This window comes from Variovorax sp. P1_G12 (genome assembly GCF_056405555.1).
Genome location: NZ_JBFUBW010000024.1, coordinates 1 through 111,001, shown reverse-complemented (window position 1 = coordinate 111,001; position 111,001 = coordinate 1). Strand labels below are relative to the sequence as shown.

The following is a 111,001-nucleotide window of genomic DNA, read 5'->3' as shown; positions in this document are numbered from 1 at the left end:
GGCAGCCGATGCCGCGGGCATCGAATTGCCGAGTTCGTGCCGCAACGGCACCTGCCGCAGCTGCATCTGCAGGCTCGTCGAGGGCCATGTCCGCTATCGCATCGAGTGGCCCGGCGTCAGCGCGGACGAGAAGGCCGAGGGCTGGATCCTGCCCTGCGTGGCCGAGCCGCTCGGCGACGTCGCGCTGGACGTGCCGCACGCCTTCTCCGTGTTCTAGGGCCTGTGGAGGAGCCGGTCGCGCTGCGCCAGCGACGGAAAGAGCCGGAACCAGGCCAGCGCCACCAGCACGGTGCCGACGCCGCCCGCCACCACCGACCCGACCGGCCCCAGCAGCGCCGCCGTGGCACCCGACTCGAACTCGCCCAGCTGGTTGCTGGCGCCGATGAAGATCGAGTTGACCGCACTCACGCGGCCGCGCATGGCGTCGGGCGTCTCCAACTGCACCAGCGTCTGGCGGATCACGACGTTGACCATGTCGGCGCCGCCGGAGACCGCGAGCGCGATCAACGAGACGATGAAACTGCGCGACAAGCCGAACACCACCATGCAGACGCCGAACAGCGCCACCGCCATCAGCAGCGTGCGGCCCACGTGACGCTCGACCGGCCGCCGCGTGAGCAGGATCGACGTCACGAGCGCGCCCACCGCCGGCGCGCCGCGCAGCAGCCCGAGGCCCCAGGGCCCGGTGTGGAGGATGTCCTTGGCATAGATCGGCAGCAGCGCCACCGCGCCGCCGAGCAGCACCGCGAACAGATCGAGCGAGACCGCCCCGAGCACCGGCTTGCGTTTCCAGATGAAGTCGACGCCGGCCAGCACGGTCGCGAGGGTCACCGGCTCGCGCGCCGGCGGCGTGTGGGCATAGCGCAGCCGCAGCACCAGCGCGGCGGCCAGCGCGAAGAAGACCAGCGCCGCGCCGTACACCACGCCCATGCCGGCCACGAACAGCAGCCCGCCCAGCGCCGGCCCGCCGATGATGGCGCCCTGCATGCCGGCCGAGCTGAAGGCCATCGCGCGCGGCAGCATCATCGGCGGCACCAGCAAGGGCGTGAGCGCCTGCTGCGCCGGCATCTGGAATGCGCGCACGGCCCCCAGCACCAGCGACAGTCCGAGCAGCAAGCCGCGCGAATCGTGCGCCACCTGCACGGCAAGCAGCAGCATCAGCGCCACCGCTCCCTGCACCGAGAAGCAGGCGGCGACGATGCGGCCCCGGTGCCGGCGGTCGACCACGTGGCCCGCGAGCAGCGCCAGCAGCAGCGCCGGCACGAACTGGTAGAGACCGACCAGCCCCAGGTCCCAGGCGCTGCCGGTCAGCTCGTACATGTGCCAGCCGATCGCGACCAGCAGCATCTGGCTGGCGGCGGTGCCGAACAGGCGCGCCACCCACAGCTGCATGAAGGGCCGCTCGCGCGTGAGATCTGAAAAACGGGTGGGGTGAACGGCAGGCGGCGCAGCAGGCATTGGCTGCGAGGATAGCCGAGCCTTCTAGACTCGACGTCCTGATGACCGAACTGCAAGCGATCCACATCGACCCTCACCTGCTGGTGCTCGACAAGCCCGCCGGCCTGCTGTGCGTGCCCGGCCGGGGCGATGACAAGCAGGACTGCCTGAGCGCCAGGGCGCTGCGGCAATGGCCCGATGCCCTGGTGGTGCACCGGCTCGACATGGCGACCAGCGGCCTGGTGCTGATGGCGCGCAGCCCGCAGATCCAGCGCGCGCTCGGCGACGCGTTCGCAGCGCGGCAAGTGCACAAGGGCTATGAAGCGATCGTCGATGGCCTGCTGCCGGCCGCGGAAGACTGGTCGCTGATCGATGCGCCCCTGGCCGCCGACTGGCCGCGCAGGCCGCTACAGAAGATCGACCCCGCGGGCAAGCCCAGCCAGACCCGCTGGCGCCTGAAGCGGCAATTGCCCGAACGCCACGCCAGCCACCTCTGGCTGGAACCGCTGACCGGACGCAGCCACCAGTTGCGCGTGCACCTGCTGTCGATCGGGCACCCGATCCTCGGCGATACGCTGTACGGCGACGACACGGTGCGCGAGCGCGCGCCGAGGCTGCTGCTGCATGCCACGAGGCTCGAATTCAGGCACCCTGCCGACGGGCAGCTGCTGCGCTTCGAGAGCCCGCTCCCCCCCGCCTTCAGCTGAGATCGCCGCGGACCACCAGGACGGGACATTTGGCGTCCTGCAGCACGCGTTGCGTGACGCTGCCCAGCAGGAGCTTCTCGATGCCGGTGCGGCCATGCGAGCCCATGACGATCAGGTCGGCGCCGATCGCGATCGCGGTGTCGACGATGCCCTCGTGCACCACGTGGCCGTCGATCACGCGCTGGTCGCTGTGCAGTCCCTCGGCGGCCAGGGCCGCAACGCCGCGCGCCAGCGCCGCATTGGCGCTGCTGGTGGCGGCCGCGAGGTATTCGTTCTGGCCCAGTGCATAGTCCGCGCCGACGCCGATGAAGGGGTAGTTGTCCACCACATGGATGAGCGTGATGCGACTGCCGAACGCCAGCGCCAGCCCGCTGGCCTTGCTGACCGCGAGCATCGAGGTGTCGGACCCATCGATCGGGACCAGGATGTGATTGAACATGGCAGACCTCTTTGGTTCACTACAGGGTTCGACGGCTCGAACCGGGCCCCGAATTTACATCCAAGGCGTGACCACAGTTGTAAGACGACTGCGGGGCGCCGCGAGTTCCGGGTCCGGCCGGCGCCGGGCCGCCCCAAGCCGGCTGCGGCCCCCTTGGGGGGCAGCGACCACACGAAGTGAGGGAGCGTGGGGGCATCAGTCCCCCTGGAAACCGTCCGCGCGGCAGGTGACGACGAGTGTGTCGCGCCAGCCCGGCTCGCCATCGATCAGGGGCTGGATCGGCGTCGACTCGTGGATCACGCGGGCATCGTCGAGCAGCAACAGCGTCCACGGTTCGGTCAGCGTGAAGCGCTCGCCGCGGCGACCGGTCGCCTCGAACACCCGCGTCTCGCCGCCCTTGATGTTGTGGCGCCCGGCCAGCGCGACCGCCACCAGGTCGACCCCGTCGCGGTGCGCGCCCTCGGGCGTCGGCCGTCCGATACCGTCGGCCGTGTCGATGCGGAACTGATGCGCCTCGACGTACCAGCGCTGCGCGCCGCGCAGGCCGCTCGCCACCTCGCCGAGGCCGCGCATCAGCTGCTGCCAGACCGGTTGCGCCACGGTCGCCGCCTCCATCGGTGCGAACCAGCGCTGCATGCCGCCATGCAGCGCGTTGTATTCGACCGGTTGCCAGTGGGCGCGGTGCGGCGCCTGTTCGATGGTCGCGCCCTCGACGGTGAAACAGGCATGGCGCCGCGTGCGATAGCGCCCGCCGTCCTTCAGGTACTCGTCGGGCGGCAGATGGGCCCAGTCGCCATGCAGTGCGTCGAGTGCGGCCAGCGGCATCCCGAGCCAGTCGGCCACGCCCTGCGGACTCAGGACGGCATAGCCATCCTGGCGCAAGGTGGGAACGAGTCGATCGGGTGGAGTGAAAGGCGGACTGAATCCGGTGCTCACTCCGTCACCTTCACGTCCTTCCAGAAGGCCACGCGGTTCCTGACCATCTCCGCCTCGGGCTTCGGGTCGGCGTAGTACCAGGCCGCATCCGCGTGGAGCTCGCCGTTGACCAGCAGCGAGAAGTAGTTCGCCGTGCCCTTCCAGGCGCACGTGGTCTTGTGGTTGCTGAAAGTCACATGGTCGCGGTTGAGCGACTCCATGGGGAAATAGTGGTTGCCTTCGACCAGCACCGTGTCGTCGCTCTCGGCCACGGTGACGCCGTTCCAAACTGCTTTCATCAAGATTCTCCGGTGCCCGCCAAAAACTGGGGCAACACGCTATTGTGCCGCCGGCGCCTGCAGCCAGTGGACGCTGAACAGGCGCTCGGGATCGGTCCATACCGCGGCCGGCCTGAAGCCCGCCTCCTCGGCCAGCGCGCGCAGGCCCTCGACCGTGAACTTGTGCGAGTTCTCGGTGTGCAGGGTCTCGCCTTCCTCGAAGCTGAAACGTTGGCCGTCGAGCGTCACTTCCTGCGACCGGCGGCTCACCAGATGCATCTCGACCCGCCGCAGCGGCGAGTTGTAGAAAGCCGCATGGGTGAAGCCATCGAGGTCGAAATCGGTGCCGAGCTCGGCATTGGCGCGCCGCAGCAGGTTGAGGTTGAAGGCGGCGGTCACGCCCTGCGCATCGTTGTAGGCGGCGTGCAGCAGGGCCGGGTCCTTCACCAGGTCGACGCCCAGCAGCAGGCCGCCGCCGCGCAGCAGCCGATGCGCGAGCTGCAGGAAGGCCAGCGCCTCGTCGGGTGTGAAGTTGCCCAGGGTCGAGCCCGGGAAGAAGCCCACGCGCTGGCCGATGCCCTTCCCGCGCGCGGGCGGCAGCACCAGCGGCATCGTGTAGTCGGCCACCACCGGCTGCACCGCGAGCCGCGGGTAGTCGGCGCGCAGGCGCGCGGCCGCCGCCTCCAGGTGCGCGCCCGAGATATCGATCGGCACGTAGCGCCTGGGAGACTCGAGCGCGTCGAGCAGCAGCCGCACCTTGGTGAGCGAGCCGGCGCCGAACTCGATGATCTCGGCACCGGGGCCGATCTGCGCCGCGATCTCGCCGGCGCACTCGGTCAGGATGCGCAGCTCGGTGCGCGTCGGGTAGTACTCCGGCAGATCGCAGATGCGATCGAACAGCGCCGAGCCTGGGGCGTCGTAGAAGAACTTGGGCGAAATGCTGCGCGCGTCGAGGCTCAGGGCCGCGAACAGCTCGCGGGCGAAGTCGGACAGCGGTGCGGCGCGCTGCGCGGCGCGGAATGCGTGGCGGTTGAATGCAGGAGTGCCCATCAGAGGTCCTTCGCGAGCCGCAGCCCCGAGAACTGCCAGCGCGCGGCCGGCGGGAAGAAGTTGCGATAGCTGGCCCGCGTGTGCCCGTCCGGCGTCGTGACACTGCCGCCCCGGAGCACCAACTGGCCGACCATGAACTTGCCGTTGTATTCCGCCGCGATACCCGCGAGCGGCCGGAAGCCCGGGTACGGGTCGTACGAGGAGCGGGTCCATTGCCACACGTGGCCGCTCATCTGGGTGATGCCGGGTGCATCGTGCGCGGCCTCCCATTCGAACTCGGTCGGCAGCCGCGCACCGGCCCATTCGGCGTAGGCCGCGGCTTCGAAGAAGCTCAGCTGCGCCACCGGTGCTTCGAGCTCCAGCGGCCGCACGCCGTGCAGGCCGAAGACCTGCCAGCCGCCCGGCACGCCCTCGTGCGCCAGGCGCGGATCGTCGGGCGCCAGCCAGTAGGCCGGGGCGCGCCAGCCCTGCGCCTGCACGGCGGCCCAGCCGTCGGACAGCCACAGTTCCGGCCGCTGGTAGCCGCCGTCGGCGATGAACTGCGCAAAGTCGCCGCAATTCACGAGCCGGTTCGCGATCGCGTGGGGCCGCAGCAGCACCGGGTGCCGCGGCGTCTCGTTGTCGAAGGCGAAGCCCGGCTCGCCGTGGCCCACCGCCACCACGCCGCCCGGCTGCGGCAGCCAGGTCATGGCGGGCGCCGCGGAAGCCAGCCGCAGCGCCGGGCCGGCCGGCGCACGGTAGGCCGGCAGCAGGGGGTTGCACCACAGCGCATGAAGGATGTCGGTGACGATCAGCTCCTGGTGCTGCTGCTCGTGCTGCAGGCCCAGCGTGACGATCGGCTCGATGGCGGCCCAGTCGGGCCCGCCCGCCTTGCCGAGCAGCGCCAGCACCGCACCGTCGACGTGGCGGCGGAAGGCATGCACCTCGTCCAGCGAGGGCCGTGTCAGCAGGCCGCGCTGCGGCCGGGGGTGGCGCGGGCCCAGCGCTTCGTAATAGGAGTTGAAGAGATAGTGGAAGCGCGGGTCGAACACCTTGTAGCCGCTCGCGTGCGGCTGCAGCAGCACCGTCTCGAAGAACCAGGTGGTGTGCGCGAGGTGCCACTTGGTCGGACTGGCGTCGGGCATCGACTGGATGCACTGGTCCTCGGCCGACAGGGGTGCGGTCAGCTTGAGGCTGTGCGCGCGCACGGCCGCGAAACGATCGCGCAATGCCTCCGCCGCCGGCAGCTCCGGACGGATCAGGTTCATGGGTTCTCCAGTTTGGGCTCGAACGTCTTTTAGCCCACGCGGACGGGGAAACGCCGTAGGACAACGGCGCGCCAGGGCGCTGGACCGGGGTGCCGGCGCGGCAAGAGGTGCCACTTTGGCACAAGTCGCGGGCGCCTGCCAGGGGCCTGCGTATCATCCGGCGGATGAGCAGCCCCCCGACGACGACGCCACCTTCCGGCCGCCCCCATGTCCTGATCATCGGCTGCGGCTTCGGCGGCCTGGAGGCTGCGCGCAAGCTCCAGCGGGCCGATGTCGACGTCACGATCGTCGACAAGACCAACCATCACCTGTTCCAGCCCCTGCTCTACCAGGTGGCGACCGCCGGCCTGGCGGCGCCCTCGATCGCGGCGCCGATACGCCTGCTGTTCCGGCGCCAGCCCAACATCACGACCCTGCTCGGCGAAGCGGTACGCATCGATCCGGCGGCGCGCACGGTGCACCTGGCCGACGGCAGCCAACTTTCCTGGGACCACCTGCTCGTCGCCGCCGGCTCCACCCACAGCTATTTCGGCAACGACGCCTGGGAGCCGATGGCGCCGGGCCTCAAGACGCTGGCCGACGCCTTCGAGATCCGCCGCCGCGTGCTGGTGAGTTTCGAGGCGGCCGAGGTCGAGTCCGATCCGGTGCGGCGGCGCGCGCTGCTGACCTTCGCGGTCATCGGCGCCGGGCCCACCGGCGTCGAGATGGCCGGCACGCTGGCCGAGATCGCGCGCCATACGCTGGAGGGCGAATTCCGCAACATCGACCCGAGCAGCGCCGAGGTGCTGCTGATCGAGGGCGGCGCCCGCGTGCTCCAGGCCATGCCCGAGTCGCTGAGCCAGCGCGCGCTGGAACAGTTGCAAAAGCTCGGCGTGCAGGTCCGGCTCAACGCCCGCGTCACCGCCATCGATGCCACCGGGCTGCAGATTTCCTCGCCCTTCAGCGATGGCGGCGCCGGCCTCGGCAGCCACCGCATCGACTGCGGTTGCGTGATCTGGGCCGCCGGCGTCGCCGCCTCGCCGCTCGGACGGATGCTGGCCGCGGCCACCGGCGCCGAGACCGACCGCGCCGGCCGCGTCAAGGTGCTGCCCGACCTCAGCCTGCCCGGCCGCCCCGACATCAGCGTGGTCGGCGATCTCGCGGCGGCCATGAGCCATCAGCCCGGCAAGGAGCCGACCCCGGTACCCGGGGTCTCGCCCGGCGCCAAGCAGATGGGGCGCGCCGCGGCCGCGAACATCCTGCGGCGGATCGCGGGCCAGCCGACCGAGCCCTTCCGCTACCGCGACTACGGCAACCTCGCCACCATCGGCCGCAACTCGGCCGTGGTCGACCTCGGCACCCCCGTCGGGCCGCTGCGTTTCGCGGGCAAGGCGGCCTGGCTGTTCTGGCTGTTCGCGCACATCTACTTCCTGATCGGTTTCCGCAACCGCTTCGTGGTGCTGATGGACTGGGCCAGCGCCTACTGGAGCTTCCAGCGACATGCCCGGGTGGTGGCGGACGTCCGCGCCAAGGAGAAAATCCAATGACACGCATCGAACAGAAACTGCAGGCCCTGGGACTGGTGCTGCCGCCGACCGCCAAACTGCCGGCCGGCGTGGTGCTGCCCTTCCCGTGGGTGCGGCTGGTCGGCCGCCGCGCCCTGGTCTCGGGCCACGGACCGATCGCCAGCGACGGCGGCTTCGCCGTGCCCCTGGGCAAGGTCGGGCGCGAGCTCAGCGTCGAGCAGGGTTACGAGGCCGCGCGCCTGACCGCGCTGGGCATCCTCGCGAGCCTGCAGCGCACCCTCGGCAACCTCGACCGCGTGACGGCCTGGACGCGGGTCTTCGGCATGGTCAACGCGGCGCCGGGCTTCAACCGGATGCCGGCGGTGATCAACGGCTTCTCCGACCTGATCCTCGAGCTCTACGGGCCCGAAGCCGGCGCCCACGCGCGCAGCGCCGTCGGCCTGGCCGAGCTGCCTTTCGACATTCCGGTCGAGATCGAGGCCGAGGTCGAGTTCGACTAGGGCGTGTTCACAGTTCGAGAACCAGCCTGCTGCTGCCGCTGCAGGCCCGCGAGCAGCACGTCATCATCTTCGTGTCGGCCTCGCGTTCGGCGCGCGTGAGCACGACGTCGCGGTGGTCGACCTTGCCGGCCAGCACGCGCACTTCGCAGGAGCCGCACAGGCCCTCCTCGCAGTCGCTCTGCACATCGATGTTGGCCGCGCGCAGGGCGCTCAGCACGGTCTGGTCAGCCGGCACGTGCACGACGATGCCCGAATCCTTCAGCTCGACGTCGAACGCTTGTTCGCGCGCGGGGTCCAGGGTTCGCAGAGTCGATTCGAAATGCTCGACGTGCAGCGCGTCCTCGGGCCAGGCGGCGCAAAGCGCCTCCAGCGCCGCCAGCATGCGCCCTGGCCCGCAGGCGTAGATCTGGGCCCCGGCGTCGGGCGTGGCGAGCAGCGCCGCCAGGTCGTTGCGCCGGCCTTCGTCGCCTGCATGGACCACCAGCCGCTCCCCGTGCAGTTCGGCCAGTTCATCGACCAGCGCCATGCTCGCGCGCGAGCGTCCGCTGTAGTGAAGCGTGTAGTCGATGCCCAGCGCGTTGGCGCGTCGTGCCATCGCACTCACAGGCGTGATGCCGATGCCCCCGGCGATGAAGATCACTTTCTTCACCGACTCGTCGAGATGGAAGTGATTGCGCGGACCGCGGATCTTGAGCCGGTCGCCGGCCTTCACGTGCGCATGCACCCAGGCCGAGCCGCCACGGCCCTCGGCCTCGTGCAGTACCGCGATCTCGAGCGCATTCACGTCGTCGGGGTCGCCGCACAGCGAGTACTGCCGCGATCGCTCAGGATGGCCGCATTCGATGTCGATGTGCGAACCCGGCGTCCAGCGCGGCATCGGCCGGCCATCCGGTGCGACCAGGCGCAGCTTGACGATGCCGTCCGCCGCCCGCGAGACGCTCTCGACCACCACCGGTCGCGTGATCGCGCCCTTCGAGGGTTCGCCGATGCGCACCGGCACGGGAACCTCCGGCCGGCGCAGCGCAGGCTGCGAGCGCTCCGGATTGTGGGCAGGGTCCCATTCGACCCAGAGATGCTCCGGACCGCGAAACGAGGTGTTGGGCACGTACGAGAACGCTTGCGCGGACAGGCGCATGTGGGGCAGCCGCCGCGTGAATTCCTCCAGGAAGATCTGCATCTCCATGCGCGCCAGGTTCTTGCCCATGCACTGGTGCGAGCCGTAGCCGAAGGTGAGATGGTCGCTGGAATTGTCGCGCCGGATGTCGAACAGGTCGGCGTCCGCGAAGTGGGCCTGGTCGTGATTGGCCGACGAGGTGACGATCAGCAGCTTCGAGCCGGCGGGCAGGTCGACGCCGCCCACCTGCGCATCGGCCGTGACGAGACGGCGCCATGCCGCGACCGAGCCGTTGTGCCGCAGGCATTCCTCGACGGCGTTGGGGATCAGGCTCGGGTCTTCGCAGACGTCGCGCCACACGTCGGGGTGCTGCAACAGCAGCTTCATCGCATTCGCGGTGGCATTGGCCGTGGTCTCGTGGGCCGCGACGATGCCAGCCATCATCATCGAGTGCAGGTATGAATCCGTCACGACCTCGGGCAGCTCACGTTGCTTGCGCAACCCGTACTGCATCCAGCCGCCGCCCTCCGGGTCCTGCCGCATCTTGTCGAGTACCTTGCCCGCGAACTGCCAGAAGTTGCCGACCGCGTGCGCCACCGCGACCTGCTCTTCCGGCTTGGGCTGGCCCCAGGTGTTGACGGTGTGCGCGATCGAATACTGGCGCAGCGTATCCATGTCCTCCTCGGGCACGCCGAGGAAATGCAGCGCCACGGTCAGCGGGACTTCCCAGAGCATCTGGTCGACGAGGTCGGCGCGGCCGTCGTCGATGAAGCGGTCGACGTACTCGCGCGCGAGCTGCCGCACCATCGGTTCATGGTGCTTGAGTTCCTCCGGCGTGAAAGGGTCCATCAGCGCGCGGCGACGCGGCATGTGCGCTGGCTCGTCTTCATTGACCAGCGTGCGGTTCAGCGCGAAGCCGTAGGACGCGAGCACGGCATTCGCCTCGTCGCCGGTCGGCGTGATCTTCTCGAGCGCGATGGATGGGCTGAAGGTGATGTTGTCGCGGAAGACGGCCTTGATGTCGTCATAGCGCGTGACCACCCAGTAGCCGAGCTTCGGGCTCCAGAAGATCGGCTCCTTCTCGCGCGCCCAGCGCACGTACTCGGGCGGGTCCTGCTGGTAGCCGTCCTCGAAAGGGTCGAAGTCGGCGGCGCGCTGGCTGACCGGACAGCCGGTCGGCGTTCGCTCGCCGGACAGCGCACCGTGCGCGACGGGACAACCGGTGGATCGATGCGGGACTTCAACACTGCTCATGGCGCGCGCCTCCTCAGTCCAGCGAGATCTTCAGGTCACGGATGAGCTTCTGCCACTTGATGGTTTCGGCCTTCAGCAACTCGGCGAACTGCGCCGGCGTGTTGCCGACCGGCTCGACACCGAAGTCGACCAGCCGCTTGGTGACGGCCGGATCGTGGATTGCCGCAACGACCTGCTTGTTGATCGCGGCGATCGTCGCGGGAGGCGTGCCGGCGGGCACCACCATGCCGACGAGCGCTGCGGCTTCGACGTTCTTGTAGCCCAGTTCGGCAAAGGTCGGCACGTCCGGCAATTGCGGCAGCCGTGTCGCGTTGGCCACCGCCAGCGCCTTGACCTTGCCGCCCTTGATGAAGCCGGCGCCCGCGGCCAGGTCGACCATCATGGCCGGGATCTGGCCGCCGGCCACGTCGGCCAAGGCCGGGGCAGCGCCGCGATACGGCGCATGGACCATCTCGATGCCGGCTTCCGACTTCAGCAGCTCCATGGCCAGATGGTGGGGACTTCCCGCTCCGGCCGAGCCGTAGTTGAAGCCGCCGGGCTTGGCCTTGGCCTGGGCGACGAAATCCTTCGCGTCACGCACCGAAAGACCGGGGCCGACGACCAGGATCATCGGAAAGCGCCCCATCAGCGTGACGGGTGCCAGGTCCTTGGTGGGGCTGTAGCTGAGCGACTTGTAGAGCACCGGATTGAAGACCAGCGTGCCGTTGTCGGCCGAGAGCACCGTGTACCCGTCCGCGGCGGCACGCGCGACCTCGGCAGCGCCAAGCGCCGTGTTGCCGCCGGGCTTGTTGTCGACCAGGATCGGCTGGCTCGCCTGCGTCGACCAGGTCTGGCCGATGGTGCGGGCGAGGAAGTCGGAGCCGCCACCTGCTGCATAGGGAACGACCCATCGCACCGGCTTGACGGGATACGTCGGCTGGGCCTGCTGCGCGAGCGCCAGCGGGGGCAGGACGGGCAACGCCAGCAGCGTCGCGACAAGAAATTTCTTCATCGGGTTGATCCTCGTCAAATATTTGCGTAATTGTTATACGCTATGCGTAATTACTGGATAGGGTTTTTACCAATCCAAACTGCCCTGAGTAGGATCGAGCGACATGAGCAAGACCCAGAAGCCCGCCACGCCTTCGAGCACGTCCACGCCCCGAGTGCTGGAGCGCCGGCAGCGCGTGCAGTCCGCCGAAACCGGCATGGCGGTGTTGAAGACCTTGTCGGCGATGGGCGGCAGCGCAGGCTTGTCCGCGCTGGCCGCGCAGGTGGGCGAAAGCCCGGCCAAGGTGCATCGCTACCTGGCGAGCCTGATCCAGGAGGGCCTGGTCGACCAGGACGCAGACTCCCAGCGCTATTTCCTCGGGCCTGAACTGATCCAGATCGGACTGACGGCCATGCGGCAGGCCGAGCCCATCCGCCTCGCCGAACCGGCGCTGGTCCGACTGCGGGAGAGCCTGGAGATCACCTGCTTCGTGGCCCTCATGGGCAACAAGGGCCCCACCATCATGCGATTCGAGGAGCCGGGCTTGCCCGTGACTGTCAACGTGCGCGCCGGCTCGGTGATGTCGCTCGTCTGGTCGGCGACCGGCCGCGTCTTCCTGGGGCTGTTGGACGAGGCCCGGGTGCGGACCCTGGCGGAAGAAGAACTGGCAGCCGCGACACCGGACATGCTCGCCCTGCTGCCCATGCCGAACCCGATCGACAGCCTGCAAAGCGAAGTCCGGGCAGCCGGTTGCGCTGTCGTCCGAGACGTCTACCTGCGCGGCATCAGCGCCGTGGCAGCCCCCGTGTTCGACTTCACGGGACGGGTCTGCGCGGTGATGACTGCCCTCGGCGCCAGCGGTGGCTTCGATCCTTCCGCGAACGGCCCGATCGCGACCGCGGTTCGGCGGGAAGCGCAGGCCACCAGCGCGAAACTCGGTTACGCGGGCCCGCGTCCGGAACACTGACGATGCCCGGCTCCTGCGAGCCTGTCAGGACTCGCTCTCGGCCTCCTGCAGAAGCCGCCACATCACCTTGCCGCTGCCGCTCTTGGGCAGCACGTCGACGAATTGCACCACGCGCGGAACCTTGTAGACCGCCATGTTCTCGCGGCACCAGTCGATGATCTGCTGCTCGGTCGTGTCCTTGTGGGTCGGGCGCAGCACCACCACCGCCTTGACCGACTCGCCCCGGTAGGCGTCCTTGATGCCGATCACGCAGGCTTCCTGGATCGCCGGGTGGCGGAACATCAGCAGCTCGACCTCGGCCGGCCAGACCTTGAAGCCGCTCGCGTTGATCATGCGCTTGAGGCGATCGGTCATGAAGAAGTAGCCGTCCTCGTCCATGCGGCCCATGTCGCCGGAGCGGAAGAAGCGCTTGCCCTCGAATTCGACGAAGGCCGCCGCCGTGGCGTCGGGCCGCTTCCAGTAGCCCTGGAACACCTCGGGCCCGTGGATGATGATCTCGCCCGATTCGCCGACCGGCATCTCGATCAGCGTGTCGGGGTCGACCACGCGCGCATCGGTGCTCATGTAGGGGATGCCCAGGCACTGCTGCTTGGGGTTCTCGAAGGGGTTGGCGTGCGAGGGCGCGGCAGTCTCGGTGAGGCCGTAGCCTTCCTGGTACTTGAGGCCGAACTGCTCGTACAGGCGCTGCGCCACGGCCTGCGGCATCGCGGCCCCGCCGCCGCCGATGTAGCTCAGGCTGCTCAGGTCGTAGCTGGCGAAATTGGGGCTGGCCATCAGGTCGATGACCATGGTCGGGATGTTGGTCCAGCTCGTGACCTTGCGGCGCGAGATCAGGCGCCCGGCCACGTCGCGGTCCCAGCGCGGCATGATGACCAGCGTGCCGCCGACCAGCACCGTCGTGTGCATCATGCTGACCACGCCGGTGATGTGGAACATCGGCACCACGGCCAGGACCACCACCTCGGCCGAGCCCAGGCCCCACAGCTGGCTGGCGCAGGCGTTGTGCATCAGGCTCGAATGGTGGTGGACGCAGCCCTTGGGCAGGCCGGTGGTGCCGCTGGTGTAGGGCAGCAGCGCCATGTCGCCGGCACCCACGACGTGCTCGGGCGGCGCATGGCCGGCGCCCAGCGCATCGGTCCAGGTCATGACCGCGCCGCCTTCCAGGGCCGGCATGGGATGCCGGGTCAGCAGCCAGTCGCGCCAGGCCGGCGCCGGCGCCTCGTCGCCCGTGACTTCGGGGTCGAAGGCATCGGTGAACTGGGTGACGATCATGTGCGCCAAACGATCCTTGGGCTCCAGCGCATTGCTGGCCTTGGCCAGCTCGGGCGCCAGGTCGCCGGTGGTGATCGCGAACTTCGCATCGGGGTCGGTGATGTAGTGCTTGAGCTCCTCGGCACGGTTCATCGGATTGACCGGCACCACGACCGCATTGGCGCGCAGGATCGCGAAATGGGCGATCACCAGCTGCGGGCAGTTCTGCATGTCGAGGATCACGCGGTCGCCGCGCCGCACGCCCAGGGCATGCAGGGTGCCGGCGAGCCGCTCGGCCTGCGCCGAGAACTCGGCGTAGCTGATCTCGCTGCCGAAGAAGACCAGCGCGGGCTTGGCGGGATAGCGCGCGGCGTTGACCGCCAGGTTGTGCCACAGCGACGTCGCCGGCACGGTGATCGAACGGGGCAGGCGCTGGGGCCAGAACTTGTAATGCGGGCGATCCATACAGTCTCCTAAGTGCGTGCGAGCCTACGATGCTCCGTGACCTTGCCGCATCGGGGAAGCCCCGACGCGCGTCACCTGAGCGACTTCGGCCACAGGGCCGGCGCGACTACCGCCATCGACCGACAGACGCGGCGCGCGATCTGCCGTAAAAGGGCAGGCTCTCCACCCATTCGAAAAGGAGCTTCCATGGCCGCAGACAAGCACGCAAGCGTTCATTGGGAAGGCGCCGGCAAGACCGGCAAGGGCCTGATCAGCACCGAGACCGGTGCGCTGAAGGATTTCCCCTACGGCTTCGCGAGCCGCTTCGAGGACGACAAGCGCGGCACCAACCCCGAGGAGATCCTGGGCGCGGCGCACGCCGGCTGCCTGACGATGGCCTTCGCCTTCGCACTCGAAGGCGCCGGCCTCACGGCAACCTCGATCGACACCCGGGCGGCCGTGCGCCTGGCCAAGGACGGTCCGGGCTTCAGGATCGACCGCATCCAGCTCGAACTCGAGGCCGTGGTGCCGGGCATCGACGAGGCGAAGTTCCAGCAGCTCGCCACCGGCGCCAAGGAAGGCTGCCCGCTGTCGAAGGCGCTGGCCAGCGTGCCGGAAATCACCTTCAAGGCGACGCTCAAGTCCTGAAGCCCGGCCGCGGCAGGGGCGCTGTTTATGATCTCCTCGCAACGAGGAGACACCCATGAACATCGCCCGCAAAGGCATCGCCGCGCTGCTGTGGCTGACGGCCTCGGCCGCCGCCCTGGCAGCCTTTCCCGACAAGCCCATCAAGGTCGTCATCGGCTTCCCGGCCGGCGGTCCGCTCGACCAGCACGCACGCCTGCTCACCGACCGGCTGCAGGCGGTGCTGGGCCAGCCCGTGATCGTCGACTACAAGCCGGGCGCCGGCGGCTCGGTCGGCGCCGAGGCGGTGGCCAAGAGCGCGCCCGACGGCTACACGCTGATGCTGGCGAACACCGGCGTGGCGGTGATCAACGGCGCGCTGTACGCCAAGCTGCCCTACAACACGCTGCGGGACTTCACGCCGATCGCACGCACCGCGATGCAACCGCTCGCGCTGCTGGTGACGCCCAAGCTGCCGGTGAGCGACCTGCGCCAGTTCATCGACTACGCCCGCGCGCGCCCGGGCCAGATCAACTACGGCTCGGCCGGCAACGGCGGCATCAGCCACCTGGTGCCCGAGATGTTCAAGAGCGCCACCGGCCTCTTCATGGTCCACATCCCCTACCGCGGCAGCGCGCCGGCCTTCACCGACCTGATGGGCGGCCAGGTGCAGTTCATGGCCGAGTCGATCCCGCAGGCGGCCAACTACCACAAGCAGGGCAAGGTGCGCGCGCTGGCCGTGACCAGCGCGGCGCGCAACCCGGCGCTGCCCGACGTGCCGACCGTGATCGAGGCCGGCATCAAGGGCTTCGAGGTGGTCGGCTTCTACGGCTTCCTGGCGCCCGCGGGCACGCCCAGGGAGGTGGTCGCCAAGCTCAGTGACGCGTTCAGGCAGGTGCTGACCAGCCCCGAGGTGCGCGAGCGCATGGTGAGCCAGGGTGCGGACCCGGCCTTCCTCGGCAGCGAGGATTTCGCCCGGTTCCTGGCGGCCGAAACGCCGCGCTGGGACAAGGCGGTGAAGGCTTCGGGCGCCAAGATGGACTGAGTCGCGCAGCCGGCGACCTCCCCCGGATTGGGGATGGCAGGCATCCCGCGCTTCGGTCGCTCGCTTCCAGAAACGCGATCCGGCCACTAAGCTGAGGGCTTCCATCCGAGGGAAGTTCGCATGCAACTCCAGACTGCAGTCACGCGCCTGCTCGACATCGAGCACCCCGTCCTGTTGGCCGCCATGGACCTGGTGGCCGATGCGCCTCTGGCGGCGGCCGTCACCCGCGCCGGCGGCTATGGCTTCCTGGGAGGAGGCTACGGCGAGGAAGGATGGCTGCGGCGCGAACTCGCCGCACTCGTGCCCGCGGCCAGAAAGACCAACCGCCCGTTCGGCGTCGGCTTCATCACCTGGAGCCTGGCGCGCCAGCCCCGTCTGCTGGACATCGCGCTCGAACAGGGCCCGAGCGCCGTCTGGCTGTCGTTCGGAGACCCGGCGCCGTTCGCGCCACGCATCAAGGCCGCGGGCGCGAAGCTGGTGTGCCAGGTGCAGACCGAGGCGATGGCCCGCCAGGCGCTGGACGCAGGCGCCGACATCCTGGTGGCCCAGGGTGCCGAGGCCGGCGGCCATGGCGTCAGCCGCGGCAGCCTGGCGCTGGTGCCGGCGCTGGTGGACCTCGCGGGACCGGAGGTGCCGGTGGTGGCGGCCGGCGGCATCGCCGACGGGCGCGGCCTGGCGGCCGCCCTGATGCTCGGCGCCAGCGGCGTGGCCCTCGGCACGCGCTTCTATGCCACGGTCGAGGCGGCCGGCTTCGACGCCGCCAAGCGCCGCATCGTCGAGGCAAGCGGCGATGACAGCCTGCGCAGCATCGTCTTCGACATCTCGCGCCGCAACGTCTGGCCGGCGCCGTTCACGGGCCGATGCCTGCACAACGATCACCTGCGGCGCTGGGCCGGGCGGGAAGTCGACCTGATGCGTGCGCTGGGCACGGAAGGCGAGCGATACGCCGCAGCAAGAGCCTCGGGCGACTTCGACACGGCCGCCGTGATCGCGGGCGAGGCATCCGGCCTGATCCACGACGTCCCGCGCGCCGGCGAGCTGATCCGTCGCCTGGTCGAAGAGGCCGCCGGGTTGCTGGGCGCGGCGCCCGACTTCCTGGCGGAAAACAGCCGGCAGTCCCTGGCGTCGATCGAGGCGAGGTAGCGCCTGCGCAACGACGCGGCATGGCCATGGCTCGCGACCTGCAGGCGTTCTCTGCCGTCCTCGATGCCGAGGGGCCGTTGCAGGCCCTGGCCTATCTCAATGCCGGCGTCCCCCATCGGTACACCGCGGTCTATCGCTTTGCCGGTCCGGTGCTGAGGAATGTCCTGCTGCACGACAAGGAGGGCAAGATGAGGCCCGAATTCCTCGCCGCGGTGCCCTTCGACAAGAGCTATTGCCAGTTCGTCCTGCGCGATGAGGCCTTCCGCACCGACGACTCGTCCGCCGACGCGAGGCTGGAAGGCCACGCCTACCGGGAGGTGGTCGTCTCCTATCACAGCGTCCCCTTGCTCTCCCTGGCCGGTGACCTGTGGGGCACGCTGAGCCATTTCGACCCCGCGCCTCTGCCTCTGTCCGACGAGGAGTTCGCGCTTCTCGAGGGAGCAGCGAAGCTGCTGGCCCCCGTGCTGGCCGATATCTGATCAAGGCCTACACCTTTAGTGCGCTTCCATCGCGCGCAGTCGGTAGTAAAAATGGGTTACATGGAGTCCTTGCATTTTTCCCGGCGGCCCGACCCCGCGCCCGACGGTCTCTTTGGATGCCGGCGGCCCCGGTTGCCGCCCGAAGCGTCTGCGCGCAGGCAGGGCCTGCCCACCGCCGAGGAGCGCCTCCTGCGGCCGCTGAGCCCCGCCGAACTGGTTCAGATCGCCAGGGCCTGGAGGCGGCGGGGCGACGGCGCTTCGATCAGGGTTGCCGAAACGCTGGAGTCGCTGGCTGCCCGCCGGGCCCCGCCACCCCCTCCGACGCGCCTGTCGAGGCCGGCCTCGAAATCCGTGGTGCGGAGGATCTCGGAGTTCATGGGTTTGTAGCCGAAGGCATGTGAATTTTTTACACCCGAAAGGGCCGGACCGCGCGAAAATCGAGTTGCAAGTTATTGCTGCAAGTGCAATCAAGGTTCGGCCCGCCTCGTGCGGGCCTTTTTTTTTGGGGTCGCCCATCGGCGCTGGCGTCCAGGCAAGCACGCATCGTCGACACGGTGCAAGCGCAGAGGCACAGCTCTTGCATACCCGCTCCTGCGAAAGGGACGCAAGGCGGCCACGGCCGTTCCTTCACCCGACGATTCATCGACTACCCAGGAGCCCTGTCATGAAGCATCCCCAGCGCGGCATCGCGCTCGCCCTCGCCGCGGCCGCACTGCTCGCCACCGGCGTCTCGCACGCCCAGACCGCACTCGACCACGTGCTGAAGGCAAAGCTCATCAAGATCGCGGTACCGACCGACTACCCGCCCTACGGATCGGTCGACAAGACCATGACGCCGCAGGGTCTCGACGTCGAGATGGCGCAGCTGATCGCGGGCAAGCTCGGCGTCAAGGTGGAGCTGGTGCCGGTGACCAGCGCCAACCGCATCCCTTACCTCCAGACCCGCAAGGCCGACCTCGTGATCTCCACGCTCGGCAAGAACGCAGAGCGCGAGAAGGTGATCGACTTCTCGGCCGCCTATGCGCCCTTCTTCCAGGCCGTCTACGCGGCCAGGAGCCTCAACGTCAAGAGCTTCGCCGACATGGGCGGCAAGACGGTGGCCGTGACGCGCGGCGCGATGGAGGACCAGGAACTCGCCAAGGTCGCGCCGACCAGCCTGGAGTACAAGCGCTTCGAGGACAACAACGCCACCATCGCGGCCTTCGTGGCCGGCCAGACCCAGACCCTGGCCACCAGCGCCGCGGTCGCCGGCGACATGATGCAGAAGAACCCGCAGCTCGGCGCCGAGTACAAGCTGCTGCTCAAGGACAGTCCCTGCTTCATCGGCATCGCCAAGGGCGAGGAGCCGCTGAAGGCCAAGGTCAACGAGATCATCGCCAACGCCAAGAAGGACGGCACGCTCGACGCGATGGCGAAGAAATGGCTCGGCCGACCGGCCGGCGACCTGCCGGTCTGAAAGGACGAGGCCCCCATGCTCGTCACTTCGTGTACTCAACGCCCCCCGAGGGCGTGCAGTCCGCCTTGGGGCGACCCGGCGGCGGACTGAGCCATGGGCATCGAATTCGACTTCGGCGCCGTCCTCGGCCAATGGCCCCTGCTCGTCAGGGGCGTGCTGTGGACGCTGGCGCTCACGGCGATCGCGACCGTGATCGGCATGGCGGTGGGCGTGGGCTGTGCCTGGGCCCGCGCCAGCGGCCCCACCTGGCTGCGCTGGGTGGTGGGCAGCTATGTGGAGCTGATCCGCAACACGCCCTTCATCGTGCAGCTGTTCTTCATCTTCTTCGGCCTGCCGGCCGCGGGCTTCAAGCTGTCGCCCGAGGTGGCCTCGGTGATCGCGATGGTGCTGAACCTCGGCGCCTACTCGACCGAGATCATCCGCGCCGGCATCGAGGCCACGCCGCGCGGCCAGATCGAGGCCGCGGTGAGCCTGGCGCTCGACAAGGTGCAGGTGTTCACGCGGGTGGTGCTGCCGCCGGCCATGAAGAAGGTCTGGCCCGCGATGGTGAGCCAGATCATCATCGTGATGCTGGGTTCGGCGGTCTGCAGCCAGATCTCGACCGAGGAACTGAGCTATGCCGCCAACCTGATCCAGAGCCGCAACTTCCGCGCCTTCGAGGCCTTCATCGTGGCGACCGTGATCTACCTGGCGCTGTCGGTGGGTGCACGCCGCCTGTTGAACTGGGCCGGTCCCAAGTACTTCTTCGGAAAGTGAATCGCTCATGTCGGACTTTTCGCTCTGGGACATCCTGCGCAACCTGCTGCTGGCACTGCGCTGGACGGTGGCGCTGTCGCTGATCGCCTTCGTCGGCGGCGGCGTGGTCGGCGGCCTGCTGCTGTTCGCGCGGCTGTCGGGCGGGCCTGTCGTCGATCGGCTCATCGGCCTCTACGTGCAGGTGTTCCAGGGCACGCCGCTGCTGATGCAGCTGTTCCTGGCCTACTTCGGCATCGCGCTGCTCGGCATCGACGTCTCGGCCTGGACCGCGGCCTCGGTGGCGCTCACGCTCTACACCAGCGCCTTTCTCGCCGAGATCTGGCGCGGCTGCGTGGCCTCGATCCCGAAGGGCCAGTGGGAGGCCTCGGGCAGCCTGGCGCTGAGCTTTCGCGAGCAGATGCGCCACGTGATCCTGCCGCAGGCCACGCGCATCGCAGTGGCGCCCACGGTCGGCTTCCTGGTGCAGGTGATCAAGGGCACCGCGCTGGCCTCGGTGATCGGCTTCATCGAGCTCACCAAGGCCGGCAGCATGATCTCCAACGCGACCTTCAAGCCCTTCGTGGTGTTCAGCTGCGTCGCCCTGCTCTATTTCGTGCTGTGCTTTCCCGTGAGCCTGTACGCCAGGAACCTCGAGAGGAAGATCCATGTCGCTCGTCGCTGAAGCCCCCGCATCCGAAGCCGAAGCCGAACCCGCGGCCCGGCCGTCCGCCGCACCCATCGTGCGCATCACGGCGCTGCGCAAGTCCTATGGCAGCAACGAGGTGCTCAAGGGCATCGACCTCGAAGTCAAGCGTGGCGAGGTGATCGCCATCATCGGCAAGAGCGGCTCGGGCAAGAGCACGCTCCTGCGCTGCATCAACGGCCTCGAGGTGTTCCAGGAAGGCTCGCTCACAGTCGACGGCAAGCCGCTGCTGCACGAGAGCGCGATGGCCATGCGCGAACTGCGCCAGCATGTGGGCATGATCTTCCAGAGCTTCAACCTGTTCCCTCATCTGACGGTCGGGCGCAACGTGATGCTGGCGCCGACGCTGGTCAAGAAGCGCAGCCGCATCGAGGCCGCCTCGCAGGCGCGCAAGCTGCTCGCCCGCGTCGGCCTGGCCGAAAAGTTCGATGCCATGCCGGACCAGCTCTCGGGCGGCCAGCAGCAGCGCGTGGCGATCGCCCGCGCGCTGGCGATGGAGCCGGCGGTGCTGCTGTGCGACGAGATCACTTCTGCGCTCGACCCCGAACTCGTGGGCGAAGTGCTGCGGGTGGTTGAATCGCTCGCGGTCGAGGGCATGACGCTCCTGATGGTGACGCACGAGATGAGTTTCGCCCGCAAGGTCAGCGACCGCGTGATCTTCATGCACCAGGGCCGGGTGCACGAGATGGGGCCGCCGGCGGCGTTGTTCGGAAATCCGCGCACCCCGGAGCTGCAACAGTTTCTTTCATCGTTGCACGATTGAGGTTTCGCGGCCGGGGAACCCCCGGCCTGTGGCAAGCTCCGAGCCGTATGCCACTCCGCCCGCTTTCCTCCCGTCGACGGCTGCTGCGCACCTTGTTGGGCGTCGTGGCCCTTCCCGCCCCGCTCGCCGCGCTGGCCGGCTTCAATTTCTTCACCAGCGAATACACCGCCAGCCGCGATGAATTGCAGGCGCAGGTAGCCAAGCGCTTCCCGGTTCAGCAGCGCTATGCCGAGATCTTCACGGTGGCGCTGCGCGACCCACAGCTGTCGCTCGACGCCCGCAACAACCGGGCGGCGATCACCGCGGTGCTCTCGATCGCCAGCCCGCTGCTGCGGCCGCCCTCGGTGGAGGGCCTCGTCTCGGTGAGCAGCGCACTCAAGTACGACCCCGCTGCGCGTGCCGTGCGGCTCGACCGGCCGCAGGCCGACCGGATCGAACTGCAGGGCCTGACCGGCCGCGATGCCGAGCGGCTGCAGCAGATCGGCGCGGTGGTCGCCCAGGAGCTGCTGCGCGACCAGCCGCTGCGCACCTTCAAGCCCGAAGAGCTCACCGTCGGGCGCAAGACCTACGAGATCGGCGACATCACGGTCCAAGAAGACGGCATCACGGTGGTACTGAAATGACTCCCCCCCGGAGCGCCTGCGGCGCCTCCCCCTCGAGGGGGCGATACCAGCGGCCCGGCAAAGCCGGTTCCGCGCTATCTCTTGCTCTCCCCCTGCCTGGGCTGACTCGCACTTCGCGCCGCTTCGCACTCGGCCTCGTCTCTTCGGCCATGTTGATCGCCGGGTGTGCGGCGCCCCCCGCCGCCACGCCACGCAATGTCGATCTGCAGGCGCACCGCGGCGGCCGCGCGCTGGCGCCCGAGAACACGCTGAGCGCGTTTTCCCACGCGATCGAGATCGGCGTCACGACGCTCGAACTCGACATCGGCCTGAGCGCCGACAACGTGGTGGTCATCTCGCACGACACGGTGCTGAACCCCGACCATACGCGCGATGCCCGCGGCGACTTTCTCAAGGCCAAGGGACCGTCCATCCGCTCGATGACGCTGGCGCAGTTGCAGACCTACGACGTCGGCCGGATCGATCCCGCGAGCAGCTACGGCAAGCCCTTCCCCAAGCAGCTCTGGGCCGATGGCGAACGCATTCCGACACTCGCCGCGCTGTTCGCGCGCGTCAATCAACTGGGCGCGACCGCGGTCCGCTTCAACATCGAGACCAAGCTGGACCCGGGCCGCCCGGAAGAAACCGCATCCCCCGAACAGATGGTCCGCGCCCTGCTGGCCGAGATCGACAAGGCCGGCATGGCGCAGCGCGTGACGGTCCAGAGCTTCGACTGGCGCTCTCTGGCCCTCGTCGGCCGCGACGCGCCGGGGCTGCCGCGCGCCTATCTGACGAGCGCCCGGACGCTCAAGGACAGCCGCTGGACCGCGGGCTTGAAGATCGAGGACTTCGGTTCGGCGCCCAAGCTCGTGAAGGCCGCGGCCGGCGACGGCGGCGGTCCGGTGATCTGGTCGCCGGCCTACGGTGAGCTCACGCCGGCGCTGGTGCAGGACGCCCATGCGCTCGGCCTGGCCGTGCTGCCCTGGACCGTGAACCAGCGCGCCGACATGACGCGGCTGCTGGACTGGGGCGTGGACGGGATCATCACGGACGACCCGGCGATCCTGCGCGACCTGCTCGGCGAGCGCGGCGTCCCGCTGCCGGCCAAACCGGGGCGTTGAGTTTCAGACGTGGCGCGCGGCGCGTGCCCGCTGGGGGAGTGCCGCGGGCTGGTGATCGGCGCGCGCATGCAGCGTCTCGATGATGTGGCACATCGCGTCAGTGCCGTCGCAGCAGTCGCGCAGGGCGATCAGGTCCTTCTCGAGCGAGCGCAGTTCGCGCAGCCGTTCGCGCACGTGGCCCAGATGGGCGTCGAGCGCAACGCAGGCCGCATCGCAATCGGCCTTGCTGCGCAGGTCCAGCGCCAGCAGCGTGCGCACCTCGTCGAGCGACATGTCCATCGCGCGGCAAAGGCGAATGAAGCGCAGGCGGTGCACGTCGCCGTCGCTGTAGAAGCGGTAGCTGTTGTCGCCCCGGCCCGGCGGGGCGATCAGCCCTTCCTTCTCGTAGTAGCGGATGTTGGCCGCGGTCACGCCGCTGCGCGCCGCCGCATCGCCGATGCGGTAAGCCGGCGTTCCGGAGAAATTCGCAGTCGTCATTGGATGACCTTCAAGTGACTTCAGGGTTTGAATCATCGCAGCGGCGGCCGGGATCGGCAAGCCGCGCGGCAATCGCCCGATAATCGCAGCCGATGTCTGATCAATCTTCACTCGCGGCGCCCAGCGCCATCACCGACGTCGCCGGCATCGAGGTCGGCCACTATTCCGACCCCCGCCGGCCCACCGGCTGCACCGTCATCCTCGCGCGCGACGGCGCGGTCGCGGGTGTGGACGTGCGGGGCGCGGCGCCCGGCACCCGCGAGACCGACCTGCTCGCGCCGGGCAACCTGGTCCAGCAGGTCCACGGCGTGATGCTCGCGGGCGGCAGCGGCTGGGGGCTGGCCGCCGCCGACGGCGCCATGCGCTGGCTGGAAGAGCGGGGCATCGGCCTCGACGTGCGCTTCGGCACCCTGCCGATCATTCCGGCCGCCGTGCTGTTCGATCTGCCGGTCGGCGATGCACGCATCCGGCCCGACGCCGACGCCGGCTATGCCGCCTGCGAGGCGGCATCGCGGGCGGCGCCGGCCGAAGGCAATGTGGGCGCCGGCAGCGGCGCGCTGGTCGGCAAGCTGTTCGGCGTCGATCGGGCGATGAAAGGCGGCATCGGCACCGCATCGATCACCGTCAAGGGCGTCACGGTCGGCGCGCTGATCGCCTGCAACGCGCTCGGCGACGTGATCGACCCGGACACCGCGCAGGTCGTCGCTGGCGCGCGCACCGAGGATGGCAGCGCACTGCTCGACACCCGCCGCGCCCTGCTGCGCGGCGAGCTGCCGAAGCCGCTGCTGGCCGGCACCAACACCACGCTGGGCGTGGTCGCCACCGACGCGGTGCTGACCAAGGTGCAGGCCAACCGGCTCGCCACCGTCGCCCATGACGGCCTGGCGCGCGCGATCAATCCGGTCCACACGATGAGCGACGGCGATACGCTGTTTGCGCTGGCCACCGGCCGCGTGCCGCTCGAGGGCGATGACGCCCCGGGCATGACGGTGCTCAGCACGATGGCGGCCGAAGTCGTGGCACTGGCGACCGTGCGCGCGGTGCGGGCCGCGCGCTCGCTGCGCATCGGCGAGAGCTATTTCCCGGCGGCCGCGGACCTGCCCTGAGCGCACCCGGCGGAAGACAGGATCCGAAGCACCGCGGCCTGCACCGACACGACGCCGATCAGCAGCAGCGCCCCCAGCCCCGAATACAGCAGCAGCTTCACCGGCGAGATGAGCGTGAACAGGTCGCGCCCGGCGATCAGCAGCAGCGCGGCGATCGCGAGCAGGGCCAGCAGCAGCTGGGCCGTGGACAGCAGTCGGGTCTTGAGGTTCTTCATGGTCCGGCGAGCGCGAGAGCTTCGGTCCTTGCATTGGGCACGCGTACGGCCGGCGCATCAATAACCCCGCGGATGGATTGACGCATCTCCGAAGCCTTGCTAGGCCCGTGGCTCGCGCGAGTTTTTCACGCGCTTTGTAACCAACCCGGCCCGGAAAGCAAAGAAAATGCCGCTGCCGCGCCCGCGGCGTTCACGAGCCCTGTTCCAACCTGCCGCCGCATGCCCCAAGCCATCCGCCTGTTCCTGCTTTCGATCCGCGACCTGATCGCCTCCGCCGGGCCCGTCATCTTCCTCGTCATCGCCCTGCTGGTCGCCGCCTACTGGTGGCTGCAGCCGCAGCCGCCCCAGCGCGTGGTGCTCGCCACCGGGCCCGCAGGCAGCGCCTATGCCGGATTCGGCAAGCGCTACGCCGAGGCGCTCAAGGCCAATGGCATCGAGGTCGAGCTCAAGCCCACCGACGGCTCGCTCGACAACCTGGAACTGCTGCGCAGCGACGGCGCCGACGTTGCCTTCGTGCGCGGCGGCAGCGCCGACCCGGTGAAGGACGAGCAAGGCGGGCTGACTTCGCTCGGCAGTCTCTTCTTCGAGCCGCTGTGGTTCTTCTACCGCACCGATGCGGCCAAGCGCATCGACCGCAAGACCGGCACCCTGACGTCGCTGACGCAGTTCAAGGACCTGCGCATCAACGTCGACAAGCCCGGCAGCGGCGTGCCCGACATCATGGACCGGATGTTCCGCGCCAACCACATGGATCCGGCGGCGCTGAACCTGTCGAACCTCGAGCAGTCCCCCGCCACCGAGGCGCTGCAGGCCGGCCTGCTCGACGTCGTCGTGCTGGCCTCGGCCCCGCAGTCGCCGCTGGTCCAGAAGCTGCTGCGCGCACCCGACATCCAGCTGATGGACTTCGCCCAGAGCGACGCCTACTCGCGGCGCTTCGCCTTCCTGCAGCCCGTGACCCTGCCGCGCGGCGTGGTCGACCTGGCCGCCGACCTGCCCTCGCACGACGTCTCGCTGCTCGCCGCCACCACCTCGCTGCTGTCGCGCGAGGAAACCCATCCCGCACTGCGCCAGCTGTTCGCGCAGACCGCCCAGACCCTGCACGGCGGCGCCGGCTGGTTCAACCGGGCGCGCGACTTCCCCAACACGCGCACCAGCGAACTGCCGGTGAGCCCCGAGGGCGACCGCGCGATCAACGGCACGCCGGCGTTCTGGCAGCGCTACCTGCCCTTCTGGGCCAGCAACCTGGTGGAGCGCATGTGGCTGGTGCTGGGCGGCTTGCTGGTGCTGATGCTGCCGCTGTCGCGCGTGGTGCCGCCGCTCTACCAGTTCCGGGTGCGGCGCCGCGTGTTCCGCTGGTACGCGCGGCTGCGCGAGGTCGAGCACAAGCTCGACGCCCGCACGGGCGACGCCGACGCGCTGCTCAAGGAACTGGCCGAGCTCGACCGCGTGGTCAACAAGGTCGCGGTGCCGCTCTCGTATGCCGACGAGCTCTATGCGCTGCGCAACAACATCCACACGGTCCGCAAGCGGGTGCTGGCGAGCGCGCCGGGCGAGGTCCAACGTGGACGGCCCTTCGCTTCGGAAGCTGCCTGACCCTCGGGCGATGTCCCGAGGGCCGGCAACTCACCCACTCACCACTTGTCGTCGACGGCGGGCGCTTTCGCCGCGGCAGGCGCAGTCGCGGCCCGCGGCACGGCCTGCTTCGGCTTGACCGTCGCGGCCGCCGGTGGGGCCGAACTGTCCGTCGCCGCGGCAACGCGCGCCGACACCACCCCGCGCAGTTGAAGCGCACCGGGCTGCAGGCCATCGAGATTCATCTGCACGCGCTCGAGACGGCCCTGCGCCATGCTCGGCGTCACGCGGTCGATCACGACTTCGCAGCAGTCGGACTCGACGCGACCGAGCGACTGGTTGGTCTGCGGGTCGAACATCTCCTTGCCCATGTGGACCAGCCGGTAACGCGCGCCTTCGCGAACGGCATGGCCGCCCTGGCTCAGCACCACGGCATCGCCCTCGCGCGAAATCACGGTCACCGGGAAGGTGCGCGAGACGATGCCCGAGACGATGCGGCTGGCGATGTCGTTCTGCATGCCCTCGCTCACCTGGGCGCCGTCGACACCGGTGCCCAGCGTCGTGGCGGCCACGCTCGGCGCCTCGCCGCGCAGCGACTCGGACAGCATCACCTGGCGCGTCGCCACGTTCACCAGCTTCTGCGAGACGGCCCAGCCACCCGAGTAGCTCACCAGCTCACGGTCGCTGGTCTGCAGCTTGCGCGCGTGGCGGTTGTAGGCAAAGGAACTGATCTTGCCGACCCACACCACGTCGGCGCTCATCGCCTGCCCCAGCTTGCCGAACTCGGCGCGCGGCGCCTGACCCGACGAGATCAGGTCGAGCTCCTGTGCCACCTCGCCGCCCAGGTCGCGGTCGAGCACCGTGAAGCGGCCGGTGTTGGTCAGGGCCGCGAGGATCTGCTGACGCAGGTCCTCGGCCACCTTGTCGGCCGGCACGCTGCGTCCGCCGACCGCGAACGCTTCGGTGTCGAAGCGCAGCGGCGCGATCACGATCTTCAGCTTCTTGCTGTCGGCCGCCGCCGGCGTGAACTTGGCCACCTCGGCGTCGATGTCGGCCTTGTAGAAGCCGCGGCTGTCCGGCCCGTCGAGCTGCTTGACCTTGAATCCCGTGATGGCGCCGCCGGCGCTCTGCACGATGTGCTCGGCGAACGCGTTGGCGCGCAGCGCTTCCGCATCCTTGCCGTGCGCCAGCGACAGCGTGACCTTGAACTGCTCGGAACTCAGGTCCACGGTCTGGCCGTTGGCCTGCTTGAGCGCCATGCGGATGGCTTCATCGACGGCTTCGGCCGCCGACGCGCCGGCGCCCTTGGCGTTCACCGTCACGGTGCCGACCTTGCCCACGTCGGGCATCGGCGCCACCGGTGCTGCCGGAGTCGCCGGCGGTGTGGCGGCCACGGGAGCTTCGGGCGGTTTGGCCTTGTCGCAGGCCGCCACCGAAAGAGCCACCAGCGCGGCCAGTGCGAGTCGGTTGAGCTTCATGGGATCAGAACGAGCCCAGCGCCTTGGTGGCGTCGGTCGGCACCGGGATGTCGTGGCTCTTCGCGTAGGCCGTCGAGACGCTCAGCGTGTCGTAGACGTTCTTGGCATTGCCCGGGAAGTTCGTCACCACGTAGGCGCCCGAGCTCAGCTTGGTCATGGCCAGCATGGGCGATGCCTTGAGCGTGTTGGCGAAATTCGTGATGTGCGGGCGCAGGCCGACGTACTTGATGACGCCGGTGCCCAGGGACGCCATGCCCGAGGCGTAGAGCGCCTGCGACTCGGCATCCATCTTGAGGTTGCCGTCCTTCAGGCGCTCGCTGATTTCCTTGGAAGAATCGCTCTGGATCTTGTCGGCATCCGACAGGTTGCCCTTGGTCGCGCCGTCGCCGAGCGCATCCGCCGTCGACTTGAGCTTGGCCGCCGATTCCTTGAGGCCGACGGCTTCCGCCATCTTCGACTGGGCCACCAGCACCTCCTTGTTGGCGGCGACATAGGCGCGCACCAATTGATCCTGCTGGGCGCCTTCGTTGCCCGCGGGCGCCGACGACGAACCGCCGCCGGTCAGGCCGCCGATCGATGGCATGGACAACTGGGCGAAGGCCGAGGACGAGACGAGGACGCAGGCAAGCGCAATGGCGTTGAATTTCATGACGTTCGAGAGAGAAAAGGGAAGAAAGAAGAAAGACCGGCGCATCAGCGCAGGCCGATGTTGGTGACCTGGCTCACGAGTTCGCGCGCGGCGCTGTCGGCGGCCTTCTTGAGTGCGTTGCCGCGCGCTTCGGCTTCGGTCGGGCCGACGCCGGCGTACTGCACCGGGCCGACCGTCGACAGGTTTTCGGGGATGCCGCTGCTGAGATCAAGGATCTTGCCGGTGACGGTCACCGCCACGCGCTTCAGGCCGCTGGCGGGATCGGTGTCGGCGAGGCCGACGTCGAGCGTGCCGAATGCGAGGTACGGCACCTGGGCCGCCTGCAGGCCGCGCACGACGTCGCGCAGCGTGGCCGGGTCGAGGTCGTTGCCGCTCTTGTAGTCGTTCTCGACGTTCTTGATCTTCAGCAGGCCGTTGGTGTACGGCTCGACGAAGGCGGCTTCGAGCACCTTGAAGCCCGCCGAGGCGAAGACGCCGGTGAACACCGAGTTGAGGTTGGCGCTCGGGAAGATGCGCCAGGTGGATTCGCTGGACTTGCGCGTCGTGCTGCCGCCGGTCTCGATCGTGTCGGTGCGCTTGGCGTCGATCGAGGTCGAGCGCTTGACCGATGCATTGGTGCCGATCCGGCCATTGCCGATCGACTCGCCCTCGACCCCGCTGCGATCGTCGGAGCGCTTGGCGTCGACCTTCACGCCGCGATCGACGCGCTGGTAGACACGGTCGTCGAAGCTCTTCTCCGAGTCGACCTGGCGCGAGACGAACAGGAAGGTCAGCTTCGACTTGTCGCCCTTCGCCACGGCCTGCGTCGCCGAGCCGGCCTTGACCGCGTTGCGCAGCTGCGCCACGTTGATCGAGGTGCGCACGGTGACGGTGTAGACCTGCTTGTCGGTCTGGTCCTGTTCGTCCAGCACCGTCGTCTCGAGAATGAACTTGTCGAGATTGGCGGCCACGCGATCGCGGATCGCATCGAAGTTGGCCGACTCCGCCTGCCCCGCCTCGGCGTAGTAGAACTCGACCGCCTTGACCTGCGCTTCGCGCAAGGCCTTCTGCTTGTCGTCGGCCGAGGCCTTGCTGCCGAACACCGAGCCCTGGTAGGTCACGGAAGCCTTGCCGCGCGCGTTGGCGACCTGCGCCTGCGTGGTGAAGGCCGCCGCGGCCATAAGCAGCATCAGGAAGACGTTGCGGATTACTTGCATAGATTGAGTACCTCTTTGGTGGCCGTGATTTGCTTGTCGATGTCCTTGTTCGCCGCGGCATCCTTGAGCCAGGCGTCGCCGGGGCCGGCGAGGACGTTCGAGAGTTTGGTGAACAGGCCGCGCAGGCTGTCGCTGTAGGCCGGGAAATCGTCCACGGTCTGCTGCGAGGACGGAACCGTCTTGACCTCGCCGTTCTTGAATTCGGATTCGAGGTACACGCGGCCGGAGAGCGGCTGGTGGATCTTCAGCTGCACCTTCGAGGCATAGATGTAGCTCGTGCCGGCGGCGACCTTGGCGTGTTCGAAGCGACCGAAGCGCGACACGTCGACCACGATCGCGTAGTCGGGCTCCGGCAGCTTGAGTTCGTACACGGAACCGTCCGCGATGCGCATCGACATCACCTGGCCGATCGCATGGCCCTTCGCATACGGAAGGATTGGCACACCGGTGCGGCTCGAGATGGCTTCGCTCAGCATGTCCGCGACCCAGGTCTCCGCCACGCCCGGCTGGGCGGCGAGCGCGGCAGGCAGCGCCTTGCGCGCCTCGTCGCTCACCGTGGCCTGGGAGACCTGCAGGAAGCGCGGCACCTGGCTCGGCAGCGAAGCGCGGCCCAGCGCATCGGCGAAGCGCGCGACGATGCCGGGCGTCGTGCCCGCACCAAGATAGAGCGTGCGGACGCGGCTGGCGAGTTCGTCCTCCGTCGGCGCATGGTCCAACAGGTCCACATAGGCCACGCTGAAGGGATAGGCGCGCAGCACGGTCATCGTCTTGAAGTCGAAGAACATCGCCTGCGCGCGCAGCTGGATGAACAGCTTGGAATAGGCACCGAACTGCTCGGTCGAGACCGTCTCGCCGCTCATCACGAGCGCCACCGTGATCGACTGGTCGCGCCCCTTGAGCTCGGCCAGATTGACGGTGTCGAGCTCGAAGGCCCGGGGCGGCTGCGTCGCCACCGCCTGGCGGATCAGGTCATTGACACCCGTCCCCCCGAGCGAGGCCGCGAAGCGCTGCGAATACGGAAAGCGGCTCGGGATGCTCTGTGCGTCGCCCGAGTACGCGAAGCCCGCGAGGGACACCGTGACTGCGAATGCCGGACCGCCGAACCCCAGACTCCCCAAAAAAACCAAGACCAGGCCGCGGCAGCGCCGCGCCATTTCCATCCCCATCCCCATGCCCATGCCGATATCCCGCTCGCACTAAAAAAGTGCGCAGATTTTACGACATCAACTGTTACACGGAAAAACAACAACTTTCGACTGGAGATGCGTTCACTGGCGCTGCAACCGCAGCAGCTTGCCGTTGCTGCTGTCGGTCAGCAGGTAGAGCCAGCCATCGGGCCCCTGCCGCACGTCGCGGATGCGTTCGCCACGGTCGGCCAGCAGCCGCTCGCGGGCGATGACGGCATTGCCGTCCAGCGTCAGCCGCCACAGCGCGGTGCCGGCCAGCGCGCCGACGAAGAGATTGCCCTTCCAGTCGGGCAGCGCGTCGCCGGTGTAGAACGCCAGGCCGCTCGGCGCGATCGACGACTTCGGCGTGCCCGGGGTCCAGGCCGAGCCGTCGCTCTTTTCCCAGTAGGTGAGCGGCTGTTCGAGCCCGGCCTGCGCCGTGCCGACGCCGACCTGCGTGAGGGTGCCGTATTCCTGGCCGTAGCTGATCACGGGCCAGCCGTAGTTTCGGCCGGCAAGGGTCAGGTTGAGCTCGTCGCCGCCTTGGGGGCCGTGCTCGCTGGTCCAGAGCTCGCCGGTCACCGGATGCAGCGCCGCCCCTTGCGGGTTGCGGTGGCCGTAGCTCCAGATGTGGGGCTGCGCGCCGGGGGTCGCGGCGAAAGGATTGCCCGGCGCGGCCGCGCCATCGGTGGTGATGCGCACCACTTTGCCGTTGCCGCGCGAGAGGTCTTGCGCGAAGCCGCGCTGGGTGTCGAGCAGGCGCTCGCCCATCGTCACGAACAGATAGCCGTTGCGATCGAACACCAACCGGGACCCGAAATGCGCCGTGCTGTCGACCTTGGGCGACTGCCGGTAGATGACGGTGAGGTTGACGAGGCCGCGGTTGGCCGCATCGAGTTCGGCTCGTGCGACCGCGGTGCCGTTGAGACCGGGATTCGATCCGTCGCGCTCGGAAAAGCTGAAATAGATGCGGCGATTGCTCGCAAAGTCCGGGTCCACCGCAATGTCGAGCAAGCCGCCCTGCCCCACCGCGGCGACCGGCGGCAGGCCGGCGACCTGGTCGGCCCCGCCGTTGACCGGCGAACCGTCGGCATTGCGCAGCCGCAGCTGGCCGCCGCGCTGGGTGATCAGCATCCGGCCATCGGGCAGGAAGGCCAGGCCCCACGGGGTATCGAGGCCGGTCGCCAGCTCGGTGACCTTGACCGACATCGTCGACGCCGCGGGCGGTGCAGGTGCTGGTGCAGCAGGCGGCGTGGCGACGCTGCCGGCCGGCGGGGCCGGGGCCGGCGTCGCGATGGCGCTAACGCCGAAGGCGGCGACCGAGACGCTGGCGCCCCCACCGCCGCCCCCGCAACCGGCCAGGGCGGCCAGGGCCATCGCAAGAAAGTACCGAGTCGCTGCTGCCATTGCACGCTCCTTCGGACGGGCGCCGCGACGCGCCCGGGTCATTTCGCCTGACTACTTTAGCGCCTTGAAGCGCATCCGGTGCGGCTTGGCGCCTTCTTCGCCCAGGCGCTTCTTCTTGTCGGCTTCGTACTCCTGGTAGTTGCCGTTGAAGAAGGTCCACTGGCTGTCGCCTTCGGCCGCCAGGATGTGGGTCGCGATCCGGTCGAGGAACCAGCGGTCGTGGCTGATCACCAGCACCGAGCCGGCGAACTCGAGCAGCGCGTCTTCCAGCGCCCGCAGGGTTTCGACGTCGAGGTCGTTCGACGGTTCGTCGAGCATCAGCACGTTGCCGCCCGCGATCAGGGTCTTGGCCAGGTGCAGCCGCCCGCGCTCACCGCCCGACAGCGTGCCGACCTTCTTCTGCTGGTCGGCGCCGTTGAAGTTGAAGCGCCCGGCGTAGGCCCGGCTGGCCATCTGGAACTTGCCGACATTGATGATGTCGAGGCCGTTCGAGATGTCTTCCCAGACCGTCTTCTCGTTGGCCAGCGCATCACGGTTCTGGTCGACGAAGGCCATCTTGACCGTCTGGCCGACCACCACCTCGCCGCTGTCGGGCTGCTCCTTGCCGGCGATCAGCTTGAACAGCGTCGACTTGCCGGCGCCGTTCGGGCCGATGATGCCGACGATCGCGCCCGCGGGCACCTCGAAGCTCAGGTTGTCGATCAGCAGGCGGTCGCCGAAGGACTTGCTGACGTTCTTGAACTCGAACACCTGGTTGCCCAGGCGCTCCGCGACCGGGATGAAGATCTCCAGCGTCTCGTTGCGGCGCTGGTATTCGAAATCGCTCAGTTCCTCGAAGCGGGCCAGGCGAGACTTGCTCTTGGCCTGGCGCGCCTTGGGGTTCTGGCGCGACCATTCGAGTTCCTTCTTCAGGGCCTTGGCATGGGCTTCCTCGCCCTTCTGCTCCTGCGCCAGGCGCTCGCCCTTCTGCTCGAGCCAGGTGCTGTAGTTGCCCTTCCAGGGGATGCCGCGGCCTCGGTCCAGCTCCAGGATCCACTCGGCGGCGTTGTCGAGGAAGTAGCGGTCGTGGGTGATCGCCACCACGGTGCCCGGGAAGCGCTGCAGGAAGACTTCGAGCCACTCGACCGATTCGGCGTCCAGGTGGTTGGTCGGTTCGTCGAGCAGCAGCATGTCGGGCTTGCTCAGCAGCAGGCGGCACAGCGCGACGCGGCGCTTCTCGCCGCCCGACAGCACGCCGATGTTGGCGTCCCACGGCGGCAGGCGCAGCGCGTCGGCTGCGATCTCGAGCTGGTGCTCGGAGTCGGTGCCGGCGGTCGCGATGATGGCTTCGAGTTCGGCCTGCTCTGCGGCGAGCGCGTCGAAATCGGCATCCTCGGCACCGTAGGCCACATACACCTCTTCGAGCCGCGCCTTGGCCTTGTAGACCGCGCCCATCGCTTCCTCGACCGACTCGCGCACCGTGTGCTCGGGGTTGAGCTTGGGTTCCTGCTCGAGGTAGCCGATCGTGAGACCGGGCATCGGCAGCGCCTCGCCATCGATCTCCTTGTCGATGCCGGCCATGATCTTGAGCAGCGACGACTTGCCCGAGCCGTTCAGGCCCAGCACGCCGATCTTGGCGCCGGGGAAGAACGACAGCGAAATGTCCTTCAAGATCTGCCGCTTGGGCGGCACGGTCTTGCTGACCTTGTTCATGGTGTAGACGTACTGGGCCATGTCTATTGCTACTCGGTGATGGGCTGCTGGAAAGGTGGGAAAACCGGCCTCGACCCGGCGCGCAAGTCCGGTTCGGCAATCGGGAGGGGTCGCCTCGCCCGTGCGCTGGATCGAAGGGAGTTTCGGCGTGACAGGCGCTTGCTGCTGCTGCGCGCTGGCGCGAAATGCCTGCCGAGTCTAACTCAGAGCCTCATTTGGGGCTGGCAACGGCGGCTTCAACAACGCCGCCAGTCATTTTCATCGGCTCGGCAGCCGACGCTTCTCGCGCGGCACCAGAAACATCGGCTGCCGCGAGATGGCTCGTGGCCTCATCAAGCAGGAGGATGCCGGGCTGCCGGTACAACGCCCGCGCCAGCAGGATCCACGTGGACAAGGAGAAGGAGGTCAACGAGGCGATCCGCAACCTTTCGACGACGCGCATCGCGCTTGCGCACCGACCCGAAACGATCGCGATGGCGATGCGCGTGATTGAGCTCTCTCCCGCTGCGATGGCCCCACGCAACATCCTCGAACGAGGGTCAACCCCAACTCATGAGACAATAGCACCTGTTGCCGGGTCCAGTTGCCCGCAACGCCGGCTCTCTGCCGGGGACGAAGACGGCCTTTGCAGGCTGTCAGGCTCCCACTCCTGACCCATCTGCCCTTACTGGCTCGTCGTCCGATGTGACGCCCGAGCGGGTGGATACCACTGCGCCGTGTAGGGCGCTTGTTGAACTCAATGAACTTTGATGAACTGAAGCTGGCCCCGGCCATCTTGAAGGCCGTGCATGAGCAGGGCTATGAAATCCCCACGCCGATCCAGGCCCAGGCCATTCCGGCCGTGCTCGACGGCCATGACCTGCTGGGCGGCGCCCAGACCGGCACCGGCAAGACCGCTGCCTTCACCCTCCCCCTGCTGCACAAGCTCACGATGAGCCGCAGCGCCACCAACAAGTTCGGCGGCACCGGCATCCGTGCCCTGGTGCTGACCCCCACGCGCGAACTCGCGGCCCAGGTCGAGGAATCCGTTCGTACCTACGGCAAGTACCTGCAGCTGACCTCGACCGTGATCTTCGGCGGCGTCGGCATGAACCCGCAGATCAGCAAGCTCAAGAGCGGCGTCGACATCCTGGTGGCCACCCCCGGCCGCCTGCTCGACCTGCAGCAGCAAGGCATGCTCGACCTGTCGCAGGTGCAGATGCTGGTGCTCGACGAGGCCGACCGCATGCTCGACATGGGCTTCATCCACGACGTCAAGAAGATCCTCGCGCTGGTGCCGAAGGAAAAGCAGAGCCTGCTGTTCTCGGCCACCTTCAGCGACGAGATCCGCGACCTCGCCGCCACGCTGCTCAAGAACCCGCAGAGCATCCAGGTCACGCCGCGCAACACCACCGTTCAGCGCATCACGCAGGTGATCCACCCGGTCGGCCGCGGCAAGAAGAAGGCGCTGCTCGCGCACATCATCAACGAGCACAAGTGGAGCCAGGTGCTGGTGTTCACCCGCACCAAGTTCGGCGCCAACAACGTGGCCGAATTCCTCACCAAGAACGGCATCGAGGCGATGGCGCTGCACGGCAACAAGAGCCAGAGCGCACGCACCCAGGCGCTGGCCGGCTTCAAGAGCGGAGAGATCCGCGCGCTGGTGGCCACCGACATCGCGGCCCGCGGCATCGACATCGACGAGCTGCCGCACGTCGTCAACTACGAGATCCCGAACGTCAGCGAAGACTATGTGCACCGCATCGGTCGCACCGGCCGCGCCGGTTCGAGCGGCGAGGCCGTGAGCTTCGTCTGCCTCGACGAAGAAGGCTTCATGCAGGAGATCGAACGCTTCACCAAGCAGACGATTCCCGTGCAGGTCATCGACGGCTTCGGTCCCGAGGAAGGCGAGCGCGCCGAACCGATCGCCATGGGCCGCCAGACCATCTGGGGCGGCGCCGGCCGTCCGCCGAGCCGTGACGTGATGCAGGCGGCGGCCAAGGCCGCGCGCACAGAAATGATGCAGCGCATCCGCGACAACAAGGCAGGCCAGGGCGAACGCAGCGGTGGCGGCGGCGGCAATGGCGGCGGCAATGGCGGCGGCCAGCGTCGCAGCGGCGGCAACGGACAGGGCCAGGGCGCCCCGGCCGGCCGCAATGCCAACGGTGGCGGCCAGGGCGGCCGTGGCCAAGGCCCGGCACGCGGCACGCAGGGACCGGCGCGCACGCCGCACCATGCGCCGACGCACCATCAGAACCATCTGCCGCATGAAGAGCGCCAGCCGCGCCATCACGGCAACAGCCACAGCCCGACGCAAGCCGACGCGGTGGCCCATCTGCGTGCCGAAGCGGTGGCGGGCGGCGAGGGACAGCCGGATCCGTTGCGCACCAGCGTCGACAGCCTGGGTGGCGGCCGTGGCCGTCGCGGTGGCGGTGGCGGCTACGGCGGCAACCGTTCCGGCGGTGGCGGCGGTCGTTCGGGCGGCGGTGGCCGATCGGGCGGCGGCTATGGCGGCGGTGGTGGCGGCTACGGCGGCGGCGGCGGCGGCGGCGGTGGCCGTTCCTTCGGCCGCTGAGTCGCAGCGACTCCTCTCCTCCGTAAAAAAGGGCGCTCTGCGCCCTTTTTCTTTGGACGCGCGCTCAGGCCAGGCGCAGGCCGGTCTGCCGATCGAACAGGTGCACGCTCTCGTTGCCGATCGCCAGCCCCACGATCTGATCCGGCTCGGCGTCGACGCGGCCATGGACCGCCAGCGTCAACGTGGTCTCGCCGACCTGGACCACGAGTTCGGTCTCGGCGCCGGTCGGCTCGACCACGATGATCTGGGCCGGCACGCCGCGGTCCGGGGTCGACAGCGTGATGTCGCCCGGCCGCACGCCGTAGTGGACCTGCTGCCCATCGACCGCCGACGTGCCCGCAGGCGCCGGCCACGAGGCGCCCTGCGCCTCGACCCGGCACTGGCCGTCGACGCGCCGCACCATGCCCTCGAGCACGTTCATGGCCGGCGAGCCGATGAACTGGGCGACGAACAGGTTGTCGGGCCGGTCATACAGCTCGAGCGGCGTGCCGATCTGCTCGACCGCGCCGTCGTGCATGACGACGATGCGGTCGGCCATCGTCATGGCCTCGATCTGGTCGTGCGTGACGTAGACCGTGGTGGTCTTGAGCCGCTGGTGCAGCGCCTTGATCTCGGCGCGCATCGCGACCCGCAGCTTGGCGTCGAGGTTCGACAGCGGCTCGTCGAACAGGAACACCTTGGGGTCGCGCACGATCGCCCGCCCCATCGCGACCCGCTGCCGCTGCCCGCCGGAGAGCTCGCGCGGATAGCGCCCGAGCAGCTGGTCGAGGTTGAGGATCTTCGCGGCGTCGGCCACGCGCTTGTCGGTGAGCGCCTTCTCGGCCTTGCGCAGGCGCAGGCTGAAGCCCATGTTCTCGCCCACGGTCATGTGCGGATACAGCGCGTAGCTCTGGAACACCATCGCGATGTCGCGGTCCTTCGACTCGAGCTCGTTGACCACCCGGCCGTCGATCATGATCTCGCCGCCGCTGATGTCCTCCAGGCCCGCGAGCATGCGCAGCAGCGTGGACTTGCCGCAGCCCGAAGGGCCGACCAGCACCACGAACTCGCCGTCCTCGATCTCGAAGCCCAGGCGCTCGATGATCCGGGTCTTGCCGTAGGACTTCTGGACATCGCGAAAAGTGACTGAAGCCATATCGTCGTCTCTTTCTCTCTCTGTGTAGGCCCGGCGAAGCCCGGGCCTGTTCGGGGGACACCGCGGAACCGGCTTTGCCGGGCCGCTGGTGTCGCCCCCTGCAAGGGGGTGGGCGCCCGGACACGAAGTGCCGGGCAACCCGGGGGTCAGCTCTTGACTGCTCCGGCGGTGATGCCGCCGACCATGTAGCGCTTGAACGTGTAGTAGATCGCCGCCGGAGGCAGCGCGTAGATGAGGCCGGTTGCCATCAGCAGTTCCCAGGGCGAATCGTCGGCCGCGAGGAAGTTGCCGAGCGCCACGGCCAGCGTCACGCTGCGGTCGTTCGACAGCAGCAGGAAGGCATAGAGATACTCGTTCCAGGCCAGCAGCAGCGCATAGGTGCCGACCGCCACCAGCGAAGGCACCATCAGCGGCAGGTAGACCAGCCTGAAGAGCTGCAGCGGCGAGGCGCCGTCCATGCGCGCCGCCTCGTCGAGCTCGTAGGGCAGCTTGTCGGAGGCCTGCTTGAGCACCCAGATGCAGTACGGCGAGGCGATGGTCACCATCGCGAGGATCAGCGCCCACTGGCTGTTGAGCAGGCCATAGTTGCCCATGGTCTTGTACATCGGCACGGCCAGGAACGCGGCCGGGATGAAGTAGGTGAAGAGCGCCATGTTCATCACCGTGCGCCCTCCCCGCACGCGCAGCCGGCTGATCGCGAAGGCCGCGGTGGTCGCCACGAACAGCGTGATCGCGCCGACCGCCACCGCGATGAACAGCGAGTTGCCCAACTGCACCCAGAAGTGATCGAGGTAGAAGTGCTTCTGCTGGAACACGGTGCTGAAGTTGTCGAAGGTCGGCGACTTCGGCCACAGCCGGCCGCTGGTCGCCGTGCCGCGCGGCGAGATCGCGAACAGCACCATGTGGTAGATCGGGATCAGCGTCCAGATCAGCACCGGGATGCCGATCAGCAGCAGCTTGGCTTCGTTGCCTGCCGACTTGAGGGTCCAGCGCTTGCGGCTCATTTCGACAACCTCTTCATCATGAAATAGACCAGGGGCAGGATCAACGGCATCGCGACCACGATGGAGGCCATCGACAGGTCGACCTGGTCGAGCCGCAGATAGCGGATGCCGATGGTCGCGAGCACATGCGTCATGTCGGCCGGGCCACCGCCGGTCAGCAGGTAGACGCTGTTGAAATCGCCCAGCGTCCAGATCATCGACAGGATCAGCGAAGTGACATAGAGCGTGCGCAAGGCCGGCCAGCTGATGAAGCGGAATTTCTGCCACGAACTGGCGCCGTCGACCGAGGCCGCCTCGTACTGCTCGCCCGGTATCGCCAGGCGCCCCGCCACCAGGATCAGGGTCCAGAACGGCAGCGATTTCCAGATGTGCATCAGCATCGCGAAGCCGAGCGCCAGCGTCGGCTCGTTGAGCCAGTTGGGCCCGTCGAGCCCGGTCAGATGGAAGATGGTGCTGTTGATCACGCCCCACTCGGGGTTGAGCATGAAGCGCACCGACAGGATGGTCGGGATCGACGGCACGGCCCAGGGCAGGATGAAGATCCCCGCGAGGATCTTGATCCACCAGCGCGACTGCACGAAGAAGCCCGAGAGCACCAGCGCCACGGCCATCTTGACGTTGATGGCGACGATCAGGAACACCACCGTGTTGATGACCGAGCGGAAGAAGATCGGGTCTTCGACCAGGTGCACGTAGCTCTGCGGATGGCGCGCCAGCCAGAGCCCGTAGCACACCGGGTAGAGCACGAAGACGGCGAACACCAGCAGGTAGGGAACGACCATCAGCCGGCCCCAGAACTGCCAGCGTCCGAGCTTGCTGGCGGGTGTTGCGGCGCTGCCGGCCGCGGTCACGGCGCTTGCGGTGGAACTCATGGTCGGCTACCCCCGAATTTCAGTTACCCATGGCGTTGCACGGCCTGACAGCCGACGAAACCGCCCTGAACGAAGGCCAGGAACCCCGCGGAACCGGCTTCGCCGGGCCGCTGGGGTTGCCCCCTGGAAGGGGGTGCCCGAGCCACACGCAGTGGGCGAGGCTGGGGGTGATCTTCATCGCGCGACCGTCTTGATGCGCTCGATCATCTCGTCGACCGCCTTGTCCACCGGTACCTTGTCGCTCACCACGCGATTCATCGCCTTGGCCCAGACGTTCTCGTTGTTGAGCACGGTGAACTTGTAGTTCTTGGTGAATTCGAAGGTCACGGTGCCGGCAGCGTACTGGTTGAACACCGACTTGCGATGCGGATCGGCCTGCCAGAACGGGCTCGCCTGCCCCGCCTTGGTGACCGGGAACCAGCGGCCCAGCGAGCCTTCGACGTAGGGCGTGAGGTTCTCTTCCTGCAGCAGGAAGGCGACGAACTCCTTGGCGCGCTGCTTGTTCTTGGCCTCCTTGAACACCACGCCGGTCTTGACCGCGGTGCGGTAGACCATCTTGCTGCCGTCGGGCTTGTTCGGGAAGCCCGCGGTGCGGATGCGCTCGGTGTAGTTCTTCTTGGCCTCCTCGCGCTGCTCGGGCGTGAGCGACGCGTTGTTGGAGTCGTCGAGCCACTTGGCAGCGATCGAGATCGTCGCGTTGTGCGTCATGGCGGTCGTCTTGTTGTGGAAGGCGACGTTGTTGTCCGGGTCCTTCCAGCTCGTGGACGACGGCGGGGTGCAGCCCTTGGTGTAGGGCGCCGTGTAGTCGGTCATCGCGCTGATCAGGCCGGCACGCACCGCAGGGTCGTCGACCAGCAGCTTGCCGCTGTCGTTGACCATCTTCACGTTGTAGGCGTCGGCGAAGGTCAGGAAGGAATAGAACGAATCGCTCGAATCCACGCCCATCGGCATGCCGATGCCGAAGTTGCGCTTGCCGCTCTTCTGGCGACTGGCCGGCTGCACCTTCTCGCACCAGAACGACCAGTAGTCCTTCCAGCCCGTCGGGATGTCCGACTCCTTGAGGCCGGCCTCGTTCAGCATGTCGATCCAGTACTCGATGTGCATCGTCTGCTGCTTGATCGGAAAGGCGTAGTAGGCCTTCGCCTTGGTCTTGTCGTCGTACAGGAAGGTGGTCTCGATGGTGTTCGGCGCAAAGCGCGAGGCGATCGGGGCCAGCACGCTGCTGATGTCCTCGAGCTTGTCGTCGTAGGCCCACTTGCCCGTGACCTGGAAGTCGTAGACATCGGCATAGGCGACATCGGGCGGGCTGCCCGAATCGAGCGCCGAGACGGTCTTGGGGATCATGTCCTGCACCGGATACTGCGAGAGTTCGACCTTCACACCCTTGTGCTTGTCCTCGAACTTCTTGATGGCGGCGAACAAGGCGTCGTCCTCGGCCTTGTAGAAGCCCTTGACCCACCAGACAGTGAGCTTCTCCTGCGCCAGGGCCTGGCCGGCGACCGTCAGGCCCAGTGCCATCAATGTCGGGACCACGAGTGCTTTGAATTTCATTTCTCTTGTCTCCTCTTTCTTGCAACGGAAGGGCTCGATGCACGAGCCGGGGTGGGAAGCAGGAATCCGTGGTGCGCCTCAGGCCGCCGCCCGCAGGCGCGGGGGTGGGCGCGACAGCCGGGGCAGCTGGCGGCGCGAGCCCAGCACGTCGTCGATGTCCTCGCGGGCGCTGTCGATCAGCTTGATGATGGCCCGCTCGGCCCGCGCCGGGTTGCGCGCGATCACCGCATCGAGCACCGCGCGGTGCATCGGCAGCGATTGCGCCGGGCCATCCTTCTTGCTGGTGGAGATCTCGAAGCTGGTGCGCAGCAGCGCATGCAGCGCCTTGCTCATCTGCGCCAGCATGCGGTTGCGCGCACTGCGCAACAGGCCGTTGTGGAAGCGCAGGTCGAAGGTGACGTAGTCGCCACCGAATTCCACCGCGTGCTTCATGCCGGCGTAGGCAGCCTCGATCTCCTCGATGTCCTCCGGCGTGGCGCGCTCCGCCGCCAGCCGGACGGCGGCGGGTTCCACCGCACGCCGCAGATCCTGCAGGTCGCGCAGGAACTCGGGCGTGAGGCCGGCACGCGCCTGCCAGGTGATCACGTCGGGGTCGAACCAGTTCCATTGCTCGTCGGGCAGCACGCGGGTGCCGACCTTGGGGCCGGTGACGATCAGGCCCTTGGCCACCAGCGACTTGACGGCTTCGCGCACCACCGTGCGGCTGACACCGAAGGCCTCGCACAGCAGGGGCTCGGCCGGCATCGGCGCACCGACCGCGTACTGGCGCGAGACGATCGCTTCACCCAGCAGGTCGAGCGTGCGGCCGTGGGTGTTCTTGGCCATGAAACGTCCTGGTCAGGCGTCGACCGGGGTCAACAAGGGCTGACCGGCGAAATGCGCGCGCAGGTTGTCGAAGGTGAGCTGGCCCATGGCTTCGCGCGTCTGCTTCGTGCCGCTGCCGATGTGCGGCGTCAGCACCACGTTGGGCAGGGCGCGCAGCGCCTCGGGCACGTTCGGTTCGTTGGCGAAGACATCGAGGCCGGCGCCCGCGATGGTGCCGTGGCTCAGGGCGTCGATCAGGGCCGCTTCGTCGACCACGCTGCCGCGCGCGACGTTCACGAGGTAGCCGTCGGGCCCGAGCGCCTTCAGCACGCGCGCATCGATCAGGCCGCGCGTGGCAGCACCGCCGGGCGTGATCACGACCAGGAAGTCGACTGCGGCGGCCAGCGACGCTGCGTCGGGATGGTAGGTGTAGCCGACGCCGGCGCGCGGCGAGCGCGAGGTGTAGGCCACGCTCATCTTGAAGGCCAGTGCGCGCTCGGCGATCGCCTGGCCGATGCGGCCCATGCCGACCAGCCCGAGCCGGCCGCCCGTGACCTTGCGGCTCAACGCGATCGGGCCGTGCGTCCATTCGTTGGTGCGCACGAAGCGGTCGGCCTGCGGAATGCGGCGCGCCGTCGCGATCAGCAGGCCGATCGCGAGATCGGCCACATCGTCGTTGAGCACGGCGGGCGTGTTGGTGACCGGCACGCCGCGCTCGTGCGCGGCCGCGACATCGACGCCGTCGTAGCCGACGCCGAAGACCGAGATCACTTCGAGCGCCGGCAGCCGGGCGATCAGTTCGCGCGGCACCTTCGCCTCGCCGTTGGCGACCACGCCGCGGATGCGCGGCGCCACGGCAGCGAAGGCCGCCGGGTCGCTGATGTGGATGCGGTCGTGCAGCGTGTAGTGCTGGCGCAATTGATCCAGCAGGAAGGGCATCAGCGGCGCGACGAGCAGCAGCTCGGGTCGTCCTGCGTTGTCTGGCATCACACTGTCTCCTGCTCGAACCATCGATGCGCACGAAGCGCCCTGCGGCAGCGCCGTCACCCGGTCGCTGTCGATTCAAATCATATGATGATTGAAATCGAGCTTGCGCAGGACAAACCCTGATGGGCAGGCGGCTAGAAGGCCTCGTTCGCCGCGCGCCTGACGAAGCGCCCCGCGCGCGCGCCCGTCGCGCGCCCTTCGGCCGTGTAGCTCAACACCCCATTGACCCAGACGTGCTCGATGCCTTCGCTGAACGCGCGCGGATGCTCGAAGGTGGCGCCATCCTTGACGCGCAGCGGATCGAAGACCACCACGTCGGCCATGTAGCCGGCCTTGAGCAGGCCGCGCTCGCCGATGCGAAAGCGCGCGGCCGACAGGCCCGTCATCTTGTGCACGGCTTGCTCGAGGCGCAGCAGCCCCTTCTCGCGCCAGTAGCTGGCCAGCACGCGCGGGAACGCGCCCCACAGGCGCGGATGCGGGCGCTCGTCGTGCGGCAGGCCGTCGGAGCCGATCATCGACAGCGGATGCGCCATCACGCGCTGCACGTCGTCCTCGCGCATCTGGAAGTAGCAGGCATTGCCGGGCTTCAGGCGCAATGCGGCGTCCTGCTGCGACAGGCCCCACTCCGCGGCGATGTCGGCCAGGTAGCGCCCGCCCATCTCGGGGTGCGCCTGGCTGCCCGTGATCAGGATGTCGATGATGCCGTCGACCAGGTCTTCGCGCAGCACCGTGGAGCCCGCGGTGTACGGGTAGACATCCATGCCGATCTCCTGGCCGCGCGCCAGCGCCTCGATCAGCGACAGGGTCTCGCGCGTGCGGCCCCAGTTGGCGGGGCCGGCGCACTTGTGGTGCGAGATCACGAGCGGCAGCCCCGATTGGCGCGCAGTGAGCGCCGCCTCCTGCAGCGCCGGCAGGATGCCGGCCAGCTCGTCGCGGACATGGGTGGCATAGACGCCGCCGTTGCGTGCCGCCACGCTGGCGACCGCCACCAGTTCCTCGACATCGGCGGCATAGGCCTCCTCGTAGAAGACGCCAGACGACAGCCCCAGCGCACCGGCGTCCATCGCCTCCTGCATGTCGGCCGCCATCGCGGCGCGCTCGGCCTCGTTGGCCGCACGGTCGAGCACCGCCATGTGGCGCATGCGCAGCGCGGTGTGGCCCAGCAGCGCCGCGACGTTCACCGCGGGCCGTGCCGCATTCACGGCGTCGGCATAGGCGCGCATCGTGGCGTGGCGGAACTGGTGCCGGCCCAGCAGCGACAGCGGCGCCCGCGGCGAATCGGTCACCACCGGCGCGAGCGAGATGCCGCAGTTGCCGACGATCACGGTCGTCACGCCCTGCGAGATCTTCGGCAGCATGTCGGCCTTCTCGATCGCGGCCGCGTCGTCGTGCGTGTGGACGTCGATGAAGCCTGGCGCGACGACCCGCCCGCTGCAATCGATCTCGAGCACCGGGCCTTGCAGGTGCAGGCCGGCCAGCAGTGCGGGCGGCGTCTGGCCGGGCGCGGCGATCGACGCGATGCGTTCGCCGGCCAGCAGCACGTCGGCCGTCCAGCCCGGGCTGTCGCTGCCGTCGACGAGCGTGCCGCCCTTGAGCAGCGTGGGGCGGCCGAAGTCTTGACTCGTCATGATCGATCGTCGATTTTTTCCGTGGCGCCCGAGAACTCGGCACTGTCGAAGCCGTGCTTGTGCAGCAGATGCTTGAACTGCGTCAGCCCGCGCGTGGCGACCGGCCCGAGCTTCTGCGCCAGCCGCACCATCAGGATCTCGAGCACCACCAGGTGCGCCAGGTAGGCCTCGGTACCGACGCGCATCACCGCGTCCTGCGGCACCGACACCGCGAGCACCAGGTCCGCGATCTCGGCCAGCGGCGTGTCGGGCTGCGTGAGCGCCACCACGGTGGCGCCCTGCGAGCGCGCGAACCGCGCCGCCTCCAGCGTGTAGGGCATGCGGCCCACGTGCGAGATCACGAAGGCGACGCCGTCGGGCCCCAGCGTGCTGGCCGAGACCAGTTGCTGGTGCAGATCGAAGAAGGCGTTGGAGTTGCAGCCGAGCCGGAACAGGCGGCTCTGCAGTTCGTTCGCCATGAAGGTCGAGGCCGCGCCCACCGAGTAGCAGTCGATGCGTCTGGCCTCGGCCAGGCGGCTCGCGACCTGGTCGATCACCTCGACGTCGATGCGGCGGCCCAGTTCGGTCAGCGAGGAGACGGCCGCATGGATGATCTTGCTGGCGACGTCGCCCGCGCTGTCCTCGGCCAGCACGCTGCGGTGCAGGTAGGAGCCGGTGACCGCGAGGTCCTGCGCCAGCGCCAGCATGAACTCGCGCACCGACTCGAAGCCGAAACTGCGGCAGGTGCGCACGATGGTCGGCATCGAGACGCCGGCCTGCTGCGCGAGTTGCTCGACGGTGGCGGCCACGGCCGCACGCGGGTCTTCGAGCACGCACTGCACCACGCTGCGCTGGGCGGCCGGCAGCTCGGCCATGCGCTCGCGCAGGCGCTGCAACAATTGAGCGGAGGAACCGTTCATTGCGTCCTTCAGAAGCGGGTGCTGACCGCACCGGTGACCGCGCCATCGTCCTCGACGAGCGCCAGCCAGCGCCACTTGTCGAAGGTGGTGCACGGGTGGGAGATGCCCAGGGCCACGCGGTCGCCGACCCGCGGCGCGGGCCCCGCGGGGTCGAAGCGCAGGTAGGCATGCTGGTCGTTGAGGGCGCTGACGCGCCAGCCCGGCGGTGCGGCGTCCGGGCTGCGCGCACCGCGCGGGGCATGGCGCACCGGGATCGGCATCTCGAGGTCGTAGGAGATGTCGCGCCGGCCGCAGGTCAGCAAGGCCAGGCCGGGCTCGGGCACCGACTGCACCATGGCCCAGACTTCGAGCGCCGCGCGCAGCGAGGCATCCAGCCCCTCGCGCCGCTCGACCTGCTTCAGGAAGCGCGCGTAGTTGCCGTGGTCGTGCGTGATGTAGCAGCCCGAGCGCAGCACGCCCTGCACCGGACGCGACAGGCCCTGCGCGCGCAGCAACGGCAGCACCAGGTCGAACACGGCCGAGCCGCCGGCCGTCAGCATCACGGTGGGGTCGCAGAACAGCTGCTGCGCATCGCAGGCTTGCGCCACTTCCAGCACGCGGTTCACGAGCGCCGTGACTTCGCGCGCGTCATGCGCGCTGTCGCAGGTCGCGAGGCCGCCCTCGTAGCACTCGATGCCGCCCAGTTGCGCGGCGGACGAGCGCGCGACGGCGGCGGCCAGCGCCAGGGCCTCCTCGCGCGTGCGGCAGCCGGTGCGCTGGCCCGGCACGCCGATCTCGACCAGCACGTCGAAACGGCGGCCCGACCCGCGCCGCGCCGCCCAGTCCTCGATCAGCGCCAGCTGCGCCAGGGAGTCGACCAGGAACCAGACCCGCAGGCCGTCGTGGCGCGCGAGCAGCAGGTCGAGCGCGTCGAGGTCGGCGTCGCAGACCACCTGGTTGGCGATGATGGCGCGGCGGGCGCCGGCTTCCACGCCGACGGCCAGCTGGAAGATCGTCGCGAAGGTCAGGCCCCAGGCGCCGCCCGCCAGTTGCTGCGCGAACAGCTCGGGCGACATGGTGGTCTTGCCGTGCGGCGCCAGGCTGACGCCCTTGCGCTCGGCATAGTCCTGCATCCACGCGATGTTGTGGGCCAGCGCGGAGCGCCGGATCACGGCCAGCGGGTAGGCCAGGTCGTCGGCCAGCAGGTTCCACTTGTTCCTGCCGATATCGGCGGCGCGGCACGGCGCAGCCGTGAGCGGATAGCTCTTGCTGCGGTGATCGAGAATCAGCTCTTGGGTCATGGTGTGCGGAGGTTACTCAAAGATCGTTGCGCCAGCAGGCATGCCAGTGGCCGGGCTGCACTTCGCGCAGCTGCATGTCGGCGCTCGCGCAGCGTGCCTCCGCCAGCGGGCAGCGGGTGCGGAACACGCAGCCCGAGGGCGGATTCGCGGGGCTGGGCAGATCGCCCTGCAGCAGCGGCACCACGCGCCGCTGGGCCGGATCGGGAATCGGCGCCGCCGCCAGCAGCGCACGCGTGTACGGGTGCTGCGGACTGGCGTAGAGCGCTTCGGTCGGCGCGATCTCCATCACGCGGCCGAGGTACAGCACGACCACCCGGTCGCAGAGGTATTCCACCACGTCGAGGTCGTGCGAGATGAACAGCAGCGTGAGGCCGAGCTGCTCCTTGAGTTCGCCCAGCAGGTTGACCACCTGGGCCTGGATCGACACGTCGAGCGCCGACAGCGGCTCGTCGGCCACGATGAACTGCGGCTCGACCGCCAATGCGCGCGCGATGCCGATGCGCTGGCGCTGGCCGCCCGAGAACTCGTGCGGAAAGCGGTCGGCATGCTCGGGGCGAAGGCCGACCTGCTGCAGCAACTGCTCGATGCGCGGCTTGCGCGCCGCGCCCTTGGCCAGGCCATGGGTGTCCAGCGCTTCGGCCAGCACCTCGCGGATCCGCATGCGCGGGTTGAGGCTGGCGTAAGGGTCCTGGAAGATGATCTGGACCTTGGAGCGCAACGGCCTGAACTGCGACTGCGAGAGATGCGCCAGATCCTGCGGCGCCGCGTCCGAGCCCTGCGGCTGATACAGCATCTGGCCAGCGGTCGGATCGACCAGCCGCGTGAGCAGCCGGCCGATGGTGCTCTTGCCCGAGCCCGATTCGCCGACGAGCCCCAGTGTCTCGCCCTTGCGGATCGTGAAGCTCACGTCGTCGACCGCGCGCACCGGATGGCTGCCCTTGCCGAAGTACTTCTTGAGATTCCGGATCTCGAGCAGATGCTCGCTCGCCAATGTCGCACTTGTCACGCCGCCACCTCTTCGGTGAAGCCGATGCAGCGCATCATGCGTGCGCCCCCGGTGGTTTCGAGCATCGGCATGCGGGCATCGCAGGCCTCTCGACGGAATGCGCAGCGCGGCGCGAAGGCACAGCCCGGGGGCGGCGCGAACGGGCTCGATACTTGGCCCGGGATGGCCACGAGTTGCGGACGCCTGCCGGCCTGCACAGGCGAGCCGCGCCGTCGCGCCACGCCCGGCAGGCAGGCCAGCAGGCCGCGCGTGTAAGGATGCCCGGGCCGCGCGAACAGATCGTGCACCGGCGCCGATTCGACGATGCGCCCCGCATACATCACGGCCACCGCATCGGCGTACTGCGCCACCACGCCGAGGTTGTGCGTGACGAACAGCATGCTCATGCCGGTCTCCTTCTGCAGCCGGCCCATCAGTGCGAGGATCTGGGCCTGGATCGTGACGTCGAGCGCGGTGGTCGGCTCGTCGGCGATCAGCAGCGTCGGGTTGCAGGCCATCGCGAGCGCGATCATCACGCGCTGGCGCATGCCGCCCGAGAGCTGGTGCGGATATTCGTCGACCCGCTGTGCGGCGGCCGGGATCTCGACCAGTTCGAGCATCCGCCGCGCATGGGCATGGGCCGCCTTGCGATCCAGCTTCAGATGCAGGCGCGCCGATTCGGCAATCTGCTCGCCGATGGTCAGCACCGGGTTGAGGCTGGTCATGGGCTCCTGGAAGATCATGCCGAGCTCGTTGCCGCGCAGCGCGCGCTTCTCCCATTCCGGCATGTCGAGCAGGTTCACGCGGCGGCCGTCGCGCCGCACGAACCACGCTTCGCCCTCGACCTGCGCATGCGAGGTCTTGGCATGCAGGCCCATGAGCGTGAGGCTGGTGACGGACTTGCCCGAGCCCGATTCGCCGACCAGCGCCAGCGTCTGGCCGGGGCGGATCGCAAAGGAGACGTCGGCCACGCTCTGGATGCGGCCGGCTTCGGTGGCGAAGGAGGTCGAGAGGCCCTGCACTTCGAGCCGCGGCGCGGCCATGGTCGTGGTTGCGTTCATGCCGCCTTCCTCAGCTTGGGATCCAGCAGGTCGCGCACGCCATCGCCCAGCATTTGCAGCGACAGCGCGGTCAGCACGATCGCGAGGCCGGGGCAGAAGATGGTCCAGAAGGCCTTGTCTGCATAGTCGAGACTGCCCGCGATCATCGTGCCCCAGGTCGGGATGTCGGGCGGCACGCCGACGCCGAGAAACGACAGGCCCGCCTCGGCCAGGATGGCGTAGGCAAAGATGAAGGTCACCTGCACCAGGATCGGCGACATCAGGTTCGGCAGGATGTGCTTCCAGAGGATCTTCGGCGTGCGCACTCCGAGCGCGCGCGCCGCATCGACGAACAGCAGTTCGCGCAGCACCAGCGTGGTGGCGCGCACCACGCGGGCCACGCGCGGCGTGTAGACGATCACCAGCGCCAGCATCACGTTCCACAGCGAGACGCCGAGGATCGACACCAGCGCGATGCCCAGCAGGATGTCGGGGAAGGACATCATGGCGTCGACCACGCGCATCAGCGGCGCATCGAGCCGGCGGAAGAAGCCCGCGAGCATGCCCATCAGCGTGCCGAACAGCACCGCACCGGCGGCCGTGACGACGCCGATCAGCAGCGAGTAGCGCGCGCCGTGCACGATGCGCAGCATGACGTCGCGGCCCAGCTCGTCGGTGCCGGCCCAGTGTTCGAGCGAAGGCGCATGCAGGCGCTGGCCGATCTCGATGGCGCCGGGGTCGGCGTCCGACAGCAGCGGGTAGAGCACCGCGACACCGACCACCAGCAGCAGCACCAGGGCCGCCGCCAGCACGATCCTGCGCCCGAACAGGCGCCGCGCCACCGGCAGCGCGCTGCGCCAGCGGGAAAGAAGTGCGGCTCTCATTTGCCCTCCAGCCGGATGCGCGGATCAACCAGCATGTAGATGAAATCGACGCCGAGGTTGATGAAGACGTAGATCGCCGCAATGACGAGCAGCGTGCCCTGGATCACCGGGTAGTCGCGCCTGAGCACCGCGCGCACCACCAGGTTGCCGACGCCGGGCAGGTTGAAGACCGTCTCGGTCACGACCGTGCCGCCGATCATCAGCGCCAGCGTGAGGCCCAGCACGGTGACGATCGGCACCAGCGCGTTGCGCAGCACGTGCTTGACCATGATCACGCCCTCGGGCAGGCCCTTGGCGCGCGCCGTGCGCACATAGTCCTCGCCGAGGATGTCGAGCATCGAGGCGCGCGTGAAGCGGATGATCAGCGCCGAGTTGAGCAGGCCCAGCACCAGCGCCGGAAGCAGCAGGTGCTGCAGCCGGTCGCCGAAGGAGGCGCTGGGGTCGCCATAGCCCGAGGCCGGGAACCAGCCGAGCTTGACCGCGAAGAACTGGATCAGGATCAGGCCGAGCCAGAAGCTCGGGATGCTGGCCCCCAGCATCGCCACGCCGCTGACCACCTGGTCGGCCGCGCTGCCGCGCCAGACGGCGGCCGCCATGCCGGCCGGGATGCCGATCAGGGCCGCGATGCCGACCGCGAACAGCGCCAGGAACAGCGTCGGCTCGGCGCGCTCCAGCAGCGCCTGCGCCACCGGGCGCTGCAGGAACAGCGACTGCCCGAGATTGCCCTGCAGCAGTTCGCCGACCCACAGCACGAACTGGGTCGGCAGGGGCTTGTCCAGGCCGTAGCGGATGCGGGCCTGGGCGATGTCCTCGGTGGTCGCCTGGTCGCCGAGCAGCAGTGCGACCGGGTCGCCGGACGCCAGGCGGGTCAGGGCGAAGACCAGCACCGCGACGATGGCGAGCACCACCAGGGCCCCGGCCAGGCGGGTGAGCAGGAAGCGCAGCATGGGAATCCGCTCTTACTTGCCGAGGCCCGTGTTCCAGAAGAAGGGCCAGATCGCGGGCGTGTAGCCCTCCAGCCTGGCCGAGCGCGCCGACAGGCTGTTGAACTTGCCGACCTCGATGAACGGCACCTCGTCATACACGGTCTGCTGCACCGGGCCCCACAGCGCCCCGCGCTTGGCGCTGTCGGTTTCCTGGTTGAAGGCCGTCAGCGTCGACTTCTTGGCGGCCGTTTCCCACCAGCCCGGCGCGCCGTCGCCCAGTTGCGGCGGCGACAGCATCGGCTCGGGGAACAGGCCCGAATGCGTGAAGTACACGTCCCACAGCTTGGCGTCGTTGCGGCGCTGCACCAGCGTGGCCCAGTCGACCACCTGCAGGTCGGTCTTGAAGCCGGCCTTCTTGAGCTGCTCGGCCATCACGAGCGCCATGTTGTAGTGGAACTCGTACTGGCGGCTCGCCATGATGCGGATCGGCTGGCCGTTGTAGCCGGCCTTGGCCGCGAGCTCCTTGGCCGCTTGAGGGTTGCGCGTGTTGTAGGCATTGCTGCCGGCGGCCGAATAGTAGGGCGTGCCCTTGGGGAAGAAGTTGGGCTCGACCACGAAGAAGCGGTTGTCGCCGAAGCCCGCGGCCATCAGCTCGCCCTGCCCGACCGCGGTCTGCACCGCGCGGCGCAGCGGCTGCGAGGCCAGCACGCCTTCCTTGGTGTTGAACACGATGTAGGGGAAGCCGAAGTTCTTGGTCACGATCGGCACCACGGCCGGCGCGCCCTTCTCGATCCGGCCCGCGGCCTCCACCGGCAGCAGGTCGGCGTACTGGAACTGGCCCGAGAGCGAGCCTTCGACCCGGGTGTTGGCATTCGGCACGGGCACGAAGCGCAGTTCGTCGAGCAGCGCTTCGCGGCGGCCCGCGTAACCGCTCGGCGCCTCCTTGCGCGAGGTGTAGCCGTCGTGGCGCACCAGCACCGTGAACTGGTCGGGACGGCGCTCCTTGAACTTGTAGGGCCCGGTGCCGATGAACTCCTTGAGCTGCGGCGCGATGCTTTCCTTGGCCATGATCGCCGCCATGCCGCTCGGCAGCGCGAGCTGCGCCAGCAGCGGCGCGTAGGGGCTCTTGAGCTTGAGCTCCACGGTGAGCGGGCCCTTGGCCGTCAGCGACTCCACTTCCTTGCCGACCGCCTTGCCGCGCGGCGAGAGCTCCATCCAGCGCTGCAGCGAGGCCACGACATCCTCCGCGCCGAGGTCGCGCCCGTTGTGCAGCTTGACGCCCTTGCGGATCGCGATGGTGTAGCTCAGGCCGTCCTTCGACACCACCGGCAGGCCTTCGGCCAGCATCGGCGCCACGTTCCAGTTGGCATCGAAGGTGTAGAGCGGCTCGTAGACGTGCTGCATGATCGTGCCGACCAGGTCGGCGGTGCTGACCATCGGGTCCAGGCCCTGGGGCTCGCCGACCATCGCGAGATTGGCGGCCCCGCCCCTGGCGGGCTCGGCCGACGCCACGGATGCGGCCAGGCCGAGCGCGAGCGTGGCGGCGATGGCGCCTGCCGCGTGGCGCCAGACCGGCGCGCGCCTGAACAAAGCAGATGTCGCTACAGTGAGGGCAGGAGATTGCATCGTGGCTCCGTGAGTAATAACATTACATCGTCGATCGTATTTCCAGTCGTATCGAGGTCAATAAGGGGTTTTCCCTTATCTATTTTGTAAATTTCTTACACATTCATCGCCATGTCTCACGTTGAAATGCTCGGCCAATCACCCATCGCCTCGGACCGCCAGGCCCGCCCGCTGTCCCCCGCCACCCGCGCCGGCGACTTCGTTTTCGTCTCCGGGCAGGTCCCCACCGACGACCAGGGCCAGGTCATCGTCGGCGGCATCGAAGCCCAGACGCGCCAGGTCTTCAAGCGCATCGAGCAGGCCCTGGCGCTGGCCGACTGCACGCTGGCCGACATCGCCAAGGTCAGCGTCTGGCTCAACGACGCGCGCGATTTCGGCAGCTTCAACCGGGTCTACATGGAATGCCTGGGCGACCATCGTCCGGCACGCTCGACCGTCGAATCGCGGCTGATGATCGATGCCAAGGTCGAGATCGACGTCACGGCCTACAAGCCGCGCGGCTGAACCGGAGCACGCATCCATGGCCCAACACCGACTCGTCGCCGTCGACTGGGGCACCAGTTCGCTGCGCGGCGCGCTGCTCGACGCCGACGGCCGGGTGCTGGACGAGCAGGCCCATCCGCGCGGCATCCTCAACGTCAAGTCCGGCGGCTTCACCGAGGTGTTCGAGACGCTGTTCGCCGACTGGATGCGTCCGGCCGGAACCCGCTGCCTGATCTCGGGCATGGCCGGCAGCAAGCAGGGCTGGGTCGAGGCGCCCTACTGCGCCTGCCCCGCGGGCCTGGCCGAGGTGCGCGGCAAGATCCTCGAGATCGAGCCCGGCCGGATCTCGATCGTGCCGGGCCTGAGCGACACCCACGACGGCGTGCCCGACGTGATGCGTGGCGAAGAGGTGCAGATCCTCGGCGCCATGGCGCTGACCGGCCTGCGCGACGGCCTGTTCGTGCTGCCGGGCACGCACAACAAGTGGGCCCGCGTGAAGAACGGCATGGTGACCGGCTTCCGCACCTTCATGACCGGCGAGTTCTATGCCCTCCTGAGCCAGCACTCGATCCTCGCGCGCACGCTGGACACTTCCGCGCCGCTCGACGAGGCCGCCTTCCTGCAAGGCGTGACGCAGTCCGACAACGGCCAGGGCCTGCTGCACAACGCCTTCGGCGCCCGCACCCTGGCCCTGTTCGACCGCATGCCGACACGCGAGCTCTCGAGCTATCTCTCGGGCCTGCTGATCGGCGAGGAACTGCGCACCCAGTCGGTCCATGCCGCGGTCGAGGTGATGCTGATCGGCGCGCCCGCGCTCACGCAGCGCTACCTGCTGGCGTTGCAGGCGGCCGGCACCCAGGCCCGCACGCTCGGCACCGAAGCCACCTGGGCCGGCCTGCACGCACTGCATTCATCGAACCACAGAAGACCATGAGCACACCCACGACGAAGTTCTCCGCCGCCCTGCGGGCGCTGCCGCTGGTGGCGATCCTGCGCGGGCTCACGCCGGCCGAAGCGCCCGCGGTGGGCGACGCGATCGTCGAGTCGGGCTTCCGCCTGCTCGAGGTGCCGCTGAATTCGCCGCAGCCGCTCGAGAGCATCGCGCTGCTGCGCCAGCGCTTTCCGCAGGCGCTGGTGGGCGCCGGCACGGTGCTCGGCGCGCAACAGGTGCGCGAGGTGCATGCCGCCGGCGGCGAGCTGATCGTGGCGCCGAACTTCAACGCCGAGGTGATCGCCGAGGCCGCCCGGCTCGGACTCGTGAGCCTGCCCGGCGTGATGACGCCGACCGAGGCCTTCGGCGCCCTGGCCGCGGGCGCCACCGGGCTCAAGCTGTTTCCCGCCGAACTGGCCTCGCCGGCGGTGGTCAAGGCGCTGCTCGCGGTGCTGCCGAAAGGCACGCCACTGATGCCGGTCGGCGGCATCACGCCCGACAACATGGCCACCTGGCGCGCGGCCGGCGCGGCCGGCTTCGGCATCGGCTCGGCGCTCTACAAGCCCGGCAAGAGCGCGGCCGCGGTGCGGGAAGACGCGCTGCGCTTCGTGGCTGCCTTCTCGGGCAGCCAGCGCGCCTGAAACCGCCTTCCTTCAACGCTTCGACGAGCCCCGCCATGTCCGCAGATTCCGACTACGCCAGCCCCGCCGTGCGCACCCTGCGCCAGGACCTCGCGCTCGCCCTGCGCGCCGCCGCGCACCATGGCCTGTCCGAAGGCGTGTGCAACCATTTCAGCGTCATGCTGCCGGGCGCCCAGGACCGCTACCTGATCAACCCGCGCGGCCTGCACTGGAGCGAGATCGGCCCCGATGACATCGTCCTGATCGACGTTCACGGCGAGGTGCTCGCGGGCCGGCACCGGGTCGAGCCCACCGCCCTCTTCATCCACGGCGCGGTGCATCGCATCACGGGCCACGCAGTGGTGCTGCATTGCCACATGCCCTATGCCACCGCACTCACGCTGACGGTCGACCGGGCGCTCGACCCGACGCTGAGCCAGAACGCGATGCGCTTCATGGACCGCATCGCGATCGACGCCGACTACAACGGCCTGGCGCTCGACGACCGCGAGGGCGAACGCATCGCCCGCGCGATGGCCGGCAAGGACGTGGCCTTCCTCGCGAACCACGGCGTGGTGGTGGCCGGGGCGAGCATCGCCCATGCCTACGACGACCTGTACTACCTCGAGCGCGCCTGCCTGCACCAGGTGATCGCGCAGTCCACCGGCCGGCCGCTGGTGCCGGTCGGGGCCGCGCTGGCCGCGCAGGTGGCGGCTCAGATCCAAGGCGAGCGCGAGCAGTCGGACCTGTTCTTCAAGGCGCTCGGGCGCCTGCTGCCGGCGCCGCGCCACGCCGCATAGGGCGCGCGCCTCGGCGCGCTCAGGCGCGCCGCACCGTGCCGGCCCAGAGCAGTTCCATCGGACGGCTGCGCATCCGGCGCCAGACGCCCTCGTACAGCGAGCGGACATGCGCGCGCCGCAAGTCGCGCGAGCGGATGGCCATGTGGAACGCCAGCGCGAAACTCACCGCCACGTTCAACACCGCCATGCTGCAGACGCCGGCCACCGCCCACCACAGTTCCGCCGACTGCAGGGGCGCCTTGCCGAGCACGCCGAGCGCGACGCCGATCGAGCCCGCGCTCAGCGTCACGTGCCGCACCTCGAAGCTAAACGCGAAGGCCGACAGGAGGGCAGGAACGAGTCCCAGCAGGAGCCCCAGCGAGATGTTGCCGGCCACGCCGGCGATGTTCGAGCGCCAGAAGGCTGCCAGCCGGGCCACGCCGGCGGCACCGAGCGTCAGGCGCAGGCGGCGGTTGTACGCCAGCGCGTCGCCGACCCGGTGCAGCACGAACCAGTTGTCGACCCAGCCAGCGAACAGGCTCGACGACCACAGCAGCACGCCCGTCAAGGCGGCGTAGATCGGCGTCGGCCCGAGCAGCGAGAACGATTGCAGCGTGGCGTGCGCCTTGTCCGGCGAGATGAGGTCCGATCCGAAGAGCGTGCGCCACAACAGCGCCACGCCGAGGCACACGGGAAAGACCGCCAGCACATTGCCGAGCACCGCGGCCGCCTGGGTGCGGATCAAGGCCAGCACGGAAGTCACGAAGTCGTCCATGCCCTGGGGCGTGCCTGCCGCGTCGAGTTCGCGGGCCAGCGTCGGCGCGGTCATCGCCGGCTGCTTGGTCGCCAGCGAGAAATGCAGGAAGTGGATCAGCAGGAAGCTCGCGGCGTAGTTGATGCCCGCCAGCAGCCCCTCGAGCAGGGAGGCCAGATGGGCGCCGCTGATCGCGAACTTGACGCAGACGGTGACCACCGTGACCAGGCCGCCGCCGGCCGCCATGCGCAGCATCTTCAGGTACTCCCGGCGGTCGCGGGCGATGTAGTGCTCGCCGGTGTCGGCGTTGTATTCGACCACCTTGCGCGCCAGCAGCGAGAAGTTGCTGCGCATCAGGTGCGAGACGCTCTGGCTTTCCTGGTTCGCCTTCACGAGTTCGGCCATCAGGCGCGCCATGGCACGCATGTCGTCGGGTGCCATCCAGGTATCGAGCAGTTGCTCGGCGCGGGCGATGCGCATGCGCATGCGCTCCATCTGGAACACGATGTCGATGCTGACACCGTTTTGGTAGAGGTTGGCGAACACGTCGTCGATGGCGATGCGGCACTGGTCCAGCAGGACCCGCAGGTAGTTGACCTCGCGCAGCAGCCGGCCGGGCTCCGCACCGTCCTCGACCGCCTCGTGCGCGGCTTCGACCGCCAGCATGGCCCGCGGCAGCCGGTAGAACGGCTGCGATTCGGTCGCGACGCGGGCGTCGGCATCGCCGAGCCGGCCGCGCACCATCTGCGACATGCCCGTCGAGCTGATCTGGCAGGTCAGGTTGTGCAGGGCGGCCAGCAGGTCGAGCGAGAAGGCGCCCGTGCGCCGCGTGTCGTCGGCCGCGTCGTGGTCAAACAGCGCCCGGATGCGATCGAGCACATCGGGCGGCAGCGTGTCGATCCAGTCGGCGTCCGCGCTCGACGTGAACATCAGCGTGAACAGCGCGCTCAGTTCGCGCCGGTTCGGCGCCGGCGGAATCAGCGACGACTGGATGCGCTCGGTCAACGCCCCGAAGAAGCCGGAGTGCACCGGCATGCCGGCATCGCACAAGAGCGAGATGCCGTCGCTCTCGCGCAGCACGGCACGCAGGATGCCCGCGACGTTCGCCTTCCACGCGGGATTGCGGTCGAGCACGTTCAGCATGTAGCGCAAGCGGGTGTGCTCCTGGACGGAGCGCGCCTCCGCGGCGCCGTCCGCCTGCACGATGCCGCGGCGGCGAATCCAGTGCGCGAGCTCGATCAGCCATTCGCTGCGCTCGGCATAGGACGCTGTCGCGTCCGCCATCGCCAGCAGGGCGTCGAGCTGGTGCCCCGCGCTGCGCGACGCGCGCCACTTCTTGAAGGCGGTGAAGATGCCAGGCATGGAGCTCACGAAATTGAATCCGGTGGGGAGGAAGCGACGCTGGCGCACACCGCTTCCTGCTGATTCTTCGACCGGAAACGAGCACAGCCGCAACTGCCTGGAGAGCGCGGGCCGACGTGTCCACCGCAGCAAAACGCCGACAGCGAACACGCCGATCCGCGCCAGGCACCAAGCGCGGGGAGCGATGATAACTGCCGGCGTCCGGGCGGATCGCCGGCCTGGCTCACGCCGCGTAAGGCGGCGCTTCGGCCGACAGGCCCTGCTTGACCTGCCGCGTCAGCGCATCGGCCAGCACCTCGAACTGCCCGGCCTCCAGCGCCGCGAAGGTCTGCTGCACCACCTCGTCGGGCGAGGCCTTGGGGCCGGACACCTTGCTCGTCATGTCGGTGTCCATGAAGGCCACGTGCAGGCTCAGCACCTGCGTCCCCTGCTCGCGCAAGGCAGTGCGCAAGCCATTGCTCAGTGACCAGGCGGCCGACTTCGAGGCGCTGTAGGTCGCGGAGCCAGGAAGGCTGAGCCAGCTCAGCACCGACAACACGTTGATGATCGCGCCGCCGCCGTTCGCGGCCAGCACCGGCGCGAAGGCGCGGGCCAGCGCCCAGGGGCCGAAGAAGTTGGTCTCGAACTCGGCCCGCGCCGACTCGAAGGCGTCGGGCGAACCCAGCAGGCTCGCGCCGCGCGAGATGCCGGCGTTGTTGATCAGCAGCGTGACGTCACTGCAGTCGCGCGCGGCGGCCTCGGCCCGCTCGGGCCGGGTGACGTCGAGCGCCACCGGATGCACGCCCGCCAGCGTGATGCTCCGGGGGTCGCGCGCGGCCGCGTAGACCTTCTTCGCCCCGCCGGCCAGGGCCGCCTTCGCGAAGGCCAGGCCCAGGCCGCGGTTGGCGCCGGTGATGAAGACGACGGAATCCTTGAGGTTCATGGTCTTCCTTCGAGAAGGGATGAAGAAATCAGGAAGCCTGGAAGCGGCGCAGCAGCGCGCGGGTGCTGCGCGGCCAGCCGACCCGGCCGAACCAGGCGCCGCCCGCGATCGCCGAGGCGATGACGATGCCGTACACCACCAGTGCCGCGCCCTGCATCACGAAGACATGCACCAGATCGCCGCCCCAGCGCAGTGCGAGCCAGCCGCCGAGGCCGGCGACGATCAGCCGCGCGATGTTGCCGAGCACCGGCCACAACAGCCGGCCCGCGCCCTGGGATGCGAAGTACAGCACCAGCCCGACGCCGAAGAAGCCATAGAACGGCCCGACGGCGCGCAGGTACTGCGAACCGGCCTCGAGCATCGCGGGGTCGCTGCCGAACAGCAGCAGCCAGGGGCGCGGGAACAGCGCGGCGGCCAGGCCGATCGCCCCCGAGAGCACGAAGGCGATGGCCGCGCCGGCCCAGGTGGCGCGCAGGGCGCGCTCGCGCTGGCCGGCGCCGATGCAGGTGCCGACCATCGCGACCAGCGGCGCGCCGAGGCCGAACACCAGCGGCACCAGCAGGTATTCGAGCCGCGACGCGGTGCCGTAGCCGGCGATCGCGCCCGGACCGAAATGGCCCGTGAGCGCGGTCGCGATGCCGATCGACAGGTTGGTCGCCACCGTCGACACCGCCCCCACCAGGCCGATGCGCAGGATGTCGCGGAACAGCGGCCAGCGGAAACGCACGCTGGCCCACGAGGGCTTCAGCAGGCTGCGCGCCGAGCGCAGGTAGGCCCACAGCGCGAGCGAGCCGCCCAGGTAGTAGACCAGCAGCGCCACCGCGCCGCCCGCGATGCCGAGGCCCGGGATCGGGCCCCAGCCGAAGATCAGCAGCGGCGACAGCGGGACCAGCACCACGACGCCGGCCACCGTGACGTTGGCCGGCACCGCCATGTTGCCGGTCCCACGCACCACCGCGGCCAGCGAGTTGAAGATCCACACCAGCACCGCGCCCGCGAAGGCGACGTTGGAATAGACCATCGCGGCCTCGAGCGAAGCGCCGGTCCCGCCCATCAGCGAGAACAGCCAGCGTCCGCCGAACAGCATCGCCGCCATGAACAGAGCGCCGAAGCCGATCGCGATCGCGATCGCGTGCAGCACCAGCGCGTCGGCGTCGTCGCGCCGGCGGGCACCGAGCGCGCGCGCGATCGAGGACGCGATGCCGCCGCCCATGGCGCCGGCCGAGGTCATCTGCATCAGCATCACGATCGGGAACACCAGCGCCATGCCGGCCAGCGCGTCGGTGCCGAGCTTGCCGACGAAGAAGGTCTCGATCAGTCCGACCGAGGCCTGCGCCACCATCACCACCACGTTGGGCGCGGCCAGGCGCAGCAGCGTCGGCACGATCGGCGCTTCGAGCAGGCGCCGGGTGCGCGGGTCCAGCGATGTCAATGGAGCACCTTCGTGCTTCGCACTGCGGTGCAAGCTTGCTTGGGAGCGGCCCGGCGCTGCGCTCATGCGAGAGCCTTCGCCATCAGCACCGGCCGCGATTCGCGGATCGGCAGGTTGACCAGCGCCGCCCCGGCCGCCAGCACGATGTCGATGTACCAGACGATGTCGTAGCTGCCGGTGGCCTGGAACACATAGCCGCCGAGGAATGCACCCAGGAAGCCACCGACCTGGTGCGCCAGCATCACGATGCCGAACAGCATCGCCATGTTGGCGGGGCCGAACATCTTGGCGACCAGGCCCGCGGTCGGCGGCACGGTCGAGAGGAAGGTCACGCCCATCACGGCGGCGAAGACCAGCATCACGACCGGCGTCTTGGGCGCCAGCAGGAAGACCAGCACCGCCAGGCCACGGGTCGCGTAGAGCAGCGCCAGCAGCGACTTCATGCGCCAGCGGCCGACGGCCCAGCCCATCGCCAGGCTGCCGACGATGTTGAAGAGGCCGATCATGCCGAGCGCCCAGCCGCCGATCTCGGGCGGCAGGCCGCAGGCCGCGACCACGCCCGGAAGATGGGTGGCAAGGAAGGCGACGTGGAAGCCGCAGACCAGGAAGCCGAGGCTCAGGTAGCGATAGCTCGGCGTGCCGAGCGCCTGCCGGATCGCCTCGCGTGCACTGAGCGGCTGGATGCCGCTGGCGGCAGCCGATTGCGCCGCGAGCAGATTCGAGTTGCCCTTGAGCACCCACACCGCCGGCAGCGCCAGCAGGATCAGGATCGCCAGCCACTGCATGGCGCTGGCCCAGCCGACGGCGGCCATCAGCCCGATCGCGATCGGCGCCATCGCGAACTGGCCGAAGGAGCCGCCCGCGTTGACGATGCCGGTGGCCAGGCCGCGCCTGTGGGCCGGCACCAGGCGCGTGGTCGCGGCCATCAGCACCGATGGCCCCGCCATGCCCGCGCCGCCCGCGGCCAGCACGCCGATCGCGAAGATCAGGCCGGCCGTGGTGGTCATCAGCGGCGTGAGGAAGGTGCCCAGCGCCACCAGCAGCACGCCGATGAAGATCACGCGGCCGGTGCCGATGCGGTCGGCCACCGCGCCCGCGAAGGGCTGCGTGAGGCCCCACCACAGCTGGCCGAAGGCGAAGGCCAGGCTGATGCTGCCGATGCCCAGGCCGGTCGAGGTGTTGAGCGACGACAGGAACAGCCCCATCGTCTGGCGCACCCCCATGGTCAGCGCGAAGGTGCCGGCCGCGGCCAGCAGCACCAGCCAGACGGCGTAGCGGGCGACGGGCGACGCGCCCGCGGTGGTGTGGTCATTCATCGAGTGCTCCCTCGGCGATCTCGCCCGGACCCTGCAGGATGGCGATGCTCTCGTCGAGCAGCTGGTGCAGTGCCAGCACCCGCCCGACGCCGAGCAGCTCGTTGAGCGTCTCCTGCGCGATGCGCCAGTGGCGCTGCGCCTCGCTGCGCTTGCGGCGGCCGTCGTCGGTGATCGCGACCAGCCGGCTGCGCGCATCGGGGCCCTCGCCCTGCGTCAGCCAGCCGGCGGCAACCATCGGCTTGAGGTTGCGCGTGAGCGTCGAGGCCTCGACGCCCATCGCCTTCGCCAGGTCGACCGGCCGCAGCGGCCCGAGATGCAGCACATGCGACAGCAGCGAGTACTGCGTGGTCTTGAGACCGCTCTTCGCGAGCTCGGCGTCGTAGTGGCGCGAGACCTGCCGCACCAGGTGCCGCAGCCGGAAATTGGTACAGCCTTGCGGCTTCTCGATGGCATTCATGTCGATGATTGTAGCTACAATCATTGCATATGCAACCTTAGGGGAATTGACATGACATCGACCGATCAACTGGCGGCCTGGATCGCCGAGGAAGCCACGATTTCCGAACGGCTGGACGCGGGCCCGGGCCCCGGGGTCGCGCAGCGGGAGCAGATCGCCGGCAAGACCGGGCTGGAGATCATGGGGGCAATGCTGCGGGCCGAGATCCCGTATGCTCCGATTGCCAAGACGCTGTCCTTCCAGCTGATCGAGATCGGCCCGGGGCGCTCGGTGTTCCAGGGCAGGCCGCTGGCCGAACACCTGAATCCGCTCGGGACCATCCATGGCGGCTGGTTCGCCACCCTGCTCGATTCGGCGCTGGGCTGTGCCGTGCACACGATGCTGCCGGCCGGCCATGGCTACACCACGGCCGAGCTTGGCGTGAACCTCGTGAAGGCGCTGACGCCCAAGGTGCAGCGCGTGCGCGCCGAGGGCAAGGTGCTGCATTGCGGCCGCCAGCTGGCCACCGCCGAGGCCCGCCTCGTCGGTGCCGACGGCACCCTCTATGCGCACGCCACCACCACCTGCCTGGTGTTCGAACTGCCGAGCCGCTGAGAGCCCCTGCGCGCTCTGAGGTGGATACACCTTCGGCGGCGGTGGGACATTGCGCCGCCCCCGGGGGACGCCATTGATTATGATTCGCATTGACGCACGCGAGCCGCGCGCCGATGCCACTCGATCCACAGTCCCCTGGAGACGCCTCATGACCGCACGCCCTCGCGCGCCTGCCCGCGCGACCCTCGCGCTGGGCGCGACCGCCCTCGCCCTGCTGGCCGCCGCCCTGCCCGCCCACGCAGCCGGCGAACTCACGCTCTACACCACCCGCGAACCGGGCCTGATCCAGCCGCTGCTGACGGCCTTCAGCGCGCAGAACGACATCAAGGTCAACACCGTGTTCGTGAAGGACGGCCTGCTCGAGCGCGTCAAGGCCGAAGGCGCCCGCTCGCCGGCCGACGTGCTGATGACGGTCGACATCGGCAACCTGATCGACCTGGTCGACGGCGGCGTCACCCAGCCGGTGAAATCGGCCGCCCTCGAATCCGCCATTCCGTCCAACCTGCGCAGCGCCGACGGCCAGTGGTTCGGGCTGTCGATGCGCGCCCGGGTGCTGTATGCCGACAAGAGCCTGCCGCTCACCTCGTTCCACTATGAAGACCTCGCGAACCCGAAGTACAAGGGCAAGGTCTGCATCCGCTCGGGCCAGCATCCCTACAACGTGGCGCTGGTGTCGGCGCTGATCGCGCACGAGGGCGAGGCCAAGGCCGAGCAATGGCTGCGCGGCGTCAAGGCCAACCTGGGCCGCAAGGCCACCGGCGGCGACCGCGACGTGGCGCGCGACATCCTCGGCGGCATCTGCGACGTCGGCCTGGCCAACTCCTACTACGTCGGCCAGCTGAAGGGCGCCAAGGAAGGCACCGACGCGCGCAAGTGGGGCGACGCCATCAAGGTGATCAAGCCGACCTTCGTGCAGGGCGGCGGCACGCACGTCAACATCAGCGGCGCCTCGGTGGCGAAGCACGCGCCGCAGCGCGCCAACGCGGTCAAGCTGCTCGAGTTCCTGGTGTCGCCGTCGGCGCAGGTGCTCTATGCCGAAGCCAACTACGAATACCCGGTGCGCAAGGGCGTGGCGCTCGATCCGATCATTGCCTCCAGCATCGGCGAGCTCAAGGTCGACCCGCTGCCGATCGCCGAGGTCGCGAAGTACCGAAAGCAGGCCAGCGCGCTGGTCGACAAGGTCGCGTTCGACCAGTGACGCGGCTGCGGTCGGTCGGCCCGGTCTGGCGGACCGCTTCGGTGCTGATCGCACTCGGCGTGCTAGCGCCGGTGCTGAGTCTGCTGTGGCTCGCCTTCGGTTCGGGCCTGGGGCACTGGGGCCACCTGGCCCGGCACGTGCTGCCCCGGGCGGCGCTCGACACCGCGGTGCTGCTGGCCGGCGTCGGGCTGCTGGTGCTGGTGATCGGCACCGGCTGCGCATGGCTGGTGACCGCCTGCGACTTCCCCGGCCGCGGCGTCCTGCACTGGGCGCTGCTGCTGCCGCTGGCGATGCCCACCTACATCGTGGCCTTCGCCTACCTCGACCTGCTGCATCCGCTCGGTCCGGTGCAGGGCGCGATCCGATGGCTGCTGGGCTTCGACAGCCCGCGCCAGTTCCGCCTGCCCGACCTGCGCTCCATGCCCGGCGCGATCTTCGTGCTCGGCTTCGTGCTCTACCCTTATGTCTACATGACCGCACGCGCCATGTTCATGACCCAGCCCGCCCACCTGATGGAAGCCGCCCGCTCGCTCGGCGAGAGCCGCCTGGGCGCCTTCGTGCGGGTCGCGCTGCCGCTGGCCCGGCCGGCGCTGGCGGTCGGCCTCAGCCTGGCTTTGCTCGAAACGCTCAACGACATCGGCGCCTCCGAATTCCTCGGCATCCAGACGCTCACGGTCGCGGTCTACACGACCTGGATCACCCGCTCCGACCTCGCGGGCGCGGCGCAGATCGCCTCCGCCATGCTGTTCGTGGTGATCGCGCTGGTGCTGCTGGAGCGCCACGGCCGGCGCCACCAGCGCTTCGGCTCGGCGCAGCGCATGCGCGCCATCCAGCCGCGCCGGCTGCACGGCGCGGCGGCCTGGCTCGCCAGCGCCGCGGCCGCGCTGCCGGTGCTGGTCGGCTTCGCCGCGCCGGCGCTCTACCTGGTGTGGGAAACGGCGAAGCGGCTGCGCCTGGGCGGCGGGATTTCGGCCGGCCTGGTCTCCAGCCTCGTCAACACGATCGGCGTCGCCGCGGGCGTGACCGCGGTCGCGGTCGCTGCCGGCCTGGTCGTGGCCTGGGCGGTGCGCACGCAGGGCTCGATGCGCAACCGCGGGCGCTGGCAGGGCCGGATCGCCACGCTGGGCTATGCGGTGCCGGGCACCGTGCTCGCGATCGGTCTCCTGACGCCGGCGCTGGCCGCCGACGCCGCGCTGGCCTCGCTGATCGGCCATCCGGGCCTGCCGCTGATGGGCGCCGGCATCGTGCTGGTGGTGGCCTGCGCGATCCGCTTCCTGGCGATGCCGGTGGGCGGCATCGAGGCCGGCCTGGCACGCATCCCGCCGGCGCTCGAACAGGCGTCGCGCCTGCTCGGCGAGAACGCCAACGGCACGCTGCGCCGCGTCCACCTGCCGCTGCTGCGGCCCGCGATCGCGGCCAGCGCGCTGCTGGTGTTCGTCGATGCCATGAAGGAGCTGCCGGCCACCCTGCTGCTGCGGCCGGCCAACTTCGACACGCTCGCCACCTGGCTCTATGCGGAAGCCGCGCGCGGCACCTACGAGGAAGGCGCGATCGCGGCACTGGCGATCGTGGTCGCGGGGCTGCTGCCGGTGGTCTTGCTGGCACGCAGTGGATTTTCGGAGAGCGCAGCATGAGCCGCCGGGCCGTTCCCAAGGCGAATCCGAAGCGCTGCTGCGCGAAGGTATGCCAATGAGCGCCGCGCTGGAGATCGAAGACCTTCGCCTCGGCTACGAAGGCGCCCACGGCCTGCACACGGTGGTCGATGGCTTTTCCCTCTCGCTCGCCGCCGGCGACATCGGCTGCCTGCTCGGCCCCTCGGGCTGCGGCAAGACCACGGTGCTGCGCGCGATCGCCGGCTTCGAGCCGGTGCGCGCCGGCCGCATCCGCCTCGGCGACAGCCTGCTGTCGTCGGCCGAGGTGCACCTGCCGCCCGAGCGGCGTCGCGTCGGCATGATGTTCCAGGAGTACGCGCTGTTTCCGCATCTGAGCGCGGCACGCAACGTCGCCTTCGGCCTGCGCCGCTGGCCGCGCGCCGCGCAACGCGAGCGCGTGGCGGCGATGCTTGCGCTGGTCGGGCTTCCCAACGCGGGCGAGCGCCATCCGCACGAACTCTCGGGCGGCCAGCAGCAGCGCATCGCGCTGGCGCGCGCACTGGCGCCCGAGCCCGCGTTGCTGCTGCTCGACGAGCCCTTCTCCAACCTCGACGGCAGCACGCGCGAGCGCTTGACGGCCGAGGTGCGCGAGATCCTCAAGAGCGCCGGCCAGACCGCGGTGCTGGTGACGCACAACGAGGCCGAGGCGCACGCCATGGCCGACCGCATCGGCGTCATGCACGACGGCCGGCTGACCCACTGGTCCGCCAGCCGACGCGGCTAGCGACAGGGCGAGGCTGGCGACAGGTCGCTGTGCGGAGTGGGCTTTTTTAGACAAGGTCTTCATGGCCCGGAAGAATTCCCGCTTCCAGACCCACTCCGAACGAGAGAGAGCACCATGCCCCCCATCAAGCCGCTCACCCTGGTCAGCCACCTGCTCTGCCCCTACGTGCAGCGCGCCGCGATCGCCCTGCACGAGAAGGGCGTCGCCTTCGAACGCGTCGTCATCGACCTGGCCGACAAGCCGGACTGGTTCACCGCCATCTCGCCGCTCGGCAAGGTGCCGCTTCTGCGCGTGCCGCAGCCCGGCGGCGGCGAAGCGATCCTGTTCGAAAGCAATGTGATCTGCGAGTACCTCGAAGAAACGCAGTCCGGCGCGCGCCTGCACCCGGAAGACCCGCTCGCACGTGCCGAGTCCCGGGGCTGGATGGAGTTCGGCTCCGCGATCCTGGCCGACCTGTGGGGCTACGAGACCACGCGCGATGCCGAGGTGTTCGAGCAGAAACGCCTCGCGCTCGCGGGCAAGTTCGAACGCGTCGAGGCGGCGCTGAAGGACGGCCCGTACTTCGCGGGCGGAAGCTTCAGCCTGGTCGATGCCGTCTTCGCACCGGTCTTTCGCTACTTCGACGTCTTCGACGAGATCAGCGACTCGCGCGTCTTCGATGCGACGCCCCGGGTGCGCGACTGGCGCGCAGCGCTGGCGGTCCGCCCGAGCGTGCGCGCTGCCGTGGTGCCCGAGTACGCGCAGCACCTGCGGGACTTCCTGCGCCGGCATGACGCGCATCTGCTGACGCTGGCCGGCCCCACCGCGCGCGCCTGACGCGCGACAATGGTGAAACGACCACTCTTCGCGCCCCACGACATGCGACTTCTCCACACCATGCTGCGCGTTGGCAACCTCCAGCGCTCGATCGATTTCTACACCCAGGTGCTGGGCATGCAACTGCTGCGCACCTCCGAGAACCCCGAGTACAAGTACAGCCTCGCCTTCGTCGGCTACGAGGGCAACCCGGCGCAGGCCGAGATCGAGCTGACCTACAACTGGGACACCGACAGCTACGAGATGGGCACCGCCTACGGCCATATCGCCCTCGGCGTGCCCGATGCCTATGCGGCCTGCGAAAAGATCAAGGCGGCGGGCGGCAACGTCACGCGCGAGGCCGGGCCGGTCAAGGGCGGCAGCACCGTGATTGCCTTCGTGACGGATCCGGACGGCTACAAGATCGAACTGATCCAGCGCGCGGAAGGCGCGGCGGGCGGCGGGCTGCGCTGAGGCCCTTGGCGCCGCCCGGCGGCTGCCGGCCCGGGGCCGAGGCTCAGCCCATCGGCGCGGCCGTGGTCCACAGGCCGAGGTAGATGTCGGCTTTCTCGCGGGCGATGGCCGAGCCGCTGCGCTCGATCGACGCCGGCGACCTGCTCGCGAAGTCCGCGATCGACTGCGACAGGTTCCAGACCTCCGCACGGTCGATCAGCAACAGGCGGTCATGGAGAGACTTGGTGGCTGACAGGCGCACTTCGAGCGGCCGCGCAGCACGGTACTGCGTCTGCCAGCGGCGGACCGCGGGGCCGAGGCTGGACTTGACGCCCGCGCGATCGCCGAGGATGCGGATGCGCACGCCTTCGCGCGCGCAGACCGCGATGTCGGTCAGCGCGGTGGCGTTGACATAGGGGTCGACGATCAGGATCTCGTTGCGGGCGGCGCGCACCACTTTCGAGAGCTCGGCGAAGACTTCGAAAGGGGCGTGGCGCGCGATGAGCGCGCCGCCCTCGGCCGCCGCCGGACGGGCGGGCGATGGCGCGGCACGCTGCAGGCGCCGGTCCACGATCGAGGCGAGGCCACGGCGGCGCGGGGCGGGTGCGAAGGGACGACTGTCGCCGTTCAAGACGATCTGGATGGAACGCGTGCCGATCGTGAGGACGATGTCGGCGGGATGTCTATGATTCGAGGTAGCCATGAGGTGCGGTTTCCTTGCTAGGTTGCACGTTGTGGTTAGAGCCTCGTTGGTGTTGGTTGCACCTTCGGGGCTCGCCTTTTTGTCTCAGATGGATGTGATGAGTTCACGCATCCCGCCCTGAGGCGCGGCGGCTTTTCTTGGGCGCATCCATTTCACTTGGAATGGCGGGGAAGCGAAGCGAGGGCGTTCGGAACGCGCCAAGGGAAAAGTCCGAAAGTGCCGCCGGCGCTTCGGCTTCGATGGACGCAGCCGGCGCTGTTCGGGGGCCTGCGCACGAGGCATGCGAAAGGTGCCGCCTCGCCAAAGGAAAACTCCTTTTCACGCGCCCTTCTCATCGCCCGATGCATGACGAATCGGTCTGAACGACGGCCGATTCGTCGACAGATCGATTTCATGTACTTCGTGACAGGCCACCTGCTGGTCGGCCTCACGTTGTTCCTGATCGATGGCGTGCACGGGAGCACCGCTGATCAAAGGTCGCGCAACACGGGCTTGGTCGGTGCCGGCAAGATCCGCTTTCGGGGCCGGCCTGCCATCGGAACTTCAGCCGGCAGCGCATCGATCTCTTCGTCACTGAGTTCGACCGCAGGCGCTTCGGGCTCGAACGCGGGCCGAGGGCGTGGCAACGGCGTCTGCATCAGCTCGGGCGGCCGTGCGGACGTGGCTGGCGCCGATGCCACCGGCGATCGCGGCGCCGCACGCTGTGTATCGCCACTCGGCAGCGGCCCCTTCGCCGATTGTGCAGACATCACATGGAGCAACGCGCGGAACTCCTGGGCGCGGCGCTCCTCCTGGTCCGCCTGCCAGCGCCGCAGTTCCTCCGCTCGGGCCCGATCACGTTCGGCCTGCTGCCGTTCCTGAAACTCGAGCTCGATCTGGATGGCCTGGCGCACGGCCTGGGCGACGTCCGCGTTGCGTCCCGGCGCGTCCACCGGCTGCGGCCACCCTTGCGCCGATGCCGGCAGATCCCGCAGCGCCAGCCGGATCTGCTCGCCGAATGCGGCTCGAAGCCGGCGCACGCACCACCATGCCACCACCGAGGCCCCTGTCAGGACCGCCAGCAGGCACCCGAACCAGAGGATGGCCATGAACTGACCCCAATCACTCATGCTTGGGCTCCTTCGCCAGCTGTGTCATCGTCCAACTCCCATTTCTTCAGCAGGTCCAAGGGGATCGCGTCGGCCACCTCGTAGAAGCGCTTGCCTACCATGCGCTCGGCCTGCTTGAGCAGCACGGCCACGGGGCTGCTCGGCTCATGCGTTTCGAACCACTCGCGCGCCGAGCGGATGCGGCCCAGGATCTCGACGCGCGTCGCGGCGGCTTGGCCGGACCGCGACCAGGTCCCCGGATCGGTCGACGCCGAGGCATCCGCGCGCCAGCCTCCCTCGTGCGGCGCCGCCTGGATATTCGCCGACGTGTTCTCCAATGTGGCGGCGTTCGCCGTCTCCGGTGTGGCGAACATGTCCAGCAATCGAACCAGCGGCTGCAGCGAAGGCGCGTCTTCGCCCAGATTGCTCTTGCTCCAGGCATCGATCGCGCGCGCATGCTGCGCGGCTTGCGCAAGCAGCTTCACAGGCGCCTGTGCATCCCGCCCGGCGGCCGCATGCAGCGCAAGCAACTGCAGGCTCACCGACTCCGGGCTCTGCGCATCGGCGGGCCGCGGCACGGCAAAGGCCCGCTCGACATCGCGCACCGTCAGGCGCAAGGCGGTGCTGGTGGCGACCACGATCTCGCGCACGTCGCTCATCAATCCCTCGGGATCGACCAGCGCGGCCAGCGCGTTGGCACGCACCTCGGGGTCGGCCTGGCCCTCGATCACGAGTTGCGGGTGGATGGCGTCGGGCCAGGTGCGCAATGCCGCTTCCAGCATGGAAAGCACCTGTGCAAGCCCCGCGGCCTGGCTCTGGCGCGCGCGTGCGCGGCAGAGCCACACGAACAGGCCGATGTCCTTGGTCCGCAGCAGCAGGCGACGGCAGTCACGCTCGATCTCGGCCCAGTTGGGCGCATCGGAACTGCCGACGAACTTGCCGTACTGCGCTTCGCCGCGCGGCGTCATGCGCGACAGGAGCACCGCGTATTCGGCGTCATATTCCAGACTGGCGCCACAGGGCTGGCTGTTGCTGATCGGCTGCAGCCAGTCGGGGACCGCGGCCGCGGGCGAGCTCGAGGGATCGGAAGCGTGAATCATGGATCTGGATCGAAATGAAGTGAGCTCACTGAATGCTGGAGGGGCCATGGCAGGTACGCAGGCCGATGTATTCCTCCGGCTCGAACACCATGCCGACCGCGTAGTCGGGGCCGCCGACTCCCGGCCGGCCGTGCACGACGCCGAGCCCCGCGCCCTCCGAGCCGCCCAGCCAGGTCGACCAGCCGAGCTTCTCCTTGTCTTCGAGGCGCGCAGGCGGCGCGCTGTCGTTGCGCACGCGCAGTTCGATCTCCCAGACGAACTCGAAGCCGATGAAGCCGCGCACCCACTCGACCAGCATCGGAAGATCCTTGCCTTGCGGCGTAAAGCGAAGGTACTGCTCGAGGCTCAGGGGCCCGATCACCAACCGGAACTTGTTTTGGCGATCGGCCACCACCTCGCCGGCGATGGCGCCCAGGCCCATCACGCTCGACGTGCGCGGCACGCCCAGGTGGGTCTGGTCCTCGGCATCGATGCGGATCCAGTGCATCACGAATTCCTGCAGCTGCACCGGCACCGCGAAGAAGCGCGCCAGCGTGGACGCCAGGCCGTCGGGGTTGCGCGCTTCGCGGCTCAGGTGGGTGGAGGCGGCCAGGCGCGCGTGCGCAGGCAGTACCGAATCCCGGATCTCGAGCGGATCGTGGCCGGTCAGCCGCGCGATGTAGCGGCTGAAGGTCTCGTCGTCGGCACGGTCGAGTCCGGCCGCCGCCTGGCTCTGTGCCCAGGCCCGGTACATGTGCGTGAGAAAGCGGTGGTGGAAGATGTCGAGGAAGTCGGCCAGCGTGCTGTCGCGGTGGTTCTCGGTGCGGTCGCGCACGAGTTCGGTGTAGTGCAGCGGCAGCGGCCCGTTGGGCCCGAGCAGCCCGAGCCCGTACAACCGCACCATCGGCAGCGCCGGGTTGTTGCCGGTGCGCGCCGGCGCACTGCCGGTCCCCGGCGACGGCACGCTCGCGCCCGGCAGCGCCACCTCGGCGATCTCGCGCGGCGCGAAGCTCAGCGCCGCGGTCTGGCCGAGCCTGAAGCGCTCCTGCTGCGGGCGGCTGGCCCGCCCGATGGGCGGCAGCTCGGGATGCAGCGCGCCGAAGCGGCGCATCAGCACCGTGAAGCCGAACTTCCAAGGTGCCTGGCGCAGCCGCTCCAGCGTGGTCTGCAGGGCCGGGGCGCCAGCCGCCTCCGGCGGGCTCGGAGCGTTCATAAGGCAACCTCCGTGCTTCGCACTGCGGTGCGAGCCCCCTTCGGAGCGGCCGGGCGGGGGCTCATGCCACCCCTCGCCCGCCCATGCGCACCGGCCAGCGCGCGACGGTGCCCCGCTGCATCGACTCGAGCACGGTCTGGGTGAACACGTTGATGCTGACGTGCCGCGCAAGATAGTGCTCAAGCACCAGCCCGAACAGATAGGGGCTGGTGCCCGAGAAGCCCTGCTCGTCCACGCTCAGGATGCAGCGCACGCCGCGGCCGTAGATCAGCGGACCGGCGCCCGGCAGGCGCCGGGTGACGGGCTCGATGCGCGACCCCACCAGGCTTTCGATCTGGCGACGCTGCACGTCGTTGTCGATCGAGACGAACAGCCGCAGCATGTCGCGCAGCGCCTGCGCGCCCTCGCGGTGCGGCAGGTCGGCCAGCGGCAGGTGGTTGAAGCCGAGCTGGCGGATCAGCCGCCAGGCGATCTCGCGCTGCGCGAACGGCGACTTGGGCGTGCTCGGCGGCCGGATCAGCCCGACACCAACCACCGGGATCGACTCGGCCACGGCCAGGTCGGACTTGCCGTTGCGCGGCACCAGGCACGGCAGGTCGCGGTTGGTCAGCAGCGCCTTGACCGAGAGATAACGGATGGTGTCGGCATAGGGGGCCTCGTTCTGATCGACCAGCGAGATGAACACCTCGGTGCCGACGTAGGGCGTGCGCGTGCCGTACTTGCGCGAGGTGTCGGAGGCCAGGCGAGGCTCGCGGCGCACCGAGAAGTAGCGGCCATAGTTGCCCTCGTCCTCGTTGAGCGTCTGGTAGAGCGGCCGGAAGTCCATCGCGGCCGTGGTCTGCGCCTGCTGGCCCGCGATGCCCTTGACCGCGTAGACCTCGAAGTCGAGCGGGCGCGAGCGGTCGGGCACCAGGTGGAATTCCGGCTCCGCGGTGTTGAGTTCGATGCGGTCGGTGCGGCGCTCGAACAGATTGACCACCGGCGTGCAGAAAAGCGCGAACTGGCCGGCATCGACGAGCCCAGCCAGCGCGCCCGGCGGCCGGGTCAGCAGGATCAGCACCTCGGCCTCCTTGCCCGCCACGCGCGACAGGCCCGGGGCCAGTTGTGTCAGCGTGAAGAAGTAGAAGCGCTCCGGGCAGGCAAAGTACTCGTGCAGCAGATTGTGGCCGTGGAAGGTGTTCCATTCCAACGGCAGCAGGCCCTGCCCCGGATCGAGTCCCTCGTGCACCAGCGCACCCTCGGTCACGACGTGCGGCCGCTGCATCAATTGGCCCGGCACGCCGGTGAAGGTGGCGACCGCCGAGGTGTGCAGCAGTTCGAACAGGTGCGAAGCCACCTGCTCGTTGCCCTGCAGGTAGACCGGCAGGCGGTCGAGGCCCTTCAACGCATCGAAAGTGAGTTCGCCGACCGTGCGCAGGCGCAGGCGCAGCGCACCCGTCACCTGCACGTGGGGCGGTACGTAGCGCTCGAGCGCCGGGATGTCGGGCGGGGCGCCCGTGAGCCGGGCATCGACGATCTCGATCGGCCACAGCATCACGTCCTGGCTGGAGCGGAATTCGCAAGGCGTTTCCTCGCCCGGCGGCACCCGGGCGTGGAAAGCGGTATCGCGCGGCACCGCAAAGCCGCGCGTGAAATCGCCTTCGGTCACGCTCGGGTTCAGCTGCGCCACCGCCATCGACGGCGTCGGGCTCAGGTAGTTGGGGTACAGCACCTCGAGCAGCCGTTGCGTGAAGCGCGGGAACTCGGCATCGAGCTTGATCTGCATGCGCGCCGAAAGAAAACTGAACGATTCGATCAGCCGCTCCACGTACGGGTCGTCGACCTCCACGCCGTGCATGCCCAGCCGCCGGGCGATCTTCGGATGCGAAGCCGCGAACTCCGCGGCCGCCTCGCGCATGTAGACGAGCTCTTTGTTGTAGTAGTCGAGAAGGTCGGGGTCCATGGGGTTCCAGCAGGGCTGCGGTTCAGCCCGAGGCGCGCGACGAGGCGCGCAACGGCAGGGTGACGCTCATGCGGTTGGTTTCGAGGTCCACCGAGCTTTGGACCGTGAGCTCCAGCGGGTAGGGCTTGAGATTGATCATGGCGCGGATCTCGAACAGGAGGACGTTGTAGGACTCGGTCGCGCCCTCCTTCATCAGCGGCGAGACCTTGATGCTGCCGGGCAGCAGGCGCGGCTCGTAGTCGGTGATGGCGCGCCGGATGATCACTTCGATATCGGCCCACTTGCGCTCGGAGATATAGCTGCCGGCGAGCGGCGGCACGCCGAAGTTGACGGTCGAGGCCGCGGCCTCGGGGTGACGCGCGCGGTCGATCAGGTCTTCGGCGTTGCTGGTGTTGAGCAGGAAGGCCAGGTCGCGCTGGACGATGTCGCGCATCTGGGCGGGCGTGACGGTGTAGTCGGACGGCCGCTCGCCGGCGCGGCCGGGCGCATCGTCGCGCAGGCGATCGAAGAGCGTGGGCAGCAACTGCGCGTGGGTGCGCACTGCGCGCTCGTCGGGCGGGCGTGGAGAGCGACTGCCCGGATGGACCGGGTGCGTGCGGTGCGCGCCGCCGGCGCGAGGCAATGCGGGCGCGGGCGAGACCTCGGTGTCGGCGTCGGGGGCTTCAGCGTGCGGCATCGCCCTGCCCTCCCACGACACCGAAATCGCAATGACGCAGATCGAGCAAGGCCATGTCGCCGGCATCGGTGCTCCACATCTTCTGGCCGCGCGCCAGCACACCGGTGCGGCCGACATCGGACCAGACCGTCTCGCGCGCCATCAGCAGCGCATCGCGGTCGCCGGCATGGACCGGATAGCGCATCGGCAGGTAGGTCTTGAGCGGCGAGCCGTCGCGCAGCACCAGGTCGGCCTGGGACCAGACCAGGTCGAGCAGGCGCGCGGGGCCGGCCTTGGTGACGGACTTCAGGTCGTCGAAGGGCAGCCAGCGATAGGCACCGGCCAGGACCACCTCGCACACCGGCCCCAGGCGCGTGTCGGAATCCGAGATCCAGGCGAAGGAGGGTTGCAGGTTGCTCGCACCCGGCACGTCGGGTGCTTGTGCCAGCGCCGCCTCGCGGACCCGGTCGCCGCGCTCGATGGCCGCCGGGTCGCCACCGGTTGCCAGCTTCAAGGCCTCGGCCAGCCCTGCCACCGAAGCGGGCACCTGGCGCTCGCTGGCGATCAGCGTTGCAGGCTCGGCGCGACCCGCCAGGACATCCATGCGCTGATGCTCGGCCCGAATCAGCCCGCGCATCACATGCGCCGTGCTCTCGTGGTCACGCGAGAGGGTCGCCCACGTCTGCAATTGCTTGAGGGCACGCTCCCACTGCCCGAGCAGGCACAGCAGTTCGAACAGGAGCCAGCGGGCTTCCGAGGCCTGCGGCCTGGCGCGCACCTCGGCTTCGGCGCGAGACAGGGATTCGGACAGGGGGTGGGCCTGGGACCAGTCGCGGAAAGACTGGGAGGTGCCCGGCGCAGCGCGCGAAGAACTGGATGGATTCATGGAATGCGTGGTGGTCTTAGAAGTCAATCAAAGTGATGGCCTGTCGAGGTCGTCAAGACCCGCTGATTCGTTCGGCGCGACGACCTGGGTCGTTTTTGCCCGAGGTTCCCGCTGTTCCTCGAACGCCTTGCCAGCAGCTCGCGCGTCGAGCGTCGGCATGTGGCTGTCGGGCGACAGCGCGTGATGCTCGCGCCGTGTCAGGTTCGGGATGGCGGGCTGGCTGCCGTGCACCAGTTCCGGTGCAAAGAGGCGCAACACCTCCTGGGGCGCCTCGTCATCGAGCGGGATCGGCCGGCCCAGCGGATCGAAGCTGTCGAGCACCTTGTCGATGCCCGCGCGCGACTGCACGATGTCGCCCAACATGGGGTACTTCTCCCCGTCCCGGCTCAGCTCCTCCATGCTGGGTCCAGTCGGGCCCTCGGGCGCAGCTGCGCCCTCCCAATCGACACCCCCGGTGAGACGGGTCGGATCGCGCACCACGCGGGCGAATTCCGCGTGCAGGCCGTCGAGCAAGTCGAGCACCGACAGCTGCAGCGCGGTGGGGTCCGCGGCCGATGACGCCGGCGCCTGACCCTCCGCGGCGACATGCGCAAGGCGCGTGATGTCCAAAGGTGTTGCGGCAGGCCGTGGCGGCCGCTCACCCAGCAACTCGGCCAGGGGATCGGCCACAGGCCGCGGCAGGGCCCCGGCGATGTCGAGCACGCCGAAGGGAGCGTCGAAGGCTTGTGCCGGCCCCGAATTGCCGGACGGCGCGAGGTCGCGCAGATCGAAGGCTTCTTCCGCGGCACTTGCAGCCTCCTCTGTTTGAAGGGGTGATGAGGCGCTGTTCATGGCTCGATGCTCCAGAGGTCTGTCAACCGGTTCGCCGCGTGGACGAATCCGCCGTGGGCGTGCTGCAGCCAGAACACACAGTCCGCCTCGTCATGAAGCAGGCGGGCGGGCCAGTCGGCCCACGACAGGTGGTAGCGGGCGCCGCTCAGGTATTGCGCGGGGTCGTCTGGCGATGCGGGGCCGGCCGTGCTGTCGAGCAGCGCCATCGCGCGCAGGCACTCCGAGTCGGTGAGTTCGCGGCACCGACGGCGCGCGCCCAGCTCGCGCCAGCCCGGCGCGTGCAACCGCCACAACGCCTGCACCGAGCGCTCGAGTGGCCGCAACTCGGCCGCTCCGCGCTCCCCGGTGTGGCGCGCGACCGCCAGCGCCAGCCAGAACAGCCAGTCGCGCGGCTGCCGGGCATGGGCTTCGAAATGCCCGCGCATCCAGGCCGGATGCGCGCGCTGATACACGAGCAGCGCATGCCGGCGCCCCGCCCGGTCGGCCGAAGGCATGACCACACCGAGCACGAAGTGCGTTGGCGCGAAGGCCAGGGTGCCCGGAGGCAGCACGAAGGCGACCGGCAGCGCACTCTTCAGGTCGAGCGCCGCCATGTCGGCATGCCGGGCCAGCCAGGGTTGCCAGCCTTCGATCTCGCCGTGCCGCACGCCGCTGCGCACGAAGTCGGCATGGCCGCGCAGCTTGCCCCAGAGGGCAGGCGGCGAAACGAGAGCGTTCGCGATCAAGCGTTGCAGCATGGCGCCGGCTCAGGCAAAGCGGCCCGGGCAGCGGAAGCCCTTGAGCACATCGCTGTTGAGCGGATTGGGCTGGCTGCCCGAATGGATGTCGAGCAGCGCCTTGCGGCCGTCGAACTGGAACTCGACGCTCAGGCGTCCGGGCGTGGCGGTGTTGACGATGCGGCCTTTTTCGAGCAATCGGAACAAGGCCCAGGGCCCACGCGCCTGCACCGTCGACGTCGCCCCCGAAATGCGCGGATTGGCGGTCAGCTCGGCCGTCGAACCACCGCGCGGTCCGGGCCAGCTCACGGCAAAGGATTGCACCGGGCCATGCACATAGCGCAGGCCCTGGCCGTCGATGTCGATGATGAGATCGGTGACGCTGGGCTCCAGCTCCATCACCTTCAGCTCCATCTTCCAGGCGAACTTCTTGCCGGCCGCGTCGCGGAAGAACAGCTCGCGGATCTGGCGCGCACGGTAAAAGGCATCCAGGTTGGGGCCGCTCTGTGCGAGCAGCTTCAGCAACTCGCCGAGCAGGGTCGGGCCTGCGGTCGCGGGCTGCGGCGCAGTGCCGTTGGCCACGCCTTCGGCGCCGACCATCGCGTTGGCCATGTCGGGATGCTTGTAGCGCCAGGGCCGCACGCTGGTGTCGACGAAAGGCGCCAGGTACTTGGTGAAGAATTCGTCCGCCGCGCCGCCGGCCGCGAACACCTGCGAGAAGTCCTCGATCGAAGCGTCCTCCGCCACGGCCGCGAGCGGATAGCGGCCTTCGACGCCGCGCCGGCAGGGCTCGCTGACCTGCATCGCCATCAGGCCCATGATGCGGTCGAGCTGCGCCTGCGCCTGCTTGCGCAGGATGCCGGCCGAGCCCTCGGCCACCTTGCCGCCGCCGCTGTCGGCCAGTGCCGTCAGCACCTCCCGAAAAGGCGCCGGCAACTTGCCGGCCTCCAGCTTCAGTCGGGCGCCCACCTCGGCGCCACTGGGCGGCAGGCTGCCGGCCGTGAGCGCCGTGTCGGCCACCACCAGCGTGGTGTAGAACTCGTTGATCAGGCCCGAGATGGCTTCGAGCCCGGGCTTGGCGCTGCTGGCGCCGACGCCGGAGCTCAGCGCGATGTCGGGCTGCCCCGTGACCACCTCGCGCAGGGCGGCGAAGCGGTTGTCGACGATCTCGCGCTCCAGCCGCTCTTCGGCGCGGATGCCGAAGTTCTTGCCGATTTCGCGCGTCTTCTTGTCGAGCTCGTCGGCCGCCTTGTCGAGAAAGCTTCTCTCCTGCTGCGCCTGCACCACCAGCGGACGCGAGAGCGTGGTCTCGCGCGCCGCCGCGCGCGCCAGCCGCGACAGCGGCGAATCGGGCGCGGCCAGCTGGCGCAGCACGCTGAGGTCGAAACCCAGGCTGGTGCCGGTGACCTCGCTGCCGCCGACGGTGCGGATCGAATCGAGAAAGCGCTCCCATTCGCTCGCGTACTCGTTCAGGTACTGGCGGCGCACGTCCTCCAGCAAGGCGCTGTGGCGCAGCCTGTCTGCCGCCTCGTCCGCCGCGCCCTTCTTCAGGCTGTCCAATGCGAAGGCCGCATGGCCCTGCCCCATGACCCAAGCATCGTCGCCCAGCGCGCGCGCCACGAACTCAGGCAGGCGCTTGCTGAAGAGCTCGTGGTAGCCGTCGTAGGTGAACATGCCGGGCACGCCCTTCTCGAGCGGCTGGCCATCCGCGCGCGAGAACACCGTGCCCGCCTGCGGCCCCACGGCGCGCACAAGCGTGAACTCTTCGGGCGCCTGCTGCCGCATGGCCGCCTTGGCGCGCTCGTAGACGCGTTGCGTGGAGGTGTTGCTGTTCAGGAAGCTCTGCACCTGGCGCACCAGCGCCTCGTTCGGCAACGAAGCCGACTGCACCGGGCGCTGCCCCGAGAACAGGGCCTGCACATGGCCCACCATCGAGGCGCGGCCACCGAAGGCGGCGGCGCTCTCGGTGGTCTCCCAGTCCTTGAGCACCCAGTCGCGCACGTCGCGCGCGCCGCCGCTCATGAAGCGCTCCTTGTCGTGCAGCAGCTTGTAGACGCGCAGGGTTTCGTAGGCGCTCTTCGCGTCCTGGTCGCGCACGCTCTGCGCCAGAACGGCCTCCATGCGCTGCAGGATGGCCGGCACCAGCATGTGGTCCTGCAGCTGGGCATAGGTCTGGGACGAAGCCTCCAGCACCGGCGGCACGCTGTACAGGCCGTAGAGATGGCTGAGCGGCGGGTTGTCCACGTCCAGGCCCGGATGGCCCGGCAATTCGCGCGCGCCGTTGAGCACGTCGGGCACGCCGGTGGGCTTGAAGCTGGCGTACAGGGCGCGCACATGGCCCATCAGCGCCTGGGCCCGTTGGCCCACGGTCGCCAGGTAGTCCTTGTTGTGGCCGAAGCTCAGGGTCAGCGCACCGGCCAGCCACAGGAAGACCACCACCGCCAGCGCATGCCCCAGCAGGCGCAGCAAGCGGAAGCGGAACTCCCAGCGCAGGTTGGGGCGCACCAGATGCGCCTCGGGGATGATGACCTTGGTGAGCAGGTCTTGCAGGAAGAAGCCCTGCTTGCCGCGATCGGCATCGGTGACGATCGGCACGCTCGCGGCCGCCTTTGCAGACTGCGTCTCGGTGGACGATGCCTCGGCGTCTGGCGATGCGCCGCCCTGCTTGGCCCCTTCGGTCGAATCGGCTGCCGGCGGCGTTGCCATTGCCGATTCCGTCGCCTGCGCCTCCTTGTCCTTGCGCGGCGAGGCGCGGCCCGCTGGCTCCAGGCTTTGCCACAGGCGCTGCATCAGCGTGCTCTTGTCCGCGAAGACGGGTTCCAGGGCCTGCACGCCGCTCGTGAAGTACACGCCGCGCAGCGTGTTGTGCAGTTGGGTGGTGTCGTAGCGCGAATCCAGGAAGATCTCGTCGATCGCCTCGACCAGGGGTTGGATCAGGCCCTGCAACTCCTGCGGCAGGCCCAGCAGCCGATGGCGGCGCTCGATGTCGTATTCCTCGTTCAGCCGGGGCCGCAGTCCTTCATGGAGGCGGCCCACGAGAAGACCGAACTCGGCGTCGAGTTTCGTGCGCAGGGCGTCGCGTCGGGCGGCGAAGTCGGCAGCCGAGTTCTGCGGCCTGCCCTTGAGCCCCTCATAGGGCAGAGTGAAGCCCCAGGTCTGGGCGCGACCTTCGCTGGTGAGCGACTGGAAGTACTCCGAGAAGCCGCTCAGCAGGTCGGCCTTGGTGACGACCACGTACACCGGAAAGCGGATGCCCAGTTCCTGGCGCAGCTCGGCCAGCCGGTCGCGCACCATGCCGGCGTGTTGCCGGCGCTCGATGTCGGTCCTGCGCAGCAGCTCGGCCGTGTTGAGCGCCACGATCGCACCGTTGATCGGCGCGCGCGTGCGGTGCTTGCGCAGCAGGCCGAGAAAACCGCGCCACTCGATGGTGTTGGCGGCGTCGCTGTCCTGCGTGGTGTAGCGGCCCGCGGTGTCGATCAGCACCGCCTCGTTGCTGAGCCACCAGTCGCAGTTCAGCGTGCCGGCGCCGGATGCGAAAGCCGCGCTGCCCGAGGGCCCGCTCATCTTGCGCGGCAACGGAAACTGCAGGCCCGAGTTCAGCAGCGCAGTGGTCTTGCCGGCGTCGGGACTGCCGACGATCATGTACCAGGGCAGGTCGTACAGGTAGCGCTTGCCTTCGAAGAGACGACGCAGTCCACCGGTGCCCCGCAGGTTCCTGAGCTGCGCGAGCGCTCCCTGGACCACGCTGGTGACGCTCTTGAGCTGCTCCTTGGTGTCCTGCCGGAGCTTCTCTTTCTCGGACTTGGCGGTGAAGAACTTGGCGATCGCCCCCGGGTCCGCCTTGACGGCCTGCCACAGCTTGTAGAGCCAGTAGACCGCGCAGAGCCCCACGATCACGCCGATCACCGTCGCGCGCACCCACACGGGCTGGAGCGGTCGCGCCGTGCCCAGCGAGAGCAGCGGCCCGGCATGCCAGGTGAGCAGGCACAGGGCCGCCACGCCTGCGAGGCTGACCGGCGCGGAAGCCAACCACAGGATCGCGAAGGCCAGCAGCAGCACCAGAAGGCTGACGCGCACGCCGACCCCTGCCAGCGGCCGCAGGCCGTCCACCGCGATCAGCGGGCCGACGAACCAGATCGCTAGGCCCAGCACCACCAGAGCGATGAAGGCCAGCATGGCGCGGGAAAAAAAGAAGGCGAGAAAGGATCTGAGGTATTGCATGAGAACTTGTCCTGGGTGGCTCAGCCGACCGTCTGGTCGACGGAGCCGATCAGCACCGAGCCGCAGGCCGTGCGGTGCCCTTCGAGCGCCACCGGCCGGCCGCCGATGTCGTGGCCCGGCTCGCCTTCGACGATCTTGTTGACGCCGTGCAGCGGGCAGTCCACTTCGTCGCCCAGCCGGGCGACGGGCCTGTCCTGCACGGTGTGGTCGGCGGCGCCGGAGATCACCTTGCCGCCATGGGTGGTGGCGTCGCCCACCACGATCACGCGCCGACTCATGGCTTCGCTCCAGCGTCGCTGCCGGGCGGCGCGCGGCCGCTCGTCGGCGCGGGCGCATCGCCCTGCGTCACCACGATGTCCACGCGCCGGTTGCGCGCACGCCCTGGCGCCGTGGCGTTGTCGGCCATCGGCTGCGTGTCGCCCCTGCCCTCCACTACCAGGCGGTCGAGGGCCACGCCGCGGCTCTTGAGCACCTCCGCCACGGCGGCGGCGCGCTGCTCGCTGAGCGCCTGGTTGTCGGGAAACTGGCGCGTCCTGATCGGCCGGTTGTCCGAGTGCCCCGTGATGCGCACGGTGCCCGAGACCTCGTTGATCTCGCTGGCCACCTTGGCGATCGTGGGCAGCAGCCTGGCGTTGACCCGCGCCTGGCCCGGCACGAACATGTCGTCGCCCTTGAAGCTGACCGCGCTGTGCGCGTCGTCTTCTTCCACGCTCACGCTGCCGCGCGCGATCTCGGGCGCCAGCAGCTCCTTCAGCCGCAGCGACCTGTGCGCGGGCGCCGGTGGCGGGGGTGGCGGACGCAGCGCGCCGATGGCGCGGATGCTGGCCTCGACCTCGGTGCTGCTGTGCACGAGCTGGTACTTGTACCAGGCGTACTGCCCCAGCAGCCCCAGCGACAGCAGCGACACCGTGACCCACACCGGCACCGTGCGCAGCAGCCGGAACCTGCCCGCGCCCACACCCTTCCAGTGCGGAGACAGCGCGCGCGGTACGTCGCCGCGTGCGCGCATGACGATGTCGTAGAGACGATGGCGGATGGTTTCGAGCTGGCGCGGGCCGTTGGTGGCCGAGTGGTAGCGGCCCTCGAAGCCCAGGGCCAGGATGAAGAACAACAGGTCGAGAAGATCGATGTGCTCCTGCGGCGAGGCCGCCAGCCGGCCGATGAGGAGGAAGACCTTTTCTCCGCCCTTGTGGTCGTCGTGGAATTTCTGCGCCAGTTGCTGTTTGGCCCAGACACCGGTGCTGCCGCCCACTCCGCCGCCCCAGGCGGTGCGATTGGCGGCTTCGTCGATGGCGGTGCACAGCGCATAGCTGGCCGCCACCACGTGCTCGTTCCGGATCTGGGCATTGCTGCACACCATCTGGAAGGTGGTGACTTCGCGCACCAGCAGACGGTGCAGCACGTCGACCCGGTCGGCGGCGAGTTCCCTGGGCATATCGCAGAGCGCGCGCAGCAAGGGCTGCGCGGCTTCGAGCAAGGGGTTTTGCGCGGCCTTGACGGCGGCAAGGCGGGCGTCCTGGGGAGGTTCGGGCGCCAGTTGGATGACTTGGGGCCCGGCCTGCGACGAGGCCTTCGCGCCAGGGAGGTCGCCATCGCCACCTTGCGCAGCTTCGCCGCCGATGGCGGGCGAGCCGAATTCTTCATTTACGTTCATGGAAAACCAGAGAAGAGAGAGAGGACGGAATGCAGGGGAGAGGAAACACCCTTCAATTGATTCGTGCGTGGGTGAGTTCCATGTCCTCGAATTGACTCCCCGTGAAGTCGACACCGTCGCCGTGCAGGTCGCGGGCGCGCACCCGTCTTCCCCTGCAGTCCAGCAAGCGCACCTGGGACCAGCGGCTGGTATCGAAGTTCAGGTCGGTCCACTGACACCGATCGAAGGTGCATTGACTGAAGGTGCTGCCCCTGAACTGCAATTGCGAGAAGCTGCAGTCGACAAAGGCACAGCCGTTGATGACGATGCGCTGCAGGTCGCACTGGCTGAACGAGCAGCCCGTGAACCGACACGAAGTCCAGTTCGCGCCGCGGAAAGTGATGGAAGCGAAGCTGCTGCCGCTGAATCGGCTGGCGTCGAAGGTGATCAGGTCGAGGTCGAGGCCAGCGTAGGCATTGCCATCGCTTTGGCTCGCGACGCCGGCTGGCGCGCCGCCAGTGCCGTTGCGCCACTCCTGGTGGTCGAGAATGATCTTCTGTGCGCTCATGACATTTCTCCGTTCGAACTTCTGTCTTCCGTGCTGATGACTTCGTCCTGAAGCGGTGCGGACCGCAGGGGCCGCACGTAGCCTTCGGGGATGTGGGCGCGCCCGACCCGGTGGGCGCCGGGCGTGGACTGCACCACCGGCTTGACGACCACGGTCTTGGCGGCGTCGATCAGGCTCTTGCGCTTGCCGTCCCAGAAGGGCAGATCGGCCGGCGGCAGCGGGAGGACCTTGTCGAGGTTGGGGAAGCGCAGATCCGGGTTCAGTTCGAGGGCATCACCCAGAACGCTATAGCGCTTGGCGCGAGCGCGGTCGATCAGATTGCCGGTGAGGGGCCCAACCTGAGTGAAGGCAGAGGACAGGCCATTGGCCGCATCACCGCTGCCGAACTTGACGCCTTCATGGTAGATCGACAGGGCCCGGGCATTGTCTTCGTCGAGCGCGGCATCTGCTCCCTCCGTTGTCAGAGCCAGTTGGTAGGCGGCATCGCCACTGCCTTGCGCGAAGGCACACTCCAACATCTTGAGGCCCACCTTGCGATTGGCCCAAACGCCCATCTGCTCGCTGTCATAAACCGCAACCAACTTCTTCCCGATATAGGTCTGCGCCGCGGGGCTGCCCATGTCTGCCGCCAGTTGCCAGAAGCCGTAGGCTCGATCGGTGTCCGGTTTGACCCCAATGCCGCTTTGGTGGTACGTGCCCATCATGTCGAAGGCCGCGGGCACGCCCTGATTCATCAGGCCTTCGATCAGGAGCACTGCACGCTCGGTGTCGCGTGGCACACCCAGGCCGCGCTTGTAGAGGTTCGCGAGATTCATCGCCGCCTTCCAGTGCCCCAGGGCAGCGGCCTGCTCCCACAACTGCACCGCCAGCTTGTAGTCGCGGTCATCGAACCACAGCTCGTAGCTCGTGGCAGTCAAGCCCTGCTGGAACAGACGATCGGCCTCGTCCGTGATCGGCGGCAGCTTGGCTGCTTCGTGCACGCACGTGAAGTCGTCGCGATACGGATTGAAGGCCTTGAGGTTCATGTTGCGCGGCAGATCGTTCATGGCGCAAGCGGTCACGGCCACACAGGCCTGCAGCGCAACGAAGGCCGCGATCGGTCGAGGGATGACGAGTCGAAGCAACTTCAAGGCAATCACCCCAGCGTCACGTGCACATGCCCCGAGCGATCCGCCCGGTTGGCCTCACCGCGCCAATACCAGCGCAGATCCCTGGCCTGCACCGTCAACCCGCCCGCCTCGTGCAGCGCGGCCGGCACAGGGAACGCCTGCCCGCGCTCGACATAGGCTTGCCGCCAGTGGCTGTAGAACACCGCGCGCTGCGGGTGCCCTTCCTTCAGGCGTGCCGACCAGATGCCGGTCTGCGGACAGGGTGCCGTGCCGCTGCAGCTCAGAGGCGCCTCCGGCCCCGGCACATAGCGCGCCCGGCCTTGCGACACATACGGGTGAACCGGTGGCTGCGTGGGCGGAACCGGAATGCCCGCGTAATGCCATTCGACTTGCCGCGAGTCCTCCGCGAACAGGCCCATGGCCTCTCGGAAGTCGTCGAAGATCTCGCCGCGCGCGTAGCGCTGCGGCAGCTGCGCACTGTTCCAGACCGCGAGGTCCTCGCCCTGCTGTGCGCGCACCTGGGGCCGCCAGTAGCCGCTGAAGTACGCGCGGGTGGTCGCCGGTGTGTCGACGCTCGCGCTGGTGCCCATGACCTCGGCCTGGAGTGGCACAGGTTGCCGGGGCAGCACATGGCCTTCGGGGATGTGGGCGCGCCCGACCCGGTCGGCGCCGGGCGTGGACTGCACCACCGGCTTGACGACCACGGTCTTGGCGGCGTCGATCAGGCTGTTGCGCTTGCCGTCCCAGAAGGGCAGATCGGCCGGCGGCAGCGGGAGCACCTTGTCGAGGTTGGGGAAGCGAAGGTCGGGGTTGTGCTCGAGGGCTTCGTAAAGGGTGCTGTACCGATCAGCGCGAGCGCGATCGATGAGATTGCCAGTCAGAGGGCGTTGGAGGCCAAAGCTGACAGACAAGGCGCGAGCGCTATCTCGACTGCCGAACTTAGCGCCTTCGTGGTAGACCAATAGTGCGCGGGCGTAGTTTTTGTCTCCAAGACTCAGCGTTTGCCCCAACCTATACGCTGCATCTCCATACCCTTGTGCGAATGCGCATTCCAGCATCTTGCGCGCCACCGCGCGGTTGGCCCACACGCCCATCTGCTCGCTGTTGTATGCAGCGTCCAGCCTCTTGCCGATATAGGTCTGTGCCGAAGCGTTACCCATGTCCGCCGCCAGTTGCCAGAACCCGTAGGCCCGATCGACGTCCGGTATTACTCCGATGCCGCTCTGGTGATAAGTGCCCATCATGTCGAAAGCGGCCGGCACGCCCTGCTTCATCAAGCCTTCGATCAAGAGGACTGCTTGCTCGGTGTCGCGTGACACACCCAGGCCTCGCTTGTACAAATCCGCGAGATTCATCGCCGCCTTCCAGTGCCCCAGCGCAGCGGCCTGCTCCCACAACTGTGCCGCCAGCTTGTAGTCGCGGTCATCGGGCCACAGCTCGTAGCTCGTGGCGGTCAAGCCCTGCTGGAACAGACGATCGGCTTCGTCCGCAATCGGCGGCAGCTTGGCCGCTTCGTGTACGCAAGTGAAGGCGGCACGGTGCGGGTTGAAGGCCTTCAGGCGCATGTTGCGAGGTAGGTCGTTCATGGCACAAGCGGTCATAGTCAGGGTAAAGAAAGCCAGCAGCACAGCGAATGCCGCGAGCGGTCGGAGAAGGAGACGCTGGAGCAGCTTCAAGGCAGTCAACCCAATCGGATGTTGCTCGTGCGTTTGTCGTGGAAAGCGACGAGAAAGCAAGTCAGTTGGAGGCCGTTTTCTTTGTTCCACAGGTTGTTGTTCGCCTCTTCCTGCCAGCGTTGAAACGTCAGAGCCATCACCTTCTGATCCGTCGCCACCCCGCCCGCGAACTGACCCTGCGTGTGCTGCCCCCACACCCGCTCTCTCAGCCCCCTGGCCGTGGCCGCGTCATCGCTGGCGATATTGATCTCGCTGTCCACCGCGAAGCTGCGCACATTCAGGTTCGCGCTGCCCAGCGTGAACATGCTGTCGTCGATGATCATCAGCTTGCTGTGGATGTAGATCTCGCGGTAGCGCATGGCGTGCGCCATGTCGATCTCCTTCTGGCGTGGGCGAGGCTTCGTCGGCGGCATGCTGTTGGCGGCGCTGCCCGCCCCCTGAGATTTCTTGAAGTCCTTCATCGCACGTTCGTACACGGCCTGCGCCCGATCGACCGTGTCGAAGACCGGGAACTTGCTCCGGGACCATTCCGGGTCCCAGGTCCACAGGCTCGCCACCAGGCTGCGCATGCCGTACTGGCTTTCCAGCTCCTGGCGCACGGCCTCGGCATCCTTGCCGCCGCCCGCGTCCTTGTAGGTCTGGGCGAGCTCCGACAGTGGCTTCGGCGGCGGGATGGCGAAGGGATACCTTTCTCGCGCCTTCTGCACAGCGTCGTAGTGCGTGGCGTCGAAGCGGGCGATCTCCGCATCCAGCGCCTTCGACTGGTTGGGCATCGACGCGCCATGGCCCAGTTCGGTCACGGTGTCGTGCGTGCGCGGCACCATCTGCGCGCGCTCCGGCGTAGGGATCACGGCCATCACGTGCAGCTTGGGCACCTCCGCCGGGTCCATCCTGGCCGCCTTGCAGCCCTTGACGTACTCGTCGCGCTGCGCCTTCAGATGGCTGACCCAGGCCGCGTTCTGGAAGTACTGGTTCTCCACGTAGACGTAGTGGCGCGCGAAGCTGCCGGCCTGGCTGTACAGCCGTTGAATGGATTTCTCGCTGCCCTCGCCCGCGGGAAGGGTGCGCGCGATCAACGCCCGATGGCGCGGGGTCGCGAGGTTTTGCGTCAGGTTCTTCGGCGGGGCCTCGAAGTCGCAGCTGCGGCTCAGGTTGCGGCCCGCGCCCTTGCCGCGGGCTTCGGCCTTGTTCCACGCGTCGGTGAAGTTCTTGCATACCGCCACCAGCACCTCGCCTTCGACGCGGCAGGCATAGTCCTGGAAAGGTTTGAGGCCGGGCTCCTCGTCGTTGGCGCCTTCCCAGCTCTCGCCGCGCTGGGGTTCGTGGAAGGCGTGTTTGGTCGTGTCCCAATAGTCGGTGACCGAGTTCAGCCCCATGACGTAGCCGCAGGGCTTGGCGCCTTCGTAGTCGATGACGATGGTCTTCTGGTGATGGGTCGCCAGGTATTCCATGCCCAGGCGCTCGATGGCGCCCAGGCTCCAGCTGCCCGACTCTCCCTTCAGGCTGGCCACCACGTCCTGATGCACGCCGCCGCGCGTGCGCAGCGACACGCCTGCCATCTGGCCGGCCACCACCCGGCGATACCAGTTCGCGTTGAACACCTCGCGCTGGTCGCGGTTGTCGGTGGGCCGCGGCTGTTCCCGCAGGCTGCCCGCGGGCAGCACCGCCGCCGCCATGCCGCGCGAGGCCGCGGCCTTGAGTTCGTAGGGCGCATCCCTCCCGTAGCCGGGCATGTTGTTCACCATCGGGCTGCCCACCGCGTCGTGCCATGCCAGCAGCCGGACCTCCACGCCCCGCTTCGCCGCGTCTTCCAGCAGGCGGCCCCAGGTCTCGCCGCGCGGCCAGTCCGTCGCCATCTTGCGGGTCAGCTCCATCGCCGGATCGAAGCCCCAGCAGATGATGTCGATGCTGCGCTGGGCGTTGCGGATGTCCTCGGCGATCTGCGCAAAGGCCAGTTCGCCGCAGATGAACACCTCCAGGTTGTTTTGGTGAAACACCCGTGCCTTCCCGTCCTTGGCCTTCTCCAGGCACCATTGCGCACTGCCGCTGGCCTTGCGCGACGCTTCGCTCAAGGGAACGCACGAGATGGTCTGGGTGTCGCTCATTGCTTTCCTTCCTCGGTGTCCTGGCGGTGCTGGAAATGCGCCATGCGGTCCTGCGTGCTGCCTTGGGCCGCGCGATAGCCGCGGGCGGCGAGCCTGTCGTCCGCGGCGTCGAGTTGCGCCTTGACGGGCAGTTCGTATTCGTGGCCATTGGCGAGCTTGACCTTGTACGCAGCGGTGCCGCTCTGGTGGTCTTCGATGAGCACCGCACCGTGCGCATCGGTCACGCCATCACGGACCTTGGCGCCGTCCTTGTACAAGGCGTAGGGCTCGAGGCTCAGCGGCCGGCCGTCCTGCGCGTGCGATAGCAGTACGAAGCTCAGCACATTCTTGTGGTGCAGTTCCTTGAGGCTCGACATGCCGTTCACGACAGGTGTAGGCACGTTCTTCGGTCCGACCATGCTGTGGCTTGCGGCGTACTCGATGTGCCGGCCCGAGGTGGCCTGCTCATTGCCCGCGGCGTTCAGGCGGATGTAGCTGCCACCCCCGTTCAACATCAGTTCTTCCTTGGCGCTGATGGTGATCGTGTTCGCCGTCTGTGTGATGTTCAGCTTGGCGATCAGGTTGATGCTCTCTTTCAGCGCCTTGATGTCGATGTCGCCGCCGAAGGCGAACAGCCGTATCCCCGCCTGATAGGCGAACAGCCGGATCGCGTCCTTGACGCTGGCCAGCAGGCTCTTGCCGGCCGAGATGCTGGTGTGGCCGCCGCTGGTGAGCGCCGTGTGCTCGTCGCTGGCGATGTGGGTGGAGCCCGCCGTGGTGCTTTCGATGCCGGCCGGGCTGGCGAACATCATGTGGGGTTCGGCGAGTTCGGGGAAGTGACCTTCGCCCGTGGAGCCATCACCCTTGATGGCGTCGTTCTGCGCCCTGAGGGCTTTGGTGACTTCATCCTGGTCGCCGGCCTCATGGGCTTCGGCCTGCTGCGCCGAACCGGACAGCGCGTCGTGCTGGTCATGCCCGGCCGTCAGGCGTGCCACGGTTTCATCCATGTCCTTGGCATGGCCCTGGGCATTGGGCCGGGCTTCGGTGGTGAAGAGCGCCCCGGCCTGGGCGCGGAACACTGCGTGGCCGTCGGTGCGTACCTCGATGCCTTCGCCTCGCGAGTCCTTGCGCCCGGTGTTGTCTTCGATGCGGGTGATGTAGCCCGCGCTGAAGGAGCTGCTCAGGTGGTCGCTCTTGAGCTGCACCTGGATTTTGCCGGGCGTGTCGTCCAGCACGACGTGGTTGCTGCGGCCGGCCGCGCTGTTGCCGCCTTCCTCGGTGAGTTCGCGCGAACGGATGCCCGAGAGCGCGCTCTGACCGGGCAGCGCCCACGGCGGCAGGTTGTTCTGGTTGTGGACGCGGCCCGTGCAGATGGGCAAGTCCGGATCGCCGTCGAGGAAGCTGACGATGACTTCCTGGCCGATGCGCGGCACATGAACGCCGCCGAGCTGGTTGCCCGCCCATTCGCTGGAGACCCGAACCCAGCAGGTCGAATGCTGGTTCTTCTGGCCCAGCCGGTCCCAGGGGAAATGCACCTTGATGCGGCCGTACTGGTCGGTCCAGAGGTTCTGGCCTTCGGGGCCGACGACCAGGGCCGATTGCGGGCCACGAACGAAGGGCTTGGGCTGGGTGAGCGCGGGGCGCAGGGGCTCGGTGACGGGGTGGGCCGTGAAGTCGACTTCGACCTTCCATTGCTGCTTGCGCCCGGGCGCAGCGTCCTTGATCTGGCTGTCCTGGGCCACGTCCTCGATCAGAAAGTGCGTGTCGAGGATGAGGTACTCGGCATTGGCCTTCTGGCGCGGGTGCTTCGCCAGCTTGAAGGTGAAGCCGGGCACCATGCCGCGCAGGTTGCCGCTGGCCCTGGCCCTGGCGCCGTGGGTGCGCAGGGCCTGCATGCGCAGCAGCGCCAGCTGGCGGCCTTCGTCCTGCGGGTCGTTGGCCTCGGCGCTGCCGGCCCTGGGCTGGGCGTAGTGGCTGCCTCCACGGCCTGCGTGCCACTCGTAGACCTCGCCGTCGGCCTGGCCCGTGGGACGCGGGTCGCTGCGCGATTGGGTGAGGTCGGCACGCGGGCGGGTGTAGTCGTAGTCCCGGGTGGTGTAGCGCCCGCTGGTCAGCTGGTGCTCGGGCACGAAGCTGTGGAGGTATTCGGCATCGATCTTCCAGCCGGGTGCGTGGTACTCGACCTGCCGGTAGGCCTCGCTGTCGCTTTTGCGGTAGGCGGCCATGGCGTCGCTGAGCACCAGCCGGTGCTTGCCCTCGCTGTGCTCGAAGTGGTAGCTGATGCCCCATTCCTGGCACAGGCGGATGAAGAACGCGAGGTCGCTCTCGTTGTACTGGGTCTGGTAGTCGCGCGGGGGGTAGCTGTCGAACAGGCGCTTGTCGACCGAAAAGGGGTAGGCGCCGAGCAGTTCGTCGAGGATGTCGACCACGGTCTTGTTCTGGAAGATTTTGCAATCGGTGCTTTGGTCCAGCAGATGCAGCCAGGGGCGCAGCATGAGCTTGTACTGGAGGTGCCGCCCCTCCTCGCCCCAGAAGGCCGCGACCGCGATCACGGCGTTGATCTGGCGAGTGCCGGCGCCCACGCGATCGACGCTGGCGCCGACCGCGCCGGGAATGAACTCGCCCGAGCCGTCGAGCTGGATGCTGCAGCTGATCTCGCGCCCGATGAAGTCGTCGAGATCGAAGTCGGCCGCGCCGCTGGCGCCGAGGTTCAAGGCATCGGGCGTTTTGAGCAGAAGCTCGTATTCGAACAGGCTGTTGAGGCCTTCGCGGCCCGACAGGCGCACGGGCTCCAGCGCCGGGCGGCCCAGGACGACCGGGATCGCCGGGGATTCGATGGACAGGGTGTGGTTGCTCGACATGATGGGTCTCCTCTACGTGATGGCGCCGCGGTGCGGCGGGGCTACTTCTCTCGCACGCCCCAGAGCTCCATGCGCAAGCCCGGGATCTCTCCGGCGATGTGCAGCGCGAGACCGCCGTGCTTGAGCAGGTGTTCCCACAAAGGCCCGCGCGAATCGATCTGGAAATAGACGAAGCCGGCGTTGAACGGGATCTGCCGCGGCGGCACCGGCAACGCCTGCAGCGGGATCCCGGGCAGGTGCGAGCGGATGAGCTCGGGCAGGCGGTCGCTGGGGCCGACCTTGCAGCGCGCGGGAAACTGGCTGGCAAGCACATCGGGCGGCGCGTGGGCCGCGACGGCAAACACAAGGCTTGCAAATCCCTGCAACTCGCCGAGGTCGACGCTTGCCACGCGCACGCCATTGGGGCGATCCGCCAGCGGGATGCTTTGCGCGCTGCGCACCAGCACGTCGTTGAGCAGAGCCTGAACGTCGCCCACCAGGCCCTTGAAGGAGAGGTGCGGGTCCATGTGCTGGTAGGCCGGATGCCCTTTGGGCCGGCGCGTGCTGGCCCTGACGAAGGTGGAGAGTTCGCCGCTCAGGGTGCGCAGCGCGATGTAGAGCGCCTCGGGCGAGGTCTCGCGCACCCGCAGCCAATGCTCCAGCATCGGCTCGTAGCGATTGAGGATCTGCAGCAGCAAGAAGTCCGACACCTCGGCCGCCTCGCTGGACCTGCCGTCGCTGCCGCTGAGCCGCGCCGCCAGCGATTCGGCACGCAGGCGGCACAGGCCATGCAGGTTGGTGATCCAGTCGGCCAGCAGCGAACTCGCGCCATAGCCAGCCACAGGCGGAATCAGCTGCGCGTCGAGCGTGATGCTGCCGTCCGAGCGCAAGGTGGTCACGCGGGTCAACGGCAGGCCGATCCAGGCGTCGGTCATCTCGCGCTGCGGCAACAGGCGAAGGCGCAGGCGCGACAGCTGCACGGTCTTCGGGCCCTGCCCGACGGAGTTGGCATCGCGCAGCTCGGTGTCGAACACCGAGAAGCGCGCGAGCGATGCGCTCGACGCGGCGGCGTCGTCGAAGGTGGTTTCCTCGCCGTTGGGCGTGCGAATCGGCACCGCGAGGTAGATGAGCTGCTCCAGATGCTCGGGCAGGATCGTGAGCGGCGCGGGCGGCAGCGTCTGGCCGGGCGTGTCGAACGGCGTGCCATCAGAAAAGATGCCGCTCGCGCTCGCCAGCACCACCTTGCCCAGCGACAGCGATTCGGCATCGATGGCGTAGCGGCCGAAGCCCCAGTAGAACGGGCTCAGCGCGGCGGCGCGCTTGTGCGCCAGGTGTTCCAGGTAGCGCTCCTGCTGCTGGAACAGCTGCGGGCGCAGGAAAAGGCCTTCGCTCCAGGCGACCTTGTTGTACCAACTCATGGTGTCGTTGCTTCCGCTCGCAGGCAGTGGGGATCAATCAATGGATGGGCGTCAACCGCACGCCCTGGGCCTGCAGGTCGATCTGCAGCCTGAGCTTCTGGGCCGGCAGCACGGCCCGGTACCAGGCGGCCTCGGGTGCGGGTTCGACCTTCTGCACCGCGCGCCAGTCGGCGTGGGCGAGGTCGCGGTAGCCCGCCAGCACGCCGATCGCGGCCAGGTCGGGATGCGATTTGCGACGGATGGTCCGGACGTCGCCGGGCCGCATGATGAATTCCTCGCGCACCAGCAGGTCGCTGCCGATCAGCGCCTTGTCGTGCTGCTGGAGCGTGAAGTAGTCGGCCGACTCGAAGCCGGCTTCGGAGCGCAGTTCGTAGATGCGCACCAAGATCGGCGCCGCCCTGCCCTTGTCGTCCGGGTTCAGGTCGCTGGCCGCCGTGAGCCTGATGTCGAGCTTGGTCTGCTCCCGTGGATAGGAGAACGGCGTCGAGAACGAGGACGGCGCGGCGAAGGATGGTGCCGAGGGCAGGGACGGCGGCTCGACGGACACCGAGATCTGCGCCCGCGCCGTCAGGGCAATCGCCGCCAGCGCGCAGGCGATCGCGATGCGCCAGGGATCTGACAAGTGGAGGGCCATGCTGAACTTGGTGAGGATCGGAAAAAGGAAAAGGAGCCCCGCCCCGGTCGCGCGCGATGCGGGCATGCATCCGCGGCCGGAGGCGCGGTTCCTCGCAGGGCCCGGCATGCCGGGCCCGCGCATCAGGACTCCTTGTTGCCCTTGATGTCGTAGCCGGCCGTGATGGCGCCGGCGCTGCCGCCCTGGGCGTTCTGCACGGCGTACTCCTGCTTGACCTTCGAGAAGGACAGGCGCACGGTCTCGCGCACGCGCGATTCGTCGCTGTTGGAGCCCTTCGGCGCGACGCTGGTGATGATCACGTCGGTGAAGGTGAACTTGAGGTACTCGAGCGGGTTGCCGCCGGCCTTGCGGACCGTGAGCTTGGCTTCGGCCACGTGCTTGCCGGTCAGGCAGTACTTCATGAGGTTGGGGCTGGAGCGATCGACGTAATGGTCGAACTCCAGGTCGTCCACGGTGGCCTTGCCGGCGCCGCCGCCCGAGCCGGCGTGCATCATCGATTCCTGCGCGACCTTCCAGTTGAAGGACAGCACTTCGATCTCGTTCTTGTGGGCCGCGTCGGGCGCCTCGCCTTCGATGCCGTTGAGTTTCAGAAAGATATCTTGAGACATGAAATTCCCCTGAGCAGTATTTGCTTTTTTATGAGTGGATGGGCCGCCGCGAGCGCAGATGCGCACCGGCGTCTCTTCGTCGGGCGGCGTCTTTTTCGCGCCGCTTCATCAATGCTTGAAGACGCAGTCGCTCAGGCCGCTTCCTTGAGCGACGGCAGCTTCGCGACCAGGCGCAGCGAGACCGTGAGGCCTTCGAGCTGGAAGTGCGGACGCAGGAAGAACTTCGCGCTGTAGTAGCCCGGATTGCCTTCGATGTCCTCGACCACCACCTCGGCCGCAGCGAGCGGACGCCGCGCCTTGGTTTCCTGCGAGGAGTTGGCAGGGTCGGCGTCGACGTAATGCATGATCCATTCGTTGAGCCAGCGCTGCATCTCGTCGCGCTCCTTGAAGGTGCCGATCTTGTCGCGCACGATGCACTTGAGGTAGTGCGCAAAGCGCGTGCTCGCGAACAGGTAGGGCAGGCGCGCCGACAGGTTGGCATTGGCGGTCGCGTCCGGGTCCATGTACTCCTGCGGCTTCTGCATCGACTGCGCGCCGATGAAGGCCGCGTGGTCGGTGTTCTTGCGATGCACCAGGGGAATCAGGCCGGCCTTGGCGAGTTCGGCTTCGCGCCGATCCGAGATCGCGATCTCGGTCGGGCACTTCATGTCGAAGCCGCCGTCGTCGGTCGGGAAGGTGTGGCAGGGCAGGTTCTCGACCGTGCCGCCCGATTCGACGCCGCGGATCATGGTGCACCAGCCGTAGAGCTTGAAGCTGCGGTTGATGTTGACGGCCATGGCGTAGGCCGCATTGCTCCACACGTAGTTGCGGTGGTCCGCGCCTTCGGTTTCTTCCTCGAAGTCAAACTCGTCGACCGGGTTCGTCTTCACGCCGTAGGGCAGGCGCGCCAGGAAGCGCGGCATGGCCAGGCCGACGTAGCGCGAGTCCTCGGTCTCGCGCAGCGAATTCCACGGCGCATGTTCGAGGTTCGAGGTGATCTTGGCCAGGTCGCGCGGGTTGGCGAGTTCCTGCCACGACTCCATGCCGAGCAGCGCCGGCGACGAGCCCGCAATGAAAGGCGCATGCGATGCGGCTGAGATCTTGGCGATGGCGGCCAGCAGTTCGACGTCGGCCGGCGTGTGATCGAAGTAGTAGTCGGCGACCAGGCAGCCGTAGGGCTCGCCGCCGAGTTGCCCGTATTCCTCTTCGTAGACGCGCTTGAAGATCGGGCTCTGGTCCCAGGCGATGCCCTTGTGGCGGCGCATGGTGCGGCGCATCTCGTCCTTCGAGATGTCCATGAAGCGGATCTTGAGCTTCTCGTCGGTCTCGGTGTTGTAGACCAGGTGGTGCATGCCGCGCCAGGCGGACTCGAGCTTCTGGAACTCTTCCTTGTGCATCACGAGGTTGATCTGCTCGGACAGCTTGCGGTCGATCTCGGCGATGACGGCCTCGATGTTGCTGTAGGCGTCGTCGGTCATCGTGGCCGCGTTGACCAGCGCCTGCTCGGCCAGGGTACGGACCGCGGCCTCGACGGCATCGCGGGCCTCTTCGGTCTTCGGCTTGAATTCCTTGTCGAGCAAGGACGAGAAATCGGAGATCTCGGCGAATTGGGTCGGGGCGCTGGGGGCCTGCTTGGTGTTGGGTTTCATGGTTCCTCCCTGTGAGACTGGATGCGTTTCGGCGCTGCGTTCAGGCAGTGGCGGCTTCGGCGCCGCTCTCGTCCGCTGCCTTGGGCTTCGGTGCCGCAGTGAGCGACTTCATCAGCGCCGGGTCCTGCATGAGCTTGTTGATCAGGCTCTCGGCCCCGGCCTTGCCATCCATGTAGGTCTGCAGGTTCGAGAGTTGCGTGCGGGCGTCGAGCAGTTGCTTGAGCGGACCGACCTTGCGCGCCACGGCGGCCGGCGAGAAGTCGTCGATGCTCTCGAAGCTCATGTCGACCATCAGGCGGCCTTCGCCAGTCAGGGTGTTGGCCACCGAGAACGCGACGCGCGGCTGGATCGCCTTCATGCGCTCGTCGAAGTTGTCGATGTCGATGTCGAGGAACTTGCGCTCGCTCACGGTGGGCAGCGGCTCGACCGGCTTGCCCGACAGGTCGGCCAGCACGCCCATGACGAAGGGCAGCTCGATCTTTTTCTCCGAGCCGTAGATCTCGACGTCGTATTCGATCTGCACACGCGGCGCTCGGTTGCGAGCGATGAATTTCTGGCTGTTCTGGTAGCTCATGAAGACTCCGGGGTTGGGGAAAGAATGGAAAGTGGCGTTGCCACGGCTTCAGCCGTACTCGACTTCGCAGGCGAAGTCTTCGTTCGACATGTCGACCGCCAGCCGAACGATCCGTCGTCGCTCCTGCAAGGCACCCAGCCAATGCCGCGAAAGCACCGGCAACAGGTTCTGCTCGATGAAGCCGATCAGGCGGCGCGCGCCTGTCTCGTGGGTGCCGCACTGCTCGATGACGTGCTTGACCAGCGCCGGCGAATAGCTCAGCGCGATGCCGTGCTGCGCCTGCATGCGGTCGACCACGCGATTCAGGTGCAGCGTGACGATGTCGCCCAGCGCGCTCTCGGCCAGCGGCAGATACGGCACGACTGTCAGCCGCCCGATGAAGGCCGCCGGAAACACCTGCCGCAGTGGCGACTGCAGGGCTTCGCGCAGCGCGGCTGCGCCAGGAATCAGCGCCGGGTCTTCGCACAGCGACGTGATCAGATCGGAGCCGGTGTTGCTGGTGAGCAGGATCGTGCAGTTGCGGAAGTCGATGCGCCGCCCTTCCCCGTCTTCCATCCAGCCCTTGTCGAAGACCTGGAAGAAGATCTCGTGCACGTCGGGGTGGGCCTTCTCGACCTCGTCGAGCAGGATCACGCTGTAGGGCTTGCGGCGCACGGCCTCGGTCAGCACGCCGCCCTCGCCGTAGCCCACGTAGCCCGGCGGCGCGCCCTTGAGCGTCGACACGGTGTGCGACTCCTGGAACTCGCTCATGTTGATGGTGATGAGGTTCTGCTCGCCGCCATACATCGCCTCGGCCAGCGCCAGTGCGGTTTCGGTCTTGCCCACGCCCGATGGACCCACCAGGAGAAAGACGCCCACGGGCTTGTCGGGATCGATCAGGCGCGCGCGGGCCGTCTGGACGCGCTCGGTGATGACCTTGAGCGCGTCGCCCTGGCCGATGACGCGACGGTCGAGCGTCGCGTGCAGCTGGAACACGGCGGCCACATCGTCCTGCACCATGCGCCCGACCGGGATGCCCGTCCAGTCGGCGACGATGGCGGCCACGACGTCTTCGTCGACCTGCGGGAAGATCAGCGGCGCCTCCTGCTGGCAATCGGCGAGTGCGGCTTCGAGCGCCGTCAGTTCGGCGGATGGCGCCGGTACGGCGTCGGCCAGATGCTCGGCGCGCAGGGCCTGGATCTTTCGGACCATGGCGAGTTCGTCCTGCCAGCGTTGTTCCTGCGCCGACAGTTCGTCGGTCACGCAAGCAAGCTCTGCCTGGATGGCGGCGATGCGCGCCGAACGGCCTTCCCGGCCCTGGGCGACCACGCCTTCTTTGTCGAGCAGGTCGAGTTCGGTCCGCAAGGCCGCGATGCGCTGGCGCAGATGCTCCACGGCGGCCGGCGGCGTCTGCAGCGACATGGCGACACGGGCGCAGGCGGTATCGAGCAGGCTGATGGCCTTGTCGGGCAGCTGGCGCGCCGGGATGTAGCGATGCGACAGCAGCACGGCGGCGCGCACGGCTTCGTCGAGCACGGTGACGCCATGGTGCGCGGTGAAGGTCGCGACCAGACCGCGCACCATCTCGATGGCTGACGTTTCTTCAGGCTCCGCGACCTGCAGCACCTGGAAGCGGCGTGTGAGCGCCGGGTCCTTTTCGATATGGCGCTTGTATTCACTCCAGGTGGTCGCGCCGATGGTGCGCAAGGTGCCGCGCGCCAACGCCGGCTTGAGCAGATTGGCCGCATCGCCGGTGCCGGCCTGGCCGCCGGCGCCGATCAAGGTATGCACTTCGTCGACGAACAGGATCACGGGCTGCGGCGAGCGGCTCGCTTCCTCGAGCAGGCTCTTGAGGCGCGACTCGAATTCGCCGCGCAGGCTGGCACCGGCCAGCAGCGCGCCGACGTCGAGGCTCAGCAGGCGGACCTCGCGCAGGCTGGCCGGCACTTCGGCGCGAGCGATGGCGAGCGCCAGCCCCTCCACCACCGCGGTCTTGCCGACGCCGGCCTCGCCGGTCAGCAGGGGGTTGTTCTGCCGACGGCGCAGCAGGATGTCGACCATGGTGCGGATCTCGTGCTCGCGACCGATCACGGGATCGATCTCGCTGGCACGTGCACGCTGCGTCAGGTCGACGCAGTATTTGGCCAGCGCCGAACTTCCGTCGGCTTCCAGTGCGATGGCGCCACTGGCTTCGCCGGGCATGGCCGATGCCAGCCCTGAACCATCATGTGGCCCCTCGTTCGATTCCGGCGAACCTGCGATGAGAGACGCCAGCGACTCGGTGAGCTGCTCGGCCGGTATCTTCTTGAAGGCGGGCGAGATGGCCAGCATCACGCCGCGCAGATCGGGGGTTTGCAGCAATGCGGCAAGCAGCCAGGCGCTGCGGACGCAGTGGCCGCCGAACTCAAGACTGGACAGGACCCAGGCCCGTTCGATCGCGGCGCCAATGTGATGCGAAAAATCGCTGAGCGACGAAGCCCCGGAGGGCAGCGCGGCCAGCGCCGATGCCAGGTCGCGCTCGACCGATTGCGGCTCGATCTGATAGTGGCGGCAGATCCGGTGCAGGTCGCTGTCGCTGAGCTGCCAGAGCTGATGCAGCCAGTGCGTCAGCTCGACATAGGGGTTGCCTCGAAGCTTGGCGAATGCCGTGGCTGATTCGATGGCGCGGAACAGGGTCAGGTCGAGCTTGCCGAACAAGGCTCGTCGCGAAATCGCCATGCGCGGCCCCTAGCGTGCGCAGCGAGACAGCAAGGGGGTGCGGCTACGGCCGTCGCAGCAGCGTGCCGAGGCAACGGCTCTCAAGTGTGTCTTCATTGGCACCGGCTCCCACCCTCACGTTCGTTCTTGTCGATGCACACTCTAGGTGCGCAAGACAGACACGTCAGTAGGCTCAGTCCGGAATCCGGTGCTGAAGCATCGAACACATGCAGAGAAATATCTGCATGCGTACTTTCAGCGAAAAATCAGCAGCCCAGCAGATCCGCCAGCGCCCCGATGTCCCGTGCGTGCAGCGTGTTGTCGGGCTGCGGCGAGACATCCTTCGGCCGCCCGGGGCCGAACTCCAGGGGCCGCTCGATGTAGCCGGTGCGCAGGCCGCAGGCGCGGGCCGCCGCCAGGTCGTCGTGGTGCGCGGCCGCCAGCATCACCTGCCCTGGCGTGACATCGAACACCGCGGCCACGCCGATGTAGGTGCGCGGGTCGGGCTTGTAGGCCTTGAACACTTCCGCCGACAGCACGCAGTCCCAGGGCAGGCCGGCGCGCTTGGCCATCTCGGTCAGCAGGCCGATGTTGCCGTTGGAGAGCGTGCAGATCGTGTACTTGCGCTTGAGCCGGGCCAGCCCCTCGACCGCATCGGGCCATGCCGGCAGCCGGTGCCAGGCCTTGTTGAGTTCGCGCTTCTTGCCGGCGTCGAGATCGGCCGCTCCGAATTCGCGCAGCACATCGCCGAGGATGCCCATGTGCAGTTCGTCGAGCAGCGTGAAGCCGCCCTCGCCGGCCGCCAGGCGCCCCATCACGCCCTGCATCGCGGGCTGGTAGCCGGCGCGCCAGGCCAGCGCGAAGGCGCCGCCATCGACACCGGGCAGCAGCCGCTCGGCCTCGGCGGCAATGCCGGAATACCAGTCGACCACGGTGCCGAAGACGTCGAAGGCGATGACCTTCAGTTCGCTGCCTTCCAGGATCTCTCCCATGCCCCGGCCCTCAGCGCGCCAGTTGGCTGGCCTCGCGCGCCAGCGCCTCGATGCGGCCCCAGTCGCCGGCGGCGATGGCGTCGGTCGGCACGATCCACGAGCCGCCGACGCAGGCGACGTTGGACAGCGCGAGGAACTCGTGCGCGTTGCCGGCGTGGACGCCGCCCGTGGGGCAGAACTTGACGTCGCCGAAGGGTCCTTGCCAGGCCTTGAGCATCGCCAGGCCGCCGGCCTGCACGGCCGGGAAGAACTTGAGCTCGGTCAGGCCGTCTTCCTGGGCCATCATGATCTCGCTGCCGGTCGCGACGCCGGGCAGGAGCGGCAGTCCGAGGTCGTGGCAGGCCTTGCCGACCGCGCGCGTGTAGCCGGGGCTGACGCCGAATTTCGCGCCGGCCAGCGCCGAGGCCTGGGCATCGGCGGCGCTGCGGATGGTGCCGGCGCCGGCCACGGCCTCGGGCACTTCCTTGGCGATCAGCTCGATGCACTCGAGCGCCTCGCGGGTGCGCAGCGTGACCTCGAGCATGCGGATGCCGCCGGCCACCAGCGCGCGCGCCAGCGGCACCGCGTCCTTGACGTCGTGCAGCACGATGACCGGAATCACCGGGGCGTCGCGCATCACATCGAGCGCGGACAACGAATCTTTCACAGCCATGAGCAGGCTCCTTCTTCAGCAGTCAATGCATTGCGCCGCATGCCGGCGAACAAGTCGCGGCCCAGGCCGCGGCCGTTGGCGGCACGCGCCTCGTCGGGCATGGTCGCGGTTTCGCGCGCCGCCCATTCGTCCTCGGGCAGCAGCACGGTGAGGGTGCCGGCCACGCCATCGAGCCGGATCAGGTCGCCGTCGCGCACCTTGGCCAGCGGCCCGCCGGCGGCGGCCTCGGGCGAGACGTGGATCGCGGCCGGCACCTTGCCGGACGCGCCGCTCATGCGGCCATCGGTCACCAGCGCCACCCGGAAGCCCTTGCCCTGCAGCACCGACAGCGGCGGCGTGAGCTTGTGCAGCTCGGGCATGCCGTTGGCCTGCGGGCCCTGCCAGCGCACCACGCAGACCACGTCGCGCTCGAGCTCGCCGGCGGTGAAGGCCTGCTGCAGCGCGGCCTGCGAATCGAAGACCCGCGCGGGCGCCTCGATCACGTGGCGGTCGGTCGGCACCGAGGACACCTTGATCACGCTGCGGCCCAGGTTGCCCTGCAGCAGCTTGAGCCCGCCGGTGGCGCTGAAGGGCGCCGAGACCGGCCGCGCGATGCTGTCGTCCTTCGACGGTGCGGCGGCCGCCCACTTGAGCGAGCGTTCGTCCGAAGGAGCCCCGGCGAGTTGCGGAATGCCGGCGAATTCGCGGATGCCGCCGGCCCGCACGCTGAGCACGTCGGCATGCATCAGGCCGGCGTCGAGCAGTTCGCCGATCACGAAGCCCGGCCCTCCTGCGGCCTGGAAACCATTGACGTCGGCGCTGCCGTTGGGATAGACCCGCGCCAGCAAGGGCACCACTTCCGACAGCTCGGCGAAATCGTTCCAGTCGATCAGGATGCCGGCGGCGCGCGCCACCGCGACCCAGTGGATCAGGTGGTTGGTCGAGCCGCCGGTGGCGAGCAGCGCCGCCATGGCATTGACGATCACGCGCTCGTCGACCAGCTCGCCGATCGGCGGCACCGCGAAGGCGGCGTCCGTTGCCCGCCCCAGCACGGTGCGCACCGCCTCGCGCGTGAGCGCCTCGCGCATGTCGTCGCCGGGCTGGATGAAGGCCGAGCCCGGCACGTGCAGGCCCATGGCCTCGAGCAGCATCTGGTTGCTGTTGGCGGTGCCGTAGAAGGTGCAGGTGCCCTGCGCGTGGTAGGCCTGCATCTCGGCGTCGAGCAGGCCCTGGCGCCCGACCAGCCCCTGGGCCGCCTGCTCGCGCACCTTCGACTTGGCGGTGTTCGACAGGCCCGAGGGCATCGGCCCGGCGGGCACGAAGACGGTCGGCAGGTGGCCGAAATGCAGCGCGCCGATCAGCAGGCCCGGCACGATCTTGTCGCAGACGCCGAGCAGCAGCGCGGCATCGAACATGTCGTGCGTGAGCGCCACCGCGGTGCCCATCGCGATGACGTCGCGGCTGAACAGGCTCAGCTCCATGCCGGGCGTGCCCTGGGTGACACCGTCGCACATCGCGGGCACGCCGCCGGCCACCTGGGCGGTGGCGCCGAGGCGGCGCGCCTCGTGCTTGACGATGTCGGGGTAGCCCTGGTACGGCGCATGGGCCGAGAGCATGTCGTTGTAGGCGGTGACGATGCCGATGTTGGGCGCCCGCTCGCTCACGACCTTGAACTTGTCGTTGGCCGGGATACCGGCCACGGCATGCGCGACGTTGGCGCAGCCCATCCGGTCGGAGCCGCGGTCGCGGCTTCGGGTTTCGGCCAGGTCCTGCAGGTAGGCGCTGCGCAGGCTCTGGCTGCGCGCGCGGATGCGCTCGGTGACAGCGCGGACGGTGGGATGTGTGGTCATGGGGTGTGTCGCTCTGCCGGAGAGCCGCGACGCGGCGGCGGCTCGGAAGTGCATGGTATCAAGTCCAAATGAAAAAACCCGGACGAGCCGGGCTTTGCATCGCTGCGAGTGCGCTGGCGCTCAATCCAGCAACTTGACTTCGACCCGGCGGGCTTCGGCATTGTTCCCCGTGCCGGACGTGACGGCCGGCTTCTCGAGCTCGACCTTGTCGGCCGGGACGCCGAGGCCGGTCAGCACGTCGCGCACGGTCTCGGCGCGCTTCTTCGCCAGGGCCTCGTTGATCGCGGCGTCGCCGGTGGTGTCATGGAAGCCCGAAATCACCGCCTTGCGGCCGCTCTCGACGCCCTTGATGACCACGGCCAGGGCCTCGGCTGCGCCCGGCGCCAGGTCGGCGCTGGCGGTGGCGAAATAGAAGTTCACGACCCCGCCGATGACGCGGATGCTGGCGCCGTCGGGAATCACGACCGTCACGGTCTCGGTCACGACCGCCAGCGTGGTCACCGGCACGGCCGCGGCCACCGGGGGCGTCGCCGGAGCCGGCGCATGGCTGCGGGTGTAGAGCACGATCCCGATCACGAACAGGATCACGAGGGCGATCAGGCCGAGCAGGAAGGCGAGGATGAAGTTCTGCTGGCTTTCGTCATCACTGTTGGCTGACATGGGCGGATCTCCGTAGTTGAGGGGTCGGTAAATAATGGTGCGGTGAACCATGACCGCCAAATTGTAGGTGCCGCCTCCGACGGCCCGGTCGGCGACCCCGGGCCGCCCGGCCTGGGCCCGCTGCCGAAGCCCCTTCGCGATCCCAAGCCGATGCTCGACCGCGTGATCGCCGAATGGGGCGGCCACGAGGACCTCTGGCTGTTCGGCTACGGTTCACTGATCTGGCGGCCGGATTTCGGCTTCGTCGAGCGGCATCCGGCCCGGGTCCACGGCTGGCACCGCGCGCTCAAGATGTGGAGCCGGGTCAACCGCGGCACGGTCGAGAACCCCGGACTGGTGTTCGGCCTGTTGTCGGGCGGCAGCTGCCGCGGCATGGTGTTCCGCGTGCCTGCCGCCCACGGGCTCGAAACCCTGGGCCGGCTCTGGTTGCGCGAGATGCCGACCGGCGTCTACGATCCGCGCTGGCTCGAGTGCGCGACGCCCCATTCGACGGTGCGTGCGCTGGCCTTCACGCTGTCGCGGCACAGCCCCAACTTCACCGGGGAGTTGAGCGACGAGCGCTACGCCCTGATCTTCAAGACCGCGGTCGGCCGCTACGGCAGCTCGCTGGACTATGCGCACCAGACCCTGCTCGAGCTGCGGCGCCATGCGATCCACGATGCCGCGCTGGCACGGCTGGTCAGGCTGGCGGATTCGCGCCTGTCGGCATCGGCCGACAGCGGCGAGCCTGCCGCTGCGATGTACCCTTCAGCGTCAACCCAGAAAACCAAGGAGTAACTTGATCATGCGCCCTCGCCACATCGTCCCTGCCCTCGCCGTCGTCGCGGCCGGCCTGCTCGCGGCCTGCGGCACCCTGGGCCCCAAGGCCGGCGCCACCGCCGAGCTCGCGCCGACCGGCGCGATCTCGCCGAATCCGACCGTGGGCAAGGTGACATTCACGGCGCTCGACCACGGCGTGCGCGTCAAGGGCGAGGTCCGTGGCTTTGCGCCGGGCACCGAGCACGGCTTCCATATCCACGAAAAGGGCGACTGCGGCGACAACGGCAATGCCTCGGGCGGCCACTTCAATCCGGCCGGCGGCACGCACGGCAAGTTCGCCGCGCCCGGCAGCCATGCGGGCGAGCTGCCGAGCCTGGTGGCCGACGCCGCCGGCGTGGCGCGTTTCAGCGTCGACGTGCACAACATCTCGATGACCGAAGGCGCCGCCAACAACGTGATCGGCCGCGCGCTGGTGGTGCACCGCGACCGCGACGACTTCACGACCCAGCCGGCCGGCAACTCCGGCCCGCGCGTCGCCTGCGGGATCATCGCCCGGAGCTAGCTAGCCCCCACGCTCCCCCACTGCGTGTGGGTCGCTGCCCCCCGAGGGGGCCGCAGGCCGCCTTGGGGCGGCCCGGCGCCGGCCTGAAGCGTTAGCCAAGCCGCGCCTTGATCAAGGCCTCGGCGCGCGCGAGTTCTTCGGGGGTGTCGATGTCGGTCACGACACCGATGTCGTCGACCTCGATGTCGGCCACCTGCCCTGCCTCCCTGAGCGCACGCAGCACGGGGGCAGCGCCCTGGTTGCCCGACAGCTGCGAAAGCGGGTCGAAGCAGCTGGCGGCGAAGCCCACCGGATGGCCGCGCTGGCCGCCGTAGTGCGGCTGTGCCGCCTGCACCGCCGGACCCAGCGCACGCGCCACGGCGTTCAGGGTCGCGGGCTGCACCAGCGGCAGGTCGGCCGGCAGGATCAGCCAGCCCGCGGCATCGGCCGTGGCCCGCACGGCGGCGGCGATCGAGTCGCCCATGCCGGGGTGGCCGGCGTCCTCCAGATGCCAGGGCAGGCCGCTCGCGCGCACCGCCGCCAGCGTGTGGTCCAGCACCGTGGCGCCGGCCAGCATCGCCTGCAGCTTGTGGCCGGCGCCGCCGGCGGCGCGGAAGCGCTCGCCGCTTCCGGAGGCGAGGACGATGACAGTCGGTGGTCGAATTTCGGGCACGGCGTTCATGGCCCGCAGTATCTCCGCTTGGCTTGCGCAACAATGGCGCCATGAGTTCAACCAACGAATCGCTGGCCGCACTGCGCAAAAGCTACGAGCGCGCCGCGCTCGACGAAACCAGCAGCGCCGCCGACCCGCTCGACCTGTTCGAACGCTGGCTTGCCGAGGCGATCGACGCCCAGGTGCCCGAACCCAACGCGATGACCCTGGCCACCGTCGGCGGCGACCTGCGCCCCTCCACCCGCATCGTGCTGATCAAGGGCTACGGCGCCCGCGGCGTCGTCTGGTACACCAACTACCAGAGCCGCAAGGGCCAGGAGCTGGCCGGCAATCCCTATGCGGCGCTGCAGTTCCATTGGGTCGAGCTCGAGCGCGTGGTGCGCATCGAGGGACGGGTCCGCAAGGTCGACGCCGCCGAGAGCGACGCCTACTTCGCGAGCCGCCCGCTCGACTCCCGCATCGGCGCCTGGGCCAGCCCGCAGAGCGAGGTCATCAGCGGGCGCGACGTGCTCGTGAAGAACGCCGCGGTGCAGGCCGCGAAGCACCTGCTCTCGCCGCCGCGGCCGCCGCACTGGGGCGGCTTCCGGCTGGAACCCGACCGCTGGGAGTTCTGGCAGGGCCGCAAGAGCCGGCTGCACGACCGGCTGCGCTATCGCCGCGAAGGTGGCGACTGGGTGCGCGAACGGCTGGCGCCCTGAGGTTCGGCCGGGCTCAGAGCCGGCCCGCGACCGCCATCACAATGGAGAGCGTCGCCAGCGCCATGACCGTCGAAACCACCACGCTCGCGGTGATCAGCGCTTCCGAGGTCCGGTAGCGCTGCGCGAACAGGAACACGTTGGCGCCGATCGGCAGCGCGGCGGCCACCACCATCACGGTCAGCGGCAGGCCGCGCAGGCCGAAGGCCCAGCCGAGCACCGCCACCAGCGCCGGATGCACCAGGTTCTTGACCAGCGCCTGGGTCAGCGCGTTGCGCCAGTGCAGGCCCACCGGCGTCAGCGCCAGCGTGATGCCGACGAGCACCAGGGCCACCGGGCTGAAGGCCTGCCCGAGCAAGGCGATCGGCTTGTCCAGCGCCTCGGGAATCGCGAGCCCGGTCTGCGCGAACAGCAGGCCCAGCAGGATCGGCGCCTGCACCGGATGGATGATCGCGTTGCGCAGCGCGCGCGCCACGGCGCGTGCCATCGCGCGCCGCCCCTCCCGGCCCGACGCGTGGCGCTGCGCGTCCTCGTGCGCCACCGCGAGCTCGAGGAACACGGTGGCGCTGGTCAGGAGCACCAGCGAATGCAGCGAGATCAGCGTCAGCAGCACCACCATGCCCTCGGGCCCGTAGGCCAGGCCCACCAGCGCAATGCCGATCATGACGGTGTTGCTGTAGGTGTTGGCGAGCGCCAGCACGACGCCGGTGCGGTTGAAGCCGCGCCACGCCAGCGTGGCCGCGAAGATCAGGCCGGCGGCGACGAAATAGGCCGCCACCGGCTTCAGGCTCAGTTGCTCCAGGCGCACCGTGCTCATCGAGCGGAACAGCAGCGGCGGCGCCAGCAGCAGGAACACCAGGTTCGACAGGTCCTTGACCGCACCGCCCTGGATCCAGCGAAGCCTCCCCGCCAGGTAGCCGGCCGCGATGAGGAACACCACGGGCAGCAGCGAGGAAACGACGGGACCATTCATGCCCGTCGAGAATAGCCGAGGCCCAGGCCGGCGCCGGGCCGCCAGCGCGGCGAAGTCCGCGCTTCGCGCAAACGGGCGGCCTGCAGACTCCCCCTCGGGGGGCAGCGACCCACACGCAGTGGGGGAGCGTGGGGGCCAGCCACCTAGAACGTCGCCCGCAATCCCACCTTCAGGCTGCGCCCCGGCAGCGGCGCATTGGGGTACACCGTGGTCGTCAGGATCGAGGTCGCGCTGTAGGCCAGCGCGTTGCCGATGTTGTCGACGCGCGCATACCAGGTGAGATTGGCGCGCTGCACCCGCATCTGGTAGCTGACCGACGCGGCCCAGAGCGTGTAGGCCTCGGTCGCGCGGTCGCCCAGCGGCGGCACGCGGTTCTGCGCCGCGTAGTAGTCGAAGCCCAGGCGCGCGCTCCAGGGGCCGTTGCCATAGGCCAGCGTGCTGCCGATGCGCCACGGCGCGATGCGCGGCAGCGGCTCGTTGGTGTCGGTGTTGGTGGCGCGCACCAGGTCGCCGCGCCACTCGAGGTCGAGCGTGGAGCCGTCAGCCGGGCGCGAGAAGCCGTCGGCGCCGAGCAGTTGCAGGTTGCCGTTGGCCTCGAGGCCGGTGAAGCGGGCTCGCACCCCGTGGTAGACGTAGTCGGCGAACACCTCGGGGAACAGCAATTGCCCGTCCGCCGTCTCGATCGGCGGTGGATTGAGTTCGCCGTCGGCACTGCGCACGTTGCCGGTGGCGGTGAGCCCGATGTAGTTGCTGAAGCGGGTCGCGTAGGCGTTCACCTTGGCCGTGTGGGCGCCGGACTTCCATTGGGCGCCCAGGTCCAGGCCGGTCGACTTCTCCACCTTGAGGTTCGGGTCGCCGGTCTCCCAGGCCGCGGTCGCCAGGTGGGGGCCGTTGGCGAACAGCTCGTAGTCCTTCGGCGCCCGCTCGGTGTAGGCGAGGTTCGAGGTCAGCTGCCATTGCGGCGACAGGTTCACCAGCCCACCGAAGGCGGCGCTGCTCGGGTGGAAGTCGCGCTCGCCGACGAAGAAGCGCGTGACCTCCGGGCTGGACGGATCGCCGAGCGATTGCACCTTGACCTGCTCGGTGCGGGCGCCGAAGCTCAGCCGCCCCCACGAGGTGCCGAGCTCCTCGTGCAGGAACAGCGCATTGGCCTTGGTGCGGCTGTTCGGCGCGAAGGCCTCCTCGCCATTGGCCGAGAAACGGCCGCTCTCGCTGGTGAAGCCGACCATGCCCTCGAGATCGCCGATCTTGCGGTGCCGCGCCTCGATGCGCAGGTCGTTGCTGTCGTTGGTGAAGGTGGTGCCAGGCAACGGGCCCTCGTACTCGGTGTGGCGGTACTCGGTGCGGCTGAATTTGGCATGGACGCTGCTGAAGAAGCCACCGGGCCGCCATTCGCCCTCGAGCGCGTAGCGGTCGGACTTCATGCCGATCGTGACGTCGGGCTCGGCCACGGTGCCGTAGGTGCTGCGGTAGGTGCTGGCCGAGGCGCCGATCCAGCCCTGGTCGAAGAACAGCGTGCCGCCGAAGGCGCCGCCGTCGGCCTGGTTGGCCGAGTTGCAGATCTTGCGCGCGAAACCGAGATGCCCGGGCTTCTCGCAGCCCAGTTCGATCGGCACCGAGACGTCGTCGGAATCGCGCCGGAAGGCATCGACGTGCAGCGCATAGCGGTCGGTGCCGCCTTCGAGCACCACGCCGCCCGCCTTCTCGCGGTTGCCGGTGGCGTAGCCCAGGTCGGCGCGGCCGCCGAAGCCCTCGATCGGTTCGGTCGGGATGCGGTTGTCGATCACGTTGACCACGCCGCCGACCGCACTCCCTCCGTACTGCAGCGCGGCCGGTCCGCGCAGCACCTCGAGCCGGTCCGTCACCAGCGCATCGACCGGCACGGCGTGGTCGTAGCTCAGGGCCGAGGCGTCGGGCGCGCTGCCGCCGTTCTGCAGGATGCGGATGCGGTCGCCGTCCTGGCCGCGGATCGTGGGCCGGCTCGCGTTGGGACCGAAGTAGGTGCTGTTGACGCCCGGCAGGCCGTTCAGCGTCTCGCCGAGGGTGGACTGGGAACGCAGCAGCAGGGCTTCGTTCGCGAGCGACGTGGTCGGCACGATCAGGTCGCTGGCGCCGAGCGGATTGCCGGTGACGGTGATCTCGCCGAGCGAGGGCGCCGGTGCGCCAGGAGAGGCTTGCGCCCAGGCGCCGCCGGCGGCGCAGGACAGGAAGGACAGCACCGCGGCGCCAACGCCATGGCGATGAAAAAGGAAAGTCATGAAGGAACACTCGTTGAATCGATGAACAGCCGGCCGCGCCCCGCCAGGCGGGGTCGGCAACCGGAAGGCAGGGGGATTCAGCGAGCGGAAGGCGGACCGCGCGCGTCGAACAGCGCGATCCAGCGGGCGAAGACTTCGCCCTCGAGCCAGACGAAGCTGGCGGCCGGCAGCAGCACCGGCAGGAAGACCGGGGGCACGCAAGGCGCGGCCGACCCGTGGGACAACTGGTCGTAGAGCCGGCACTCGGCCTCGGTGTGGACACCGAAGAGCGCGGACAGGCCGTGCGAGGCCGCAGCCTCGTCGACCTGCGCGGAGACAGCGGCCGACGGTGCCGGCGGCGAACCGTGCAGCGCGCTGTGCAGCAGGCCCAGCGTGGTCGCGGCCCACAGCGCGAACGCCAGCGCGCACAACAGGGTGCGGCTGCGGAGGGTGCGCTGGGCAAAAGGCATCTTTAGTCAGTCGAGGACAGAGCAAAAACTGCTTCGCAGTTTCTTGGTCTGTCCCGCGAAGTTTCAGGTTGGTCGAGGACAGAGCAAAAACTGCTTCGCAGTTTCTTGGTCTGTCCCGCGAGGTTTCAAGCTTTCACGCGGGCCGCGAAGGTCTTCTGAAACTTCTCGACCTTGGGCCCGACCACGAAGGCGCAGTAGCCCTGGTCCGGGTGGTTCAGGAAGTAGTCCTGGTGGTAGGCCTCGGCGGTCGAGTAGTTGGCCAGCGGCGCGACCTCGGTCACGATCGGCGAACGGTAGGTTCCGCCGTCGGCGATCTCGCGGATCACCTCCTCGGCCACTTGCTTCTGCGCCTCGTCGGTGTAGTAGATGCCGCTGCGGTACTGGGTGCCGGCGTCGTTGCCCTGGCGGTTGAGGGTGGTCGGGTCGTGCACCACGAAGAAGATCTCGAGGATCTCGCGCAAAGCGATCTGCGACGGGTCGAAAGCCACCTTGACGACTTCGGCATGGCCGGTGCGGCCGGTGCAGACCTGGTCGTAGCTCGGGTTCACGACCTGTCCGTTGCTGTAGCCGGACTCCACATCCAGCACGCCCTGCACGCGGTCGAACACCGCTTCGGTGCACCAGAAGCAGCCACCGCCGAGGACGATGGATTCGGTTGGCGAGGATGGCGAGGGCATGGCAACTCCGGCGAAGGTCGAGACGAACTCCGCATTGTGCCGGCTTGACGCCCCGCACCGGCCTCACTACATTACTAACCCGTCAGTCATTAATTCACATGCCCGCTCCCCGATTCCTCAAGGACAAGTTGTGTCCCGTGAGCGCCAAGCGCGAGCGGCGCAAGGAGGCCCGTCCGGGCGAGTTGCTGGAGGCGGCGCTGGACCTGTTCGTCGAGAAAGGCTTCGCCGCCACCCGCTCGGAGGAGGTCGCGGTCCGCGCCGGCGTCTCCAAGGGCACCCTCTTCCTTTACTTCCAGAGCAAGGAAGAGCTGTTCAAAGCCGTCGTGATCGAGAACCTGGCCGGCCGCTTCACCGAGTGGAACCGCGAGTTCGACGAGTACGAAGGCAGCACCGCCGACATGCTGCGCTACTGCATGCGGATCTGGTGGGAACGCGTCGGCTCGACCAAGGCCTCGGGCCTGACGAAGCTGATGATGAGCGAGGGCCGGAACTTTCCCGAACTGGCCGAGTTCTATCGCCGCGAAGTGGTGCAGCCGGGCCACAGGCTGCTGCGGCGCATCGTCCAGCGCGGCGTCGACAGTGGCGAGTTCGCGCCGGTCGACGTCGACCTCGCGATCTACACCGTCATCGCGCCGATGATCTTCCTGATGCTCACCAAGCACTCGCCCGCCATCTGCTTCGACGAGAAATCCGACATCGACCCCGAGAAATACCTGGCGCTCCAGGCCGAGACCGTGCTGCACGGCCTCAGCCTGCCGCCGAAGGCTGCCGCATGAAAAGAACGATGAAGTGGGCCGTCGCGGCGCTGATCCTGGTGCTTCTCGTAGGCGGCGCGCTGCGCGCCCTTGGCGCGCGCAAGGCGCAGCAGGCCAAGCTGACGGCCGGCGCACCCGCGGCCGAGACCGTGGTGGAACTCTCGCCGGCCGACGTGGTGCGGGTCGCGCGCCGCGAGCTCGCCGAAACGCTGCCGGTCTCGGGCACGCTCAGGGCGGTCGATTCGGCACAGGTCAAGGCCCGTGTCGCCGGCGAGCTGATCGGGCTCGCGGTGCGCGAGGGCGACACGGTCGCGGCGGGCCAGGTGATCGCGCGCATCGACCCGATCGAATACCAGTCGCGCCTGCGCCAGGCCCAGGAGCAGGCCGATTCGGCCCGCGCCCAGGCCGAGGTGGCGCAGCGCACCTTCGACAACAACAAGGCGCTGGTCGATCAGGGCTTCATCTCCCGGACCGCGCTCGAGACCTCGCAGTCGAATCTCAATTCGGCGCTGTCGACCCACCGCGCCGCGCTGGCGGCGGTCGAGATGACCCGCAAGTCGCTCGACGACACCGTGCTCAAGAGCCCGATCGCGGGCCAGGTGGCGCAGCGCTTCGCCCAATCGGGCGAGCGCGTCGGGATCGATGCCAAGATCATCGAAGTGGTGGACCTGAGCCGCATCGAGGTCGAGGCCACGCTGGCCGCGGCCGACTCAGTCGCGGTGCGCGTCGGCCAGCGCGCCAGCCTGCAGATCGAGGGCAGCGGCGCGACCGACCCGAAGAGCGGCGAACGCAGCGTCGGCGCCAGCGTGGCGCGGGTCAACCCGAGCGCGCAGGCGGGCAGCCGCAGCGTGCTGGTCTACCTGCGGCTCGACCGCAGCACGGGCTTTCGCCAGGGGCTGTTCGCGCAGGGCACGATCGACGTCGGCCGCACCGAAACGCTGGCCCTGCCGCTGAGCGCGGTGCGCACCGACAAGCCGGCGCCCTACGTGCAGATGGTGGTCGACGGCCGCATCGTGCACCGTCCGGTCGAGACCGGCCTGCGCGGCCAGTTCGACGGCCAGACGATGGTCTCGGTGCGCGGCATCGACGACGGCGCGGTGGTGGTGGCCGGCAGCCTCGGCCCGCTGCGCCAGGGCACGGCGGTGCGGCTGACGCCGGTCGCCACGGGCACCGCGCCGACCGCCGTTCCTTCAGCGCGCAGCGCACCCTGAGGCTGGCACGGCATGTGGTTCACCCGCGTCAGTCTCAAGAACCCGGTCTTCGCGACCATGTTGATGCTCGCCCTGGTGGTGCTGGGCGCCTTCTCCTACCAGCGGCTGCAGGTCGACCAGTTTCCGAACATCGATTTCCCGGTGGTGGTGGTGATCACCGAGTACCCCGGCGCCTCGCCCGAGATCGTCGAGAGCGAGGTCACCAAGAAGATCGAGGAAGGCGTCAACTCGATCGCCGGCATCAACGCGCTGACCTCGCGCAGCTATGAAGGCCAGTCGGTCGTCATCATCGAGTTCCAGCTCTATGTCGACGGCCGCAAGGCGGCCGAGGACGTGCGCGAGAAGGTGGCCGGCGTGCGGCCGCTGTTCCGCGACGAGGTGAAGGACCCGCGCGTGCTGCGCTTCGACCCGGCCTCGCGCGCCGTCTGGTCGGTGGCGGTGCTGCCCGAAGGGCCGAAGGAGCAGCAGCCCAGCGCGGTCGAGCTCACCAACTGGGCCGACCAGGTGCTCAAGAAGCGCCTGGAGAACGTGCGCGGCGTCGGCTCCGTCACGCTGGTCGGCGGCACCAAGCGCGAGATCAACATCTATCTCAATCCGCAGGCGATGGAGGCCTTCGGCGTCAGCGCCAGCCAGGTGGTGGACGCGGTGCGCAGCGAGAACCAGGCGCTGCCGGTCGGCTCGGTGCGCTCGCTCGAACAGGACCGCGTGGTCCAGATCGACGCCCGCATGGAGCGCATGGAG

105 protein-coding genes (1 of these 105 cut by a window edge) are annotated in these 111,001 nt (G+C 68.7%); 34 read left to right on the top strand and 71 right to left on the bottom strand.

Annotated elements, in window-relative coordinates; genetic code table 11:
• Window positions 1-217, top strand: the 3' portion of a protein-coding gene (locus tag AC1D2O_RS25125) for a 2Fe-2S iron-sulfur cluster-binding protein (RefSeq protein ID WP_478090167.1). Its footprint begins 65 nt before the window's first position; the window shows 217 of its 282 coding nt (coding positions 66-282); the start codon falls outside the window, past its left edge; its stop codon occupies window positions 215-217.
• On the opposite strand, the gene AC1D2O_RS25120 is transcribed toward AC1D2O_RS25125, so the two are convergent.
• Window positions 214-1,458: an MFS transporter gene (locus AC1D2O_RS25120; RefSeq protein WP_478090168.1), complete on the bottom strand. Its 1,245-nt coding sequence runs from the start codon at window positions 1,456-1,458 to the stop codon at window positions 214-216. The genes AC1D2O_RS25125 and AC1D2O_RS25120 overlap by 4 nt on opposite strands.
• A gap of 41 nt (window positions 1,459-1,499) precedes the next feature.
• On the opposite strand from AC1D2O_RS25120, the gene AC1D2O_RS25115 reads away from it, so the two are divergent.
• Entirely contained in the window at window positions 1,500-2,144 is a 645-nt protein-coding gene (locus tag AC1D2O_RS25115) for an RluA family pseudouridine synthase (RefSeq protein WP_478090169.1), read from the top strand.
• Here the strand turns inward: AC1D2O_RS25115 and AC1D2O_RS25110 are convergent.
• The 5 genes from AC1D2O_RS25110 to egtB all read right to left on the bottom strand — a co-directional run bounded on the left by AC1D2O_RS25110 (window position 2,137) and on the right by egtB (window position 6,073).
• A complete protein-coding gene (locus tag AC1D2O_RS25110; protein WP_478158085.1) occupies window positions 2,137-2,583 on the bottom strand; it encodes a universal stress protein in 447 nt (148 codons plus the stop codon). The genes AC1D2O_RS25115 and AC1D2O_RS25110 overlap by 8 nt on opposite strands.
• A gap of 195 nt (window positions 2,584-2,778) precedes the next feature.
• Window positions 2,779-3,519 (bottom strand): 2OG-Fe dioxygenase family protein, encoded by a 741-nt coding sequence (locus tag AC1D2O_RS25105; protein ID WP_478158084.1) that lies wholly within the window; start codon window positions 3,517-3,519, stop codon window positions 2,779-2,781.
• The gene (locus AC1D2O_RS25100; RefSeq protein WP_478090172.1) at window positions 3,516-3,797 is read right to left on the bottom strand and encodes a DUF427 domain-containing protein; all 282 of its coding nucleotides are present in this window, start codon (window positions 3,795-3,797) and stop codon (window positions 3,516-3,518) included. The genes AC1D2O_RS25105 and AC1D2O_RS25100 overlap by 4 nt, the downstream gene beginning before the upstream one ends.
• 39 nt (window positions 3,798-3,836) lie before the next feature.
• On the bottom strand, window positions 3,837-4,826 hold the full coding sequence (gene egtD / locus AC1D2O_RS25095) for an L-histidine N(alpha)-methyltransferase (RefSeq protein WP_478090173.1): 990 nt from the start codon (window positions 4,824-4,826) through the stop codon (window positions 3,837-3,839).
• Window positions 4,826-6,073 carry an ergothioneine biosynthesis protein EgtB gene (gene egtB, locus AC1D2O_RS25090; RefSeq protein WP_478158083.1) on the bottom strand — a complete coding sequence of 416 codons (1,248 nt, stop codon included), beginning with the start codon at window positions 6,071-6,073 and terminating at the stop codon, window positions 4,826-4,828. Before egtB ends, egtD begins: the two co-directional genes overlap by 1 nt.
• 164 nt (window positions 6,074-6,237) lie before the next feature.
• Between egtB and AC1D2O_RS25085 the strand changes: the two genes are divergently transcribed.
• Window positions 6,238-7,599: an NAD(P)/FAD-dependent oxidoreductase gene (locus AC1D2O_RS25085; protein WP_478158082.1), complete on the top strand. Its 1,362-nt coding sequence runs from the start codon at window positions 6,238-6,240 to the stop codon at window positions 7,597-7,599.
• Window positions 7,596-8,078, top strand: a complete 483-nt coding sequence (locus AC1D2O_RS25080) for a RidA family protein (protein ID WP_478092881.1) — start codon at window positions 7,596-7,598, stop codon at window positions 8,076-8,078. The genes AC1D2O_RS25085 and AC1D2O_RS25080 overlap by 4 nt, the downstream gene beginning before the upstream one ends.
• Window positions 8,079-8,085: 7 nt before the next feature.
• Here the strand turns inward: AC1D2O_RS25080 and AC1D2O_RS25075 are convergent, their stop codons facing one another.
• On the bottom strand, window positions 8,086-10,446 hold the full coding sequence (locus AC1D2O_RS25075) for a cytochrome P450 (protein ID WP_478158081.1): 2,361 nt from the start codon (window positions 10,444-10,446) through the stop codon (window positions 8,086-8,088).
• 13 nt (window positions 10,447-10,459) lie between these two features.
• A complete protein-coding gene (locus AC1D2O_RS25070) occupies window positions 10,460-11,437 on the bottom strand; it encodes a Bug family tripartite tricarboxylate transporter substrate binding protein (protein WP_478092877.1) in 978 nt (325 codons plus the stop codon).
• Window positions 11,438-11,540: 103 nt separating this feature from the next.
• Here AC1D2O_RS25070 and AC1D2O_RS25065 point away from each other — a divergent pair, with 103 nt between their 5' ends.
• Window positions 11,541-12,383: an IclR family transcriptional regulator gene (locus AC1D2O_RS25065; protein ID WP_478092875.1), complete on the top strand. Its 843-nt coding sequence runs from the start codon at window positions 11,541-11,543 to the stop codon at window positions 12,381-12,383.
• Window positions 12,384-12,407: 24 nt separating this feature from the next.
• On the opposite strand, the gene AC1D2O_RS25060 is transcribed toward AC1D2O_RS25065, so the two are convergent.
• The gene (locus AC1D2O_RS25060; protein ID WP_478158080.1) at window positions 12,408-14,099 is read right to left on the bottom strand and encodes a long-chain fatty acid--CoA ligase; all 1,692 of its coding nucleotides are present in this window, start codon (window positions 14,097-14,099) and stop codon (window positions 12,408-12,410) included.
• Between the two features lie 186 nt (window positions 14,100-14,285).
• Here AC1D2O_RS25060 and AC1D2O_RS25055 point away from each other — a divergent pair, with 186 nt between their 5' ends.
• The 4 genes from AC1D2O_RS25055 (at window position 14,286) to AC1D2O_RS25040 (ending at window position 17,369) form a co-directional block, all read left to right on the top strand.
• On the top strand, window positions 14,286-14,726 hold the full coding sequence (locus AC1D2O_RS25055) for an OsmC family protein (RefSeq protein ID WP_478158079.1): 441 nt from the start codon (window positions 14,286-14,288) through the stop codon (window positions 14,724-14,726).
• 55 nt (window positions 14,727-14,781) lie between these two features.
• Window positions 14,782-15,747 (top strand): Bug family tripartite tricarboxylate transporter substrate binding protein, encoded by a 966-nt coding sequence (locus AC1D2O_RS25050; RefSeq protein WP_478090888.1) that lies wholly within the window; start codon window positions 14,782-14,784, stop codon window positions 15,745-15,747.
• A 120-nt stretch (window positions 15,748-15,867) separates the two neighbouring features.
• Window positions 15,868-16,890 (top strand): NAD(P)H-dependent flavin oxidoreductase, encoded by a 1,023-nt coding sequence (locus tag AC1D2O_RS25045; RefSeq protein WP_478090887.1) that lies wholly within the window; start codon window positions 15,868-15,870, stop codon window positions 16,888-16,890.
• Window positions 16,891-16,910: 20 nt separating this feature from the next.
• Window positions 16,911-17,369: a GAF domain-containing protein gene (locus AC1D2O_RS25040; protein ID WP_478090886.1), complete on the top strand. Its 459-nt coding sequence runs from the start codon at window positions 16,911-16,913 to the stop codon at window positions 17,367-17,369.
• Between the two features lie 218 nt (window positions 17,370-17,587).
• Here the strand turns inward: AC1D2O_RS25040 and AC1D2O_RS25035 are convergent, their stop codons facing one another.
• Window positions 17,588-17,746, bottom strand: coding sequence for a hypothetical protein (locus AC1D2O_RS25035; protein WP_478090885.1), 159 nt, complete (start codon window positions 17,744-17,746; stop codon window positions 17,588-17,590).
• A gap of 287 nt (window positions 17,747-18,033) precedes the next feature.
• On the opposite strand from AC1D2O_RS25035, the gene AC1D2O_RS25030 reads away from it, so the two are divergent.
• The 6 genes from AC1D2O_RS25030 (at window position 18,034) to AC1D2O_RS25005 (ending at window position 22,749) form a co-directional block, all read left to right on the top strand.
• Window positions 18,034-18,825, top strand: coding sequence for a transporter substrate-binding domain-containing protein (locus AC1D2O_RS25030; RefSeq protein ID WP_478090884.1), 792 nt, complete (start codon window positions 18,034-18,036; stop codon window positions 18,823-18,825).
• 93 nt (window positions 18,826-18,918) lie between these two features.
• A complete protein-coding gene (locus AC1D2O_RS25025; RefSeq protein WP_478090883.1) occupies window positions 18,919-19,581 on the top strand; it encodes an amino acid ABC transporter permease in 663 nt (220 codons plus the stop codon).
• Window positions 19,582-19,588: 7 nt separating this feature from the next.
• Entirely contained in the window at window positions 19,589-20,242 is a 654-nt protein-coding gene (locus AC1D2O_RS25020) for an amino acid ABC transporter permease (RefSeq protein ID WP_478090882.1), read from the top strand.
• Window positions 20,226-21,026, top strand: a complete 801-nt coding sequence (locus AC1D2O_RS25015) for an amino acid ABC transporter ATP-binding protein (RefSeq protein WP_478090881.1) — start codon at window positions 20,226-20,228, stop codon at window positions 21,024-21,026. The genes AC1D2O_RS25020 and AC1D2O_RS25015 overlap by 17 nt, the downstream gene beginning before the upstream one ends.
• Window positions 21,027-21,130: 104 nt before the next feature.
• A complete protein-coding gene (locus tag AC1D2O_RS25010; protein WP_478090880.1) occupies window positions 21,131-21,649 on the top strand; it encodes a DUF1439 domain-containing protein in 519 nt (172 codons plus the stop codon).
• A gap of 149 nt (window positions 21,650-21,798) precedes the next feature.
• Window positions 21,799-22,749 (top strand): glycerophosphodiester phosphodiesterase, encoded by a 951-nt coding sequence (locus AC1D2O_RS25005; RefSeq protein ID WP_478158078.1) that lies wholly within the window; start codon window positions 21,799-21,801, stop codon window positions 22,747-22,749.
• 3 nt (window positions 22,750-22,752) lie between these two features.
• Here the strand turns inward: AC1D2O_RS25005 and AC1D2O_RS25000 are convergent, their stop codons facing one another.
• Window positions 22,753-23,226, bottom strand: a complete 474-nt coding sequence (locus tag AC1D2O_RS25000; RefSeq protein ID WP_478094171.1) for a Cd(II)/Pb(II)-responsive transcriptional regulator — start codon at window positions 23,224-23,226, stop codon at window positions 22,753-22,755.
• A 92-nt stretch (window positions 23,227-23,318) separates the two neighbouring features.
• Between AC1D2O_RS25000 and AC1D2O_RS24995 the strand changes: the two genes are divergently transcribed.
• Window positions 23,319-24,332, top strand: coding sequence for a P1 family peptidase (locus AC1D2O_RS24995; RefSeq protein ID WP_478094173.1), 1,014 nt, complete (start codon window positions 23,319-23,321; stop codon window positions 24,330-24,332).
• Here the strand turns inward: AC1D2O_RS24995 and AC1D2O_RS24990 are convergent.
• Entirely contained in the window at window positions 24,302-24,547 is a 246-nt protein-coding gene (locus AC1D2O_RS24990; protein WP_478094175.1) for a hypothetical protein, read from the bottom strand. The genes AC1D2O_RS24995 and AC1D2O_RS24990 overlap by 31 nt on opposite strands.
• A 219-nt stretch (window positions 24,548-24,766) precedes the next feature.
• Here AC1D2O_RS24990 and AC1D2O_RS24985 point away from each other — a divergent pair, with 219 nt between their 5' ends.
• A complete protein-coding gene (locus tag AC1D2O_RS24985; protein ID WP_478158077.1) occupies window positions 24,767-26,140 on the top strand; it encodes a TAXI family TRAP transporter solute-binding subunit in 1,374 nt (457 codons plus the stop codon).
• 38 nt (window positions 26,141-26,178) lie between these two features.
• On the opposite strand, the gene AC1D2O_RS24980 is transcribed toward AC1D2O_RS24985, so the two are convergent.
• The 7 genes from AC1D2O_RS24980 to AC1D2O_RS24950 all read right to left on the bottom strand — a co-directional run bounded on the left by AC1D2O_RS24980 (window position 26,179) and on the right by AC1D2O_RS24950 (window position 34,149).
• Window positions 26,179-27,597 carry a CsgG/HfaB family protein gene (locus tag AC1D2O_RS24980; protein ID WP_478092815.1) on the bottom strand — a complete coding sequence of 473 codons (1,419 nt, stop codon included), beginning with the start codon at window positions 27,595-27,597 and terminating at the stop codon, window positions 26,179-26,181.
• Window positions 27,598-27,601: 4 nt separating this feature from the next.
• The gene (locus AC1D2O_RS24975) at window positions 27,602-28,246 is read right to left on the bottom strand and encodes a hypothetical protein (RefSeq protein WP_478158076.1); all 645 of its coding nucleotides are present in this window, start codon (window positions 28,244-28,246) and stop codon (window positions 27,602-27,604) included.
• A 44-nt stretch (window positions 28,247-28,290) separates the two neighbouring features.
• On the bottom strand, window positions 28,291-29,442 hold the full coding sequence (locus tag AC1D2O_RS24970; RefSeq protein ID WP_478092812.1) for a hypothetical protein: 1,152 nt from the start codon (window positions 29,440-29,442) through the stop codon (window positions 28,291-28,293).
• Window positions 29,433-30,518: a hypothetical protein gene (locus AC1D2O_RS24965; protein ID WP_478092810.1), complete on the bottom strand. Its 1,086-nt coding sequence runs from the start codon at window positions 30,516-30,518 to the stop codon at window positions 29,433-29,435. Before AC1D2O_RS24965 ends, AC1D2O_RS24970 begins: the two co-directional genes overlap by 10 nt.
• A gap of 192 nt (window positions 30,519-30,710) precedes the next feature.
• A complete protein-coding gene (locus AC1D2O_RS24960; RefSeq protein WP_478092808.1) occupies window positions 30,711-32,015 on the bottom strand; it encodes a PQQ-dependent sugar dehydrogenase in 1,305 nt (434 codons plus the stop codon).
• A 51-nt stretch (window positions 32,016-32,066) separates the two neighbouring features.
• Window positions 32,067-33,728 carry an energy-dependent translational throttle protein EttA gene (gene ettA, locus AC1D2O_RS24955; RefSeq protein WP_478158075.1) on the bottom strand — a complete coding sequence of 554 codons (1,662 nt, stop codon included), beginning with the start codon at window positions 33,726-33,728 and terminating at the stop codon, window positions 32,067-32,069.
• Window positions 33,729-33,918: 190 nt separating this feature from the next.
• Window positions 33,919-34,149 carry a hypothetical protein gene (locus AC1D2O_RS24950; protein ID WP_478094566.1) on the bottom strand — a complete coding sequence of 77 codons (231 nt, stop codon included), beginning with the start codon at window positions 34,147-34,149 and terminating at the stop codon, window positions 33,919-33,921.
• 297 nt (window positions 34,150-34,446) lie between these two features.
• Between AC1D2O_RS24950 and AC1D2O_RS24945 the strand changes: the two genes are divergently transcribed.
• Window positions 34,447-36,261, top strand: coding sequence for a DEAD/DEAH box helicase (locus AC1D2O_RS24945; RefSeq protein WP_478158074.1), 1,815 nt, complete (start codon window positions 34,447-34,449; stop codon window positions 36,259-36,261).
• 64 nt (window positions 36,262-36,325) lie between these two features.
• Here AC1D2O_RS24945 and AC1D2O_RS24940 read toward each other — a convergent pair whose 3' ends face one another.
• From AC1D2O_RS24940 to AC1D2O_RS24875, 14 genes are all read right to left on the bottom strand, one after another.
• Entirely contained in the window at window positions 36,326-37,396 is a 1,071-nt protein-coding gene (locus AC1D2O_RS24940; protein WP_478091482.1) for an ABC transporter ATP-binding protein, read from the bottom strand.
• Between the two features lie 146 nt (window positions 37,397-37,542).
• Window positions 37,543-38,400 carry a carbohydrate ABC transporter permease gene (locus tag AC1D2O_RS24935; RefSeq protein ID WP_478158073.1) on the bottom strand — a complete coding sequence of 286 codons (858 nt, stop codon included), beginning with the start codon at window positions 38,398-38,400 and terminating at the stop codon, window positions 37,543-37,545.
• The gene (locus tag AC1D2O_RS24930; RefSeq protein ID WP_478091479.1) at window positions 38,397-39,272 is read right to left on the bottom strand and encodes a carbohydrate ABC transporter permease; all 876 of its coding nucleotides are present in this window, start codon (window positions 39,270-39,272) and stop codon (window positions 38,397-38,399) included. Before AC1D2O_RS24930 ends, AC1D2O_RS24935 begins: the two co-directional genes overlap by 4 nt.
• Before the next feature lie 174 nt (window positions 39,273-39,446).
• Entirely contained in the window at window positions 39,447-40,823 is a 1,377-nt protein-coding gene (locus AC1D2O_RS24925; protein ID WP_478091477.1) for an ABC transporter substrate-binding protein, read from the bottom strand.
• Between the two features lie 78 nt (window positions 40,824-40,901).
• Window positions 40,902-41,648, bottom strand: a complete 747-nt coding sequence (locus tag AC1D2O_RS24920; protein ID WP_478091476.1) for a FadR/GntR family transcriptional regulator — start codon at window positions 41,646-41,648, stop codon at window positions 40,902-40,904.
• Window positions 41,649-41,660: 12 nt separating this feature from the next.
• Window positions 41,661-42,614, bottom strand: a complete 954-nt coding sequence (locus tag AC1D2O_RS24915) for a 2-hydroxyacid dehydrogenase (protein WP_478091475.1) — start codon at window positions 42,612-42,614, stop codon at window positions 41,661-41,663.
• A gap of 134 nt (window positions 42,615-42,748) precedes the next feature.
• Window positions 42,749-44,242, bottom strand: a complete 1,494-nt coding sequence (locus AC1D2O_RS24910; RefSeq protein WP_478091474.1) for an N-acyl-D-amino-acid deacylase family protein — start codon at window positions 44,240-44,242, stop codon at window positions 42,749-42,751.
• Window positions 44,239-45,141 (bottom strand): MurR/RpiR family transcriptional regulator, encoded by a 903-nt coding sequence (locus AC1D2O_RS24905; protein WP_478158072.1) that lies wholly within the window; start codon window positions 45,139-45,141, stop codon window positions 44,239-44,241. Before AC1D2O_RS24905 ends, AC1D2O_RS24910 begins: the two co-directional genes overlap by 4 nt.
• A gap of 8 nt (window positions 45,142-45,149) precedes the next feature.
• Window positions 45,150-46,421, bottom strand: a complete 1,272-nt coding sequence (locus AC1D2O_RS24900; protein WP_478158071.1) for an amino acid deaminase — start codon at window positions 46,419-46,421, stop codon at window positions 45,150-45,152.
• Window positions 46,422-46,437: 16 nt separating this feature from the next.
• Window positions 46,438-47,427 carry an ABC transporter ATP-binding protein gene (locus AC1D2O_RS24895; RefSeq protein ID WP_478085932.1) on the bottom strand — a complete coding sequence of 330 codons (990 nt, stop codon included), beginning with the start codon at window positions 47,425-47,427 and terminating at the stop codon, window positions 46,438-46,440.
• Window positions 47,424-48,467 (bottom strand): ABC transporter ATP-binding protein, encoded by a 1,044-nt coding sequence (locus AC1D2O_RS24890; RefSeq protein ID WP_478085930.1) that lies wholly within the window; start codon window positions 48,465-48,467, stop codon window positions 47,424-47,426. The genes AC1D2O_RS24895 and AC1D2O_RS24890 overlap by 4 nt, the downstream gene beginning before the upstream one ends.
• A complete protein-coding gene (locus AC1D2O_RS24885) occupies window positions 48,464-49,330 on the bottom strand; it encodes an ABC transporter permease (RefSeq protein ID WP_478085928.1) in 867 nt (288 codons plus the stop codon). Before AC1D2O_RS24885 ends, AC1D2O_RS24890 begins: the two co-directional genes overlap by 4 nt.
• Complete coding sequence (locus tag AC1D2O_RS24880) at window positions 49,327-50,277, bottom strand: ABC transporter permease (protein ID WP_478085926.1); 951 nt, start codon at window positions 50,275-50,277, stop codon at window positions 49,327-49,329. Before AC1D2O_RS24880 ends, AC1D2O_RS24885 begins: the two co-directional genes overlap by 4 nt.
• Before the next feature lie 12 nt (window positions 50,278-50,289).
• Window positions 50,290-51,882, bottom strand: coding sequence for an ABC transporter substrate-binding protein (locus AC1D2O_RS24875; protein WP_478158070.1), 1,593 nt, complete (start codon window positions 51,880-51,882; stop codon window positions 50,290-50,292).
• Between the two features lie 111 nt (window positions 51,883-51,993).
• On the opposite strand from AC1D2O_RS24875, the gene AC1D2O_RS24870 reads away from it, so the two are divergent.
• From AC1D2O_RS24870 to AC1D2O_RS24855, 4 genes are read left to right on the top strand one after another with little or no spacing between them, the layout of a single operon-like run.
• Window positions 51,994-52,386, top strand: a complete 393-nt coding sequence (locus AC1D2O_RS24870; protein WP_478097372.1) for a RidA family protein — start codon at window positions 51,994-51,996, stop codon at window positions 52,384-52,386.
• A gap of 16 nt (window positions 52,387-52,402) precedes the next feature.
• Window positions 52,403-53,299: a 2-dehydro-3-deoxygalactonokinase gene (locus AC1D2O_RS24865; protein ID WP_478085921.1), complete on the top strand. Its 897-nt coding sequence runs from the start codon at window positions 52,403-52,405 to the stop codon at window positions 53,297-53,299.
• Window positions 53,296-53,937 (top strand): 2-dehydro-3-deoxy-6-phosphogalactonate aldolase, encoded by a 642-nt coding sequence (locus tag AC1D2O_RS24860; protein WP_478085919.1) that lies wholly within the window; start codon window positions 53,296-53,298, stop codon window positions 53,935-53,937. Before AC1D2O_RS24865 ends, AC1D2O_RS24860 begins: the two co-directional genes overlap by 4 nt.
• Window positions 53,934-54,716: an aldolase gene (locus AC1D2O_RS24855; RefSeq protein WP_478085936.1), complete on the top strand. Its 783-nt coding sequence runs from the start codon at window positions 53,934-53,936 to the stop codon at window positions 54,714-54,716. Before AC1D2O_RS24860 ends, AC1D2O_RS24855 begins: the two co-directional genes overlap by 4 nt.
• 19 nt (window positions 54,717-54,735) lie before the next feature.
• Here the strand turns inward: AC1D2O_RS24855 and AC1D2O_RS24850 are convergent, their stop codons facing one another.
• The 5 genes from AC1D2O_RS24850 to AC1D2O_RS24830 all read right to left on the bottom strand — a co-directional run bounded on the left by AC1D2O_RS24850 (window position 54,736) and on the right by AC1D2O_RS24830 (window position 60,962).
• Window positions 54,736-56,811, bottom strand: coding sequence for a site-specific recombinase (locus AC1D2O_RS24850; protein WP_478158093.1), 2,076 nt, complete (start codon window positions 56,809-56,811; stop codon window positions 54,736-54,738).
• A gap of 223 nt (window positions 56,812-57,034) precedes the next feature.
• On the bottom strand, window positions 57,035-57,733 hold the full coding sequence (locus tag AC1D2O_RS24845; RefSeq protein WP_478085917.1) for an SDR family oxidoreductase: 699 nt from the start codon (window positions 57,731-57,733) through the stop codon (window positions 57,035-57,037).
• 28 nt (window positions 57,734-57,761) lie between these two features.
• On the bottom strand, window positions 57,762-59,165 hold the full coding sequence (locus AC1D2O_RS24840) for an MATE family efflux transporter (protein WP_478085916.1): 1,404 nt from the start codon (window positions 59,163-59,165) through the stop codon (window positions 57,762-57,764).
• Between the two features lie 62 nt (window positions 59,166-59,227).
• On the bottom strand, window positions 59,228-60,481 hold the full coding sequence (locus tag AC1D2O_RS24835) for an MFS transporter (RefSeq protein ID WP_478085914.1): 1,254 nt from the start codon (window positions 60,479-60,481) through the stop codon (window positions 59,228-59,230).
• A complete protein-coding gene (locus AC1D2O_RS24830) occupies window positions 60,474-60,962 on the bottom strand; it encodes a MarR family winged helix-turn-helix transcriptional regulator (RefSeq protein WP_478085912.1) in 489 nt (162 codons plus the stop codon). The genes AC1D2O_RS24835 and AC1D2O_RS24830 overlap by 8 nt, the downstream gene beginning before the upstream one ends.
• Before the next feature lie 27 nt (window positions 60,963-60,989).
• On the opposite strand from AC1D2O_RS24830, the gene AC1D2O_RS24825 reads away from it, so the two are divergent.
• The 6 genes from AC1D2O_RS24825 to gloA all read left to right on the top strand — a co-directional run bounded on the left by AC1D2O_RS24825 (window position 60,990) and on the right by gloA (window position 66,375).
• On the top strand, window positions 60,990-61,532 hold the full coding sequence (locus AC1D2O_RS24825; RefSeq protein ID WP_478085910.1) for a PaaI family thioesterase: 543 nt from the start codon (window positions 60,990-60,992) through the stop codon (window positions 61,530-61,532).
• 148 nt (window positions 61,533-61,680) lie between these two features.
• Entirely contained in the window at window positions 61,681-62,730 is a 1,050-nt protein-coding gene (locus AC1D2O_RS24820) for an extracellular solute-binding protein (protein ID WP_478085908.1), read from the top strand.
• Window positions 62,727-64,364: an ABC transporter permease gene (locus AC1D2O_RS24815; protein ID WP_478158069.1), complete on the top strand. Its 1,638-nt coding sequence runs from the start codon at window positions 62,727-62,729 to the stop codon at window positions 64,362-64,364. Before AC1D2O_RS24820 ends, AC1D2O_RS24815 begins: the two co-directional genes overlap by 4 nt.
• A gap of 55 nt (window positions 64,365-64,419) precedes the next feature.
• Window positions 64,420-65,106, top strand: a complete 687-nt coding sequence (locus AC1D2O_RS24810) for an ABC transporter ATP-binding protein (RefSeq protein WP_478085905.1) — start codon at window positions 64,420-64,422, stop codon at window positions 65,104-65,106.
• Window positions 65,107-65,220: 114 nt separating this feature from the next.
• A complete protein-coding gene (locus AC1D2O_RS24805; RefSeq protein ID WP_478158068.1) occupies window positions 65,221-65,922 on the top strand; it encodes a glutathione S-transferase family protein in 702 nt (233 codons plus the stop codon).
• Between the two features lie 42 nt (window positions 65,923-65,964).
• On the top strand, window positions 65,965-66,375 hold the full coding sequence (gene gloA / locus AC1D2O_RS24800; RefSeq protein ID WP_478085902.1) for a lactoylglutathione lyase: 411 nt from the start codon (window positions 65,965-65,967) through the stop codon (window positions 66,373-66,375).
• Between the two features lie 43 nt (window positions 66,376-66,418).
• On the opposite strand, the gene AC1D2O_RS24795 is transcribed toward gloA, so the two are convergent.
• The 28 genes from AC1D2O_RS24795 to AC1D2O_RS24660 all read right to left on the bottom strand — a co-directional run bounded on the left by AC1D2O_RS24795 (window position 66,419) and on the right by AC1D2O_RS24660 (window position 101,269).
• Entirely contained in the window at window positions 66,419-67,057 is a 639-nt protein-coding gene (locus AC1D2O_RS24795; RefSeq protein WP_478085900.1) for a hypothetical protein, read from the bottom strand.
• Window positions 67,058-67,375: 318 nt separating this feature from the next.
• Window positions 67,376-67,513 carry a hypothetical protein gene (locus tag AC1D2O_RS24790; RefSeq protein WP_478085899.1) on the bottom strand — a complete coding sequence of 46 codons (138 nt, stop codon included), beginning with the start codon at window positions 67,511-67,513 and terminating at the stop codon, window positions 67,376-67,378.
• 14 nt (window positions 67,514-67,527) lie between these two features.
• The gene (locus tag AC1D2O_RS24785; protein ID WP_478085898.1) at window positions 67,528-68,166 is read right to left on the bottom strand and encodes a hypothetical protein; all 639 of its coding nucleotides are present in this window, start codon (window positions 68,164-68,166) and stop codon (window positions 67,528-67,530) included.
• Window positions 68,163-69,245, bottom strand: coding sequence for a type VI secretion system protein TssA (locus AC1D2O_RS24780; protein WP_478085896.1), 1,083 nt, complete (start codon window positions 69,243-69,245; stop codon window positions 68,163-68,165). Before AC1D2O_RS24780 ends, AC1D2O_RS24785 begins: the two co-directional genes overlap by 4 nt.
• A gap of 25 nt (window positions 69,246-69,270) precedes the next feature.
• A complete protein-coding gene (gene tssG / locus AC1D2O_RS24775; RefSeq protein ID WP_478085895.1) occupies window positions 69,271-70,437 on the bottom strand; it encodes a type VI secretion system baseplate subunit TssG in 1,167 nt (388 codons plus the stop codon).
• A 61-nt stretch (window positions 70,438-70,498) separates the two neighbouring features.
• The gene (gene tssF, locus AC1D2O_RS24770; protein WP_478158067.1) at window positions 70,499-72,379 is read right to left on the bottom strand and encodes a type VI secretion system baseplate subunit TssF; all 1,881 of its coding nucleotides are present in this window, start codon (window positions 72,377-72,379) and stop codon (window positions 70,499-70,501) included.
• A gap of 22 nt (window positions 72,380-72,401) precedes the next feature.
• Window positions 72,402-73,055, bottom strand: a complete 654-nt coding sequence (gene tssE / locus AC1D2O_RS24765) for a type VI secretion system baseplate subunit TssE (protein ID WP_478085892.1) — start codon at window positions 73,053-73,055, stop codon at window positions 72,402-72,404.
• Window positions 73,042-73,920: a type VI secretion system accessory protein TagJ gene (locus AC1D2O_RS24760; protein ID WP_478085891.1), complete on the bottom strand. Its 879-nt coding sequence runs from the start codon at window positions 73,918-73,920 to the stop codon at window positions 73,042-73,044. The genes tssE and AC1D2O_RS24760 overlap by 14 nt, the downstream gene beginning before the upstream one ends.
• 27 nt (window positions 73,921-73,947) lie before the next feature.
• The gene (locus AC1D2O_RS24755) at window positions 73,948-74,751 is read right to left on the bottom strand and encodes a TagK domain-containing protein (protein WP_478085889.1); all 804 of its coding nucleotides are present in this window, start codon (window positions 74,749-74,751) and stop codon (window positions 73,948-73,950) included.
• Window positions 74,748-75,488, bottom strand: coding sequence for a type VI secretion system-associated protein TagF (gene tagF / locus AC1D2O_RS24750; protein WP_478085887.1), 741 nt, complete (start codon window positions 75,486-75,488; stop codon window positions 74,748-74,750). Before tagF ends, AC1D2O_RS24755 begins: the two co-directional genes overlap by 4 nt.
• Window positions 75,489-75,497: 9 nt before the next feature.
• The gene (tssM, locus tag AC1D2O_RS24745) at window positions 75,498-79,688 is read right to left on the bottom strand and encodes a type VI secretion system membrane subunit TssM (RefSeq protein ID WP_478158066.1); all 4,191 of its coding nucleotides are present in this window, start codon (window positions 79,686-79,688) and stop codon (window positions 75,498-75,500) included.
• A gap of 20 nt (window positions 79,689-79,708) precedes the next feature.
• A complete protein-coding gene (locus tag AC1D2O_RS24740; RefSeq protein WP_478085884.1) occupies window positions 79,709-79,966 on the bottom strand; it encodes a PAAR domain-containing protein in 258 nt (85 codons plus the stop codon).
• Complete coding sequence (tssL, locus tag AC1D2O_RS24735) at window positions 79,963-81,342, bottom strand: type VI secretion system protein TssL, long form (RefSeq protein WP_478158065.1); 1,380 nt, start codon at window positions 81,340-81,342, stop codon at window positions 79,963-79,965. Before tssL ends, AC1D2O_RS24740 begins: the two co-directional genes overlap by 4 nt.
• Before the next feature lie 52 nt (window positions 81,343-81,394).
• Complete coding sequence (locus AC1D2O_RS24730) at window positions 81,395-81,889, bottom strand: pentapeptide repeat-containing protein (protein WP_478085881.1); 495 nt, start codon at window positions 81,887-81,889, stop codon at window positions 81,395-81,397.
• Window positions 81,886-83,019: an SEL1-like repeat protein gene (locus tag AC1D2O_RS24725; protein ID WP_478158064.1), complete on the bottom strand. Its 1,134-nt coding sequence runs from the start codon at window positions 83,017-83,019 to the stop codon at window positions 81,886-81,888. The genes AC1D2O_RS24730 and AC1D2O_RS24725 overlap by 4 nt, the downstream gene beginning before the upstream one ends.
• A 5-nt stretch (window positions 83,020-83,024) precedes the next feature.
• Entirely contained in the window at window positions 83,025-84,563 is a 1,539-nt protein-coding gene (locus AC1D2O_RS24720; protein WP_478158063.1) for an SEL1-like repeat protein, read from the bottom strand.
• 116 nt (window positions 84,564-84,679) lie between these two features.
• Complete coding sequence (locus AC1D2O_RS24715; RefSeq protein WP_478158062.1) at window positions 84,680-86,779, bottom strand: phospholipase D-like domain-containing protein; 2,100 nt, start codon at window positions 86,777-86,779, stop codon at window positions 84,680-84,682.
• On the bottom strand, window positions 86,776-89,619 hold the full coding sequence (locus AC1D2O_RS24710; protein ID WP_478092703.1) for a type VI secretion system Vgr family protein: 2,844 nt from the start codon (window positions 89,617-89,619) through the stop codon (window positions 86,776-86,778). Before AC1D2O_RS24710 ends, AC1D2O_RS24715 begins: the two co-directional genes overlap by 4 nt.
• 41 nt (window positions 89,620-89,660) lie before the next feature.
• Window positions 89,661-91,016, bottom strand: a complete 1,356-nt coding sequence (tssK, locus tag AC1D2O_RS24705) for a type VI secretion system baseplate subunit TssK (RefSeq protein ID WP_478158061.1) — start codon at window positions 91,014-91,016, stop codon at window positions 89,661-89,663.
• A 37-nt stretch (window positions 91,017-91,053) separates the two neighbouring features.
• Window positions 91,054-91,650 carry a type VI secretion system lipoprotein TssJ gene (gene tssJ, locus AC1D2O_RS24700; RefSeq protein ID WP_478092707.1) on the bottom strand — a complete coding sequence of 199 codons (597 nt, stop codon included), beginning with the start codon at window positions 91,648-91,650 and terminating at the stop codon, window positions 91,054-91,056.
• Between the two features lie 122 nt (window positions 91,651-91,772).
• On the bottom strand, window positions 91,773-92,258 hold the full coding sequence (locus tag AC1D2O_RS24695) for an Hcp family type VI secretion system effector (RefSeq protein ID WP_478092708.1): 486 nt from the start codon (window positions 92,256-92,258) through the stop codon (window positions 91,773-91,775).
• A 131-nt stretch (window positions 92,259-92,389) separates the two neighbouring features.
• Window positions 92,390-93,886: a type VI secretion system contractile sheath large subunit gene (tssC, locus tag AC1D2O_RS24690; protein WP_478158060.1), complete on the bottom strand. Its 1,497-nt coding sequence runs from the start codon at window positions 93,884-93,886 to the stop codon at window positions 92,390-92,392.
• 40 nt (window positions 93,887-93,926) lie between these two features.
• Complete coding sequence (gene tssB / locus AC1D2O_RS24685; protein WP_478088112.1) at window positions 93,927-94,460, bottom strand: type VI secretion system contractile sheath small subunit; 534 nt, start codon at window positions 94,458-94,460, stop codon at window positions 93,927-93,929.
• Window positions 94,461-94,508: 48 nt separating this feature from the next.
• Window positions 94,509-97,157, bottom strand: coding sequence for a type VI secretion system ATPase TssH (gene tssH, locus AC1D2O_RS24680; RefSeq protein WP_478158059.1), 2,649 nt, complete (start codon window positions 97,155-97,157; stop codon window positions 94,509-94,511).
• Window positions 97,158-97,402: 245 nt separating this feature from the next.
• Entirely contained in the window at window positions 97,403-98,128 is a 726-nt protein-coding gene (locus AC1D2O_RS24675) for a haloacid dehalogenase type II (protein WP_478088116.1), read from the bottom strand.
• A gap of 10 nt (window positions 98,129-98,138) precedes the next feature.
• Entirely contained in the window at window positions 98,139-98,780 is a 642-nt protein-coding gene (eda, locus tag AC1D2O_RS24670; RefSeq protein WP_478088118.1) for a bifunctional 4-hydroxy-2-oxoglutarate aldolase/2-dehydro-3-deoxy-phosphogluconate aldolase, read from the bottom strand.
• The gene (gene edd / locus AC1D2O_RS24665) at window positions 98,771-100,609 is read right to left on the bottom strand and encodes a phosphogluconate dehydratase (protein ID WP_478158058.1); all 1,839 of its coding nucleotides are present in this window, start codon (window positions 100,607-100,609) and stop codon (window positions 98,771-98,773) included. Before edd ends, eda begins: the two co-directional genes overlap by 10 nt.
• Window positions 100,610-100,729: 120 nt before the next feature.
• Window positions 100,730-101,269 carry an OmpA family protein gene (locus AC1D2O_RS24660; RefSeq protein WP_478088122.1) on the bottom strand — a complete coding sequence of 180 codons (540 nt, stop codon included), beginning with the start codon at window positions 101,267-101,269 and terminating at the stop codon, window positions 100,730-100,732.
• Between the two features lie 42 nt (window positions 101,270-101,311).
• Between AC1D2O_RS24660 and AC1D2O_RS24655 the strand changes: the two genes are divergently transcribed.
• Together AC1D2O_RS24655 and AC1D2O_RS24650 are read left to right on the top strand one after the other, a co-directional pair.
• Window positions 101,312-102,046, top strand: a complete 735-nt coding sequence (locus tag AC1D2O_RS24655) for a gamma-glutamylcyclotransferase (protein ID WP_478088124.1) — start codon at window positions 101,312-101,314, stop codon at window positions 102,044-102,046.
• Window positions 102,047-102,053: 7 nt separating this feature from the next.
• Window positions 102,054-102,590: a superoxide dismutase family protein gene (locus tag AC1D2O_RS24650; RefSeq protein ID WP_478088126.1), complete on the top strand. Its 537-nt coding sequence runs from the start codon at window positions 102,054-102,056 to the stop codon at window positions 102,588-102,590.
• Window positions 102,591-102,681: 91 nt separating this feature from the next.
• Here the strand turns inward: AC1D2O_RS24650 and AC1D2O_RS24645 are convergent, their stop codons facing one another.
• Window positions 102,682-103,251, bottom strand: a complete 570-nt coding sequence (locus tag AC1D2O_RS24645) for a nucleotidyltransferase family protein (protein WP_478158057.1) — start codon at window positions 103,249-103,251, stop codon at window positions 102,682-102,684.
• A gap of 41 nt (window positions 103,252-103,292) precedes the next feature.
• Between AC1D2O_RS24645 and pdxH the strand changes: the two genes are divergently transcribed.
• A complete protein-coding gene (gene pdxH, locus AC1D2O_RS24640) occupies window positions 103,293-103,940 on the top strand; it encodes a pyridoxamine 5'-phosphate oxidase (protein WP_478088130.1) in 648 nt (215 codons plus the stop codon).
• 13 nt (window positions 103,941-103,953) lie between these two features.
• Here the strand turns inward: pdxH and AC1D2O_RS24635 are convergent, their stop codons facing one another.
• The 4 genes from AC1D2O_RS24635 to msrA form a co-directional block, all read right to left on the bottom strand.
• Complete coding sequence (locus tag AC1D2O_RS24635; protein WP_478088132.1) at window positions 103,954-104,910, bottom strand: AEC family transporter; 957 nt, start codon at window positions 104,908-104,910, stop codon at window positions 103,954-103,956.
• A 143-nt stretch (window positions 104,911-105,053) separates the two neighbouring features.
• The gene (locus tag AC1D2O_RS24630) at window positions 105,054-107,168 is read right to left on the bottom strand and encodes a TonB-dependent receptor (protein ID WP_478088134.1); all 2,115 of its coding nucleotides are present in this window, start codon (window positions 107,166-107,168) and stop codon (window positions 105,054-105,056) included.
• Window positions 107,169-107,245: 77 nt separating this feature from the next.
• Window positions 107,246-107,617, bottom strand: a complete 372-nt coding sequence (locus tag AC1D2O_RS24625) for a hypothetical protein (RefSeq protein ID WP_478158056.1) — start codon at window positions 107,615-107,617, stop codon at window positions 107,246-107,248.
• 125 nt (window positions 107,618-107,742) lie between these two features.
• Window positions 107,743-108,294, bottom strand: a complete 552-nt coding sequence (gene msrA, locus AC1D2O_RS24620) for a peptide-methionine (S)-S-oxide reductase MsrA (RefSeq protein ID WP_478088138.1) — start codon at window positions 108,292-108,294, stop codon at window positions 107,743-107,745.
• Between the two features lie 98 nt (window positions 108,295-108,392).
• Here msrA and AC1D2O_RS24615 point away from each other — a divergent pair, with 98 nt between their 5' ends.
• From AC1D2O_RS24615 to AC1D2O_RS24605, 3 genes are all read left to right on the top strand, one after another.
• Window positions 108,393-109,070: a TetR/AcrR family transcriptional regulator gene (locus AC1D2O_RS24615; protein WP_478088140.1), complete on the top strand. Its 678-nt coding sequence runs from the start codon at window positions 108,393-108,395 to the stop codon at window positions 109,068-109,070.
• A complete protein-coding gene (locus AC1D2O_RS24610) occupies window positions 109,067-110,260 on the top strand; it encodes an efflux RND transporter periplasmic adaptor subunit (protein WP_478158055.1) in 1,194 nt (397 codons plus the stop codon). The genes AC1D2O_RS24615 and AC1D2O_RS24610 overlap by 4 nt, the downstream gene beginning before the upstream one ends.
• 12 nt (window positions 110,261-110,272) lie before the next feature.
• Window positions 110,273-111,001: efflux RND transporter permease subunit (locus tag AC1D2O_RS24605; RefSeq protein ID WP_478158054.1), on the top strand; the 729-nt coding region annotated here is incomplete at its 3' end.

Excerpts from the sequence above, each read along its gene's own strand:
- AC1D2O_RS24945 (WP_478158074.1), top strand. The coding sequence starts at position 34,447 with ATGAACTTTGATGAACTGAAGCTGGCCCCGGCCATCTTGAAGGCCGTG.
- AC1D2O_RS24920 (WP_478091476.1), bottom strand. The coding sequence starts at position 41,648 with ATGGCCAAGAACACCCACGGCCGCACGCTCGACCTGCTGGGTGAAGCG.
- tagF (WP_478085887.1), bottom strand. The coding sequence starts at position 75,488 with ATGCTGCAACGCTTGATCGCGAACGCTCTCGTTTCGCCGCCTGCCCTC.
- AC1D2O_RS24785 (WP_478085898.1), bottom strand. The coding sequence starts at position 68,166 with ATGAGTGATTGGGGTCAGTTCATGGCCATCCTCTGGTTCGGGTGCCTG.
- tssM (WP_478158066.1), bottom strand. The coding sequence starts at position 79,688 with ATGCAATACCTCAGATCCTTTCTCGCCTTCTTTTTTTCCCGCGCCATG.
- AC1D2O_RS24985 (WP_478158077.1), top strand. The coding sequence starts at position 24,767 with ATGCCCCAAGCCATCCGCCTGTTCCTGCTTTCGATCCGCGACCTGATC.
- AC1D2O_RS24925 (WP_478091477.1), bottom strand. The coding sequence starts at position 40,823 with ATGAAATTCAAAGCACTCGTGGTCCCGACATTGATGGCACTGGGCCTG.
- AC1D2O_RS25110 (WP_478158085.1), bottom strand. The coding sequence starts at position 2,583 with ATGTTCAATCACATCCTGGTCCCGATCGATGGGTCCGACACCTCGATG.
- AC1D2O_RS24645 (WP_478158057.1), bottom strand. The coding sequence starts at position 103,251 with ATGAACGCCGTGCCCGAAATTCGACCACCGACTGTCATCGTCCTCGCC.
- AC1D2O_RS25100 (WP_478090172.1), bottom strand. The coding sequence starts at position 3,797 with ATGAAAGCAGTTTGGAACGGCGTCACCGTGGCCGAGAGCGACGACACG.
- AC1D2O_RS24715 (WP_478158062.1), bottom strand. The coding sequence starts at position 86,779 with ATGAGCGACACCCAGACCATCTCGTGCGTTCCCTTGAGCGAAGCGTCG.
- AC1D2O_RS24810 (WP_478085905.1), top strand. The coding sequence starts at position 64,420 with ATGAGCGCCGCGCTGGAGATCGAAGACCTTCGCCTCGGCTACGAAGGC.
- AC1D2O_RS24980 (WP_478092815.1), bottom strand. The coding sequence starts at position 27,597 with ATGAAGCTCAACCGACTCGCACTGGCCGCGCTGGTGGCTCTTTCGGTG.
- AC1D2O_RS24805 (WP_478158068.1), top strand. The coding sequence starts at position 65,221 with ATGCCCCCCATCAAGCCGCTCACCCTGGTCAGCCACCTGCTCTGCCCC.
- AC1D2O_RS25060 (WP_478158080.1), bottom strand. The coding sequence starts at position 14,099 with ATGGATCGCCCGCATTACAAGTTCTGGCCCCAGCGCCTGCCCCGTTCG.
- AC1D2O_RS24950 (WP_478094566.1), bottom strand. The coding sequence starts at position 34,149 with ATGCGCGTCGTCGAAAGGTTGCGGATCGCCTCGTTGACCTCCTTCTCC.
- AC1D2O_RS25025 (WP_478090883.1), top strand. The coding sequence starts at position 18,919 with ATGGGCATCGAATTCGACTTCGGCGCCGTCCTCGGCCAATGGCCCCTG.
- AC1D2O_RS24900 (WP_478158071.1), bottom strand. The coding sequence starts at position 46,421 with ATGACCCAAGAGCTGATTCTCGATCACCGCAGCAAGAGCTATCCGCTC.
- AC1D2O_RS25035 (WP_478090885.1), bottom strand. The coding sequence starts at position 17,746 with ATGAACTCCGAGATCCTCCGCACCACGGATTTCGAGGCCGGCCTCGAC.
- AC1D2O_RS24795 (WP_478085900.1), bottom strand. The coding sequence starts at position 67,057 with ATGGCTACCTCGAATCATAGACATCCCGCCGACATCGTCCTCACGATC.
- AC1D2O_RS24720 (WP_478158063.1), bottom strand. The coding sequence starts at position 84,563 with ATGCGCCTGAAGGCCTTCAACCCGCACCGTGCCGCCTTCACTTGCGTA.
- AC1D2O_RS25015 (WP_478090881.1), top strand. The coding sequence starts at position 20,226 with ATGTCGCTCGTCGCTGAAGCCCCCGCATCCGAAGCCGAAGCCGAACCC.
- AC1D2O_RS24845 (WP_478085917.1), bottom strand. The coding sequence starts at position 57,733 with ATGAACCTCAAGGATTCCGTCGTCTTCATCACCGGCGCCAACCGCGGC.
- egtD (WP_478090173.1), bottom strand. The coding sequence starts at position 4,826 with ATGGGCACTCCTGCATTCAACCGCCACGCATTCCGCGCCGCGCAGCGC.
- AC1D2O_RS24970 (WP_478092812.1), bottom strand. The coding sequence starts at position 29,442 with ATGCAAGTAATCCGCAACGTCTTCCTGATGCTGCTTATGGCCGCGGCG.
- AC1D2O_RS24610 (WP_478158055.1), top strand. The coding sequence starts at position 109,067 with ATGAAAAGAACGATGAAGTGGGCCGTCGCGGCGCTGATCCTGGTGCTT.
- AC1D2O_RS24675 (WP_478088116.1), bottom strand. The coding sequence starts at position 98,128 with ATGGGAGAGATCCTGGAAGGCAGCGAACTGAAGGTCATCGCCTTCGAC.
- pdxH (WP_478088130.1), top strand. The coding sequence starts at position 103,293 with ATGAGTTCAACCAACGAATCGCTGGCCGCACTGCGCAAAAGCTACGAG.
- AC1D2O_RS24820 (WP_478085908.1), top strand. The coding sequence starts at position 61,681 with ATGACCGCACGCCCTCGCGCGCCTGCCCGCGCGACCCTCGCGCTGGGC.
- AC1D2O_RS24990 (WP_478094175.1), bottom strand. The coding sequence starts at position 24,547 with ATGAAGAACCTCAAGACCCGACTGCTGTCCACGGCCCAGCTGCTGCTG.
- AC1D2O_RS25115 (WP_478090169.1), top strand. The coding sequence starts at position 1,500 with ATGACCGAACTGCAAGCGATCCACATCGACCCTCACCTGCTGGTGCTC.
- AC1D2O_RS24930 (WP_478091479.1), bottom strand. The coding sequence starts at position 39,272 with ATGAGTTCCACCGCAAGCGCCGTGACCGCGGCCGGCAGCGCCGCAACA.
- AC1D2O_RS24660 (WP_478088122.1), bottom strand. The coding sequence starts at position 101,269 with ATGTCAGCCAACAGTGATGACGAAAGCCAGCAGAACTTCATCCTCGCC.
- AC1D2O_RS24635 (WP_478088132.1), bottom strand. The coding sequence starts at position 104,910 with ATGAATGGTCCCGTCGTTTCCTCGCTGCTGCCCGTGGTGTTCCTCATC.
- AC1D2O_RS24880 (WP_478085926.1), bottom strand. The coding sequence starts at position 50,277 with ATGCTGCGCTTCCTGCTCACCCGCCTGGCCGGGGCCCTGGTGGTGCTC.
- AC1D2O_RS24650 (WP_478088126.1), top strand. The coding sequence starts at position 102,054 with ATGCGCCCTCGCCACATCGTCCCTGCCCTCGCCGTCGTCGCGGCCGGC.
- AC1D2O_RS24755 (WP_478085889.1), bottom strand. The coding sequence starts at position 74,751 with ATGAACAGCGCCTCATCACCCCTTCAAACAGAGGAGGCTGCAAGTGCC.
- AC1D2O_RS25070 (WP_478092877.1), bottom strand. The coding sequence starts at position 11,437 with ATGAAGAAATTTCTTGTCGCGACGCTGCTGGCGTTGCCCGTCCTGCCC.
- AC1D2O_RS24760 (WP_478085891.1), bottom strand. The coding sequence starts at position 73,920 with ATGAATCCATCCAGTTCTTCGCGCGCTGCGCCGGGCACCTCCCAGTCT.
- AC1D2O_RS25045 (WP_478090887.1), top strand. The coding sequence starts at position 15,868 with ATGCAACTCCAGACTGCAGTCACGCGCCTGCTCGACATCGAGCACCCC.
- AC1D2O_RS24850 (WP_478158093.1), bottom strand. The coding sequence starts at position 56,811 with ATGCCTGGCATCTTCACCGCCTTCAAGAAGTGGCGCGCGTCGCGCAGC.
- AC1D2O_RS24940 (WP_478091482.1), bottom strand. The coding sequence starts at position 37,396 with ATGGCTTCAGTCACTTTTCGCGATGTCCAGAAGTCCTACGGCAAGACC.
- AC1D2O_RS24960 (WP_478092808.1), bottom strand. The coding sequence starts at position 32,015 with ATGGCAGCAGCGACTCGGTACTTTCTTGCGATGGCCCTGGCCGCCCTG.
- AC1D2O_RS24625 (WP_478158056.1), bottom strand. The coding sequence starts at position 107,617 with ATGCCTTTTGCCCAGCGCACCCTCCGCAGCCGCACCCTGTTGTGCGCG.
- tssJ (WP_478092707.1), bottom strand. The coding sequence starts at position 91,650 with ATGGCCCTCCACTTGTCAGATCCCTGGCGCATCGCGATCGCCTGCGCG.
- AC1D2O_RS24875 (WP_478158070.1), bottom strand. The coding sequence starts at position 51,882 with ATGCAATCTCCTGCCCTCACTGTAGCGACATCTGCTTTGTTCAGGCGC.
- AC1D2O_RS24740 (WP_478085884.1), bottom strand. The coding sequence starts at position 79,966 with ATGAGTCGGCGCGTGATCGTGGTGGGCGACGCCACCACCCATGGCGGC.
- AC1D2O_RS24780 (WP_478085896.1), bottom strand. The coding sequence starts at position 69,245 with ATGATTCACGCTTCCGATCCCTCGAGCTCGCCCGCGGCCGCGGTCCCC.
- AC1D2O_RS25055 (WP_478158079.1), top strand. The coding sequence starts at position 14,286 with ATGGCCGCAGACAAGCACGCAAGCGTTCATTGGGAAGGCGCCGGCAAG.
- AC1D2O_RS25000 (WP_478094171.1), bottom strand. The coding sequence starts at position 23,226 with ATGACGACTGCGAATTTCTCCGGAACGCCGGCTTACCGCATCGGCGAT.
- tssB (WP_478088112.1), bottom strand. The coding sequence starts at position 94,460 with ATGAGCTACCAGAACAGCCAGAAATTCATCGCTCGCAACCGAGCGCCG.
- AC1D2O_RS24975 (WP_478158076.1), bottom strand. The coding sequence starts at position 28,246 with ATGAAATTCAACGCCATTGCGCTTGCCTGCGTCCTCGTCTCGTCCTCG.
- AC1D2O_RS24935 (WP_478158073.1), bottom strand. The coding sequence starts at position 38,400 with ATGAGCCGCAAGCGCTGGACCCTCAAGTCGGCAGGCAACGAAGCCAAG.
- tssE (WP_478085892.1), bottom strand. The coding sequence starts at position 73,055 with ATGCCGCACGCTGAAGCCCCCGACGCCGACACCGAGGTCTCGCCCGCG.
- msrA (WP_478088138.1), bottom strand. The coding sequence starts at position 108,294 with ATGCCCTCGCCATCCTCGCCAACCGAATCCATCGTCCTCGGCGGTGGC.
- AC1D2O_RS25050 (WP_478090888.1), top strand. The coding sequence starts at position 14,782 with ATGAACATCGCCCGCAAAGGCATCGCCGCGCTGCTGTGGCTGACGGCC.
- tssH (WP_478158059.1), bottom strand. The coding sequence starts at position 97,157 with ATGGCGATTTCGCGACGAGCCTTGTTCGGCAAGCTCGACCTGACCCTG.
- AC1D2O_RS24865 (WP_478085921.1), top strand. The coding sequence starts at position 52,403 with ATGGCCCAACACCGACTCGTCGCCGTCGACTGGGGCACCAGTTCGCTG.
- AC1D2O_RS24695 (WP_478092708.1), bottom strand. The coding sequence starts at position 92,258 with ATGTCTCAAGATATCTTTCTGAAACTCAACGGCATCGAAGGCGAGGCG.
- eda (WP_478088118.1), bottom strand. The coding sequence starts at position 98,780 with ATGGCTGTGAAAGATTCGTTGTCCGCGCTCGATGTGATGCGCGACGCC.
- AC1D2O_RS24830 (WP_478085912.1), bottom strand. The coding sequence starts at position 60,962 with ATGATTGTAGCTACAATCATCGACATGAATGCCATCGAGAAGCCGCAA.
- AC1D2O_RS25080 (WP_478092881.1), top strand. The coding sequence starts at position 7,596 with ATGACACGCATCGAACAGAAACTGCAGGCCCTGGGACTGGTGCTGCCG.
- AC1D2O_RS24825 (WP_478085910.1), top strand. The coding sequence starts at position 60,990 with ATGACATCGACCGATCAACTGGCGGCCTGGATCGCCGAGGAAGCCACG.
- AC1D2O_RS25040 (WP_478090886.1), top strand. The coding sequence starts at position 16,911 with ATGGCCATGGCTCGCGACCTGCAGGCGTTCTCTGCCGTCCTCGATGCC.
- AC1D2O_RS25005 (WP_478158078.1), top strand. The coding sequence starts at position 21,799 with ATGTTGATCGCCGGGTGTGCGGCGCCCCCCGCCGCCACGCCACGCAAT.
- AC1D2O_RS24730 (WP_478085881.1), bottom strand. The coding sequence starts at position 81,889 with ATGAGCGCACAGAAGATCATTCTCGACCACCAGGAGTGGCGCAACGGC.
- tssK (WP_478158061.1), bottom strand. The coding sequence starts at position 91,016 with ATGAGTTGGTACAACAAGGTCGCCTGGAGCGAAGGCCTTTTCCTGCGC.
- AC1D2O_RS25085 (WP_478158082.1), top strand. The coding sequence starts at position 6,238 with ATGAGCAGCCCCCCGACGACGACGCCACCTTCCGGCCGCCCCCATGTC.
- AC1D2O_RS25030 (WP_478090884.1), top strand. The coding sequence starts at position 18,034 with ATGAAGCATCCCCAGCGCGGCATCGCGCTCGCCCTCGCCGCGGCCGCA.
- AC1D2O_RS24910 (WP_478091474.1), bottom strand. The coding sequence starts at position 44,242 with ATGACGAGTCAAGACTTCGGCCGCCCCACGCTGCTCAAGGGCGGCACG.
- tssF (WP_478158067.1), bottom strand. The coding sequence starts at position 72,379 with ATGGACCCCGACCTTCTCGACTACTACAACAAAGAGCTCGTCTACATG.
- AC1D2O_RS24890 (WP_478085930.1), bottom strand. The coding sequence starts at position 48,467 with ATGAACGCAACCACGACCATGGCCGCGCCGCGGCTCGAAGTGCAGGGC.
- AC1D2O_RS24710 (WP_478092703.1), bottom strand. The coding sequence starts at position 89,619 with ATGTCGAGCAACCACACCCTGTCCATCGAATCCCCGGCGATCCCGGTC.
- ettA (WP_478158075.1), bottom strand. The coding sequence starts at position 33,728 with ATGGCCCAGTACGTCTACACCATGAACAAGGTCAGCAAGACCGTGCCG.
- AC1D2O_RS24630 (WP_478088134.1), bottom strand. The coding sequence starts at position 107,168 with ATGACTTTCCTTTTTCATCGCCATGGCGTTGGCGCCGCGGTGCTGTCC.
- AC1D2O_RS24860 (WP_478085919.1), top strand. The coding sequence starts at position 53,296 with ATGAGCACACCCACGACGAAGTTCTCCGCCGCCCTGCGGGCGCTGCCG.
- tssL (WP_478158065.1), bottom strand. The coding sequence starts at position 81,342 with ATGAACGTAAATGAAGAATTCGGCTCGCCCGCCATCGGCGGCGAAGCT.
- AC1D2O_RS24885 (WP_478085928.1), bottom strand. The coding sequence starts at position 49,330 with ATGAGAGCCGCACTTCTTTCCCGCTGGCGCAGCGCGCTGCCGGTGGCG.
- AC1D2O_RS25075 (WP_478158081.1), bottom strand. The coding sequence starts at position 10,446 with ATGAGCAGTGTTGAAGTCCCGCATCGATCCACCGGTTGTCCCGTCGCG.
- gloA (WP_478085902.1), top strand. The coding sequence starts at position 65,965 with ATGCGACTTCTCCACACCATGCTGCGCGTTGGCAACCTCCAGCGCTCG.
- tssG (WP_478085895.1), bottom strand. The coding sequence starts at position 70,437 with ATGAACGCTCCGAGCCCGCCGGAGGCGGCTGGCGCCCCGGCCCTGCAG.
- AC1D2O_RS25065 (WP_478092875.1), top strand. The coding sequence starts at position 11,541 with ATGAGCAAGACCCAGAAGCCCGCCACGCCTTCGAGCACGTCCACGCCC.
- AC1D2O_RS25020 (WP_478090882.1), top strand. The coding sequence starts at position 19,589 with ATGTCGGACTTTTCGCTCTGGGACATCCTGCGCAACCTGCTGCTGGCA.
- AC1D2O_RS24835 (WP_478085914.1), bottom strand. The coding sequence starts at position 60,481 with ATGAATGACCACACCACCGCGGGCGCGTCGCCCGTCGCCCGCTACGCC.
- AC1D2O_RS24905 (WP_478158072.1), bottom strand. The coding sequence starts at position 45,141 with ATGAACGGTTCCTCCGCTCAATTGTTGCAGCGCCTGCGCGAGCGCATG.
- egtB (WP_478158083.1), bottom strand. The coding sequence starts at position 6,073 with ATGAACCTGATCCGTCCGGAGCTGCCGGCGGCGGAGGCATTGCGCGAT.
- tssC (WP_478158060.1), bottom strand. The coding sequence starts at position 93,886 with ATGAAACCCAACACCAAGCAGGCCCCCAGCGCCCCGACCCAATTCGCC.
- AC1D2O_RS25120 (WP_478090168.1), bottom strand. The coding sequence starts at position 1,458 with ATGCCTGCTGCGCCGCCTGCCGTTCACCCCACCCGTTTTTCAGATCTC.
- AC1D2O_RS24615 (WP_478088140.1), top strand. The coding sequence starts at position 108,393 with ATGCCCGCTCCCCGATTCCTCAAGGACAAGTTGTGTCCCGTGAGCGCC.
- AC1D2O_RS24995 (WP_478094173.1), top strand. The coding sequence starts at position 23,319 with ATGTCTGATCAATCTTCACTCGCGGCGCCCAGCGCCATCACCGACGTC.
- AC1D2O_RS24870 (WP_478097372.1), top strand. The coding sequence starts at position 51,994 with ATGTCTCACGTTGAAATGCTCGGCCAATCACCCATCGCCTCGGACCGC.
- edd (WP_478158058.1), bottom strand. The coding sequence starts at position 100,609 with ATGACCACACATCCCACCGTCCGCGCTGTCACCGAGCGCATCCGCGCG.
- AC1D2O_RS24915 (WP_478091475.1), bottom strand. The coding sequence starts at position 42,614 with ATGCCAGACAACGCAGGACGACCCGAGCTGCTGCTCGTCGCGCCGCTG.